The organism is Flavobacterium sp. AC274 (genome assembly GCF_979258275.1).
This window is the reverse complement of the sequence record NZ_OZ409852.1, coordinates 3863987-3979329: the sequence shown is the minus strand read 5'-3', so window position 1 is coordinate 3979329 and position 115343 is coordinate 3863987. Positions and strand designations below refer to the sequence as shown.

At 33.7% G+C, this 115343-nt stretch carries 122 protein-coding genes and 1 pseudogene (2 of these 123 running past the window's edge); 66 read left to right on the top strand and 57 right to left on the bottom strand.

The window, feature by feature from the left end:
- Nucleotides 1-149: the 5' end (the start) of a hypothetical protein gene (locus ACZZZT_RS18010; protein WP_463461424.1), read on the bottom strand. 493 nt of this gene lie to the left of the window's left edge; only the first 149 of its 642 coding nucleotides appear in the window; the start codon lies at nucleotides 147-149; the stop codon falls past the left edge of the window.
- Between the two features lie 190 nt (nucleotides 150-339).
- On the opposite strand from ACZZZT_RS18010, the gene ACZZZT_RS18005 reads away from it, so the two are divergent.
- The 3 genes from ACZZZT_RS18005 (at nucleotide 340) to ACZZZT_RS17995 (ending at nucleotide 2468) form a co-directional block, all read left to right on the top strand.
- Nucleotides 340-930 (top strand): YciE/YciF ferroxidase family protein, encoded by a 591-nt coding sequence (locus tag ACZZZT_RS18005; RefSeq protein WP_463461423.1) that lies wholly within the window; start codon nucleotides 340-342, stop codon nucleotides 928-930.
- Between the two features lie 84 nt (nucleotides 931-1014).
- Entirely contained in the window at nucleotides 1015-1746 is a 732-nt protein-coding gene (locus tag ACZZZT_RS18000) for a DNA-formamidopyrimidine glycosylase family protein (protein ID WP_463461422.1), read from the top strand.
- Entirely contained in the window at nucleotides 1743-2468 is a 726-nt protein-coding gene (locus tag ACZZZT_RS17995) for a DUF72 domain-containing protein (protein WP_463461421.1), read from the top strand. Before ACZZZT_RS18000 ends, ACZZZT_RS17995 begins: the two co-directional genes overlap by 4 nt.
- A gap of 111 nt (nucleotides 2469-2579) precedes the next feature.
- Here the strand turns inward: ACZZZT_RS17995 and ACZZZT_RS17990 are convergent, their stop codons facing one another.
- Entirely contained in the window at nucleotides 2580-3083 is a 504-nt protein-coding gene (locus ACZZZT_RS17990) for a pyridoxamine 5'-phosphate oxidase family protein (protein WP_042564447.1), read from the bottom strand.
- 262 nt (nucleotides 3084-3345) lie between these two features.
- Between ACZZZT_RS17990 and ACZZZT_RS17985 the strand changes: the two genes are divergently transcribed.
- Nucleotides 3346-3777 (top strand): response regulator, encoded by a 432-nt coding sequence (locus ACZZZT_RS17985; protein WP_463461420.1) that lies wholly within the window; start codon nucleotides 3346-3348, stop codon nucleotides 3775-3777.
- Between the two features lie 61 nt (nucleotides 3778-3838).
- On the opposite strand, the gene ACZZZT_RS17980 is transcribed toward ACZZZT_RS17985, so the two are convergent.
- Nucleotides 3839-7042 (bottom strand): PAS domain-containing protein, encoded by a 3204-nt coding sequence (locus tag ACZZZT_RS17980; RefSeq protein WP_463461419.1) that lies wholly within the window; start codon nucleotides 7040-7042, stop codon nucleotides 3839-3841.
- A 234-nt stretch (nucleotides 7043-7276) separates the two neighbouring features.
- On the opposite strand from ACZZZT_RS17980, the gene ACZZZT_RS17975 reads away from it, so the two are divergent.
- The 6 genes from ACZZZT_RS17975 to ACZZZT_RS17950 all read left to right on the top strand — a co-directional run bounded on the left by ACZZZT_RS17975 (nucleotide 7277) and on the right by ACZZZT_RS17950 (nucleotide 11500).
- Nucleotides 7277-7618: a hypothetical protein gene (locus tag ACZZZT_RS17975; protein WP_042564450.1), complete on the top strand. Its 342-nt coding sequence runs from the start codon at nucleotides 7277-7279 to the stop codon at nucleotides 7616-7618.
- A 442-nt stretch (nucleotides 7619-8060) separates the two neighbouring features.
- Nucleotides 8061-8900 (top strand): hypothetical protein, encoded by an 840-nt coding sequence (locus ACZZZT_RS17970; protein WP_463461418.1) that lies wholly within the window; start codon nucleotides 8061-8063, stop codon nucleotides 8898-8900.
- Between the two features lie 207 nt (nucleotides 8901-9107).
- Nucleotides 9108-9719, top strand: a complete 612-nt coding sequence (gene tssD / locus ACZZZT_RS17965; RefSeq protein ID WP_463461417.1) for a type VI secretion system tube protein TssD — start codon at nucleotides 9108-9110, stop codon at nucleotides 9717-9719.
- Nucleotides 9720-9739: 20 nt separating this feature from the next.
- Nucleotides 9740-10381, top strand: coding sequence for a hypothetical protein (locus ACZZZT_RS17960; protein ID WP_463461416.1), 642 nt, complete (start codon nucleotides 9740-9742; stop codon nucleotides 10379-10381).
- A gap of 2 nt (nucleotides 10382-10383) precedes the next feature.
- Nucleotides 10384-10950, top strand: coding sequence for a hypothetical protein (locus ACZZZT_RS17955; RefSeq protein ID WP_042564453.1), 567 nt, complete (start codon nucleotides 10384-10386; stop codon nucleotides 10948-10950).
- Between the two features lie 217 nt (nucleotides 10951-11167).
- Nucleotides 11168-11500, top strand: coding sequence for a hypothetical protein (locus tag ACZZZT_RS17950; RefSeq protein ID WP_463461415.1), 333 nt, complete (start codon nucleotides 11168-11170; stop codon nucleotides 11498-11500).
- Between the two features lie 35 nt (nucleotides 11501-11535).
- Here the strand turns inward: ACZZZT_RS17950 and ACZZZT_RS17945 are convergent, their stop codons facing one another.
- Nucleotides 11536-11799 carry a SemiSWEET family sugar transporter gene (locus tag ACZZZT_RS17945; RefSeq protein ID WP_463461414.1) on the bottom strand — a complete coding sequence of 88 codons (264 nt, stop codon included), beginning with the start codon at nucleotides 11797-11799 and terminating at the stop codon, nucleotides 11536-11538.
- A 407-nt stretch (nucleotides 11800-12206) separates the two neighbouring features.
- On the opposite strand from ACZZZT_RS17945, the gene ACZZZT_RS17940 reads away from it, so the two are divergent.
- From ACZZZT_RS17940 to ACZZZT_RS17910, 7 genes are all read left to right on the top strand, one after another.
- The gene (locus ACZZZT_RS17940) at nucleotides 12207-12536 is read left to right on the top strand and encodes a response regulator (RefSeq protein WP_463461413.1); all 330 of its coding nucleotides are present in this window, start codon (nucleotides 12207-12209) and stop codon (nucleotides 12534-12536) included.
- 56 nt (nucleotides 12537-12592) lie between these two features.
- Nucleotides 12593-13423 (top strand): sensor histidine kinase, encoded by an 831-nt coding sequence (locus ACZZZT_RS17935; RefSeq protein WP_463461412.1) that lies wholly within the window; start codon nucleotides 12593-12595, stop codon nucleotides 13421-13423.
- Between the two features lie 20 nt (nucleotides 13424-13443).
- A complete protein-coding gene (locus ACZZZT_RS17930; RefSeq protein ID WP_463461411.1) occupies nucleotides 13444-17016 on the top strand; it encodes a response regulator in 3573 nt (1190 codons plus the stop codon).
- A 20-nt stretch (nucleotides 17017-17036) separates the two neighbouring features.
- Nucleotides 17037-17402, top strand: a complete 366-nt coding sequence (locus tag ACZZZT_RS17925) for a response regulator (protein WP_463461410.1) — start codon at nucleotides 17037-17039, stop codon at nucleotides 17400-17402.
- Between the two features lie 225 nt (nucleotides 17403-17627).
- Nucleotides 17628-18218, top strand: coding sequence for a CheR family methyltransferase (locus ACZZZT_RS17920; RefSeq protein WP_463461409.1), 591 nt, complete (start codon nucleotides 17628-17630; stop codon nucleotides 18216-18218).
- Entirely contained in the window at nucleotides 18200-18784 is a 585-nt protein-coding gene (locus tag ACZZZT_RS17915) for a chemotaxis protein CheB (RefSeq protein WP_463461408.1), read from the top strand. Before ACZZZT_RS17920 ends, ACZZZT_RS17915 begins: the two co-directional genes overlap by 19 nt.
- Nucleotides 18785-19047: 263 nt before the next feature.
- Nucleotides 19048-20994, top strand: a complete 1947-nt coding sequence (locus tag ACZZZT_RS17910) for a metallophosphoesterase (RefSeq protein WP_463461407.1) — start codon at nucleotides 19048-19050, stop codon at nucleotides 20992-20994.
- Between the two features lie 321 nt (nucleotides 20995-21315).
- On the opposite strand, the gene ACZZZT_RS17905 is transcribed toward ACZZZT_RS17910, so the two are convergent.
- Nucleotides 21316-22377 carry a phosphatidylinositol-specific phospholipase C1-like protein gene (locus ACZZZT_RS17905; protein ID WP_463461406.1) on the bottom strand — a complete coding sequence of 354 codons (1062 nt, stop codon included), beginning with the start codon at nucleotides 22375-22377 and terminating at the stop codon, nucleotides 21316-21318.
- A gap of 263 nt (nucleotides 22378-22640) precedes the next feature.
- Between ACZZZT_RS17905 and ACZZZT_RS17900 the strand changes: the two genes are divergently transcribed.
- From ACZZZT_RS17900 to ACZZZT_RS17885, 4 genes are all read left to right on the top strand, one after another.
- Nucleotides 22641-23165, top strand: a complete 525-nt coding sequence (locus ACZZZT_RS17900) for an RNA polymerase sigma-70 factor (RefSeq protein WP_073393823.1) — start codon at nucleotides 22641-22643, stop codon at nucleotides 23163-23165.
- 83 nt (nucleotides 23166-23248) lie between these two features.
- Complete coding sequence (locus ACZZZT_RS17895) at nucleotides 23249-24172, top strand: FecR family protein (protein ID WP_463461405.1); 924 nt, start codon at nucleotides 23249-23251, stop codon at nucleotides 24170-24172.
- Between the two features lie 71 nt (nucleotides 24173-24243).
- The gene (locus ACZZZT_RS17890) at nucleotides 24244-27525 is read left to right on the top strand and encodes a SusC/RagA family TonB-linked outer membrane protein (protein WP_463461404.1); all 3282 of its coding nucleotides are present in this window, start codon (nucleotides 24244-24246) and stop codon (nucleotides 27523-27525) included.
- Nucleotides 27526-27531: 6 nt separating this feature from the next.
- On the top strand, nucleotides 27532-29304 hold the full coding sequence (locus ACZZZT_RS17885) for a RagB/SusD family nutrient uptake outer membrane protein (RefSeq protein WP_463461403.1): 1773 nt from the start codon (nucleotides 27532-27534) through the stop codon (nucleotides 29302-29304).
- Nucleotides 29305-29643: 339 nt separating this feature from the next.
- Here ACZZZT_RS17885 and ACZZZT_RS17880 read toward each other — a convergent pair whose 3' ends face one another.
- On the bottom strand, nucleotides 29644-30402 hold the full coding sequence (locus tag ACZZZT_RS17880; RefSeq protein WP_073393827.1) for a porin family protein: 759 nt from the start codon (nucleotides 30400-30402) through the stop codon (nucleotides 29644-29646).
- A 9-nt stretch (nucleotides 30403-30411) separates the two neighbouring features.
- The gene (locus ACZZZT_RS17875; protein ID WP_463461402.1) at nucleotides 30412-31533 is read right to left on the bottom strand and encodes a hypothetical protein; all 1122 of its coding nucleotides are present in this window, start codon (nucleotides 31531-31533) and stop codon (nucleotides 30412-30414) included.
- 413 nt (nucleotides 31534-31946) lie between these two features.
- Between ACZZZT_RS17875 and ACZZZT_RS17870 the strand changes: the two genes are divergently transcribed.
- The 5 genes from ACZZZT_RS17870 (at nucleotide 31947) to ACZZZT_RS17850 (ending at nucleotide 34666) form a co-directional block, all read left to right on the top strand.
- A complete protein-coding gene (locus tag ACZZZT_RS17870) occupies nucleotides 31947-32873 on the top strand; it encodes a hypothetical protein (RefSeq protein ID WP_463461401.1) in 927 nt (308 codons plus the stop codon).
- Between the two features lie 128 nt (nucleotides 32874-33001).
- Complete coding sequence (locus tag ACZZZT_RS17865; RefSeq protein WP_463461400.1) at nucleotides 33002-33361, top strand: hypothetical protein; 360 nt, start codon at nucleotides 33002-33004, stop codon at nucleotides 33359-33361.
- Nucleotides 33362-33374: 13 nt separating this feature from the next.
- Nucleotides 33375-33653: a hypothetical protein gene (locus ACZZZT_RS17860; RefSeq protein WP_463461399.1), complete on the top strand. Its 279-nt coding sequence runs from the start codon at nucleotides 33375-33377 to the stop codon at nucleotides 33651-33653.
- A gap of 279 nt (nucleotides 33654-33932) precedes the next feature.
- Nucleotides 33933-34157: a hypothetical protein gene (locus ACZZZT_RS17855; RefSeq protein WP_463461398.1), complete on the top strand. Its 225-nt coding sequence runs from the start codon at nucleotides 33933-33935 to the stop codon at nucleotides 34155-34157.
- A 17-nt stretch (nucleotides 34158-34174) separates the two neighbouring features.
- Nucleotides 34175-34666 (top strand): hypothetical protein, encoded by a 492-nt coding sequence (locus ACZZZT_RS17850; protein ID WP_463461397.1) that lies wholly within the window; start codon nucleotides 34175-34177, stop codon nucleotides 34664-34666.
- A gap of 77 nt (nucleotides 34667-34743) precedes the next feature.
- Here ACZZZT_RS17850 and ACZZZT_RS17845 read toward each other — a convergent pair whose 3' ends face one another.
- The 14 genes from ACZZZT_RS17845 to ACZZZT_RS17780 form a co-directional block, all read right to left on the bottom strand.
- Nucleotides 34744-34986 (bottom strand): hypothetical protein, encoded by a 243-nt coding sequence (locus ACZZZT_RS17845; RefSeq protein WP_463461396.1) that lies wholly within the window; start codon nucleotides 34984-34986, stop codon nucleotides 34744-34746.
- Nucleotides 34979-35389 (bottom strand): hypothetical protein, encoded by a 411-nt coding sequence (locus ACZZZT_RS17840; RefSeq protein ID WP_463461395.1) that lies wholly within the window; start codon nucleotides 35387-35389, stop codon nucleotides 34979-34981. The genes ACZZZT_RS17845 and ACZZZT_RS17840 overlap by 8 nt, the downstream gene beginning before the upstream one ends.
- 54 nt (nucleotides 35390-35443) lie before the next feature.
- On the bottom strand, nucleotides 35444-35692 hold the full coding sequence (locus ACZZZT_RS17835; protein ID WP_463461394.1) for a hypothetical protein: 249 nt from the start codon (nucleotides 35690-35692) through the stop codon (nucleotides 35444-35446).
- On the bottom strand, nucleotides 35653-36342 hold the full coding sequence (locus tag ACZZZT_RS17830) for a hypothetical protein (RefSeq protein WP_463461393.1): 690 nt from the start codon (nucleotides 36340-36342) through the stop codon (nucleotides 35653-35655). Before ACZZZT_RS17830 ends, ACZZZT_RS17835 begins: the two co-directional genes overlap by 40 nt.
- A 4-nt stretch (nucleotides 36343-36346) precedes the next feature.
- Nucleotides 36347-37612 (bottom strand): ABC transporter permease, encoded by a 1266-nt coding sequence (locus ACZZZT_RS17825; RefSeq protein ID WP_463461392.1) that lies wholly within the window; start codon nucleotides 37610-37612, stop codon nucleotides 36347-36349.
- Between the two features lie 3 nt (nucleotides 37613-37615).
- The gene (locus ACZZZT_RS17820; RefSeq protein ID WP_463461391.1) at nucleotides 37616-38011 is read right to left on the bottom strand and encodes a hypothetical protein; all 396 of its coding nucleotides are present in this window, start codon (nucleotides 38009-38011) and stop codon (nucleotides 37616-37618) included.
- Between the two features lie 11 nt (nucleotides 38012-38022).
- Nucleotides 38023-38295 carry an excalibur calcium-binding domain-containing protein gene (locus ACZZZT_RS17815; protein ID WP_463461390.1) on the bottom strand — a complete coding sequence of 91 codons (273 nt, stop codon included), beginning with the start codon at nucleotides 38293-38295 and terminating at the stop codon, nucleotides 38023-38025.
- Nucleotides 38292-38513 (bottom strand): DUF4236 domain-containing protein, encoded by a 222-nt coding sequence (locus tag ACZZZT_RS17810; protein ID WP_073393831.1) that lies wholly within the window; start codon nucleotides 38511-38513, stop codon nucleotides 38292-38294. The genes ACZZZT_RS17815 and ACZZZT_RS17810 overlap by 4 nt, the downstream gene beginning before the upstream one ends.
- Before the next feature lie 3 nt (nucleotides 38514-38516).
- Nucleotides 38517-38804: a DUF3892 domain-containing protein gene (locus tag ACZZZT_RS17805; RefSeq protein WP_463461389.1), complete on the bottom strand. Its 288-nt coding sequence runs from the start codon at nucleotides 38802-38804 to the stop codon at nucleotides 38517-38519.
- A 25-nt stretch (nucleotides 38805-38829) separates the two neighbouring features.
- Entirely contained in the window at nucleotides 38830-39252 is a 423-nt protein-coding gene (locus tag ACZZZT_RS17800; protein ID WP_463461388.1) for an FxLYD domain-containing protein, read from the bottom strand.
- Nucleotides 39253-39838: 586 nt separating this feature from the next.
- Nucleotides 39839-40507 (bottom strand): response regulator transcription factor, encoded by a 669-nt coding sequence (locus tag ACZZZT_RS17795; RefSeq protein WP_042564475.1) that lies wholly within the window; start codon nucleotides 40505-40507, stop codon nucleotides 39839-39841.
- A 7-nt stretch (nucleotides 40508-40514) separates the two neighbouring features.
- Complete coding sequence (locus ACZZZT_RS17790) at nucleotides 40515-41633, bottom strand: sensor histidine kinase (RefSeq protein WP_463461387.1); 1119 nt, start codon at nucleotides 41631-41633, stop codon at nucleotides 40515-40517.
- Nucleotides 41634-41695: 62 nt separating this feature from the next.
- A complete protein-coding gene (locus ACZZZT_RS17785) occupies nucleotides 41696-42088 on the bottom strand; it encodes a hypothetical protein (RefSeq protein WP_463461386.1) in 393 nt (130 codons plus the stop codon).
- A gap of 186 nt (nucleotides 42089-42274) precedes the next feature.
- Nucleotides 42275-42460, bottom strand: coding sequence for a hypothetical protein (locus ACZZZT_RS17780; RefSeq protein ID WP_463461385.1), 186 nt, complete (start codon nucleotides 42458-42460; stop codon nucleotides 42275-42277).
- A gap of 337 nt (nucleotides 42461-42797) precedes the next feature.
- Between ACZZZT_RS17780 and ACZZZT_RS17775 the strand changes: the two genes are divergently transcribed.
- Nucleotides 42798-43667 (top strand): hypothetical protein, encoded by an 870-nt coding sequence (locus ACZZZT_RS17775; RefSeq protein ID WP_463461384.1) that lies wholly within the window; start codon nucleotides 42798-42800, stop codon nucleotides 43665-43667.
- A 256-nt stretch (nucleotides 43668-43923) separates the two neighbouring features.
- On the opposite strand, the gene ACZZZT_RS17770 is transcribed toward ACZZZT_RS17775, so the two are convergent.
- On the bottom strand, nucleotides 43924-44775 hold the full coding sequence (locus ACZZZT_RS17770) for an SDR family oxidoreductase (protein ID WP_463461383.1): 852 nt from the start codon (nucleotides 44773-44775) through the stop codon (nucleotides 43924-43926).
- Between the two features lie 272 nt (nucleotides 44776-45047).
- On the opposite strand from ACZZZT_RS17770, the gene ACZZZT_RS17765 reads away from it, so the two are divergent.
- Complete coding sequence (locus ACZZZT_RS17765; RefSeq protein WP_042564480.1) at nucleotides 45048-45413, top strand: SpoIIAA family protein; 366 nt, start codon at nucleotides 45048-45050, stop codon at nucleotides 45411-45413.
- A gap of 111 nt (nucleotides 45414-45524) precedes the next feature.
- Entirely contained in the window at nucleotides 45525-46295 is a 771-nt protein-coding gene (gene ku, locus ACZZZT_RS17760; RefSeq protein ID WP_463461382.1) for a non-homologous end joining protein Ku, read from the top strand.
- A 150-nt stretch (nucleotides 46296-46445) separates the two neighbouring features.
- Here ku and ligD read toward each other — a convergent pair whose 3' ends face one another.
- From ligD to ACZZZT_RS17740, 4 genes are all read right to left on the bottom strand, one after another.
- A complete protein-coding gene (ligD, locus tag ACZZZT_RS17755; protein WP_463461381.1) occupies nucleotides 46446-48347 on the bottom strand; it encodes a DNA ligase D in 1902 nt (633 codons plus the stop codon).
- 44 nt (nucleotides 48348-48391) lie between these two features.
- A complete protein-coding gene (locus ACZZZT_RS17750) occupies nucleotides 48392-49042 on the bottom strand; it encodes a DNA polymerase ligase N-terminal domain-containing protein (RefSeq protein ID WP_463461380.1) in 651 nt (216 codons plus the stop codon).
- Nucleotides 49043-49174: 132 nt separating this feature from the next.
- Nucleotides 49175-49462: a PrgI family protein gene (locus ACZZZT_RS17745; RefSeq protein WP_302095703.1), complete on the bottom strand. Its 288-nt coding sequence runs from the start codon at nucleotides 49460-49462 to the stop codon at nucleotides 49175-49177.
- A gap of 75 nt (nucleotides 49463-49537) precedes the next feature.
- Nucleotides 49538-49735, bottom strand: coding sequence for a hypothetical protein (locus ACZZZT_RS17740; protein WP_302095704.1), 198 nt, complete (start codon nucleotides 49733-49735; stop codon nucleotides 49538-49540).
- Between the two features lie 333 nt (nucleotides 49736-50068).
- On the opposite strand from ACZZZT_RS17740, the gene ACZZZT_RS17735 reads away from it, so the two are divergent.
- On the top strand, nucleotides 50069-50521 hold the full coding sequence (locus ACZZZT_RS17735) for a response regulator (RefSeq protein WP_073393843.1): 453 nt from the start codon (nucleotides 50069-50071) through the stop codon (nucleotides 50519-50521).
- A gap of 60 nt (nucleotides 50522-50581) precedes the next feature.
- On the opposite strand, the gene ACZZZT_RS17730 is transcribed toward ACZZZT_RS17735, so the two are convergent.
- Both ACZZZT_RS17730 and ACZZZT_RS17725 read right to left on the bottom strand, forming a co-directional pair.
- Nucleotides 50582-53356 carry a CheR family methyltransferase gene (locus tag ACZZZT_RS17730; protein WP_463462462.1) on the bottom strand — a complete coding sequence of 925 codons (2775 nt, stop codon included), beginning with the start codon at nucleotides 53354-53356 and terminating at the stop codon, nucleotides 50582-50584.
- Nucleotides 53345-53784 (bottom strand): annotated as a pseudogene (locus tag ACZZZT_RS17725) (chemotaxis protein CheB); the annotation flags it as partial. The pseudogene ACZZZT_RS17725 and the gene ACZZZT_RS17730, both read right to left, overlap by 12 nt.
- Before the next feature lie 299 nt (nucleotides 53785-54083).
- Between ACZZZT_RS17725 and ACZZZT_RS17720 the strand changes: the two are divergent.
- Complete coding sequence (locus tag ACZZZT_RS17720; protein ID WP_463461379.1) at nucleotides 54084-54374, top strand: hypothetical protein; 291 nt, start codon at nucleotides 54084-54086, stop codon at nucleotides 54372-54374.
- 48 nt (nucleotides 54375-54422) lie between these two features.
- Here ACZZZT_RS17720 and ACZZZT_RS17715 read toward each other — a convergent pair whose 3' ends face one another.
- The 3 genes from ACZZZT_RS17715 to ACZZZT_RS17705 all read right to left on the bottom strand — a co-directional run bounded on the left by ACZZZT_RS17715 (nucleotide 54423) and on the right by ACZZZT_RS17705 (nucleotide 55667).
- The gene (locus ACZZZT_RS17715) at nucleotides 54423-54599 is read right to left on the bottom strand and encodes a hypothetical protein (protein ID WP_463461378.1); all 177 of its coding nucleotides are present in this window, start codon (nucleotides 54597-54599) and stop codon (nucleotides 54423-54425) included.
- Nucleotides 54600-54713: 114 nt separating this feature from the next.
- Nucleotides 54714-55112: a hypothetical protein gene (locus ACZZZT_RS17710; RefSeq protein ID WP_463461377.1), complete on the bottom strand. Its 399-nt coding sequence runs from the start codon at nucleotides 55110-55112 to the stop codon at nucleotides 54714-54716.
- Between the two features lie 171 nt (nucleotides 55113-55283).
- Nucleotides 55284-55667, bottom strand: a complete 384-nt coding sequence (locus ACZZZT_RS17705) for a hypothetical protein (RefSeq protein ID WP_463461376.1) — start codon at nucleotides 55665-55667, stop codon at nucleotides 55284-55286.
- 366 nt (nucleotides 55668-56033) lie between these two features.
- On the opposite strand from ACZZZT_RS17705, the gene ACZZZT_RS17700 reads away from it, so the two are divergent.
- Entirely contained in the window at nucleotides 56034-58190 is a 2157-nt protein-coding gene (locus tag ACZZZT_RS17700) for a catalase (RefSeq protein ID WP_463461375.1), read from the top strand.
- A gap of 61 nt (nucleotides 58191-58251) precedes the next feature.
- Nucleotides 58252-58731, top strand: coding sequence for a CinA family protein (locus ACZZZT_RS17695; RefSeq protein ID WP_463461374.1), 480 nt, complete (start codon nucleotides 58252-58254; stop codon nucleotides 58729-58731).
- A 69-nt stretch (nucleotides 58732-58800) separates the two neighbouring features.
- Here the strand turns inward: ACZZZT_RS17695 and ACZZZT_RS17690 are convergent, their stop codons facing one another.
- From ACZZZT_RS17690 to ACZZZT_RS17680, 3 genes are all read right to left on the bottom strand, one after another.
- Complete coding sequence (locus tag ACZZZT_RS17690) at nucleotides 58801-59166, bottom strand: hypothetical protein (RefSeq protein WP_463461373.1); 366 nt, start codon at nucleotides 59164-59166, stop codon at nucleotides 58801-58803.
- Complete coding sequence (locus ACZZZT_RS17685; RefSeq protein WP_463461372.1) at nucleotides 59157-59321, bottom strand: hypothetical protein; 165 nt, start codon at nucleotides 59319-59321, stop codon at nucleotides 59157-59159. The genes ACZZZT_RS17690 and ACZZZT_RS17685 overlap by 10 nt, the downstream gene beginning before the upstream one ends.
- Before the next feature lie 162 nt (nucleotides 59322-59483).
- On the bottom strand, nucleotides 59484-60539 hold the full coding sequence (locus tag ACZZZT_RS17680; protein WP_463461371.1) for a sensor histidine kinase: 1056 nt from the start codon (nucleotides 60537-60539) through the stop codon (nucleotides 59484-59486).
- Nucleotides 60540-60947: 408 nt separating this feature from the next.
- Between ACZZZT_RS17680 and ACZZZT_RS17675 the strand changes: the two genes are divergently transcribed.
- Nucleotides 60948-61784 (top strand): sulfite exporter TauE/SafE family protein, encoded by an 837-nt coding sequence (locus tag ACZZZT_RS17675; RefSeq protein ID WP_073393851.1) that lies wholly within the window; start codon nucleotides 60948-60950, stop codon nucleotides 61782-61784.
- A gap of 4 nt (nucleotides 61785-61788) precedes the next feature.
- Complete coding sequence (locus ACZZZT_RS17670; RefSeq protein WP_463461370.1) at nucleotides 61789-62178, top strand: DUF1634 domain-containing protein; 390 nt, start codon at nucleotides 61789-61791, stop codon at nucleotides 62176-62178.
- Between the two features lie 174 nt (nucleotides 62179-62352).
- On the opposite strand, the gene ACZZZT_RS17665 is transcribed toward ACZZZT_RS17670, so the two are convergent.
- Nucleotides 62353-62721, bottom strand: coding sequence for a winged helix-turn-helix transcriptional regulator (locus ACZZZT_RS17665; protein ID WP_463461369.1), 369 nt, complete (start codon nucleotides 62719-62721; stop codon nucleotides 62353-62355).
- A gap of 109 nt (nucleotides 62722-62830) precedes the next feature.
- On the opposite strand from ACZZZT_RS17665, the gene ACZZZT_RS17660 reads away from it, so the two are divergent.
- Entirely contained in the window at nucleotides 62831-63442 is a 612-nt protein-coding gene (locus ACZZZT_RS17660; RefSeq protein ID WP_463461368.1) for an FMN-dependent NADH-azoreductase, read from the top strand.
- A 209-nt stretch (nucleotides 63443-63651) separates the two neighbouring features.
- Here the strand turns inward: ACZZZT_RS17660 and ACZZZT_RS17655 are convergent, their stop codons facing one another.
- Nucleotides 63652-64932 (bottom strand): acetyl-CoA C-acetyltransferase, encoded by a 1281-nt coding sequence (locus ACZZZT_RS17655; RefSeq protein ID WP_463461367.1) that lies wholly within the window; start codon nucleotides 64930-64932, stop codon nucleotides 63652-63654.
- Between the two features lie 39 nt (nucleotides 64933-64971).
- A complete protein-coding gene (locus tag ACZZZT_RS17650; protein ID WP_463461366.1) occupies nucleotides 64972-67212 on the bottom strand; it encodes a tetratricopeptide repeat-containing sensor histidine kinase in 2241 nt (746 codons plus the stop codon).
- 471 nt (nucleotides 67213-67683) lie between these two features.
- Here ACZZZT_RS17650 and ACZZZT_RS17645 point away from each other — a divergent pair, with 471 nt between their 5' ends.
- The 15 genes from ACZZZT_RS17645 to ACZZZT_RS17575 all read left to right on the top strand — a co-directional run bounded on the left by ACZZZT_RS17645 (nucleotide 67684) and on the right by ACZZZT_RS17575 (nucleotide 78174).
- Entirely contained in the window at nucleotides 67684-67872 is a 189-nt protein-coding gene (locus ACZZZT_RS17645) for a hypothetical protein (protein ID WP_463461365.1), read from the top strand.
- Nucleotides 67873-67889: 17 nt separating this feature from the next.
- Entirely contained in the window at nucleotides 67890-69575 is a 1686-nt protein-coding gene (locus tag ACZZZT_RS17640) for an amidohydrolase (protein ID WP_463461364.1), read from the top strand.
- A 10-nt stretch (nucleotides 69576-69585) separates the two neighbouring features.
- Nucleotides 69586-70011 carry a DoxX family protein gene (locus ACZZZT_RS17635; RefSeq protein ID WP_463461363.1) on the top strand — a complete coding sequence of 142 codons (426 nt, stop codon included), beginning with the start codon at nucleotides 69586-69588 and terminating at the stop codon, nucleotides 70009-70011.
- Nucleotides 70012-70025: 14 nt separating this feature from the next.
- The gene (locus ACZZZT_RS17630) at nucleotides 70026-70499 is read left to right on the top strand and encodes a Dps family protein (protein ID WP_073393857.1); all 474 of its coding nucleotides are present in this window, start codon (nucleotides 70026-70028) and stop codon (nucleotides 70497-70499) included.
- A 17-nt stretch (nucleotides 70500-70516) separates the two neighbouring features.
- Nucleotides 70517-71200: a YoaK family protein gene (locus ACZZZT_RS17625; RefSeq protein ID WP_463461362.1), complete on the top strand. Its 684-nt coding sequence runs from the start codon at nucleotides 70517-70519 to the stop codon at nucleotides 71198-71200.
- A gap of 107 nt (nucleotides 71201-71307) precedes the next feature.
- Nucleotides 71308-72249, top strand: coding sequence for a sensor histidine kinase (locus tag ACZZZT_RS17620; protein ID WP_463461361.1), 942 nt, complete (start codon nucleotides 71308-71310; stop codon nucleotides 72247-72249).
- A 3-nt stretch (nucleotides 72250-72252) separates the two neighbouring features.
- Nucleotides 72253-73494 carry a sigma-54-dependent transcriptional regulator gene (locus ACZZZT_RS17615; protein WP_463461360.1) on the top strand — a complete coding sequence of 414 codons (1242 nt, stop codon included), beginning with the start codon at nucleotides 72253-72255 and terminating at the stop codon, nucleotides 73492-73494.
- Nucleotides 73464-73619: a helix-turn-helix domain-containing protein gene (locus ACZZZT_RS17610; RefSeq protein ID WP_463461359.1), complete on the top strand. Its 156-nt coding sequence runs from the start codon at nucleotides 73464-73466 to the stop codon at nucleotides 73617-73619. Before ACZZZT_RS17615 ends, ACZZZT_RS17610 begins: the two co-directional genes overlap by 31 nt.
- A 25-nt stretch (nucleotides 73620-73644) precedes the next feature.
- Nucleotides 73645-73917 carry a cupin domain-containing protein gene (locus ACZZZT_RS17605; RefSeq protein WP_463461358.1) on the top strand — a complete coding sequence of 91 codons (273 nt, stop codon included), beginning with the start codon at nucleotides 73645-73647 and terminating at the stop codon, nucleotides 73915-73917.
- A gap of 133 nt (nucleotides 73918-74050) precedes the next feature.
- Nucleotides 74051-74704, top strand: a complete 654-nt coding sequence (locus ACZZZT_RS17600) for a hypothetical protein (protein ID WP_463461357.1) — start codon at nucleotides 74051-74053, stop codon at nucleotides 74702-74704.
- Nucleotides 74705-74721: 17 nt separating this feature from the next.
- Nucleotides 74722-75618: a sigma-54 interaction domain-containing protein gene (locus ACZZZT_RS17595; RefSeq protein ID WP_463461356.1), complete on the top strand. Its 897-nt coding sequence runs from the start codon at nucleotides 74722-74724 to the stop codon at nucleotides 75616-75618.
- A gap of 198 nt (nucleotides 75619-75816) precedes the next feature.
- Entirely contained in the window at nucleotides 75817-76809 is a 993-nt protein-coding gene (locus ACZZZT_RS17590; RefSeq protein ID WP_463461355.1) for an alpha/beta hydrolase, read from the top strand.
- Between the two features lie 11 nt (nucleotides 76810-76820).
- Nucleotides 76821-77288 (top strand): alpha/beta fold hydrolase, encoded by a 468-nt coding sequence (locus ACZZZT_RS17585; protein WP_463461354.1) that lies wholly within the window; start codon nucleotides 76821-76823, stop codon nucleotides 77286-77288.
- Nucleotides 77243-77752 (top strand): alpha/beta hydrolase, encoded by a 510-nt coding sequence (locus ACZZZT_RS17580; RefSeq protein WP_463461353.1) that lies wholly within the window; start codon nucleotides 77243-77245, stop codon nucleotides 77750-77752. Before ACZZZT_RS17585 ends, ACZZZT_RS17580 begins: the two co-directional genes overlap by 46 nt.
- A gap of 98 nt (nucleotides 77753-77850) precedes the next feature.
- Nucleotides 77851-78174 carry a phosphoribosylpyrophosphate synthetase gene (locus ACZZZT_RS17575; protein WP_302095730.1) on the top strand — a complete coding sequence of 108 codons (324 nt, stop codon included), beginning with the start codon at nucleotides 77851-77853 and terminating at the stop codon, nucleotides 78172-78174.
- A gap of 17 nt (nucleotides 78175-78191) precedes the next feature.
- Here the strand turns inward: ACZZZT_RS17575 and ACZZZT_RS17570 are convergent, their stop codons facing one another.
- The gene (locus ACZZZT_RS17570) at nucleotides 78192-78563 is read right to left on the bottom strand and encodes a winged helix-turn-helix transcriptional regulator (RefSeq protein WP_463461352.1); all 372 of its coding nucleotides are present in this window, start codon (nucleotides 78561-78563) and stop codon (nucleotides 78192-78194) included.
- An 81-nt stretch (nucleotides 78564-78644) separates the two neighbouring features.
- On the opposite strand from ACZZZT_RS17570, the gene ACZZZT_RS17565 reads away from it, so the two are divergent.
- Entirely contained in the window at nucleotides 78645-79523 is an 879-nt protein-coding gene (locus ACZZZT_RS17565; RefSeq protein WP_463461351.1) for an NmrA family NAD(P)-binding protein, read from the top strand.
- A gap of 381 nt (nucleotides 79524-79904) precedes the next feature.
- Here the strand turns inward: ACZZZT_RS17565 and ACZZZT_RS17560 are convergent, their stop codons facing one another.
- The 4 genes from ACZZZT_RS17560 to ACZZZT_RS17545 all read right to left on the bottom strand — a co-directional run bounded on the left by ACZZZT_RS17560 (nucleotide 79905) and on the right by ACZZZT_RS17545 (nucleotide 84790).
- Nucleotides 79905-82283, bottom strand: coding sequence for a mechanosensitive ion channel family protein (locus ACZZZT_RS17560; protein ID WP_463461350.1), 2379 nt, complete (start codon nucleotides 82281-82283; stop codon nucleotides 79905-79907).
- A gap of 324 nt (nucleotides 82284-82607) precedes the next feature.
- Nucleotides 82608-82871 carry a DUF5367 family protein gene (locus tag ACZZZT_RS17555; protein ID WP_463461349.1) on the bottom strand — a complete coding sequence of 88 codons (264 nt, stop codon included), beginning with the start codon at nucleotides 82869-82871 and terminating at the stop codon, nucleotides 82608-82610.
- A 131-nt stretch (nucleotides 82872-83002) separates the two neighbouring features.
- Nucleotides 83003-83839, bottom strand: coding sequence for an SDR family oxidoreductase (locus ACZZZT_RS17550; RefSeq protein ID WP_463461348.1), 837 nt, complete (start codon nucleotides 83837-83839; stop codon nucleotides 83003-83005).
- Between the two features lie 72 nt (nucleotides 83840-83911).
- Nucleotides 83912-84790 (bottom strand): helix-turn-helix domain-containing protein, encoded by an 879-nt coding sequence (locus ACZZZT_RS17545; protein ID WP_463461347.1) that lies wholly within the window; start codon nucleotides 84788-84790, stop codon nucleotides 83912-83914.
- 307 nt (nucleotides 84791-85097) lie between these two features.
- Here ACZZZT_RS17545 and ACZZZT_RS17540 point away from each other — a divergent pair, with 307 nt between their 5' ends.
- Both ACZZZT_RS17540 and ACZZZT_RS17535 read left to right on the top strand, forming a co-directional pair.
- Complete coding sequence (locus ACZZZT_RS17540; protein ID WP_302095737.1) at nucleotides 85098-85337, top strand: hypothetical protein; 240 nt, start codon at nucleotides 85098-85100, stop codon at nucleotides 85335-85337.
- Nucleotides 85338-85397: 60 nt separating this feature from the next.
- Nucleotides 85398-87779 (top strand): hypothetical protein, encoded by a 2382-nt coding sequence (locus ACZZZT_RS17535; protein ID WP_463461346.1) that lies wholly within the window; start codon nucleotides 85398-85400, stop codon nucleotides 87777-87779.
- 270 nt (nucleotides 87780-88049) lie between these two features.
- Here ACZZZT_RS17535 and ACZZZT_RS17530 read toward each other — a convergent pair whose 3' ends face one another.
- Together ACZZZT_RS17530 and ACZZZT_RS17525 are read right to left on the bottom strand one after the other, a co-directional pair.
- Nucleotides 88050-88763, bottom strand: coding sequence for an AAA family ATPase (locus tag ACZZZT_RS17530; RefSeq protein ID WP_463461345.1), 714 nt, complete (start codon nucleotides 88761-88763; stop codon nucleotides 88050-88052).
- Between the two features lie 29 nt (nucleotides 88764-88792).
- A complete protein-coding gene (locus ACZZZT_RS17525) occupies nucleotides 88793-89524 on the bottom strand; it encodes a YggS family pyridoxal phosphate-dependent enzyme (protein ID WP_463461344.1) in 732 nt (243 codons plus the stop codon).
- A 204-nt stretch (nucleotides 89525-89728) separates the two neighbouring features.
- On the opposite strand from ACZZZT_RS17525, the gene ACZZZT_RS17520 reads away from it, so the two are divergent.
- From ACZZZT_RS17520 to ACZZZT_RS17510, 3 genes are all read left to right on the top strand, one after another.
- Nucleotides 89729-89956 carry a thioredoxin family protein gene (locus tag ACZZZT_RS17520; protein WP_463461343.1) on the top strand — a complete coding sequence of 76 codons (228 nt, stop codon included), beginning with the start codon at nucleotides 89729-89731 and terminating at the stop codon, nucleotides 89954-89956.
- 86 nt (nucleotides 89957-90042) lie between these two features.
- Nucleotides 90043-90306, top strand: a complete 264-nt coding sequence (locus ACZZZT_RS17515) for a DUF2024 family protein (protein WP_463461342.1) — start codon at nucleotides 90043-90045, stop codon at nucleotides 90304-90306.
- A 284-nt stretch (nucleotides 90307-90590) separates the two neighbouring features.
- Complete coding sequence (locus ACZZZT_RS17510; RefSeq protein WP_463461341.1) at nucleotides 90591-91208, top strand: MarR family winged helix-turn-helix transcriptional regulator; 618 nt, start codon at nucleotides 90591-90593, stop codon at nucleotides 91206-91208.
- A gap of 135 nt (nucleotides 91209-91343) precedes the next feature.
- Here ACZZZT_RS17510 and pdxR read toward each other — a convergent pair whose 3' ends face one another.
- The 11 genes from pdxR to ACZZZT_RS17455 all read right to left on the bottom strand — a co-directional run bounded on the left by pdxR (nucleotide 91344) and on the right by ACZZZT_RS17455 (nucleotide 99461).
- Nucleotides 91344-92756 carry a MocR-like pyridoxine biosynthesis transcription factor PdxR gene (gene pdxR, locus ACZZZT_RS17505; RefSeq protein WP_463461340.1) on the bottom strand — a complete coding sequence of 471 codons (1413 nt, stop codon included), beginning with the start codon at nucleotides 92754-92756 and terminating at the stop codon, nucleotides 91344-91346.
- A 57-nt stretch (nucleotides 92757-92813) separates the two neighbouring features.
- Entirely contained in the window at nucleotides 92814-93380 is a 567-nt protein-coding gene (locus ACZZZT_RS17500) for a cysteine hydrolase family protein (protein WP_463461339.1), read from the bottom strand.
- A 339-nt stretch (nucleotides 93381-93719) separates the two neighbouring features.
- A complete protein-coding gene (locus ACZZZT_RS17495) occupies nucleotides 93720-94649 on the bottom strand; it encodes a GlxA family transcriptional regulator (protein ID WP_463462461.1) in 930 nt (309 codons plus the stop codon).
- 47 nt (nucleotides 94650-94696) lie between these two features.
- Nucleotides 94697-95584, bottom strand: coding sequence for a dienelactone hydrolase family protein (locus ACZZZT_RS17490; RefSeq protein WP_463461338.1), 888 nt, complete (start codon nucleotides 95582-95584; stop codon nucleotides 94697-94699).
- 76 nt (nucleotides 95585-95660) lie between these two features.
- Complete coding sequence (locus tag ACZZZT_RS17485; protein ID WP_463462460.1) at nucleotides 95661-96119, bottom strand: glycoside hydrolase family 130 protein; 459 nt, start codon at nucleotides 96117-96119, stop codon at nucleotides 95661-95663.
- 38 nt (nucleotides 96120-96157) lie between these two features.
- Nucleotides 96158-96658: a glycoside hydrolase family 130 protein gene (locus ACZZZT_RS17480; protein WP_463461337.1), complete on the bottom strand. Its 501-nt coding sequence runs from the start codon at nucleotides 96656-96658 to the stop codon at nucleotides 96158-96160.
- A gap of 193 nt (nucleotides 96659-96851) precedes the next feature.
- Complete coding sequence (locus tag ACZZZT_RS17475; RefSeq protein ID WP_463461336.1) at nucleotides 96852-97247, bottom strand: tautomerase family protein; 396 nt, start codon at nucleotides 97245-97247, stop codon at nucleotides 96852-96854.
- Between the two features lie 137 nt (nucleotides 97248-97384).
- On the bottom strand, nucleotides 97385-97678 hold the full coding sequence (locus ACZZZT_RS17470) for a DUF3861 domain-containing protein (RefSeq protein WP_318802613.1): 294 nt from the start codon (nucleotides 97676-97678) through the stop codon (nucleotides 97385-97387).
- Nucleotides 97679-97688: 10 nt separating this feature from the next.
- On the bottom strand, nucleotides 97689-98420 hold the full coding sequence (locus tag ACZZZT_RS17465; protein WP_463461335.1) for a LytR/AlgR family response regulator transcription factor: 732 nt from the start codon (nucleotides 98418-98420) through the stop codon (nucleotides 97689-97691).
- A complete protein-coding gene (locus ACZZZT_RS17460) occupies nucleotides 98420-98899 on the bottom strand; it encodes a sensor histidine kinase (protein WP_463462459.1) in 480 nt (159 codons plus the stop codon). The genes ACZZZT_RS17465 and ACZZZT_RS17460 overlap by 1 nt, the downstream gene beginning before the upstream one ends.
- A 184-nt stretch (nucleotides 98900-99083) precedes the next feature.
- Nucleotides 99084-99461, bottom strand: coding sequence for a hypothetical protein (locus tag ACZZZT_RS17455; protein ID WP_463461334.1), 378 nt, complete (start codon nucleotides 99459-99461; stop codon nucleotides 99084-99086).
- Nucleotides 99462-99724: 263 nt separating this feature from the next.
- Between ACZZZT_RS17455 and ACZZZT_RS17450 the strand changes: the two genes are divergently transcribed.
- The 5 genes from ACZZZT_RS17450 to ACZZZT_RS17430 all read left to right on the top strand — a co-directional run bounded on the left by ACZZZT_RS17450 (nucleotide 99725) and on the right by ACZZZT_RS17430 (nucleotide 108091).
- Entirely contained in the window at nucleotides 99725-100879 is a 1155-nt protein-coding gene (locus ACZZZT_RS17450; RefSeq protein WP_463461333.1) for an efflux RND transporter periplasmic adaptor subunit, read from the top strand.
- Between the two features lie 6 nt (nucleotides 100880-100885).
- Complete coding sequence (locus ACZZZT_RS17445; protein ID WP_073393881.1) at nucleotides 100886-104050, top strand: efflux RND transporter permease subunit; 3165 nt, start codon at nucleotides 100886-100888, stop codon at nucleotides 104048-104050.
- A gap of 18 nt (nucleotides 104051-104068) precedes the next feature.
- Nucleotides 104069-105472: an efflux transporter outer membrane subunit gene (locus ACZZZT_RS17440; protein WP_463461332.1), complete on the top strand. Its 1404-nt coding sequence runs from the start codon at nucleotides 104069-104071 to the stop codon at nucleotides 105470-105472.
- A 167-nt stretch (nucleotides 105473-105639) separates the two neighbouring features.
- Nucleotides 105640-106140, top strand: coding sequence for a hypothetical protein (locus ACZZZT_RS17435; RefSeq protein ID WP_463461331.1), 501 nt, complete (start codon nucleotides 105640-105642; stop codon nucleotides 106138-106140).
- Nucleotides 106141-106486: 346 nt separating this feature from the next.
- On the top strand, nucleotides 106487-108091 hold the full coding sequence (locus ACZZZT_RS17430) for a Na+/H+ antiporter (protein WP_463461330.1): 1605 nt from the start codon (nucleotides 106487-106489) through the stop codon (nucleotides 108089-108091).
- Nucleotides 108092-108361: 270 nt separating this feature from the next.
- Here the strand turns inward: ACZZZT_RS17430 and ACZZZT_RS17425 are convergent, their stop codons facing one another.
- Both ACZZZT_RS17425 and ACZZZT_RS17420 read right to left on the bottom strand, forming a co-directional pair.
- Nucleotides 108362-109384 carry an LLM class flavin-dependent oxidoreductase gene (locus tag ACZZZT_RS17425; RefSeq protein ID WP_463462458.1) on the bottom strand — a complete coding sequence of 341 codons (1023 nt, stop codon included), beginning with the start codon at nucleotides 109382-109384 and terminating at the stop codon, nucleotides 108362-108364.
- A gap of 100 nt (nucleotides 109385-109484) precedes the next feature.
- Entirely contained in the window at nucleotides 109485-112376 is a 2892-nt protein-coding gene (locus tag ACZZZT_RS17420) for a PQQ-dependent sugar dehydrogenase (protein WP_463461329.1), read from the bottom strand.
- A 244-nt stretch (nucleotides 112377-112620) separates the two neighbouring features.
- On the opposite strand from ACZZZT_RS17420, the gene ACZZZT_RS17415 reads away from it, so the two are divergent.
- The 4 genes from ACZZZT_RS17415 to ACZZZT_RS17400 all read left to right on the top strand — a co-directional run.
- Nucleotides 112621-113724 carry a fatty acid desaturase family protein gene (locus ACZZZT_RS17415; protein ID WP_463461328.1) on the top strand — a complete coding sequence of 368 codons (1104 nt, stop codon included), beginning with the start codon at nucleotides 112621-112623 and terminating at the stop codon, nucleotides 113722-113724.
- A 267-nt stretch (nucleotides 113725-113991) separates the two neighbouring features.
- Nucleotides 113992-114480 carry a GNAT family N-acetyltransferase gene (locus ACZZZT_RS17410; protein ID WP_463461327.1) on the top strand — a complete coding sequence of 163 codons (489 nt, stop codon included), beginning with the start codon at nucleotides 113992-113994 and terminating at the stop codon, nucleotides 114478-114480.
- A gap of 5 nt (nucleotides 114481-114485) precedes the next feature.
- Nucleotides 114486-114971: a MarR family winged helix-turn-helix transcriptional regulator gene (locus ACZZZT_RS17405; protein WP_463461326.1), complete on the top strand. Its 486-nt coding sequence runs from the start codon at nucleotides 114486-114488 to the stop codon at nucleotides 114969-114971.
- Nucleotides 114972-115048: 77 nt separating this feature from the next.
- Nucleotides 115049-115343, top strand: the 5' portion of a protein-coding gene (locus tag ACZZZT_RS17400; protein ID WP_243396806.1) for a DUF6934 family protein. Its footprint extends 242 nt past the window's final position; only the first 295 of its 537 coding nucleotides appear in the window; it begins with the start codon at nucleotides 115049-115051; its stop codon lies off the right edge, out of view.

Here is a 115343-nt window from a genome sequence, read left to right as displayed (position 1 = left end):
TAATTTTTAACATCACCCTGATGACTAGCTCTTCTGATTTCGTCATTATTATAGAGCTTCTCGTTCATAATATTGTTTTGTCTGTTTAAATTTTGATTTCGCGGATCTCTATTTTCTACAGTACTATTTCTTTTATCAGTAGTTTCCATGACAAGTTAATTTTATTGTTCGTATAATACAAATCTAATTACTAAGGTGTAGGATTGCCTTATAGAATTAAAATCGCTAATTCTATAATTCACAGATGATTATATTGTAAATAATGTAAGAAATACTATAACTGATTGCTACTAATCAAAAGTACTTTTACAATTATTAATAACAATTAAATTATTTATCATGGAAACTAAAAATAAGAAGCAAACTACGACAAAAAAAGCTGCACCAAAACAAACAACAAAAGCAGGAGTAACAAAACCAAAATCAAATGCTGCATCTGGACTTACAGAACTGTTTGAAGATGGATTAAAAGACATTTACTGGGCAGAAAAAGCTTTGACAAAAGCGCTTCCGCTAATGGCAAAAAATGCAACATCTGCAGAACTAATTGATGCGATTACAAACCATTTAACAGAAACTGAAGAACATGTAACCAGATTAGAACAAGTTTTTCAAAGTATTGGTAAAAAAGCAACTGCAAAAAAATGCGATGCAATGGAGGGGTTAATTGAAGAAGGTAAGAGTATCCTTGAAGAAACTGAAGTTGGCGTTGTTCGTGATGCGGGAATTATTGCTGCCAGCCAGAAAATCGAACATTACGAAATTGCGACTTATGGAACTTTAAGACAATTTGCAGAAACACTTGGTCTTACAGAAGCCGCTTCTTTATTAGAATTAACTCTTGACGAAGAAAAAGGCGCAGATAAACTATTGACAGAAGTTGCTGTAAATGCAATTAATGTTGAGGCTGCCGAAGAAGATGAAGCTTAGTTTTCAAAATATCTAAAAAGTGCAGTAATAAAAGCTGCACTTTTTTTCATTTTTTAAAATTTAAATCAAAAAATATTATTCATTATGCCCGAAGGTCCGTCTATCGTAATTCTGAAAGAAGAAACTGAGCAATTTGCAGGCCAAAAAGTGATTTCTGTCTCCGGAAACAGCGCTATTGATTTAGAGCGAATAGAAGGTAAAGTTGTAGAAGCGATTAAAACCTGGGGAAAACATTATTTAATTTGTTTTGATGATTTTACGGTTAAGATTCATTTGCTAATGTTTGGCACTTATCGGATTAATGAAAGAAAAGAAACCGCACCCAGATTAAGTCTCGTTTTCTCAAACGGAGAACTTAATTTTTATACCTGTTCTATTAAAATTTTAGAGGGTGATATCAATCTGCATTATGATTGGGAAGAAGATGTAATGAATATTAAATGGAGTCCCGAAAAAGCAAAACAAAGTCTGGGGAAAATTCCGAACCAAATGATTTGTGATGCCGTTCTGGATCAGAATATATTTTCAGGAGTTGGTAATATTATTAAAAATGAAGTTTTATACCGATGCCATGTTCATCCGGAATCTTTAACAGGGAAAATTCCACACGATAAAATAGTCGAAATAATTGATGAATGCTCAATTTACAGTTTCGAATTTTTAGATTGGAAAAAGAAATTTGAATTGAAAAAACATTGGCTGGCACATACTAAAAAAACTTGTTTGAGATGCGGTCTTCCTTTTATAAAAAAACATACCGGTATAAAAAAACGCCGTAGTTTTTTCTGTACCAACTGTCAACAATTATACATATGAAAAAAGAAATACACATAGGGTGTTCAAGTTATAATAACCGTTTTTGGAAAGGTATCTTTTATCCTGAAGATTTACCAACCAAACATTGGTTCAATTTTTATTGCCGGCATTTTAATACCTATGAAATGAATGGTACTTTTTATAAATTTCCAACCATCAGAATAATGGAAAACTGGTATAAAAAAGCGCCGGATAATTTTCTTTTCTCAGTAAAAGCCCCCAAAGAACTCACGCACATTAAAAAGCTTGTGGATTGCAAAGAGTTAATTACAGAATTTTATAATGTATGCGATGATGGTTTAGAAGAAAAACTGGGTTGTGTTCTTTTTCAGTTTCCTCCAAGTTTTGATTATACCGAAGAAAGACTTCAAACTATTATTAAAGTATTGGATAAAAGCTTTAAAAATGTAGTTGAATTTCGGCATAAAAGCTGGTGGAATCAGGAAGTATGGAATGCTTTTCAACAATACAAGATAACCTTTTGCAGTGTAAGTTATCCAGGATTGCCAGAAGATATTTTAACCGAATTTCCGCTTACTTATGTTCGTTTTCACGGAAATAAAAAACTATTTTATTCGAGTTATTCTTCTGAAGAATTAGAAAATGTAAAAAAGAAAATTGAGGATAAATCAGGTTTCGTTTATTTTAATAACACAGCAAGCGAAGCAGGAATTTTGAATGCTTTGGAGTTTAAAAATATGCAATTAACTGTAAAAAATTAACCGCAAAGTTCGCAAGGATTTAAGCAAGGTTCGTAAAGTTTTTAAGCTTTGCGTAGTGCCCTTTGCGTAAATCCTTGCGAACTTTGCGGTTAAAATTTATGTGTTTGAAAATTACAATTTCAAACTTCCCTCAATTCCGTCATCCATTGTTTTTCCGGTAACAAAAGCGGCGGTCATTTTTGCAATGGCAACCATTTTTCCGTTTTTATTGTTCCAGTAATAACCATCTTCCGGAATTACTTTAATAACGCTCAAATTTGGATCATCCTCGCCGCCTGGCATCCATACTTTTATAATAGGATCATATAATTCGTGAATTATTTCAGGATTGTACAAAATGCTGGCAGTTCCATGTAAGGTTAAAAATTTATCATGCGGTTCAGAAAAAAAGATTTCAACCGTTGGATTTTGTGTAATCTCTGCATTTTGACTGCTGTTTCTGTCAGATAAAAACCAAAGCTGACCCAAATCGTCAATTTTTTGAACAGACATTGGTCGCGATTGTAATTTATTTTCAAGATTATAAGTACACAGCATGCAGGTTTTTATATTTTCTGCAAGATCTTTTATTTTATCTACAGCAAATTCGTTTGTAAGGTCTTTATGATCTCCCATGGCTCTATATTTTAAGTTATTTGTAAAGTTTTTTTAATACTAATTTGACCGTCGTACAATAAGGTATTTTTGAAAAATTATTATTTGTAAAGTTGCTGTTTTTTAGATTTTTAGTTCTTATAGAATTAAAATTATAAGTTATGAGATTTCTATTAAATTGCTTTTTTGTGCGAATTTAAAATCAATTGTTATATTTTATTTATTTGAATTATCTTTTTTATTTGAATTATCTTTGGTCCGTAATTATACCACTTTCACATATATGACAGATTTGACCGTATTTTATACCGATGATGATGAAGATGATTTGAGCATTTTCGCCGATGCTGTTGAATCATTGCCTAAGAAAATTGATCTTTTAACTTATAATGGCGGAGAGAAATTATTAACGGCAATTTATAATCCGCCGCCAACTCCACATGTTGTTTTTTTAGATTTAAATATGCCTGGTAAAAATGGTTTTGATGTTTTGGCAGAACTTAGAAATTCGGAAGATAAAAAAGACATTCCAATTGTTATTTTCTCTACCTCAAATGAGCCTGGTATTATAGAAAAATGCCGTATACTTGGGGCTAATTTTTTTATTACCAAGCCAGTTTTAATGAAAGATATTGTAAAATCTATAGAACATGCTCTGGAAATTGATTGGAAAAACTTCGTTCCTGGACCTAAAAACTTTGTTTATAAATCATAAACACATGGTATAACAGATAAAAAAAACACCAAATTCAAATTGAGTTTGGTGTTTTTTTATTTTATTCCGGTAAGTAAATTTCAAAAGTTGCTCCTTTGCCTTTTTCGCTATGTGCGCGAATTATTCCTTTATGGTTTTCGACGATTTTTTTAACGATGGCTAAACCAATTCCGGTTCCGGAGAATTCACTTTCGGTATTTAATCTCTGGAAAACCTCAAAAATTCGTTCCTTATATTCATCAGCAAAGCCAATTCCGTTGTCAGATATTGTAAGATGATAATACATTTTATCAGGATAATCAACGGGGATTTTTGTTTCGTAACCTTTAATTCTCCTGGCCTTAATTTCAACATACGGATCCTGGCCTTTTTTAGAAAACTTTAAAGCATTCCCGATCAAATTATGCAGTAACTGTCTAAACTGAAAAGGAATAACTGTCGCTTCTCCCAAAGGATTTAAATTAATAATTGCATTGGTTTCTTCAATACGTTCAGAGAAATCACTGATAACTTCTTCGGCAATTTCATCCAGATTCACTTTTACAAAAACCCTGTCGGCCGAATTTGTTCTGGAATAGGTAAGGAGATCCTGAATTAAAGTCTGCATTCTTTTTGCCGAAACTTCTATACGGCCTAAATATGTTTTGGCTTTCGCCGAAATATTCTGTTCATCCAAATCGGAAAGGCGACTGGCAAAAGTTTGTATTTTTCGTAAAGGTTCCTGCAAATCGTGGCTGGAAATGTAGGCAAAGGATTGTAATTCAATATTCATATTAATCAAATCCTTGTTTTTTTGCTCCAATTCGGCCGTACGTTCGTATACTTGTTTTTCGAGATTTTCGGTAAAATTTTTCTGATCCTGAATATCAGTACTTGTTCCAACCCACATTTGTATATTTCCCTGTGTGTCTTTTTGCGGAATTGCGCGGCTTAATTGCCAGCGGTATTTACCATCATAACGACGAAAGCGATGTTCTAATAAAAAGTCTTTTCCGGTAGTAATGGCATCTACCCAAACTTTGATGTTTTCCTGGCGATCATCAGGATGAACAATTTGCAGCCAGCCATTTTTTTCGATGTCTTCACTTTTAAGCCCCGAATAAGAATAAACAGACTGATTGAAATAATTTATATTGCCCAATGCATCACTTGTCCAGATATGCTGTGGCATAGAATCGGCAAGAAGCCTGAATTTCTCTTCGCTTTTCATCAATACCTGATGCGCATTTTTTTCATCGGTAATATCTATAATAGTACCGATCATTTTTGCGGGTTCGCCATCTTCATCAAAAAATATTTTTCCGTGTGCTTTTATCCAGCTAACCGAATGATCGGGTTTGATAATTCTTGATTCATATTTATAAATGCTGGTCGTCAGCGCAACCTCATATGCTTTTTCCAAGATTGGCTTGTCATCAGGATATATCATAGTCAGAATTTCGGCTCTTGTTACCTTTGTTTCCTTTTCAAGACCAAAAAGCGAAGGTAAATTCTCAGAATAAATTAATTCCTGTGTTGGTATATTCAGGTCCCAGGTTACGATTTCGGCAATTTCGGCTGCCAAACGCGCTCTTTCTTCTGCATCTTCAACTTTTTTTCGGGCTTCAACTTTATCTGTAACATCATTAACAGTAACCATTACTCCTGATATCTCGCCATCTTTTTCAAACAAAGGAGTATATTGATAATCAAGGTAAAATCTCTCCAGTTTTCCTTTAATATCTACATAAGCAACAGCTTCTTTTTCTTTTATAATCTTTGCGTTATTTACAACGTCGTCAAGCAGTTCCGGATATTTTTGTTCGGCGAGTTCAGGAAAAACTTCCAGAATTGGTTTTCCAATAGTTTCTTCTTCCGTTTTTTGCCAAATAACATTCATCATCGTGTTATTGGCCATTTCAATAGTGTGATTTTTTCCTCTAAAAATGGCCATCGCAATTGGTGATTGCATAACTAATTTTCTAAAAGCGGCTTCACTTTCAGATATAAAATGACGTGTTTTTACAGTTTCTGTAACTTCATAAGCGGCAACAATAACTCCCGAAATAATATCGTTTTCTTCTTTTAAAGGATGAAAAACCAAATTAAAATAACATAATTCCTGTTTTCCGTAACGGTTTAATGTTACCGAAAATTCATCTGTAAAATAAGGATTTCCGGTTTCAAGAACATTCAAAAGAAGTGGCTGAGCAGTTTCTTTGGCTTCGGGAACAGAATCAAATAAAGGTTTTCCCAGAATATCGTTTTCCTGCTTATCAATAATTTGTAAATAAGTAGGATTGGCCATATCTACAATCAAATCCTGACCTTTTAATATGGAAATTCCAAGCGGAACCTGCTGCACTGTATTCCTAAATCTTCTCTCGCTTTCTTCGATTGTATTTCGTGCAATTACCTGCGACGTGACATCATTGGCGAGAGCTACAATACCAGAAATCGTTCCATCTGGTTCTTTCAAAGCTTCATATACAAAGTTTATATACACATCTTCGACTGTTTCCTTACGGGGAAGCCTGACCAGACGTTCGTGTGCTTCAAATTTTTGTCCGGTTTTGTAAACATTTTCAAGAATAGTTTCTAAGCCTTGCCCTTTAGCCTCCGGAAGTCCTTCAAAAATGGGTTTGTTAACTACTTCATTTTCTTTTCGTCCCCATAATTCGAGCATAAGGGTATTTGCAATTTCAACGATATAATCAGGACCTCTAAAAACACACATTGCACTTGGTGTCTGCAAAATGTTATTGAGATAGCGTGAATTACTTTCTTCTAATTTCCTAACTAATTTTACTTTTTCGGTTGTTTCATTACAAATAACCAAAACACCTGCAGGTTTTCCGGATTCGTTATTTACGGGGCTATAACTAAAAGTCCAGTAAACATCTTCTATTTTTCCGTTACGATATATAGGCAATAATTGGTCTTCATGCCAGGTAGCTTCACCTTCTAAAATAACCTGGTCTATAAGCGGTTTTATAAAATCCCAGATTTCCGGCCAGGAATCTACACCTTTTTGACCTAAAATAGAAGGATGTTTGCCATCATTACCCAAACTTGGCCGATAAGCATCATTATAAAAACAAATATGATCCGGTCCCCAAAATAAAAACATTGGAAATTTTGAATTTAGTAAAAGTCCCAATGTTGTACGCAAACTTTGCGGCCATGTTTCGACTGAACCTGCAGCAGTTTTGCTCCAATCTTTAGCACGGGTTAATGCTCCCATTTCGCCTCCTTTCGAAAGGAAATCCTGATTCATATCTATCATGAAAGTTTATTTTCTTTTTTACTTTAAGTAACCAAGGTCTGTTAATAATGTTCAATAAATATACTAATTTATCAAGAAAACTGCACAATTTTTTAAGTGAATTAGGCAAGTAGTAATTAAAATTTAAATTTTTTAATTGAGATAAAATTTAAATCTTTTGAGTTAAGCATATCTTTTTTTAATGAAGAAATTTGAATAAACAGATTGCTAACATTTAACTAAAAATATCAGGTCATGAAAAAGGAAATGTCAAAACACGAAACAGACTATATAAAGAAATATGAAGAAGAAGGATATACAAGCAATTTTTTGTTCGATAACAATTCTCTAATAGATTCAGAAACAAAACAGGTTTATAAACCTGAAGATATAACTATTGTAGCCCATCACCGTTATGAAGGAATGAGCGATCCGGATGATATGTCGATTTTATACGTTATAGAAACGAAAGATAAAATAAAAGGAACTCATTTAATTGGTTATGGACCAATGGCAGATCTGGAAGAAGCAGAATTCTTTAAAGATATCCCTGAAGAGAATTACGCTCAAAACTCAGATATAAACGAACTGACTTAGACGTTGGACTATTTTATTTTGCAGGAAAGCAGTTATTCGGGATTAATTCCTGAATAGCTGTTTTTTTTATAAGATTAATTGTAGTAGGATGATTTAACCGCAAAGTGTCCAAAGGTTTACGCAAAGACCGCAAAGTTTTTTTATTGTTAGGTTTTTATAAAAATAGCAAAGACCGCAAAGCTTTGCGATCTTATATTGTATAAACACAACTCTTAGTCACTTTGAGAAAACCTTTGCATCTTCTGCGGTAAATTGATTAATCCCAACAGTTTTTAAACGTAAGATATTAATTATGAAAAATCTGCCTGAAATTGTATAATAAATTGGCTGTAGATATGTACGAAATTTGAATATTATAAAACAGGAATGACAAACCTAATAAATAAGTAATAATAAGATTGTACATAAAGAAGTACTAACCAATTTATTAAGCCAAACCAAAATGAAAAAACTTTACTTAAATACAGGAGAATTCAATACAATTTTTAATGATCTTGCCGATAGTTTCGGAGGTGAATTAACCACTAATAATAATGACTACAATTTAGCTATAAAATCAAAGTGGGCAAAAGGAAAAATTACGGGAACTCATTTTGAAAAAGAAATATCATATATGCATTTTGACCTTACGTTTCATAACGAAGTAAGTTTGAGCATAGAATCTTTTCAGGGAGCGCCAATATTTTTTGCTTATTGTGAAGAAGGAAGCCTAACACATAGTTTTGGTGCCAATGGCGAGAAAAAAAGCCTTAAAAAACAACAAACCGGTATTTTAAACAACACATCTACAATCAATAGCGTTTTGTATTTTGAAAGTTTCAAACGCATTCAGTTTTCATTGATCGTGATGCCTTTAGCGGTTACTTTAAAAGAAGAGAGTTTTGAATTGATTTCTCATTTGAAAAAAGTTTTTACAAGCGAATCCGGAAATTATATTTATATCGGACAGCAAAATCCAAAAATTACTCAAAAGCTAAAAGAACTTCATACGATTCCGCAAAAAGGAGCGGTTAGAAGTTTGCTTCAAAGAAGTATTATGAGCACGATTCTGGATCTGGAGATAGCCCAACATAGTTATAACTATGCGACAATGATTGCTCCGTTTATGAATTTGGCGACAAAACAATTTGATGAACTAAAAAGAATTTCGAACATGAATTTTTCTGAAGTTTTATTCTCAATTGGTCTTGGACGCAAAAGTTATTTCCCAAGATTAATAAAAGAGAGATATCATACATTAAACAAACATTATCACCAAAATTCGCTAGCTAAAACAGCCTAATATAACCTTTAACTTGTAAGATCAAAAAACAGCTTTTATATAAGCTGTTTTTTTGTTTATTTATATTTCATTCCTTTAATTTATAAATCGATTCTAAAAGAATTAATGTTAAATTGTATGAAAAAACGTATTTTATTTTAAATATTATTTTTAATTATAAGAATTTTACTATTTTTATAAAAAAATAACATTTAAAATTGAAGTACTTTGACATCAGCAAAATTGTTTCTTTTAGGCATGGAGCGGGAATTACTATGGGTAGACACAAATTATTACAGATATGTAGCAAGAGACGGTTCGCCTAGCAGTAATCTTGAAGGAGGATTGCTTCGGTTAAGTTTTGTTTCACAAGAAAGCGATGATGTTTTTTGGCATAATATAGTCAAAAAAGTCGATAAGGAAACAGAGAGAATGGAAAAAGGAGAAATACATTTTTATAGCAAAGGAAACGAAGATAGTGCAATAAGAAAATATAAATTTAATGATGCTTATTTAGTAGAATTTTCAGAAATATTTCATTCCTGGGGAACAGAAAATATGCAAATTATTTTGACAATTTCACCTGCGATTCAAAATTATGGTTATTCACAAGACTTTGTAAAACATTGGCAGATATCATCGTTACCAACTCAGCCCACTTATTATCAACCCAAACAAGAAACCGAAGACCGTATTATATACATAAACGGACATTTTTATAATAAAGATGGTACTTTTGAAGGTAAAATAAACGAACCTGATTTTGAAGGAAGTGTAGAGGATGTTTATGTTTGTGATGGGAAATCAACCCAAAAAATAAAAATGGAAATGATTTGGTAACTTATAATAATACTAAATTGTTGAAAGAAAACGATGTGAAAATTACTCATGAGAAATTTATAAATTTAGCATCAATAGCATATGGAGAATGTTCATTAGAGTACAATTTAGATGTTAAATTGGAATTATTTGCTATCGCATATGTAAATTTTAAGCATCCAAAAAATGTAGCATATGGAAAAGATAGTGCTGGGGCTATATCATTTAGAAAAAGAGAGAATGAAAAAAGGAATGGTACTGTAATGCAGACAGCGTTAGCAGCAGTTATTAATGCACTTACTGATGGTAAAGATTATAGCAATGGCGCAGATTCATGGGATGGTGTTGACGTATTGACAGGAAGATTTGATGCTAAATGGAAACAAGAAAATCATTTTAGGCAAAGAGTACATGGCAAAAGAAAAGGAATAACCGATCCTAAAAATTTGTCTCAAACTTTTTATAGTAATGTAAAAAAAGCATTAGAAAATAAAATTAGCAATCCAAAAATAAGTGAATCATTGCAAAAAGATTATCAAAATAAACTTGACAATTTAAAAGACCTAATAATTTATAAAGAGGAATACGAAGTTGTAAACAAACAAGACAAACTTAAATACACACCTTGTTTTGAGATATTAGCAACGCATGCCGGAAGCATTTTTTACAAAGAACTAAAATAATTATGAAAAAATATTATATAATATGGTTTGTATTAATTGTAAGCAATTTATTTTCTCAAAATAAAAAGTATGATACAATATTGTTTAAAAATATTAAAATTGATAATCGGGAATTATATTTTGAATATAAAAATTTCAAAGATTTAGAGACAATCTACGGGAAATTGAATAATAATTTAAAAAGAATGAAAACTACGGAAAAGATTCCTTTACATTATAATTCAAAGCTTATCAATTCATTTTCTAATGATGAAGTTTCATTATTAATGACTAAAAATAAGGCTTTTGTGGATTATTTTGATTTTGAATTATCTAAAAAAACTGGAATTATTTATTATAAAAATAAGAAAATCATATTATCTAAAAACCTGACATTATCTCAATTTAAGAAAGTTTTTAAAAACTCATATAAAAATGCATCAGGATTACCAGTGACTCCACTTGAGAGAGCCGCTTTTATATCGGCTTTTATAGTAAACAAAAAAAGGACAGGATATATTAGTTTTACATTTTACGATAGTAAATTAATCTCATTTTTTATTTCTGATTACAAACCTGAGAATTTTTAATCAAGGTAAAAATGTTTCCAAAATAAAAACAATAATTACTGATAGTACTTCTACTGACACTATTTTGGATTCTTATTCTAAAATTAATTTAAGATAAGTTATATCAAATAATGATCACTTAATACAAGCGCCCTGCTCGTGAACAAAAAGAATGGCAGCTATCTAAATAAAACCGCCTACAAATCAATTCAAAAAATATCAACCAAAAAACAATAAATTGAAAATAAAATTCATTTTACTAATACTACTTTTCTGCAGTTGCAAAAACTACACCTTTGAAGGTAATGTTCATGATTATGACACAGATAAACCGCTTAAAAATGTAGAAATTATCATTAACAATAATATAACCCGAACAGACAGTTTAGGATTTTTTAGCTTGAAAATAAATTCAAATTCTGCGAATATAATATTGAAAAAACAAGGTTATGCTACAAAAAAGCTATATCGAAAATCAAATGCTAAAGAAGAAACTCATAATGAGAATCTAAAGAATCCTGCTATTTATTTATACAAACGCGAAAGTGATTTTTATAGCAAAATGAGATAAAGAGGAAACAGTTTTTATAAGCTGTTTTTTATTAGTTAACTTTCTTTTTCATAATAAATAATAAAGTAAACCATTATCAAATTCAGACATAACGAAACACTGTTGGTGATGATAATTGGCATATCATTTTTAAGAATACCATAAACAACCCATACGGCAATTCCGAAAGTTAAAACACTGAAAGTTAAAAGAGAAATTTGTTTTACTTTTTTTGTTTTCCAAACTTTCACGATTTGTGGCACAACGGATATTGTTACACAGATTCCGGCGAAGAGTCCAATAATATCGGTTAAATTCATAAGCCCTTTATTTAAATCTATTTTTTCAGGATAAATTTTTCTATCAAAATTCCAGATTAAATTTAATTCTTCTTTTCTGATAAGCTTAACTTCAATACATAAAAGAATATCTCAATAAATTCTGATTTTATCTTATTTGAATGAAAATAGCTACGTCAAAAGTCGATTTGAGAATTTACAGGATAAATCTAATATCTTATATATCACACTAAAATGGAAATTCTGAAACTCAACATGGGAATTATGAAACTTATTTTAATTACGATAAAAGAGGGAACTTCTTTTTTTTATAAATTTGAAAGTTTGAGCGAATCTTTTTAAAAGAATAATCAACTTTTAAAAAATATAATCAATTTTAATCCGAATTAATTAAAATTTAATTCATAACGTTTTACTCCCCAAATAAAATGATATTAATTGTAGATGATATTCGGGCTAACATAATTGCCTTAAAAAAAACACTTGAACTGCATGATATTGAGGTTGACACAGCAGAGTCTGGAGAAGAAGCTTTAAAGAAAATCCTAAAAACAAATTACTGCCTTATAATAATGGATGTTCAGATGCCCGGACTTGACGGCTTTGAAGTAGTAAAAATTCTTTCCGGAAATAAACGCACCAAAGACATACCGGTTATCTTTTTATCGGCGATAAGCATCGAAAAAAATACATTTTTAAAGGTTACGAAACAGGAGCTGTCGATTATATTACAAAACCTGTTGACACTGATTTATTGATCTTAAAAGTAAAAACTTTCCTTAAAATTTACGATCAGCAAAATCAATTGAAAGTCATGAAAGACTTACTTTCAAAAGAGATTAAAATTCGTAAAGAAGCTCAGGATAATTTAGAAGTTAAAATCAGCGAGAGAACAAAAGAACTAGTTTCTAAAAATGAAGAACTGGAAATGAAGAACCACGAATTGCAGCAATTCGCCTGGGTGGTTTCTCATGATTTAAATGAGCCAATCCGAAAAATTCAGATCTTTATTAAAATTATAAAAGAGCTTTATTTAACCACAGATGCAAAAGGAATTGATTATGTGGACAGAACCATAAAAGCTGCTGAAAGAATGCAAACACTTATTACAGACTTGCTTGCTTACTCGCGACTTTCCTCAAAAGTTAAACCTGAAAAAACAGACTTAAATGTTGTATTACAGGAAGTTCTGTCGGATTTTGATTATTTGATAGAACGTAAATGTGCGGTTATAAAAACAAGCCAGCTGCCAACAATAGACAGTATTCCGAGCCAGTTGCGTCAGGTTTTTCAGAATTTGATTGGAAATGCACTTAAATTCTCCGGAAATGTAGAAATTCCGATTATTGAAATCACTTCTGAATTAATAAAAACGAAAGATTTTGACAGCGAAATTGCTCCTGATGGAAAATTTTGCCGAATTACTGTAACAGATAACGGAATAGGTTTTGACGAAATTTATCTCGACCGCATCTTTATTATCTTTCAAAGTCTTAACGACCGCCAAACTTATGAAGGTACCGGGATTGGTCTGGCCATTGCAAAAAAAATCGTCGATAAACACAACGGATTAATCACCGCAAAAAGTCAATTAGGCAAAGGCGCCAGTTTTATTATCATTCTTCCCCTACAATACGAAAACTAAATCAAATCGGATTACAATTTATGAAAAACAACTTTAAAAGAAATTTACTAATCAGCTCCCTGGTTTCATTACTTGTATTAATGATCAGTTCTACGGCATCGTTTATTAGTATAAAAAACTTATTGAAAAGTAATTTTTGGGTCAACCATACCCAGGATGTTATTTACAACTTAAACCAGGGGTCTTCGTCGCTTACAGATGCCCAAACCAGTATGCGAGGCTATCTGATAACCGGAGACGAACAATTTGTAAACAGATATAATGCATATGAAGCAGAGTCAAATGGTTATTTTGATAAGTTAGATGAACTTACAACTGATAATCCGTCACAGCAAAAAGCTTTATTGCAATTAAAAACCCTTCGATCTAATTTCTTTAAATACTTAAATAATCAAATTGTAAAAAAACGACTAGGGAAAAACAATACTACATTCGACTTAAACGAAGGAAGAGCCATGATGGACGAACTTCGTACTTATTTTAAACGAATTGAGCTGAGCGAGCAAGCCCTTTTAAAAGAGCGCAACCAAACTTCAGAACGTTATGGAACGTATAGTACCATTTTAATTATTGTGGCTTTTATTATTGCATTTTTGATTTCGATCGTGTTTTTAATCAGAATTTTAAAAGATTACAACGAACGTTCTGAGCTTCAGAGAGAATTAGAACAAAAAGATATAGAAACTGCTCAAAGGATTGAAGCAATCAGTTCTATAGCATCAAATATTTCAAATGGTAATTACGATATTCGTGTAGACGATACAAAAGCAGATGCATTGGGAAGCGTTGGAGAATCTCTTAATAGCATGAGTGGTGCGCTAAAACAATCTTTTAGTTTATTATCAGAAAAAGAGTGGATACAAAGTGGTGTTGCAGGTCTTAATAATGTCATGCTAGGTGATAAATCGTTGAAAGAACTCGCAAAAGATGTTATCGAATATTTGTGTCATTATACAAACAGCAGTGCCGGTGTTTTTTATGTTATAGAAGGTGATGAACTTGCTTTTACGGCAGGGTACAGTTATATTCCGACAAAAAGCAGAGAAACGATTCAAAAAGGCGATGGCCTGTTAGGTCAGTCGATTATTTCGGGCGAGCTTTTAGAATTAAGAACTATTTCTTCAGATTTTATTCATATAAATTATGCTTTGGGCGAAATAAAACCAACGCATATTGTGGCAGTTCCGTTGATCGATAACAGGGTAGAAGGAGCATTGGAACTGGCGAGTATTTATGGTTTTTCTGAATTGCATTTAGAATTCCTTAGAACCATAGCAAATAATATTGGTATTTCCATCAAATCAACGCAAAACCGTAAACGTGTTATGGAGTTGTTAGAAGAAACCCAATCACAATCAGAAGAATTACGTGTTCAGCATAGTGAATTAGAAGCAATTAACGCCGAATTAGAAGCACAAACAGAAAAACTGCAGGCATCTGAAGAAGAACTTCGTGTGCAACAGGAAGAACTGGAGCAAACCAACGAGGAACTTTCAGAAAGAAGTGTTTTATTGGAAGAAAGAAACAACGAAATTCAAAAGAAATCAGAAGCATTGGAACTAACCACTCGTTATAAATCAGAGTTTTTGGCAAATATGTCGCACGAATTAAGAACACCTTTAAATTCTATTTTACTTTTAAGCCGATTATTATCTGAAAATAATGGCAAAGGCATGAATAGTGAAGAAATTGAATTTGCAAAAGTGATTCAGAGTTCAGGGAACAGCTTACTTGGTTTAATTGATGAAATTTTGGATTTATCTAAAATCGAAGCCGGAAAAATGGAGCTTGAATTTTTAGATGTTTCTACTAAAGAAATTACAGATACACTTTCCAGTTTATTTTCTCAGGTTGCCAAAGAGAAAGGAATCAAATTCGAAATTATGTCTAAAGATGCTCCAATTGTCATTAAAACAGACAAAATGAGATTAGAGCAAATCCTGAAAAACTTAATTTCAAATGCTATTAAATTTACAGATAAAGGTTCTGTAAGTGTCGAAATAAAAATAAACGATGACGATGATAAAGTAATCTGTTTCATTGTAAAAGATACAGGAATCGGAATTCCGTTAGAAAAGCAACCGTTAATTTTTGAAGCTTTCCAACAAGCAGACGGTTCTACAAAACGTAAATATGGAGGAACAGGCCTAGGATTATCCATTAGTAGAGAATTGGCAAAATTACTTAGAGGAGAAATTATTCTGCATAGTAAAGAAGGCGAAGGAAGCTCGTTTACTTTATGTTTACCCGTTTACGGAACAATCAGCAAAAAAATAATTGTTGATAAAGCGCCGCCGCCAATGGAAATTTCTACAGTTGAAACTGAAGAATTGAAAAAGATAAAAAATAAATATTTGTCTGCCGTAATTCCTGATGAAATTGAAGATGACAGAGATATAATTACCGAAGAAGATAAAGTTATTTTGATTGTAGAAGATGACATCAATTTTGCACAATCACTTTTGGCATTTAGCAGAAAAAATGGATATAAAGTTGTAGTTGCAGTTCGCGGGGATTACGCTCTAAATTTTGCCTTAATGTATAAACCGGTAGGTATTTTATTGGATATCGAATTGCCAATAAAAAGTGGTTGGGAAGTTTTGGAAGAATTAAAAAACAACATTCAAACCAAACACATTCCCGTACATATCATGTCATCGCACAAACTAAAACAGGAAAGTTTGCTTAAAGGGGCTGTTGATTTTCTTGACAAACCAGTTGCTTTTGATAGAATTCCGGAGGTTTTCATGCGTATCGAACATATTATTACCAAAGAATCCCAAAAGGTTTTAATTATCGAAGACAACCCTAAACATGCCAAGGCATTAGCTTATTTCTTAGAAAGTTATAATATTAATTCTGAGATAAAAAGTGAAGTTTCTGAAGGTTTAAAAGCATTGAATAAAACAGAAGTTGATTGTGTGATTCTCGATATGGGAATTCCGGATAAACAAGCTTATCAAATTTTAGATGGCGTTAAAAAAAGCCCGGGATTAGAAAATCTTCCCGTAATTGTGTTTACAGGAAAAAGCCTTTCGCTTAAAGAAGAAGTAAAAATTAAAAAATATGCTGATTCTATTATCGTAAAAACAGCACATTCTTACCAAAGAATGCTCGATGAGGTTTCGTTGTTTTTACATTTAGTAGAAGAAAATAAAGGACAAAACGGCAAAAAAGAAAGCTACAAAAAACTAAATTTACTAAACAATATTTTACATGATAAAAAAGTATTGATCGTAGATGATGATGTTCGTAATATTTATTCATTAACAAAAGCGCTCGAAGTCTTTAAAATGAATGTAATTACGGCATTCGATGGTAATGACGCAATAAAGGTATTAGAAGAAAATCCCGATACTGATATTGTTTTGCTCGACATGATGATGCCAAATATGGACGGTTATGAGACTGCCGAAAAAATAAGAACAATTCCTAAATTCCTGACCTTGCCATTAATCGCCGTAACAGCAAAAGCAATGACAGGCGACAGAGAAAAGTGCATAAAGGCAGGAGCATCAGATTATATTACAAAACCTGTAGATATAGATCAGTTATTGTCGCTATTGCGTGTGTGGTTATACGATAAAATTTAATGCATAATTGCTGAAGAGATATGGAGAAAAAACGACTCTTGATTATTGATGACGATTCAAGAAATATATTTGCTTTGGTAAACGTTTTGCGTGCCAAATCATTTGATTGTTTGTCTAGTTTAAGTGCCGAAGAGGCAATACGATTATTAAACACAGACGAACACATCGACGCTATTTTAATCGACATGATGATGCCCGAAATGGATGGCTATGAGGCAATTCCGATTATAAAAAATATTCCGTCACGAAAAAACACATTAGTTGTTGCCGTTACAGCCCAGGCTATGACAGGCGACAGAGAAAAATGCCTTGAAGCAGGCGCAGATGATTATGTTTCAAAGCCTATAGACGTAGATAAATTGATGAACGTTTTAAGTAAAATTTAAAATTGTTATGATAGAAGACATTGAGTTAGAAACCCTTATAAATGATATTTACGAATATTACGGTTTTGACTTTGGAAGTTATTCTAGAGCATCATTAAAAGGCGCGTTAACAGACTTTATCATTTAGATGGATTCAGTAATTTTTATGAGTTTTTATCAAAAGTTAGAAACGATTCTGATTATTATAAAAGATTAATTGACGAAATTACTGTAAACGTTACAGAAATGTTTCGGGATCCGACTTTTTATAAAATTGTCAGAACCGAAATATTGCCCCTGCTTGCCACAAAACCATTCATACGTTTGTGGCATGCAGGATGTTCCACCGGCGAAGAAGTGTATTCGATGGCCATAATGTTAAAAGAAGCGGGACTTTTGCACAAATCATTGATATATGCCACCGATATTAATTCGAAAGTATTGGAAACAGCCAAAAAAGGTATTTTTCCTTTACGAATGATGAAAGAATATTCAGAAAACTACAGAGATTCTGGCGGGCAGGAAGATTTTTCAAGCTATTATATCGCCAATTACGGCATTGCAAAATTCAATGATGAACTGGCCCAAAAAATGGTTTTTTCGCAGCATAATCTAGTTTCAGATAATTCATTCAACGAATTTGATTTTATTTTATGCCGCAACGTTTTAATCTATTTTGATAATGATTTACAAAAAAGAGTCATCAATTTATTTGATTCAAGTTTAGCAGTTTTGGGTTTTTTGGCACTCGGAACCAAAGAAACCATAAAATATTCGATATCTACAACTAAATACAAGCAGTTAGAGAAAGAGAAAATATGGAGGAAAGTAAAATAATATCGAACAAAAGAGTAATTATTATAGGAGGATCGGCGGGAAGTTTGAATGCAATATTACAAATTTTACCCGATTTGCCCGTATTTAAATCTTTTGCGCTCGTAATTGTCCTGCATCGAAGAGGAACAGATGATTTGACCCTCGAAGAATTAATAACACTTAAAGCCCAAACCGAGGTAAAACTTATTGAAGACAAAGTGCAATTAATGCATGGATTTATTTATGTTGCACCTTCAAACTATCATTTATTATTTGAAAAAGATGATTTTTTTGCCCTCGATACTTCAGAAAAAGTAAATTACAGCCGACCAAGCATTGATGTTTCTTTCGAATCTGCCGCAGAAGTTTATGGTTCTAACCTAATCGGAATTTTACTTTCAGGCTCCAATACAGACGGTACAGAAGGATTAAAAGCCATTCAAAACGCAGGAGGTATCGTGGTAATTCAGGATCCAAAATCGGCAGAAATGCCTTATATGCCTTCTAATGCCATTTTAAATACTACTCCGGATTATATTTTAAGCACCGAAGAAATATTGAAATTTATAATTTCTATTGATAAATAATTATGTTTTTTAATATTCAATCCTGCAAGGTTTTCGAAACCTTGTAGGTATTACTATATTCAATCCTGCAAAATTTCACAACCTTTTATGTATTACTATATCAAACCTACAAGGTTTCAAAAACCTTGCAGGACGCTAACCGTCGTCTTAAACATTATCATTTCCATAACGATACCATAAACCAACTCTCGGTTATAATCTATAAAATTGCAAATGAAAGTATTCCCAAACTTTCTAATTCTCCATTTGCAAAAACATAACCTATGATTTCCAAAATACTTTCCCTTTCTAAAAATTCAATTCTATTTCTGTTTTTTATTCTTTGCATCAATACTATTTCAGCGCAAAAACAAACCAAACTCGATGGTGTTCAGATCGCTTTTTTATCAGATGTGCATTTGCAGGATTTATTCGGTAAATTTTCAGATAATGATTATCGGGGTGTTTTAAATCCAAAAACAGGAAAATATACTTTATTGAGAACTATGGCATCTCAATTGCATTCGACCCGAATATTCAACGAAAACTATTTTGCTTTTATCGCCGCTCTAGATGATATTGCAAAGCGAAAGATAAAATACGTCGCGCTTCCCGGTGATTATACAGATGATGGTCAGCCCATTCACGTGCGCGGATTAGAAGAAATTCTGGATCAATACAGAAAAAAATACGGAATTGAATTTTTCATTACAACCGGAAATCACGATCCTGTTGGGCCATTTGCACAGGAATCCGGCAAAGAAGATTTTTTAGGCAAAGAAGGTAAAAGCCAGCCCATTTATAGCAAAGAAGGCCTGTATAAGCCAAATTTAACTATTGAACAGCCTGTTGTAATAACAGCCGATATTACTAAAATGGGTTATTTGGGAATTACAGAAGGCTTGAAAAATTTTGGTTTTTATCCTAATGAAAAATACAAATTCTGGGCAACACCTTTTTCAACTTATACAGCTGAAAATTATAGTTTCGGAAAAGGATCAGAAGCTGCAAAATTATCAAACAGAGTTTATGAAGTAGCACCAGGCTACGAAGTTCCGGACGTAAGCTATGTTGTTGAACCAGTTGATGGACTTTGGCTTATGGCGATAGATGGCAATGTTTATATTCCCAAGAAAAATGCTACGGCAGACGCCAAAGATTCTAAAAATTACTCAGAAGCCAGCACCGGATATAATAATGTACTTTCGAATAAAAAACATTTAATAAAATGGGTCGAAGAGATTTCGGCGCAAGCCAAAAAACAAGGCAAAACCTTAATTGCTTTTAGTCATTTTCCGATGATTGATTTTAATGATGACGCTTCTGCAGAAATAAAAGAACTGCTTGGACCAAACAAATGGCAATTGAACAGAGTTCCGGTTGAAGAAGTGGCGCAAACTTTTGCAGATGCAGGTTTAAAAATTCATTTTGGCGGACACATGCACATTAACGACACCGGAATTCGCACCACAGCAAAAGGCAATACATTGGTCAATATTCAAACGCCATCTTTGGCGGCGTATATTCCCGCTTATAAATTATTGACGATTCAAAAAGATAATCTAGTAGATATTCAAACCATTACAATTGATAAAGTGAAAGGTTATAATGAACTTTTTGATCTGTATAAAATGGAATATCAGTTTTTAGAATCGCAGCATACTAAAGATATTTGGAACAAAGCCATTTTAGAAACCAAAAACTACCACGATTTTACCGATTTTCATTTGAAAGAATTAGTTCGCCTTCGCTTTTTATCAGATGATTGGCCTTCTGCTTTCAAAGATTTTTTCCTGCATATTTCTGCTTCAGAGTTATTGGTTTTAGCTAATATTCAATCCGATAAAGACTTTGATTTTATTCTGAAAAACAAAGAAAGTACTGCAAAAGAATGGGCAGAAGCAGAACAAAAAACAAACAAGATATTAGCCGAAAACAATATCAAAAAACAAGATTTAAACTGGACGGGTTATGATTTTCTGGTCGATTTTTATCGTTTTAGAAGCGCTGATGAATTGGCTCTGACCGATGTTGGCGAAAAAAGAGCCAAACAATACAAAGTTCTGTCACAAATGTTTTTCGAAAATCATAAAGAAGATACTTCAAAAGAAAAACCTCTTCAAAATCAACTTCGATTATTTTTAATCATCTTCAATAAATTCATGCATGAAGTTCCTGCCGATCATTTTAGTGTTGATTTGAAAACGGGAAAAATTAAAAGTTTGAAATGAGAAAAAATGGCACGCGGATGACGCGGATTTAAGCGGGTTTAGCGCGGATTTTTTGTTTTTTTTATGCTCACACATCGATTGTCTTCCTGAGCGAAGTCGAAGGACACGCTAGTAGCTCTACAAAGATTGATGATTTTGATTGGAGAGTTTCTTGCGTGTCCTTCGACTTCGCTCAGGATGACATAAAATGAGAATAAAAAAATCAGTGTCAATCCGTTTAAATCCGCGTCATCCGCGTACCATTTATCTACAATTCAAAAAAAAAGTTTCAAGCTTTACATAACGTAAAACCTGAAACTTGAAACCTGAAACAAAAAAAACTTATTTAACTCCATTGATCGGATCAACCCTCACATAAGTTCCGTCATCGTATTTTATTTGATAAGGAGAATCGAAAAACGTACTTGGCAAATAATAATCAGTTGTTATGATTTGTGCTCCAGATTTTTTAGCGGCTTCAAAATGCGAATAATCATTTTTGCGTGCTTCTTTAGTATCAGAATCTGCACGGGTTCTGATGATATATCCTTTTTTAACTAAATCGGCAATTGTAGGATCTTCAGAGTTATTGCGGAACAAAGTTGCAGCTTCCGGTTTTCCGGGTTCGGCATTAATAAAAACGGCGCGTCCTTTTAACGATGGATGATTCAGAGCATATAAATCTCTTTTAGCTCCGTTGTTGTCCAAAATAAACAAGAATTTCCCTTTTGCTTTTTTAAGCGTTGGCCAGTTGTTGTTTAAAACCGCTTCTTCAAGGGTCTTGTATTTTCCGCGCACCATATCCGGCGTTATCAATTTATTTCCTAAACCTTTTCGAAGTTCTTTATCCAATGCATCAAACAATTCGGGTGTAAATTTCTCTGCTTTTGTACCTAAAAAACTGTCGTCATCTTTTGGTTCCAGCGTAATAAAAACCGGAACGTGATCAGGATTTGCGTCAGACCATTTTTTTAATTCTGCCAGGCAGCTTTGAAGTGTGTAACAAGATGTTCTAAAATCAATATCTATCATATGAAAAACTTTAAAACCTGGTTTTTTCATTTCGCCGTTTGGGTCATAAGCTTCCTGAGATTTTGCAAGGTCCAAACCTTTTGGGTGCGCATATTTTCCGCCCTTTGCATCGCCCTGAACATCGATTTCAAGATTGCGTAACCCTTTATTTAATTGATCTGTAAGGCTAATGTGTGTGTATTGTAAGCCTTTTAGAGAACGTGAAGTGTCTTTTGCCTGAATTGTATTGTACAAATCGGTTTCAATGGCATGTCTGTAACTATTGTGAGAACCAATAACCTGTAATTGGTTAATTTTTAGCGTGTCATTTTGTGCCTGAGCAGCGTTAGAAATCGCGCCGGCAAGAAATAATGTAAACAAAATTTGTTTCATGATTTTTAAGTGTAAAATTATTAATACTGAGGACGCAGCAAAAGAAAATTACCTTTTTTGGATGACACTAATTTAAAAATAGTATTTGATTTATGTGTTAGTTAAAGAAAAAGAAATCGCAAATCAATTATCATTTTTATTTCAAAAACGTAGTATTAATAAAACAAGCTTATTGATTTCTTAATTGAAAGATAATCTTCAGGAAAAAAACAATGGTATAACATTTTATTATTTTACATCAACAAATGCCACCCAGATAACCTATGAAGAATCCTGAAATTTTTGAAGAAACGTATACGCTGTACTGGAAAAAGCTAACGGCTTTTTCGTATACGATGACTCAGGATAACGACTTGGCACAGAATATTGTTCAGGATGTTTTTGTCGATTTATGGGAAAGAAAAAATGATATCGAAATCAATGCTATCGAACCTTATTTGTTCAGAGCAGTAAAAAATCAGGTTTTTAAACATTACCAAAATAATAAGTTCGACAAGACAATTCTTGAAGATAAATTCGAAGATTATGTAATTGATCATTTTGCAACGATCGATCCTGAATTGATGGATTTGCTTTACTCTTTATTAGACAAACTTCCAGAAAAAAGAAAAGAAGTTTTGCTGATGTATAAAATGCAGGATATGACGATTGATCAAATTGCCGATGAACTTGGAATATCGAAACAAACGGTAAAAAATCAAATTTCTTCGGGATTAAAACAATTGCGCGAAGGCCTGAAAGACCTTGCCTGGCTTGCTCCATTCATTATTTTACATCAAAAGTTTTAAGATAACCTTCTGTTAATGGTTTCATAATATTTCCGGATAGTACGATTTTATGTTTCCGGTACTTATAGGTAATAATAAGTATTATGATAAAAAGAATCAAACACAGTTTAGAATATCTTGTTGATAAAAGCTCTCGAAATAAAACATCAAAAGCAGAAGAAAATTTGCTGAATGATTTTATTTTAAGCGAATATCAAAATTCAAAATGGGATGATAATGTAATGGGAAATTCTAATGAAGTTTCTCAAAATATATATGAAGGAATTCAACTTCGAACAATGAAGAAGAAAAACTTCAATTCATATTTAAAATATATGGCCGCTGCCAGTATTCTTTTTCTTGCCGGTTTGGGATTTTTCTTCAAACCTGACTTTTCAATCGAAAAGCAATTAACATTTAAAACAGCAGACATCCCCAAGTCTATCCAATTAAGTGATGGCTCGAAAATTTATCTGGCAGCAAATTCATTATTTCAGTATCCGGAAAAATTTAGCGGAAGCGAAAGAAAAGTTTCTTTACTAAAAGGAAATGCATTTTTTGAAGTAGCCAAAGACAAAAAACATCCTTTTATTATTGCATCCGGCGAAATTAAAACCAGGGTTGTAGGGACTTCTTTTCACATTCAAATGTCAAAATCAAAATGCGAAGTCATTGTCGTAACCGGAAAAGTAAATGTTACTTCAAATGGTCAAAGCGTTGATTTGCTTCCCAATCAGGAAGCTTTGTTTGAAGATAAAAAACTAACTAAACTACTGGCAGACAAATCATTTTTGGTCAATTGGTATGCGAGTGATGTAACGCTAAACCAAACTACACTTAAACAGGTAATTACCATTTTACAATATAAATACGGAGTTTCATTTCAATACGATAATGAACTTGTATTAGCAACGCCATTAACGGTGTTCATAAAGAAGGACGCAACATTAGAAAATGTTTTAGAGCAAATCAATTATATCACAAACCTAAAATTTAAAGTTTATGGCGAAATAGTAAAAGTGAACTAAAATCAAAAAAAGCAGTTGCTGAGAACAACTGCGATTAATAATTAAGTATCGAAAAACCAATAACTTAAATCATGTATTTTAAACGAATCAATTTAAATCTTCTAAAGGGAATTTTCTTTTTAATTCTGGCTTTACTGTGCGTTCAAAGCGGTTACAGTACAACTGTTCTTAAAAAATCAAAAATAGAAAATAAAATAGAAAAAGCAACTTTAGTATCTATTTTTTCAAAACTGAGTAAAAAAACGGACTATAAATTTAGTTATGGACAAGCAATTATTGCAGATAACACAACCTATACGGTAAATTATGGCAACGAATCTGTTGATGTAATTTTAAGTGATCTTTCTAGAAAAGCTAATTTCAATTATAATATTAACGGAAAATTGGTTTTGATTCAGAAAACAATTGTTGTCGTAAAAACAACATCTGAAGCAGAAAAAATTAAAATTAAAGGGAAAATTATTGACGAAAACGGAGTACCAATGCCGGGTGTAACGGTTTTGGAAACTGCTACAAAAAATGCTACTGTTTCTAATTTTGATGGTGAATTTGAACTTTCTGTTACAGAAGGAAAAACGATCGAAGTTTCGTATTTAGGATATAAAACAAAAACGGTTGGCGTACAAAAGAATTTCATGACAATTCAGCTGGAGCCAAATACATCAGAGTTAAGCGAAGTTTTGGTTGTAGGTTATGGAAAACAATCTAAAAAAGATGTTACGGGAGCTGTAACACAATTAGAAGCTGCAAATTTTAAACAAGGAGTTAACGTTTCTGTAGATAATTTAATTCAGGGAAAAGTTGCCGGTGTTCGTGTTGTTAACACAAGCGGTGAGCCGGGAGCTGGCGTAAATGTTACCATTCGTGGAGTTGGATCTATCAGAAGCGGAAGTACACCTTTGTTTGTTGTAGATGGAATGCCGTTGTCTAACGATGACGTAAGCCCAACGGGAAGCAATGTTGGTTTTGGGGCATCATCTGCAAAAAATCCATTAAACTTTTTGAATACAAGTGATATCGAATCGATTACAGTTTTAAAAGATGCTTCTGCAGCGGCTATTTATGGTGCGAGAGGATCTAACGGAGTTGTTTTGGTTACAACAAAAAAAGGATCAAAAGGGGAGGGAACATTAACTTTTGATTCTTATATGGGAGTTTCGAAAGTAGCTCACAAATTAGATGTTTTAAGCGCAGAGGAGTACAGAGGCGCTATTAAAGATCCGGCTTTTGATCATGGTGGAAACACAGACTGGCAGGATGTAATTTACAGAAGTGCCGTTACTACAAACAACGCTTTGTCTTTTGCAAAACAAACAGAATCAGGAAATTATTATGCATCTGTTGCGCAAATGGATCAGGAAGGAATTATTCGTAACAGTAATTTCAAACGTCTTTCGGGTAGAATTAATGCGGCGGAATCATTTTTAGACAACAAACGTTTAAAAATAAAAGTGAATCTTACAGCGAGTGAAACTAAAGATGATGGAGTTCCTACAAGTGATGACGGTGGTTCTAACGGGCAATTAATTGTACACACTTTGATGGCAAACCCAACAAGATCTGTTTTTGATGCTAATGGAAAATACACCAACTTCAACATGAACGCGCATTATAATCCTGCTTATTTATTGAGTATTTATGAGGATCAAACGCGTACGTTGAGAGTTTTAGGAAATTTTGAAGCTTCTTTTAGAATCATCGACGGATTAGAATATAAATTAAACGTGGGCGTAGATCGTTCCAGCGCTGAACGTAATACGACGATTTATCCAAACTTAACCGATTTGAATCCAAAAGGAAAATATGTTCAGAATAATTTAGATTCTAAAAACTCTTTGGTTGAGCATTATTTGACGTATAATTTATTGTTGGACAAACATAAATTTGAGGTTTTAGGCGGATTCTCCTATCAAAAATTTGAAAAATCAGGAACAAGTTTCAGTATCGACGGAATTTCTGCTCAGGGAGTTGGTATAAAACCATCTATTAATCCTGGTTTTGCAGGAACGCAATCAGGAACTACAGGTTATGCTCAGGAAAATGAATTACAGTCTTATTTTGGAAGATTGAATTATACTTTCAACGATAAATACCTTTTAACTGCTTCGATGAGAGCCGATGGTTCTACTCGTTTTGGTGATAATAATAAATACGGATACTTTCCTTCATTTGCTTTGGGATGGAATATTTCTAAAGAAAGCTTCCTTGAAAATGTTACGGCTATAAACAATTTAAAATTGAGAGCGAGCTGGGGACAAACAGGAAATCAGGAAGTTCAAAACAAATTGACTAAGGCAAGTTATTCATTATCTGGACCTGACGGATATTATTTGTATGATGATTTGAATTTGGTAAACGGAGTTTCGGTAACCAGAACTGCAAATCCTGATTTAAAATGGGAAGTGGTAACACAAGCCAATATAGGTGTAGATTTTAGTTTATGGAGTGATAAATTGTACGGAACTGTAGATTATTTTAACAAAACAACTACAGATGCAATTTTAAACGTTCCGTCAAGCCCTTTAAAACCAACAACAACAGTTTGGACAAACATTGACGGAAAAATCGTTAATACAGGTTTGGAAATTATGTTGGGTTCAAAATTAGTTAATACTAAAAATTTTACCTGGAATGTTGATGTAAACGGAGCAACATTAAGAAACAAAATTGAAGATTTACCGGTTTCAGAAATCTTAACAGGAACTATTTCAGGGCCTGGACAATCTGGAGTAAATGCCAATATTTACAAAAGCGGTTACGCAGCCGGTTCTTTCTATTTGTTAGAGCATACCGGATTTGATGATAAAGGTGGAAATATTTTTAAAGATCAAAACGGGGACGGTAAAATTGATAACAGTGACAGAATTATTATAGAAGGGGCGTTGCCAACTTTTTATTACGGACTTAATAGTGATATGACGTATAAAAACTTTAGTTTCTCATTCTCAATCATTGGTCAAACGGGTGGTTATTTATTGAATAATACAGGATTGAATGCCTTAAATATCAATAATTTGGCTTCGGACAGAAACGTTGCTACAGGATATTATGAGTCTGGCGCAAACGCAACAAATGCACCGATTTTATCAACACTTTTCTTAGAGAAATCAGATTTTATCAGATTAAATACAGCGCGTTTAGGATACAATTTTGATTTAAAAAACGTAAGCTGGTTAAACGGATTAACGCTTTATGTAACAGGGTCTAACTTAATAACAATTACAAATTATACAGGTTACGATCCGTTAATCAACAGTCCGAAATCGAACGGTGGAAACCAATCTATTGGTATTGATTACGCTGCTTACCCAACTTCGAGAACTTTCAGTTTTGGAGCAACTTTAAAATTATAATTTATCATGAAGACAAAGACATTTTTTAGCATAAAAATTTTAACAATATTCTCTTTTATTTTTCTCTTAAATAGTTGCACAGATCTTGATGAAGCTGTATTGGATGAAAAATTAGGAACCGACGCTACAGATCCTGCAGGTTCGCTTGCCGCAGCTTATGACAGACTTGGAGACGGAACTTTTACAGATCACGGAGCTGTTTTTGCCATGCAGGAATACACGACAGACGAAGCTATTTTGCCAACTCGCGGAAGTGACTGGGGAGATGGTGGAAAATGGAGAGACATGCATGAATTTACATGGAGTTCCAGTAATGCAATCATTGTAGGTAACTGGGATTTACTGACAAACGGAATTACACGTTCTTTGACTGCAATTAAGTCGGCAGAAGAAAATACTTTTCCTGAAAAGGCTTTGTTTTTGGCTGAAGCAAAAGCACTTTTAGCATATTATACTTATACAACTTTAGACCTTTACGGACAAGCTCCTTTTAGAGATCCATTGAATGTAGATGCACCTTTGCAAATTTTAAAAGCAGATACTCAGATAGATAAATTAATTACTGATGTTGAAGCTTTAATCCCTGATTTGGCCGACATTGGTACACAAAGAACACACCACGGACGTTTTACCAAACAAGCTGCTTATGCTTTTTTAGCTAATATGTATTTGAACCGTGCGGTATTTAAAGATCGTTACAATGCAGGATCAGCTTTTAATTTTAATGAAGCGGCGGTAACAGGCAGTACAGGAACAGATATGGACCGTGTTATTTATTACACTTCTTTATTAATCGATTCAGGAAAATTTAGTTTAGAAAGTGATTTCTTCAAAAACTTTGCAAGAGATAACGAGAATGGAAAAGAACTTATTTTTGCGATTTCTCAAAAGATAGATTACATCCGTAATGGTTCAAACAGTTTTGCGTATGTGTGTATGGAGCGTAACCAAAGAACATCTGCTGGAAACAGAGGAACAAATGCAGCTTGTACAACAGAAGAATTTTATAATTCATGGAATGGTAATCATGATGATCCTAGATTTCAACAACATTATCAATATGCTGATGGAACGTGGTTTATGAATGATGGAACAGATGTAAGTGTTCCTGCAACAGACATTGTACCAAAAAGTAGTCCAGCTACGCCTTGGTTCCATTTTAACAGAGGTATTCAGTACGGGCCTCAATATGGTCCTGTATTATTAACTTCGGCAGCTTTTGAAATGGTAGGAAACCGTATTAAAGTTTCTCCGTTGGTTATGGAAAAAAGTACGACTACAAAAATGGATTTTACACCAAAATTAACCTTTGCAGATCCTACTAAGGCTGTTTTTGCTCAAAACGAAATCAATCAGGGAGCTCGTGTTTTTAAATATGAATTTGATCCTGAAGGAGGAAATGGAAACAGTAATGTTGATATTCCGCTATTCCGTTTAGGTGGAATGTACGCTATGAGAGCTGAGGCTTATTTTAGAAAAGGAAGTGTAGGTCCTGCAATGGATGACTTGAATAAATTGCGTACCAGCAGAAAAAGAGAATCATTGTACGGAAATGCTCCGGGAATAGCACTTACGGCTTTAGATTCAGAGCAATTGTATAAAGAATTAGGTTTCGAATTATATTGGGAATTACAAAGAAGACCGGAAAGCATCCGTTTTGGCAAATTTGATTTGGCGGGAACTGCAAAAGCTGCTTCTCAACCTTTCAGAAGAGTGTTTCCAATTCCGCAAACCGTTATAGATCAGAAATTGTTTAAACAAAATCAAGGTTATAATTAAGTTTTTGTGTTAGTTTATTTTTTTAGTAAAAAGCCTGCTCGTGATTTGAGCAGGTTTTTTCTTTATATAAATGTTTTAAAACTTCTGTTCGGCAGCTTTGTCAAAGTTTTAAACTTTGACAAAGCTTTTTGAGTAAGTAACCAGTGCAGTAACCACAATCTTGTCATCCTGAAGGAGGAAGGATCTCCGCGAGTAGCTCGACAAAGATTGGAGCTTACTTATTGTCTTGTCAGGCTGAGCGTCCCGAAGCTTCGGGAGAAGCCCACGTTCCAATTGGAGCGCCCTTCGACTCCGCTCAGGGTGACACACGATAGAATACATTAAAAATTACATTAAAACTTATTTTTTCTCCTCAGGCAAAATAACCTTATACATTTCAGCTTCTTCTTTTGCTCTTTTTTGAGCAGCTTTTCCTTTTCCAATAGGTATTCCGGCGGTTACATACAACGATCGATTGTATTGGTTTGGTCCGTCGCCTTTCATTACAGGAACCAATCCGTAATAATACTGAACCGTAATGTTTAAGCCATTTCCAACATTCATGTGATAACCTGCGCCAAGAGCAATTCCGGCATCAATAACATGTATTTTATCTCTGATATTGTTTTTGTAAACAACATCTTCCTTATTATATTCCTGATGAAATTTATCAAAAGCTTTTGCCAAAAGTCCTAATTGCGGACCGGTTTTCAGGTAAATATTATTTTTGAATTGATATTTGATTAAAATTGGAACATTAAAATACCGAATTTCTCTATCGACTTTTCCTCCCGCAAATGTATTATCCAGATTAGCATCGTCTAAAGAATAAACAGGCAATCCGTGCGCACCCATTGGCGATTTTACAATAACTCCGGTATTAATCATCCATGCAGGATTTTTTTTAGACCGAATATCAAAATAAAAACCAAGATTAAAACCCAGTTCCGTTCCTGAAGTTTCCATATTAGAAATCGTCGAAAAATTAAGACCGCCATCCAAACCAAATTCTAAAAAGGGCGAGTTGAGTTTATCTCCAAAAATCAAGGAAATTAATACCTGCGATCGTGCCGAAGTCATACAAAAGAAAGCGACGAGTAATAATAAACCTTTTTTCATAAGAATAGATTAAAGTCCAAAACGATATTGAAGACCACCTAAAACCTGAGTACGGCTACCTAAAAAACCACATTCTACTCTTAACATAATATGCTTATTGTATTGAAATTGAGATCCTACAATAAAATTCCACATATCCTTTGGTCTTTTTTGAAGCGAATATTGAACAGATGAATTATCTATTGTACTTATAGCGCCATCCAATGAAGTTAAAATGTTCCCTGCAGATTCCAGCGCGCGGTTTGCAGTATTATGTTTGGCAATATTTGCCGGATTATTTTGCTGAGTAGGTGTTAACGTATCCCACCAATTATCGACTTTAGTTTGGTTTTCATCAACTTTTGCAAAACCGTTATCTACTTTTTCCTGAAGACCATTTACATCAAAAATATCCGAGAAAGGAATATTTCCTTGTGTGTCACCGGAGATATGAACTCTAAAACCGCCAACCCAAACAGCAATATTTCTGTCTGGTTTAGGTAGTTTAAAAGTTTTACCCAATCGTGGTCCAAAAACATAAGAAAAAGCAGGTTTGTCTAACGCGCTCACGTCGCTCCAGGACATATTCATATCAAGTGCCAGCCAACCGCCGCCAATACCAATTGTGGGAGTTAACCCAAATCCGAAAGTAGTGATGTCAAAATTTGCTTTTGTATTAAAACTGGCTATTTGCGACCAGTTATTATCGGCGTCAGGTACCCATATTCCGGCATTAATTTTTGTTGTTGATGTACCTTTACCAAAAATCCCATAAATATTTAAAAAAGGAAGCAGCCAGATATCAGGCCTAATGGTCAGGGCTCCGGCTTCTACAGTAGATTTATCAAATCGTACAATTTCATCTAAATTATATTGAGGACCATTATTAAAACCAACTTCAAGACCATTGATTACAATCTCAGAATCCTGCCAAAAATAATTAACCGAAAGTCCGGCAGAGTAGGGCAGTTTGTAACCTTTTTGAGCTACTTTTTCACCCCAAATAGGTAAGGCATAGGGGTATTCTTCTACTTTAAGGCTGTCTTTAAGCTGTTGATTTTTTTGTCCAACAATTTTTTCGGTATAAACCTGACCGAAAATCTGGATACTGCAAAATAATAAAGAGGCGAATATTAGTTTATTGTATTTCATTGACTTAGTGTTATAACGTTAATTAATAGAACTGCGTAAAATAAATAGGCACTAATGTAATCTTGGAAATCTTGTTATTTCAAATGAAATAATTGGGTTTAGTTTTTAGGATGTTTCTGAATTCTGTAGCCAGAATTATATGTTAATTATTGTTAAAGTTAAATAAATTTTTCTTGAATTTGTACTATTTTTCTAATAAAATAATTTTTAATGTTTTAATAAAGTACTAGTATATAGGATTATGTGTATACGTTAGTGTAAGCAGAAAACAAAGAAAATGGATATTTTAGAGAGAAAACTATTTTACCTTATTCTGTTGTCTTAATAACTTTTGCTGGATATGACTTTAGTTGATAATACTAAAATTTACAATAATGTAAAATTTACATTATTAACTAAAACCAGTAAAAATTATGAAGACCAAATTAAAAACAATCTCTAAAACAATATTGTATGGTTTGATAATGACCTTATTTAGCTGTCAGGACGATTCATTGACATATGATCAGTCAGTGAATCAGAGTATTCAAATTAGTAAAGCAAAAGAATGGTTTAAAAATTACAAGTCTAAAGAAAAATTTCATCCTGCATTTGAAGCTGTAGAATTTCAGTGGCAATTGTCTTCTGAAATTATATTAGAAGACGGTTCTTTTGCAATTGGTGTTCCTGTTAACGATATTCTTAAAAATCCGGATTATAAAGGACAAAAAATGATGTTTTTGTATCCTGATGAAAAAAACTATATTGCAGTAGTGCATGAGTTGCTTCCAGAGTCGAATACTGTTTCTAATGATTATAATGTAAAACCACAATTTGAAGATTTGGGTTATTACAGTGGATATATAATAACGTGGGATTTACTATATGGATTTGTAAAAGGAGCTAAATTTGAGAATGGAATTTATGTTAATGATGTACAAGCTTGGATTATTTCTACCGATGGTAAAGTAGTTTTGCCTAACAGCACAACAGGCAAAGTTGCTCCGGCGATTGAACTTGATGAAGTTGTTGTAATTGGCGGTAGTGCCCCTTCAAATCCAATTGCTATAAAAAAAGATTTTAGCATTGCCGGTGCAACTTCAGGAGCGACAGGATCTGGAACAGGTGGTTATATTAATTCTCCTGGAACCGGAGGCGGAAAAACAGGTGGAGCGACAACTCCGAGAAAATATATAAATATTATAGATTTGCTAACAGGAAAGGCACAATGTTTAAATAGCTTACTGTCTGAAGAAGGAAATGATTATGTACAAAAGTTATTGACACAGTTTAAAGGAAATTCTGAGTTTAATGTTAAGATTATTTCTGTAGATAAAATAATTTCAAAAAAACAGGTTTAGAGATCAATGGTATTACTTCGCCTCCTGATGGAAGAAACATAATTATTGAAATTAGTACTTCTAAAGCTAACAGCAATTCGGCTTTAGAAACTGCAAGGGTTATTCTGCATGAATATATTCATGCCGATATGTTTAGTAAATTAAATACAGAAAATTATAAGAATAATGAAGAAGTTTTAGATTTTAAGAGAACATATGATACATATCAGGGAGAGCAACAGCATGTCGCCATGGCTACATTGTATATTAACAGCATGAAGAAAGCTTTAAAAGAGTTTCATAAAAATGCACTTCCGCAGGATTATAATAAGTACATTCAGTATTATGGGGAAACACCTAGCGATGCCTTTTATGAAGCTTTTGCATGGGGTGGACTAAAATCTGCTGATGTAAAACCATGGAATGACCTGCCAAATACCAGAAAAGAAGAAATAAAAAAACTTGCAGCAAGAGCGGCAGGGTTTAGTAAAAATGTACCTTGTTATTAACTAAAAATTGATTATGAAAGTTTATATTTCAATTCTTGTACTTTATTTTTTTACAGTAGGTAATTTACTAGCTCAGGAAAAAGACACACTATTTTTCAGCATAGATAAATATTATACAACATCACCTACTTTAACATATTATGATCCTAATAAGCCCTACACTGAGTGGGTAAAAGATAGAAAAGACCAAATGAAGCATACTAAAACCAATGGTACAGTAAACTTTATAGGCAATGGTTATTTGATTAAAAATTTAAAACCAAAAAAATACTGTCTATCAAAGATTTTATAGAAAACAGAAAATTTTATCATGATGGAAAATACAATGAGATAGTAGATAAATGGAAACTAAAAGATTATTTGACAGATAAATACACTATATTTTTTATTAATGGGGATGAATTTATTCAACCCAGATATTTAGATTATAATTCATACCCATTGCGTGATGACGAAAATAATTTTATTGATAACAGAGTTAAAGACACTCTATTTTTTAAATTAGACAATAGTTACATATCTCAATCAAAGATAGATCCCACTTTCTATTTACTTAAAGATGATAGAAAGAATGAATACTTTTTTTAAAGAAAAAGAAATTATTAAAAATCAACAAAGTAAAAAACTACTTTCCCTAAAAGAATTTGCATATTCTTCAAGGTTTTATAATAAAGATAAAAACTATTTAAACGAATATAATTTAGCAGATTATTTAAACAATTATGTTGTTTTTTTAGTTAACGATGACAGGTCAAAGTACATTAAAGTCTATGCAGGTATTATGACCGAAGATTAATTATTTTATTAAAAATCATGAAAAAAGCAATGACAATAATAAGCTTAATAATGATATTAATATCATGCAAAGCTCAGGTTGTTAATGGAGATGAATTTATTCAACCACTAGATTTACAGTACAATTCTTATTATTCATATCACGATGAGGACACAAGTGTTATTGATAGTAGGGTTAAAGACACTTTGTTTTTTACTTATGATAATAAGTACATAAGCGCAGATGTAGAAATTACACCACATAAATTTTATTTAGTTGATGGTAGTCCACCAAATAATGGTACTTTTTTCTTTGAAAAAATTAATGCTATTGATGATTTAAATGCAAAACGAATATTATCTCTTAAAAAATTTATTAGATCCTCGCAATTTTATGACAAGAATAAAAAGCCAAAACTGAATGATTATAAGCTTTGGTTATATTTTAATGGTTACGTGATTTTTTTAATTAAAAAGGACCACAAAAAAACTAAATATATTGAAGTGAAATCTTTTTTTATAATAGAATAATTTAACCCTCAATTATTACAATTGAGGGTTTCTATTTATCCTTTTTTTACGATAGATTGAAATTGAATTATGAAAGTTTAGTCTTCCCATCCGCAAAGCGTTAAACCATAACCTTGCGCCTGAGATTCAGATACTTTAGTTAATTCATGCCTGCAGGCCGTTAAGCCACGACAATGTTCTTTATAATGATATTTTTTTGCACCCGTTGGCCCGCAGATATATACCTTAGTCTCAACAGGCCGAAAAGAACTCAGAACTATAAACAGCAGGATTGTACTATATTTCATTTTAGCAGGTTTGGGAGTTAGGCAATTATTCAACTTTTAAGTAATATTCATTTCCATTTTTGTCAGTGGCTTTAAGTTTTCCGTAATCAATCCATTCCGTGTTAATTTCGATATCATTAATTGTATCAAATAGTAAAATTCCAGCGCCATATTTGCCTTCAACATTGATGTTTCCGTAAACAGAATCACCTTTGGTATTCACGCCTTTTACATCATAATTATACTCATAATGACCGGAGTTTCCAGTTCTGTATTCGTATTGATATTCTGTGTCTACATGATACGTTTTTGCCTCCTGAGGCGTAATTACTTTACGATCATCAGGTGTGATTACTTCTTTGTAAAACGATTTTATTTCAGGTGGTGGAAGTTCTCTTTTGCAACTTAAAAATGAGAGAACAAAAGCAAATAATGTAATTTTAGATTTCACAGGCATTTTTTGATAAATGTAATTAGAAGGAATGTTTTGGGATAGCGTAGTTATACGTGATTAATTAGGTTTTTTTAAGATGAAGTCCTGAATAATTTTCTCCATATTAGATGGTAAATCAGCATTTTTAATTTCAAAATGCTTTATATTCATTTCTGTAAACCATTTTGTCCAATATGCCTTGATTACTTTTTCTTCATACGGATTTTTTTTATCAGGATTAATACCTAAAACCAATACTTCCAAATTTGATAAATTACCCTCAATTTTTATAAAACCAAAATCCTGTTCATCAAATTTTTCTTCCAATTTTGTGTATTTAAGCCGTTTTTCCGAATCAGTTCCGGTGTAATATAAGAGGTTCTTTTACCTTCTGTTACAATCGTATTTTCATGAAACATATATCCATCTGTCAATACAATTAATATATTTCGATATTTATCTTCCACACATTGATCTTTTACTTTAGTATCAAAAAAATTCCAAATATCAGAACCAATATAATTGTCATCTTTTATGGCAGAATTATATATTTTGGACGTTTTAGAAGCATAATTTTCATTGATAGAATTCAAAAAACCTTTTGAAACATTATTTTTATCAATAGCAATTTTTAAATTTTCTGATATCAAATTAATTTTCGGATCTAAAGGTTCCGGATTAAAAAACAATTGCATTTTATCATCAATTTGCCTGATTCTTTTAGTTTTTAAATGCTGCGTAAAAGCTTCAGAAATAGATTTTATATAACCCAAATCTCTTTGATAGTATTGCATTGTGAGATTTGGATTTTTCTCGAGACTAATTCTGTCTGATAAATCTAGCAGAATGCTGATATTGTAATTTTCTGTTACTGGATTTTTTGTTAGAGTTTCTTTTTCATCATTCTTTTCTTCTTTGCATGAAAAAAATAAAATCAATAATAATGACATTGCAATTTTTAGTAAAGTACTTTTCATAATATTAGTTTTTAAAATATACTAAATGTTGAAAATCAGGATCGACTAAATTTAATCTGCCAAGATGTTGTTCAGACGAATCTTCACAACCTTCAAGTAATTCTACTTTTTCTTTATGAGGTAAAGCTATTTCTGTATTTATAGCCTGAAACCAACCTTCTTTATATTGATGATGATAATGAAGATATTCTTTTACAGGAAAAACAAAACCGTCGATTTTCAATTGTAGTTCTGATATTTTACCATTTATAGTTACGATTTGCTCTTTAAAATCATTGATTTTATTAATATAATCAGTTTTTAGTTTTTCAAAATTTAATAAATTTTCTTTTTTGCCTCGAATAAAAGCTCTGATTTTATCAATATTTTCAAATTCTTTCATCACAAAATCAAATACTAATCCCCAGATAATATACACCACGAATCCTGCAAAAATAATCATCCAGAATTCTGCTTCTCCCAATGCAATATTTAAATTATAAGGAGACGATTCTGTTGTTTTATTAAATTCATATATCTTTTTTTCAATTTGATAGGCTAATAAAGCATCAAACAAAAAGGTAGTTATAAAAAGAGCCATCATTCTAATTATATTTTTATAACCTTTTGTTTTTTGTACCATATGAATAACATAACCTAATCCCATAAATACAAACGGAATTGTTACTACCAAAACTCCTTCAAGCCAGCTTGCTTTAAATGAATTGTTTAAAGCGTCAGCATCAAAAATTGCTGCAGTTAAACTGTCATCAGCAAATTCTTTGAAGAAAGCAGAATAGGAAGCAGAAATATAAAACACCAATAAGTAAAGCGTAATTGGTAATAAAAGAAATAAGCCAATATAAAACTGCGCCTTTAAACCTTTACCATCTTCAATTCCGTACTTATCAGGATTGCGTTTTACTTCGATGATTTCGGTTTTGATCAGATCAATTTGGTCATTAATATCTTGTTCTTTCTTTTCAAAAATACCAATTGCAGCTTCCGATTTTTTGAGCTCAGTTCTGTTTTTTTCCTGTTCTTCGCGATAAGGCTGTTTTAATTTATCTTGTTCCAGTTTCTGTTTTCTGCATTGATCTTCAAAGCTCATGTATAAATTTTGAAGGCATGCTTTTAAAACAATTGGTTTACCTGTTGCTTTTACAGATGCAGCAAAACCGCTTTGATAATAAGTTATTCTTATTTGTTCTCTGTCATCTTCGTTTTCCTCAAAAACAACAGGAGAATCTTCTGTTTTTTTAAGACTAAATAGTTGTGTAAGTGATTTCATAACTTAAGCGTTTAATTGACTAATAATTTCTTCTTTCTGAATATTTTTCTGAACGCAGTCAATCAAATAATCCGATAGATCATTGATGTTTTCATCCAAAAAATTAAATTTTCTGCAATACTTTTTAAGCATATTTAATTCGTCTTCAGTAATCTTTCCGTCTGCCCAAATAATTCTCGTAAAATCATATAAATATTCAATTCGAGTGTTTAAGTCTTCCGGAATAAGTAATTCTGTGGTAATTGGATTGAGAAAAAATTTATCCAGTTCTTCCCTCGGAATCCCGCGTTCATCGGCAAAATGATATAACATTTGCAATTCTAATACATCAAACTGATCATCGGATAATGCCATTTGATACAATCTTAAAAAATGGCTTTTTAATTCTAGTGTTATCATTGTTTAAGATTTTATTTTAAATTTTCGCATGCGATTCCATCACTGTCAGAATCCAGGTTTTTATAACAGCTTTTATTGCTATCATAAGTTGCTTGTGCTGCAGCACGACTCGAAAAATCGCCGCATGTTTTTGTTGGACAATTTGAACTAGATCCACCTGCGTTACTCGTTGTTTCTCCTGAATCTGATGATTCTGAACATGAAATTATTAATCCCAATAGTAGTATGGCTAAAAAAATTCCTGTATATTTTATTCTGCTGTTCATTATATTTAATGTTTTCATATTATATAAATTAAAAAGGTTATTATTCCTGTAAATGCAAATAGTAACATGCATCCGCTATTTTGATATCGTACTCCAGATATACCTGTTTTTAGTGAATATCCGTTTTTACCAAATGTTCCCATTTTTGTTCTTAAACTTGGAGAAATTCCGGATTGGCTAATGTTTAATCCAAGTCCTCCTCCAAGCTTTATTCTTTTTTGAAATCGAAAGCCCATGAGTTAATTACATTCAGGTAATTCTAATAAATTGTTTGTAGAAGTTGTGTCTGCCTCAGTTTTTAAGTATTCGTTGCCAAGTGAGGTTTCTGCAATAACTACATTTACATTGTGTCCAGCTTTACTAACATAAAATTTCCAAGTGCCGTCCTTAATTCCTTTTATGGCATCGTTTAAAGATAATCCCCATTTAGTTCCATCATTATTTAGTCCACCAATTCTTAGAATACGTTCATGTATATTATATCTGTCAGATTTATTGATACATTTAATTTCGTGTGATGTTGCCATTTTTTTGATTTATTTAGTTAATAATTTAATTTAATATAGTTCCAATTTCAACTTCGTAAGTTTCACAGTTTTGAATATCAAGCCCCATTACATCGACGGTTTTTTCTGCACCAGCAGCAAAATTTGCTGCATTACCAATTCCTGTACCAACAATATTTCCGTTTTTGTCATAGAAAGTTGCTTTAAGGTCAAGATAAGTTATTAAGTCTGAGGTATTATTTTTAAGACGACAATGAATTGTATATGAACTCAGGGTTGGCTCATATTTTGCAGATTGTTTTAAAATTTCAACATCTGGTATTGAATTGTCTGTATCTATAACATTTGAGAAATTATTTCCCGAATTATCTTTTGATTTAGTTTTTTTATCATCGATACTTCCAAATGCGATAAATATAAATCCTGCAAGAGCTAATGCAGAAAATAAATGTTGTACTTTTCTTTTCATAGGTGTAATAAATTATTGGTTATTGATTTTTTATAAATTATAAAAGGTAAAATTGTTCCTAGCAAATACATTAAAAGATCTAAAATGTCGAAAGTGCCAGGTATTATTTTGGTTATTTGGGCCAATTCTGAAATAATTGAAATTAGAGGTATGCTAAAAATCCAAAATAGATTTTCATATGTTACTTCATTTTTCCAGAGATATAACATTAGGCTTATGTATGAAAACAGCCATAAGCCATCTGGTAATGCATATAAAATTAAATTGGGTAAATTGTATGTATAATTAGTTGTATAGTTCCTAATTGTTTTTATAAAACTTAAAATTTTCAATGATTCAAACCAAACAAACATTCTTAAGCTTGAAGCTCTAAACAAGATATAAATTAAGCTTCCGCAGGATAATGTACTGATATGACCGATATATAATTGGTTTAATTTCATGATTTGTTTCTTAGTAAAGCCAAACTTAAACCTATTTAAAACCAGTATTTTACGGAAAACCATAATCCAAAAAAAATACATTTCAAAGCAAAAAAAGCTCCCTAAGGAGCTTTAAAAATTAATAGAGGATCTAGTAGAGATTTCTAAATAATCCCCATATCTTTTGTGATGGAAACCAAATGAACTGTATTTGCAGCCTTAAAAAAATCTTTTAGTTTTGAGATTCTTTTTTCGATGGTGCTTTTGCTGTTTGGTTTTATGCCTAATTCCTGAAAAGTATTGGTAATATCATCCTGCATAATTCCCAGAGATAAATGTTTCAGAATCTTGATATCCAGATCATCAATTTCGTAATTGCTTTTTTCCTGCAAAGCAAAAGCAACTTCCTGAGAAATAAAGGTTTCGTTTGAAGTATACAGTAAATTGATCGCCTTTTTTAGATCTTCAATACTGTTTAGGCCTTTTAGAACAAAAGCATCAACTCCCGCATTATCAAAAAGCGATTTTATACGGTAGCTTTTATCTTCTACCGAATAGACTATAATTTTAATATTAGGCTGTAATTCACGCACTTTTTGTACCAATTCATCGCCATTAGCAATTTTTAGTTCGCGATGGTCTGTTTTGAATGAAAGGTCACTGATTAATAAATCAAAAGGTTCGTTATCCTGAATTGCTTTTCGCACTTTCAGTAAAGCTTCATCACAGTATTTTGAATGCTGAAAATTTTCAATATTTACATCTTTTAAGACTTGCTGAATTCCTAAATTCATTGCATCAAGATCTTCAGCTATTATTACTTTTTTAAACATAGGGCTTTTATTTTGGCAGTTTTATATTGACTCTAAAACCTTTATCAGGTTCAGTGTCAAAAGTAATAGTTCCTTTTATGGCCAGAATACGGTTTTCCATATTTTGTAGACCATTTTTCACAATTTTATTTTTTTCGGCACCTTTTCCGCGATCGGCATAATTTATAAATACAAATTTTTGATCGCTGTCAAAAGTTAAAGCAACTAACGGCGCGTGGCTATGTTTTTTCATATTGACCATCAATTCCTGTAAAACTCTGTAAATGGTTACTTTTTTTATTTCGTCAATTTCGTTCCAAATTACTTTTTCGATGTTGTTAATAATCACGTTTGTCGATTTGCTGTTATAGGTAGAAAGCATTTCTTTCAAATTATCAGAATAATTTACTCCGGTTTCAATATCATTGTTTTCTCTCGAAATTCCGCGAACGCGCGTATAAATATGATCCAGTTTTTGAATCAAAGTATCTTTTGTGTTTTCTACAGATAAGGGCTGTGTTTGTGTAAAAGTTATGGCGTTAAAAACATCATTTGCCAATTCATCATGAATATCTTTTGCAATTCTGGTTTCGGTATCATAAGCGGTTTTTATTCGTATAATTCTGTTTTTATTTTTGTAATAACGTACAAGAACGACAATTACAATTCCCAGAAAAATAAAGCCAATAAAACCAACTATTTTTTGATATTTTGCTTCCTGAAGCGCCAGTAAATTCTCTGCCTTTTCTAATTTCAGTTTCTGGTTTTCGTCTTTTTCCTTTTTAGAATCGTATTTAATCTTCGCAAATTTGTTTTTAAAATTGTTGCGAATTTTGGTAATACTATCATTTAAGGAGATGTATTTTTGAGCATATTGAGTGCCTGAACCATTTGAAATTAAAAGAGACAATGCTTTTAAACGTTCATCGATACTATGAAATTTGGTTGCAATTTGATATGCATTCTGAGCATTTTGATTTGATTTTTCCGAATCAAATTTTGCATAAAATTCTGCTAAGTGTAGGTAACTTTCGATACTGCCGTAAGTATCATCAATTTGTTTTCTTAATTCAAGCCCTTCATTCATAAATTGAAGTCCTTTAACGGAATTTCCATTTTTAAAATAAGCAAAACCCAGATTGTCCAAAACTCTTGCCTTAGTTTTTGCAAATTCTTCATTATTTGCAAATTTTTGATTTAAGATAGATTCTAAAATTTCAATTGCTTTATCGTATTTTTTTGTTTGATATAAACAACGGCAACATTATTTAGAGGGGATTGTCTAAAAATTTCATTTTCAGCATCTTTTATCGCCTGGTTATAATAGAAAATAGCATCATCATAAATCGAAAGCTCTTTATCTGCAATTCCAAAAAGAGTATTGATAGCTACTATATAATTATGATCATTTTTAACGTATGGAAGTGCCTCTGTTAAGGTTTCTTTACTGCCATAATAATCACCGTTTATTTGCTGGATACTAGCCATTTGAATTAAGCTAAAAACAATATTGGCACTATCTTTTGAACCTTCAAATACTATTTTTGATTTGTTGAAGTAATAAAAAGAGCTATTAAAATTGTTTTTTTGAAAATTGTTCATCGCTTTTTCCTGCAAAAACTTGCCTTCTTTTTTAGATAGACTGGGCTGAACTTTTACTATAGTTTTCTCTTTACAGGAAATAAAAAAGAGAAAAATAAATAAATAAAAAAACGGGGATCGTAGCATAAAAGTTACTTTCCCCGAATGTACTAATTATCTTAGTACTTTATTAAGATTTACCAATTATTATTTTGGTGGTTTAACAGGCACCGTATCATCACCAGGTCCATCAGGCGGAGCGTCTGCTTGTATAGCAACAGGATCTTTTTTTGTTTCAGTTTTTGTTTCTGCAGTTTCGAATTCATCAGCTGTGCAGGAAAATAAAGTTGTGCTCAAAAGAGCGAATGCGCTTAATATAAATAAGTGTCTCATGATTATAAGTTTTAGAAATTAAGCATAGGTATGGCTGTCCGGAATCGTTCCGAATCTTGTTTGGGCACAATACCTATGCGTGTTTTTGGTGGGAAGTGAAGTGAGTAGAACTATAAAATTTTATTTATACTTCCCGGGATAAACTCCGCTTTACGGTTTTCCTCACTTTTAATAGAACTAGTTTTGTATTTTTGTTTTATTCGATATCGAACAAGAACTAATTCTGAAGCAAAGGAACAACGCTTATGAGCCTGTGTCGATACGGAATTCCTGAAAGTCTTACCTTTACTGAAAATCCCGGAAAATCCTTGAAAAATCCTAAAAATCCTTATGGCCTATGCAAAAAAATACTCAAATAGAAATTGAAAATGCCTATAAAGAAGCTGTTAGAAATAAATATATAAGTGAAAAAATTGAGGGACAACATTCAGATTATTTAATTAATCCTTCACAAGCTAGTTTAAGAGATTTATGTTGGGAGATTTTTAGTTCAAGTCCCACGATCGATGATATAAGTGTATACCGTAATTTTTTTAAAGCTGAATTTAATTCTAAAGAAGAGGACGTATCTATTACATATACTAATAAATTTAAAAAAGTGGGCGCTTTTTTTAGAGGAGATAAAGTACCTGCTAAAATGAATACAGTAAATTTTGCTGCAATTTTGGTAGATTTTGAAGATCGTCCATTTAGTAAATTTAAAAAAGGAGTAGAAAGAAAAGACTCTTCTGAGATTAAACAAATGGATGATGAAGGTGTACAAGAATTAGAGGAAAAGAATTCGCCAAGTAAAAACGATGAGAAAGATTCAACTAAGAAAGAAACACCTCCAAAAGAAACACCTACAGGTAAATTGAATCTTTTTAGACTTTTTAAAAGATCAAAAAGAACATTAATAGGAACTGCCGTAATTTTTGGATTGATAGCATCAACAATCTGTTTATTAGCCTTCAAAAAAGGTTGCATGCAATGGTCTGATAATCATTATGAATTGGTATACTGTGATAAACCAATGGAAGGAAATTTAAATGAGGTAATTTTAAGAGACGATAATCTTTTAAATTTCAAAAAGTTAATAGTTTGCGATACAACAACTTGTTTTAAACCAGATGGAGAAGCAATTGTATGGTATGCAAAAACAGGAGACAAAGCAGATTTTTTAATTCAAATGGAAATGGAAGACACCCAGAAACAAAAAGATCATTAAGACCTATTACAGAATATATCAAAGGAAAATATAAAGGCGATTGCCCAACAAAATAACGTCACGTCTAAAACCGGACAGGTTTTAAAAACCTGTCCGGTTTATCGAAAAGAATAAAAAAGCGGATATACCAATTAAGTATATCCGCTTTTATATTTAAATAAAAATTCGAGAAAATTAGTGAAATTCGTGGCAAACAAACATTCAACGAAATTCGTGGCAAACAAAACGTTACAAAGAAATTCGTGGCAAACTAAAACTAAGCCACAATTTCCCCACCATTAATATGTATAAATTGTCCTGTAATATAACTGCTATCTTCACAAGCCAGAAAAACATACGCAGGCGCAACTTCTGAGGGCTGACCGGCTCGTTCCATCGGATTATCTTTTCCGAAATCTGATACTTTATCGAAACTCGCAACTATTAAAGGTGTCCAGATTGGGCCGGGAGCAACTCCGTTTACGCGTATTTTCTTTTTGGCTAACATCGTTGCTAACGATCTTGTAAAACTTACAATAGCCCCTTTTGTACTTGCATAATCTACCAAATGTTCGCTGCCGCGATAGGCAGTAACCGAACTCGTGTTGATAATCGTATCACCTTCCTGCAAAAAAGGCAGTGCAGCGTTTGTGATATAGAAATACGGGTAAATATTAGTTTCAAACGTTTCGTGAAGCTGTTTTGAAGTTATTTTTTTTAATTCGTCCTGAGGGAATTGTACAGCCGCATTATTCACCAGAACATTAATTTTTTTAAATTTTGTATGGCATTTTTTTACAGCTTCTTTACAAAATTTCTCGTCTTTTAAATCTCCGCTGATAATCAAACACTGCTGACCTTCTTTTTCGATCAACTCTTTTGTTTCAAGAGCATCTTTATCTTCATTAAGATAAACTATGGCAACATCTGCGCCTTCTCTGGCAAAATGTACAGCTACACTTCGGCCAATACCGCTGTCACCGCCGGTTATAAAAGCGACTTTTCCAAGCAGTTTTCCGCTTCCCGTATAATTCTCCCTGATAATTTCAGGTTGAGGATGCATTTTATGTTCATCTCCCGGCAAATTCTGCTTTTGTTCGGGAAATTTCTTTGGTTTTTCTTTTTCCATGATTAATTATTTTTTGGGTCTTTATCAACTTCCTAAAATAGTCTCATTTTCAATAATAAGGTGACCTGAAAAAATCAAAAGTTAGCGCAAAAGATCACGAAATCAGATTCATAAATTGATATTCTGTAAAATTTAACTGATAAAATATAAGAGAAAAAACAAGCCTCTGATTTACATTTGAGTCAACGTAAAAAATGCCTGATTAACTTTAAAAAATCAGCATTAAAAAATTCGACTGAATTAAAAATTACCATAATTTAATTAAAGAAAAAATGATACATCAAATTGATACAACAGATAATGTTGTTGCTTTTAGAGCATTAGCAGAAGTTACTAAAGAAGATTTTCAAAGAGTGGTTGTTCCGGCTGTAGAAAAACTGGTAAAGCAATTAAACGAAATCAATTTTTTATTGGTTTTAGATACTGATCTTGAAAATTTTACCGCTGGCGCCTGGCTTCAGGATGCCATGATCGGACTTAAACATTTGGGAAAATGGAACAGAGCTGCTATTGTTTCAGATTCTGAAGAGATTATTTCTTTCACAAACGGATTCAGTTATATCGTTCCGGGAGAGTTTAAAGGCTTTAAAAAACTGGAATTCAATAAAGCTTTAAATTGGGTTGAAGGGAACATTTAGACATAAATTCCAAAAAATAAATTCCAAATTCCAAGCTAGACTTTTAGATTTTTTGGAATTAGGAATTTGAATTTAGATTTTTTTGGAATTTAAATTTATAAAAAACTTATTATGAGGTCAATATGGACAGGTTCGATTAGTTTTGGGTTAATCAATATTCCCATAAAGATGTTTTCTGCCGTGCAGGAGAGCTCGCTTGATATGGATATGCTAGATGCAAAAGATCATTCTAATATTAAATTCAAGCGTGTAAACGAAAAAACGGGCAAGGAAGTTACTTTTTCCAATATTGTAAAAGGCTACAAAATTGATGATAAATATGTAATTGTCGAAGACGAAGATTTTGAAGCTGCAGATGCCGTTAAAACAAAAACTATTGATATTCAGAGTTTTGTTGACGAAAAAGAAATAGAAAGTATTTATTATGAACAGCCGTATTTTCTTGAACCTGATAAAGGAGCAATGAATGCCTACGGTTTACTTCGTGATGCATTGGCATCTACGGGAAAAGTAGGAGTGACGAGTTTTGTTTTAAGAAATAAAGAAAGTCTGGCGATTTTAAGACCGTACAAAAATATAATTCTTTTAAACCGAATTCGATTTGAGCAGGAAATCAGAAGTACAGACGAACTTAAAGTTCCGGCAATTTCAAAAAAGAATACCAAAGAAATGGATATGGCGCATAAACTTATAGATCAGCTTACCGAAAAGTTTGATATTAGTGCCTACAAAGACGAATACACAGCCAAACTTTTAAAAATAATTAAAAGCAAAGCAAAAGGTAAAAAAACAAAAGTTCCGGAACTTAAAGTTGTACACAAACAAAGCGATGATTTATTAGACATGCTAAAAGCAAGTTTAGAGAATAAGAAATCGTCTTAAAAGTTATGAGTTTTGAGTTATGAATTATGAGTTGAATGTCATTATATAAAAAGAGACAAAAGTCTATATAAACTTTTGTCTCTTTTTTATTTTAATTAAAAATCAAACGCATCAAGCTATAATTCAAAACTCAAAACTCATAATTCATAACTAACTTTTAACTCCCAATCCATAATTCTTGATAATTTTCTGGATATTGGCTCCTTTGCCTAAAACAGGCGCCCACAAATCACCTTTTTTCTCAAATCTTGGCAAGACATTTTTAATGGTAAATTGCGACGGATGCAATTTTGGAGTTACTTCGCTCCATTCTAAAGGCGTTGAAACTTGCGTTCCGGGCACGGGGCGAACAGAGTAGGGTGCGGCCAAAGTTTGTCCGCGGCGATTTTGCAGATAATCCACATAAATTTTATTGTTTCTTTTCTTGATGCTTCGTTCCAGAGAAGTAATTTCGGGAATTCGTTTTTGAATTTCTGTAGCCACTAATTGTGCGAAAATTTTAATCGAATCATAATCGTATTTCGCGCCAAGCGGAATATATACATGCAAGCCCGAAGCTCCCGAAGTTTTGCAGTAACATTCGGTTTCAAATTCGTCCATAACCTCTTTTACGGTTAAGGCAGTTTGTACAACTTCTTCAAATTTATCTTTTGAAGGATCAATATCGATTACAAGCCAATCCGGATTTTCAATATGTTTGATGGTTGAATTCCAAGGATTTATGTCAATACAGCCCAAATTTGCCATATAAAGCAAAGTCGCTTTGTCATTGCAAATTAAATAATCCAGATGTTCATCATTGGATTCTGAATATACTTTTTTAGTTTTTAACCACGACGGAATTTTATCCACATCAACATCTTTCTGATAAAAACTTGGGGCATCAATTCCGTTAGGAAATCGATTCATAGACTGCGGACGATCTTTTAAATACGGCAAAATAAAATCAGCAACTTCATTGTAATATTGCACAATTTCGCCTTTTGTAATTCCGCTTTCAGGAAAATATATTTTGTTTTGATTGGTAAGATGGAGCGTTTTTGTACCCACCTTCAAATCATAATCTTTTTCTTTACTCGTTTCTGGTTTTTCTTTAGCCGTTTCTGGTTTTTCTTTAGTCTTCATAACTTCCGTATTTAAAGTTTTGGTTTTTGAAGTCAAAAAAACTTCACCTGCTTTTTTATCCATTCTCAAACCAAGATAAACAGGATGTCTTAGTCGCATGTCATCCGTCCATTCTGTAAATTTAACCTGGCAGACAAATTTTGGTTTTAACCATTGTATCTTATCCCGAAGTTTTATTTTTTGTACAACCGGAGATTCCTTTATAAAATTGGGTTTAAATTTAGTGTATAAATCCTTCAGTACTTCCTCAGTAAATCCGGTTCCGCATTTACCAATATATTCCAGTCTTTTACCGTAATATTGTCCTAAAAGCAAGGCACCAAAGTAGCTGCGGGAATTTTTGGGTTCAGTAATTCCTATAATAACAGCTTCTTCCTGCTGTGCAATTTTTATTTTAAGCCAATTATTGCTTCTTTTCCCGACTAAATAAGTGCCATTAGCTTTCTTGGCCATTATACCTTCGCTATTGTTTTTTGTGGCAATTTCTAAGCTTTTAAGTCCGTTTTTGATAGTATGTTCAGAGAAAAAAACATTCGAAAAAGAATATTTGTCCAGTAACATTTTTAAAAGCTCTTTTCGTTCAAGTAACGTTAAATTGACAGTAGAAAAACCATCCAGATTTAAAATATCAAAAACATAATATTTTAAATTTCCTTCGCCGGTTTTAAGATAATTTTGAAGGTGCTGAAAACTGGCTTTTCCTGCATCATTTTCAACGACGACTTCGCCATCCAGAATAACTTCATGTTTTATTTTTTCAAGTTCTTTTAAAACAGGTTTGAAGTTTTTATCAAACGAAAGTTCGTTTCGGCTAAACAAATGCACTTCATTTGGTGTAATAGTAACGAGAGTACGGTAACCGTCATATTTATTTTCAAAAACCCAGTCAGGATCATCAAAAGGTTTGTCAAAAATATTTGCCAGCATTGGCGAAACAAAGCCTATATCTTCTTTTTTGTCTGTTTTGGTTTTTATCGTTTTGGTTTTCCTGGGAGTAGTTTCTTCGGAGGTATCTTCATCTTCAATTTCATTTTTTTTGAAGCACTTTCCGTTTTTTTCTCTAACGATTCTAAAGTCTGATTCGAGAGAACTGATTTGTTTTTCTTCAAAATATCTTCTTCCGTGGCATATTTGTCCTTTTTTTTAATCAAAAGCCAGGCATTTTCCTGTTTGCCATGGAGTTTTACCAAAGAAAATTCGCCTTTGAGTTTTTTTCCTTTTAAAACAAAACTCAAATGGCCTTTGTGCAATGCGGCTTTTAATGCTTTTCTGGCCGAAACAGCATCTTCATCTGCAGTAGTATAAGTTCCATTATCCCAAACAATAACATTTCCGGCGCCGTAATTTCCTTCTGGAATTGAGCCTTCAAAATCCTTATAATCATATGGATGATCCTCGACCATCATGGCAAGTCGTTTTATTTCGGGATCCATAGACGGACCTTTTGGTACGGCCCAACTTTTAAGAACACCATCCAGTTCCAGCCTAAAATCATAATGCAAATGCGAAGCTGCATGTTTTTGAACCACAAAAATGAGGTCTTTTTCAGATTTGCCAATTTTGCCTTCAGGTTCCTCGGTTTGCTTGAAATTACGTTTTTGGTTGTATTTGGAAAGTGACATAATAAAGTATTTATTAGTTCATACTCTGTTTTTTTTAAGTCTGTTTTAAAAAAATGTACTTCCAAGTTGTCATTCTGCTATTTAATTTTAAAAACTAAAAACAAAAGTGAAACCCGGAAGTACAAATCTATATTATGCGTGTTCATTTATATTATCAGCATCAGAATATCCTGAAGCAGCTTTTTCGTCAGATGATTTTTTGATTTTTTTATAAATTGCGGTTGCCAAAATAGGTAAAGCAAGACCGGCGATCATTGCCCCGGTTTTTTGGTGGCCTGCTTTTTTTAAAACCGCACCGGCAATTAATGTTCCTACTCCTGCACATACCAATTGTTTAGTAGAAAAACTTAGCGCTTTGTTTTCTAATTCTTCAGGAATGATCCCGTGTAGTAATGGATTAATGAAATTTAAATTTTCCATGATTTTTTGTTTTTTAATTTAACATTTGTAAAAGGTCTGACTGGTTATTCCATCAGATTTTATTTTCTAAATCTTCTATCTTTTAGTATCGTCTGAATTTTCTATATGTTTCAAATCGTTCTTTTCTTTTAAAATTCGATTTGGATTATCATGTGTAAATTCTTTTGCCATTTTGGTGTTTTTATCAGAATCTATTTTTGATTTTAAGAGATTCTCTACTGTATCTTTTTCAGGACAATTGTCATTATCCGGATCGTAATTCTTTTCGACCATGACGTTTTCGATTTAAAATTTCTAGTATTTCCAAATTTAAGGACGTAAGCTTATTTTTTCTTTATAGAATTTAATTTTCTAATTATATAATTATCAGGGTAACAGTTGTGTTTGCTGAGAATTTACCTGAAAAATTTTATAAATTTAATCATTAAAATATAGGAATTTTTCGCATAAACTGTACGGTGAAAATTATATAATTTTTAAAAAATATTTTGTAATGTTAAATTTCTTAAAATTTTAAATCTTTGTTTAAACATTTTTACCACCATAAATAAGGCAGTAATTATGATGTGTTTTTCGATCTTATTTTATAACTAAAAAAGAACTATTATGAACCAAAAGGGACCTATTGTACTTATAGAAAATAATCAGGGAGATCGTAAATTATTTACACAAATTTTCTCTGAATTAGAAATTTCTAATAAAATTTTATGCTTTAATTCGGGGAATGATGCTTATAATTATCTGACAACACATGATGTTTCAGCATTTTTAATTTTTGCAGATATTGTTCTGCTTCATATGGATGATAAACAAACAGCTCATATTCCGTACAAAAATCTGAGTATAGAATTAAATTGTCCCTGTTTGTTTTTTACAACTGTATTTAATCAGTGTTTTGTGCTTGATGTACATTCAGTACCAACACAAAGTTACGTTGTAAATCCTTATACGTACGAAAAATTCAAAGAAGTTATTCGTACTATAGTCGAATATTGGAGTAAAACGGAATCTATAACCCAATATGGCAAAAGTAAAGGCCAGAAAGATGTAGCAAATTAGAAACAAAAAAGCGGTAAATTATGTTTACCGCTTTTTTTATGGTATAAAATAGTGTTTGAATTAATTGAAAGGAAGATAAATAATGATATTTGTTCCTTCGTTTATTTTGCTTGAAACTTTTATAAAGCCGTGATGATTGTTGACAATTTTTTGTACCAAAGTTAGTCCAAGACCGCTGCCGTTATATTGATCGCTATTATGCAATTTGTAAAAAGGTTCAAAAATTTTAGTTTCATAATTTTCAGCAATACCAATTCCGTTATCCACAACACAAATCTTGATATAATGTGTCTGCAGATTTCCTCCAACTTCGGTTATTTCTTCATTTGTAGGCTGTTGCGAACTTATTTTTATTTCAGGAACAACATTTTCTTTTGCGTATTTAATTGAATTAGAAATTAAATTGGTAAACAATTGCTGTATTTGATGGGGAATAACGGTTAATTGCGGAAAAGGATCAGTAATCACAATCGCATTTTTCTCTGCAATTACATCTTTCATATCATTGATTATTTTCTTTAAAAGTAAATTCAAATCTGTCTTTTTAAATTCTTTTTCGATAAAATTAATTCTCGAATAATTGATCAAATCGGTAATTAACTGACTCATGTTGTTTACCGAAAACAAAACGCGTTCTAAATTATGTCTGCCGCTTTCTGATAAGTTCTTTTCCGTATCAAAAACTCTTTTGCAAAACATATTAATTTTTCGCAACGGCTCCTGTAAATCATGACTTGCCGAAGAGGTAAACAATTCTAACTGTTTGTTATATCTTTCTAATTCTGCATTTTTAGTTTTAAGTAATTCATTTGTGACACTTAAATCTGTAATATCTTCGAGTGCCAAAAGAATCATTCCTTCCGGTTTTGATTTTGCAATTTTTCGTGCATTCACCATCATTACTTTTTTGCCAATTCCCGAACAAAAGGTGTCAACTTTAAAATCTTCAAGAATGTTTTTTTCTCCCAGCATTTTAAAGATTTGTTCTTTAAATTCAGGGATATCCCATTGACAGTCGCCAATTTCAAAAAAGGAATGCTCTTCAGTTTCTGCTTCTGTAGTTTGAAAATATTTGTAAAAGGCAGGATTGGCACTTTTTATAATAAAATCCTTATCGATAATAAGCAAAGGCTCGCGAATTGTTTTTACAATCGATTCAGAATAATTGCGTGTCGAAATAAGCTGTTCCTGACGATCCATAAGTTCATCATTTACACACATTAATTCTTCATTATTCGACTGAAGTTCTTCTGTAGAAGTCTCCAGTTCTTCATTCATCGCCTGAAGTTCTTCGGTACTGCTTAATAATTCTTCGTTTGTAGTCTGCAGTTCTTCAAAAGCAGTCTGTTGTTCTTCGGTAACGCGTTTAATGTCTTCGCGCATCTGATTAAGCTCTTTTTCCAGTTCCTTAATTCGTTGCTTATCAGATGTACTTGAACTTAATTTTGCATCATTGTCAATTTCCGGAACAGGTTTTTTATGAAAAAGAACCATCAAATGCAAATCATCATAAGGAAGCGTAAGTATCTCAAAAGAAGCCAGATAATCCTGATCCTTAACTTTGATATTTTCTTTTATGAGGTTTTCCTTTTCTTTTTTTACTTTCAAAAGTGCATTACGAAGTTCAAAACTAATGCCTTCACGTGCCATTTTTAGAATATTAAAATTCGGTTTACCCGGAGAAGGCAATAAAAACGGACTTGTATCTCCATGAAAATGAACAATTTCTGAATGCTCGTTGATGATAACACTTGCGGGCGTGTATTTTGAAAATAAAATATCTGAAGTTATTTTTTTAAAATCAGTTTCCGGGACATTTTTTACGTCGTGGTTTGTCGTTTTTTCGCGCGCAGTAATATGTGCAGGCTTAAATACTTCGGGTACATAACGTCCCGGAGCAAATTTACGTGTGTATATTTTTTCATGTTTGCCTACATTTTCAAATAAATTTGCAGCATTGTTTGCTGTCTCTGATTTTCCAAGAAATAAAAAACCTTTTTCCTTTAAGGAATAATGAAAAGAACTCAATACTTTATTTTGTAAAAACGGATCAAAATAGATTAAAACATTTCGGCATGAAACCAAATCGATCCTGGCAAAAGGCGGATCTTTTATAAAATTGTGAACAGCAAAAATGCACATATCACGAATTACCTTATTGATATGATAATGCCCATCTCTTTTTGTAAAATAATTGTGCAGTCTCGTTTCAGAAATTTGCTGTACATCCTGGGGCGTATATAAGGCCGCTCTGGCTTTTGCAATGCATTTTTCGGAAATATCCGAAGCAAAAATCTGAACTCTGACTTCTTTAAGGTTTTTTTGAGATAAGTATTCATGAAGACAGATTGCCAATGAATACGCTTCTTCACCAGATGCACAGCCTGCTACCCAAATTCTTAAATTATTATTTACGATATTATTGATTAGCTGTGGAAAAACCAGAGTAGGCAAGGTTTCAAAGTATTTTTCGTCTCTGAAAAAATACGTAACCGGAATCAAAAAATCGTTAAAAAGCGCATCTTGTTCGTTTTTATCATTTCGAAGAATATTGTAATAATCCTGTATAGTTTCTCTTCTTAAAATAACCATTCTGCGGGCAATACGCCTTCTTATGGTAGGCTGTTTGTAATGACGAAAATTATTTCCGGTTCTTAAAAAAACCAGATTTATAATTTGATTGAGAATGTCTTCTTCCTCTTTCGGAATATGTTCCTCTTCGCTGTAAGCATGATTGGTAATATAACTTTTGCGAATTTCGATTAATCTGGATGCAATTTGTTCAGGATCCAATATGTAATCGATCACATCGGCATCTATGGCACTTTGCGGCATTCCCTTAAAAGCAGCTGTTTCTGGCTCCTGCGCAATTGTTACTCCGCCAAATTCTTTAATTTTTTTAACCCAATCGTACCGTCAAAAGCGGTTCCGGAAAGTATTACCCCAATGGCAAAACTTTTATGTACCTGAGCAAGCGATTCAAAAAAGATATCAATGCTTTTATTTGTTTTATCACTGCGTGTTCTTTTGTAGAGTTTTAAAACTCCGTCTTCGGCAATTAAATTATTGTTCTCCGGAATAATATAAATATGATTCGGAGCCAAATTAATATCATTAACGATCTCATGAACTGGTATTTTAGAATGCTGGGCTAATATTTCGGTTAAATTACTAGGATAATCCGATGATAAATGCTGTACGATAACATAAGCCATTCCGGAATTTTCGGGTATGGTTTTAAGTACTTTTTTAAAGGTATCCAAACCTCCGGCTGAGGCTCCTATACCAACTACGGGAAAATCCTGAGTTGTTTTTTTGGGCGTGTATTATCAGGAATATTCATAAAAACATATGTATTAATATGATAAAGGTATGAATCCTTTTACAATTAAAAAAGGAATGCATGAAGTGGAAATCTTATAAAAATGAAAACTTTAAAATATAAGCAGGAGTTGTAATTCTTTATAAAATTTGTACATGTAAGTTTAATTATAAAATATAAATAGTTTATAATCAAATTATTAATTGTAAAAATCAATATTATGAAAAATTTATTTTTAACATGTGCAATGATTATGTTTCTAGGAAGTGCAGCTATGGCACAAGATACCCAGAAAAAAAGCAATCTAAAAGTACGACAGATACTACTACCGTACAAAAGACGAACAAAAAGAGTACAACGACTTATAAAAACGATCCTGCCCATAAACAGCATACAGATAAGTCTAAAACAACAAGTCCTTCTACTCCCAATTCTACAATACCCAGAGATACTACAAAACCCGGATACGGAACCGGTTCAGGAAGTGATGGCGGCGTAGGAACAGGAACTGATACAAAAAAGAAACCATAATGAAAAACTGAAGATGAAAAAGCCTGTAAATATTTACAGGCTTTTTGTTTAATCAATATCCATGTTTAAAGAATCCTGATGTTTTATTACTGCCGCTTCTTTTTTGTTTTTGTTTTGGTTTTGGTCCCTTCTTAGATCTTCGTCGTCACAATAACCGCTGCAATAGATGTTTAGAAACGAAATAGCAATAATAAAAAAGATAAGTTTTAAGTTTAAATGTTTCATTTTGTTTGATTTTTATGGGTTTATTCTTAAGGATTAAAACAAAAATATAAGTGGCAATAACTTCAGGTTTACATAATTTTTTCAGATCGTTATATAATTCCCATTTTTATACCTTTAAAAAAGGATTTTATGTTCTTCTTCCGACGTTTCTATTTTTTTGATTTCGACTTTTTCTTTCTTAATGGCTTGTCTCAATAAACCAAAAAGACTCATATAAACATTGGCAACAAAAACCAATGCAAAACCTGCAATAATATAGCCGCGCCAATCATCTATTAAAAGTTTGTAATCACATAAAGCAATAAAAAATATAGTGACATAATGACTAAAACAATATTCACAGGTAAACAGATAAAAGGCTTTTCTGGTTAAGATTGTTCGCCCATTTTGAGAACGTTTTACACACCATTCCCGAGGTTCCTTAAAAATTTCTTCATGAGTTACAGTCCATGCAATGCAGGATATGGGAATGGCAAGAATAAAAAGCCAGACAATTTGAGTTGCAATATCCATTTTTATACGTTTTTAGATTAAATTCTATGAAATCAATCTTTTAAAGATACGATTCGTCTGATTTTTTGCCTTTATATAGTTTTCTGTTAATTTTACAGAATTTCGCATACCAAAAAGCCGTTACATATTTAAATATAACGGCTTTCGGTTTACAATTTTTTGGGCATTATGTCATTCGCGCGGATGATTTTCGTGAAAATGTTCATCATTTTCTTCCAGTTTCTCATCATCGTTATTGTCAAGATCTCCATCTTTCTCAATTTCCTGATCCAGATTTTCTTCGTTGCGTTCAGGATTATCGTTTGTAGACAAGTCGTCTTCATCAATCACACGTTCCTCATTCGGAATATTTTCATTTCGGTTAAAATCATTTGTTTCATGATTTACATCATGCAGCTCTTCATCTTTATATTGAAGATCATCTTCCTGATATTTATGTTTATCGTTATCAAATAAATCTTTTACCGAAGCATCATTGTGTGTTTCTGTAATAGTATCGTCGTGGTGAAAATTACGTTCAACTTGCCCGTAATTTTTATTGTTTTCATTTTTCATAGCAAGTAAAATTTGAAATTGTTTTAATTGATAAAGATTTCTCATATTCAGTGCAGAATGTTTCAGGTCTGTAAAAATGTTCTTTACAAAGCTACTATTGAAATTACTTTAACTTATTACAGAAAAATCAATTGTATTTTCATAATTAACAGTTGATCTTAATTTATTTCCATTCATTACTTTATAGGCAACAATGGAAATTATTGTTTGATTATCAAATGTTTAAATATTGTAAGCTTTGTAAACAATCATGTAATGGCTTGGTTTTGTTTGTAAATTACTTTTGTTGAACGATCAACTGTCATTTTGGCCAAATGAATTCAGATCAAATCACGATACTACTTAAAAATATAAAACCCATAAAAAATGAAAAATTCCACGCCAAACCATGATCATTCAAATGATAAAGAAAGAGATCTGGATATCAATAAATCAAATGCCGAAAATCAGTTTCTTACCACAAATCAAGGGGTTAAAATAAACGACAATAATAATTCTGCAAAAGCCGGCGAAAGAGGCCCATCCTTATTAGAAGATTTTATTCTAAGAGAAAAAATTACCAATTTTGACCATGAACGCATTCCGGAACGTATTGTACATGCCAGAGGTTCTGCAGCACACGGTTATTTTGAACTTTACAAACCATTAGACAAATATACTAAGGCGGGTTTTTTAAACGATACGAGTATTAAAACACCGGTTTTTGTTCGATTTTCTACAGTAGCGGGTTCAAGAGGTTCTACAGATTTGGCGCGTGATGTACGCGGATTTGCCGTAAAATTTTATACACAGGAAGGAATTTTTGATTTGGTAGGAAACAATATGCCTGTATTTTTTATTCAGGATGCCATGAAATTTCCTGATTTAATACATGCCGTAAAACCCGAACCGCATAACGAAATTCCGCAGGCAGCTTCTGCACACGATACTTTTTGGGATTTTATTTCGCTAATGCCAGAATCCATGCACATGATTATGTGGGTAATGAGCGATCGCGCAATACCAAGAAGCCTGCGAATGATGGAAGGTTTTGGTGTGCATACTTTTAGATTTATAAATGATAAAAACGAATCTCATTTTGTAAAATTTCATTGGAAACCAAAATTAGGAACCCATAGTGTTTTATGGGATGAAGCACAAAAAATATCCGGTAAAAACTCTGATTTTCATAAACAGGATTTATGGGAAGCCATAGAATCTGGTAATTTCCCAGAATGGGAATTAGGAGTGCAGATTATTCCCGAAAAAGACGAACATATTTTTGATTTTGATTTACTCGATCCAACAAAATTAGTTCCCGAAGAACTTGTTCCGGTAACGATTATTGGTAAGATGACATTAAATAAAAATCCTGATAATTTCTTTGCAGAGACAGAACAGGTCGCTTTTCATCCCGGACATGTTGTTCCCGGAATTGATTTTACAAATGATCCTTTATTACAGGGACGTTTATTTTCTTATACTGATACACAATTATCAAGATTGGGAAGCCCTAATTTTCATGAAATTCCCATTAACCGCACCATTGCACCAATGCATAATAATCAGCGTGACGGACATATGCGTCAGCAAATTGCAACGGGCAGAGTGAGTTATCACCCAAATTCATTAGGAGGCGGATGTCCGTTTCAGGCAAAAATAGACGAAGGAGGATTTGCAAGTTTTAATGAGCGAATCGATGCGCATAAAGTTCGCGACAGAAGTGCCAGTTTTTCAGATCATTTTAGCCAGGCAACGCTTTTTTACCAAAGCCAGACCGATACAGAACAAGAACATATTATTAAAGCTTTGACTTTTGAATTAGGAAAAGTAGAAACAGTAGTCATTAGAGAAAGAATGCTTGGTTTATTATCAAGAGTAGATCCTATTTTGGTAAGCAAAGTATCGAAATGTTTAGGTTTAAAAGTACCAAAAGAACTCGAAAAACCTATTAATCATGGAGTAGGAGCAGATGCCGATCCTAATAAACACGAGCCGACTTTTGTAAAAAGACCAACAGAAACTTCAGATTCCTTAAGTATTTTAAAAAGTGAAACCGGTAAAGATTCTATTGTAACAAGACAAATCGCTTTTTTATGTGCAGATGGCGTAAATGCGGCATCAGTAAACAATATGAAAGCAGCTTTAAAAAAGGCCGGGGCGGTTGTAAAAATTATAGCGCCGCATTTAGGATCCATAGTTTCTGAAGATGATTCGGAAATTCCGGTTGATCAAAGTTACCTAACGGCAGCTTCTGTACTTTTTGATGCCGTGTTTGTACCTGCCGGAAAAGGAATTCTGGATCTAAAAAACAATGGCGATGTCAAAGAATTTCTTACCGATGCTTACAAACATTGCAAGTTTATTGCCGCCGAAGGTCAGGGAATAGAGATACTTCCGTTTGTTAATAATAATAATTCAGAAAAACCTATTAGAGATGTTGGTATTTTGGTAAGCGATCAAATAGGCGATGAATATCTATCGGCTTCTTTTATTAATGCATTGGCCAACCACCGTTTTTGGGAAAGAGAAGCGAATTTGTAAATTACAGTAAACTGAAACTAAATTATTTTGACATGTAATAACTTTTAAATGACTCAATAATATGCCAAGTGAAAAAGTAATACAGTGCTGCCAGGCACTAATAGAGAAAAAATGGACGATAAGTTTTGTAGAAAGCGCATCGGCAGGAAAACTGTGTAATGAATTTTCTACCGTTATTAATTCAGGACAAATCTTAATTGGAGGTCTGGTTTGTTATCATGTATCGATGAAAGAAGATTTACTTTTGATACCAAAAGGAACTATTGAACAACACACGGCGGAATCTGCCATTGTAACAAAATTAATGGCGCAGAATTTCCATCGTTTTGTTACTTCGGATATTTGTGTGGCCTTAACAGGATTAGCAAGTCCAGGAGGAAGCGAAACTCCTTCAAAACCCGTTGGAACTATTTTTGTACATATTATTTTTCCGGATAAAGAAATAGCAAAAAGATTTAAATTCGATGGAAATCCGGAACAAATTATCGCACAAGCCGTAGATGCAGTCGCAAATTTGGTCTATGAGGAGACTCAGCTTTAAGAAGTTGTATAAAAACAAAAAACCGTTAGTTTTTGCTAACGGTTTTTTTATGTTTTTTGAAGTAAAGTTTTATTCAACTCTAAATTTGCCATTTCCTGATAAATCTGCATCTCTAAACAAGTCTTCTTCTTCCTCTTCTTCATAAATATCATTTTCTTCTTCATCATAATAATCCTCAAGCTTTTGGTCAGCTTCTTCCTGATTTTCATCATTCGTAATAGCATCGTCCTGATTGATGATTTTTTCTTCTTCATCAGGGTTTTTAGCAAATCTTGGGTGATGGCTGTCTGTTTGGCTATAAATACTCAAATCATCTTCCAAGTCCCAATATCCTAACTCTTGTATGCTTTGTTCTCTGGCGCTAATCGTAACATTCTCTGAATTATGAAAATTACGGTCGCGACGACCGTAATCTTCTCTTTTTTCTATTTCCATAATACTATTTTTATGAAATTAATTTTTTTAGAATTCGCTTTTTTGTCTGTTGCAGACTTCGCATTGCTTTTCGAAGTAGTAGATTTCATATCAGATTTTTTGTCCGACATTTTTGCACCTGTAGTGCTGCTGGTTCTGTGATTTGAAGTATTCATAATAATAAGGTTTAAATAATTAATATTACAAATTTAACCGCTATGATTTTTAAATATTTACACAAAAATGCTTCATAATTTCATAATTTACAGGTTGTTATAAAAAAAATGCACTTCAAAAATATATGAAGTGCATCTTATTAAGTAATATTATAGTCTTATTTAAAGCCTGCTATTCAATTCATCCAGCTGGTTCTTTAAATTGATACCTTTTACGGTTTTAAATTTGTTTTTTGAATTTGATGTTTCAGTTAAAGTCGGAATTTCTATTTCAATAACAGTTCCTGATTTGGGCTTAGATTCTATTAAAAACGAACCTTTTAAATTATGAATTCGGGTTTCTAAATTAATATAACCAAATCCCAGAATATAATTTTTAGTATGAAATTCAGTTCCATTATCTTTAAATAAAAGGCTTAGACTATTGTCTACAAGATTTAGCTGAATTTCGATTTGTGAAGCTTTTGCATATTTTATTGTATGGTTTAAAAGCTCGTGAACTATTTTAAAAACTTCCATTTGAATAAGTTCATTAATAGTATTAATGTCTTTTTTCGGAAAAGTAAGAAACGATATTTTTAATTGGCTCGCCGCACTTAAATTGATGATATATGTTTCTAAAACTTCGCAAAACTTGTCAGGACTAAATTTCTTGGGAACCAAAGAATTAGATAAGTTTCGTACTAGTTTGTAAGTTTCTTCCAGTTGCAGATTAATCTTCGTAATGTTTTTTAAATTACTATTATTCAGATGATTTAGCTGGAGTTTTACAGCAGCCAAATTTTTGCCGATCGTATTGTATATTTCCTGCGAAATATGCTCACGTTCTTTTTCCTGGCCATTAATCCAGGCTTTAATCAAATTTAATTCCTGTTCTTTTAGCAAACTGTCTATTCTTTGAGAATTGATTTCTTCTTGTTTGCTGTTTAATAAACGTTGTGCGCTTAAACTTCTGTAAGTTTGAAATAAAAGCCCCGAAATCAAGATCAAAAGTGACAAAAAAGTAACGATAATAAACAATTGTGTATCCTGTATTTCATTACTTGCAAGCAAAAAGTTCTTGACAGAATTGCTTACAACAGCATTAAAAATGAGAGAAGCATGTGAATTGTGAATTGAAGAAGAAATAAGCAGTTTTGTACTTTCCGTTTGCGCCTGCAAACCAATTGATACAAATAAAAACAACAATAAATAAAGCCTTTTAAAACAAAGTACCATACATTTTAGTTTTATAAATCAATAATAAAAACATTACAGTTAAAGTCTTGTAAATTTGGGGTTTATAAGAATAACGCAACTTTTTTTTGCGGCTTAAAATTAGTGTAAAACAATTAAAACAGTGTCATTTTTGCTAATTATTTTTTAAATCGGATTCTCTGCATTTGTAAACTTAAAATGCAGTATTTATTTCATTTTTAATAAATTATATCATCAAATCATTTTTTTCGTAATCAAATGGCTATTTTTTACATTTTTTAAAATTTTTAAGGCATTTTTAAGTTGTACTTATTTAGTTGAAAAACAAGCAGTTTAAAATAAATGTGAGCTTTTTATTATAATATTGAAAAGTATAGTACTGCAATAGCCAATATGTATTCGTAAATTAGTAGCCAAATAATATACCACATGACAGTACTTACATTTACCCTGATTATGATTCTGGGTGCTTTTTTAGCCGGTTTTATTGGTTCATTATCAGGACTGGGCGGCGGAATAATTATAATACCACTTTTAACTGTTGTGCTGGGCGTCGATATTCATTACGCCATTGGAGCGGCTTTAGTTTCGGTCATTGCAACTTCTTCAGGATCTGCGGCGGCATATGTAAAAGAAGGAATAACGAATATGCGTTTGGGAATTTTTCTCGAAATCGCCACTACAATTGGCGCAGTTGGCGGGGCATTACTTTCTGCTATTGCACCAACTTCTTTCATAGCCGTTTTATTCGGATTGACTTTAATTTTCTCGGCTATTAATTCCTTAAGAAAAAAAGAAGAACATATTGTTTTAGAATCAAGTCCTTTAGCAAAAAAACTTCATTTGCAGGGAACATATCCTACGCACGACGGACAAGTTGTACATTACGGAACCAAAAATGTAATTGGCGGTTTTAGCATGATGGGACTTGCTGGAATGATGTCTGGTTTACTGGGTATAGGTTCAGGAGCTTTTAAAGTTATTGCGATGGACAATATTATGCGAATTCCGTTTAAGGTTTCTACCACAACCAGCAATTTTATGATGGGCGTTACCGCAATGGCGAGTTCTGTAATCTATATTCAAAAAGGCTATATAGAACCCGGAATATGCATGCCTGTTGTAATTGGGGTATTATTTGGCGCAATGGCCGGAGCAAAAATATTGGTGAGAACAAACCCTAAAAAACTCCGCATCTTTTTTGCGTGCCTGATATTTGTATTGGCAGTAAACATGATTTATAACGGACTTAATGGAAAAATCTAAAACTATGACACAGGAAAAATTTGGAGAAAAAGATTTTCAAACCATTATAGGTAATTTATTGCGCTACGGTGTATGGATTTCATTATCAGTAGCTTTTATTGGCGGAATTGTTTATTTGATGCACCACGGCAGCGACATCGAAGATTATTCGGTATTTAAAGAAAACGACAGAAATATTTTTGAAGTATTTGCCAATGTTTACAACGGCGTCATTCACGGAAGTGGAGAATCGATTATCTTTTTTGGAGTAATATTGTTATTTCTTACGCCGGTATTTCGTGTTTTGCTTTCGCTGTTTTCTTTTCTTTTAGAGAAAGATTATCTCTATGTTGCTATTACTGCGATTGTCATCGGAATAATTATCCTTAGTATTTCATTCGGATTTTCGCATTAAGAAAAGATTTTAGATTTTATTTCACGCAGATTTGGCAGATTTGAACAGATTTAAATTTGGATAATCATCTGCGTGCATCTGCTAAAATCTTTTTAAAATCTGCGTGAAAAAATATGAAGTGAAACGCTTTTTTTGAGATAGTTATGAGAAAGATTTTTAATTCTCAATTTTTAATTATTTCCCAATAATTTCCTTGCGATGTAATGTGCCCCAATCTTTCAATGCCATAATTACATGGGTAAGTGATTGGCTGTGTTCCGTTCGCGCGTATTCAACTGTTGGCGGAAACGTATCATAAACCGTTCTTGTTACCAATTTATTTATTTCCAGATCTTTAAGTTCTTTCGAAAGCATTTTATCGGTAATTCCGTTAATGTCTTTCGAAATCTCCTTAAATCGTTTTGGTCTGTCAGATAAAGCAATTAAAATCGGCAATTTCCATCTTCCGTTTAAAACTTCTAAAGCATCCCTTACCGGCAATAATGCGGCCATGTATTCTTGTGGTCTATGGGCAAATTCTTTTATTTCGTCGTTTTTTATCATACCAATTGTGTTACTATCCTCAAGGATAGCGCTATCCTTGAGGATAGTACTATAAAAGGGATAGTAAATATATATAAGTTTGTATCATAAAACAAATTAATAGATAATCATGAGCAAAAGAATTTTGAATATAACGACAAGTTTAAAAGGAGATGCTTCGTTTAGCATCAAATTGTCAAACGCCATTTTAGAAAAATTGACAGCAGAATATCCGGAAAGTCAGGTAAAAACATCTGATCTTTCTAAAGCGCCTTCACCATATTTAAGCGGATTGGATTTGGCGGCATTTTACACGCCGGCAGATGCACATACAGCAGAACAGCAAGAAACTATTAAATATTCAAATGAAGCGATAAGAGATTTATTAGAAGCCGATGTTATTGTAATTGGGGTACCAATGTACAATTTCGGAATTCCCGCAGTTTTAAAAGGATGGATTGATCAGGTTGCAAGGGCAGGGGCAACATTTAGTTATGCTGATGGTTCGCCAAAAGGATTGGTAACGAATAAAAAAGTGTATTTGTCAATTGCTTCAGGAGCTATATTTTCTGATGGCCCGTACAAAGCTTACGATTTCTCAGAACCGTATTTACGTGCCGTACTTGGCTTTTTGGGAATGACAGATATTACTGTTTTCCGTGTTGAAGGAACAGCAATTCCTGATTTTGCAGAAGGTGCTTTACCAAAAGCCTTAGCAAGCGTTGAAGAATATGCGTTTTAATAATTGTTAATTGTTAATGGCTAATTATATTCCTGCAAGGTTTTCAAAACCTTGTAGGTATATTTTTAAAGTAATAGGATCGAATTTTAAGTTTTAGGAATTATAGCAGTTAATAATTACCTTTAATAAGACTTAGAAATACCTACAAGGTTTTGAAAACCTTGCAGGATCGAATTCAAAATTCATCATTAATAATTAACCATTAATAATTATTTCTCAATAATCATAGTAATCCCTTGTCCACCTGCGGCGCAAATAGAAATAAAACCTTTTCCGGAACCTTTTTCGTTTAGCAATTTTGCCATAACGCCAATAATTCTTCCGCCTGTAGCTGCAAACGGATGTGCGGCTGCCAGACTGCTTCCTTTTACATTTAGTTTACTTCTGTCGATAGCGCCAAGATTTTTCTTTAATCCCAATGCTGTGGTAAGTTCCGGGCTTTCCCAAATTTTTAAAGTAGCCAAAACCTGAGCTGCAAATGCTTCGTGAATTTCATAAAAATCAAAATCCTGCAATGTTAAGTTTGCTTTTTCAAGCATTCTTGTCGCTGCAAATACCGGCGCAAGCAATAAATTCTGTTGGTTTTTTACATATTCAATGGCGGCAACTTCGGCATGTGTGATGTAAGCAAGAATTGGCAAATTATGCTCTTTTGCCCATTCTTCGCTGGCCAAAAGAATACTCGAAGCGCCATCAGTAAGCGGAGTAGAGTTTCCTGCTGTAAGCGTTCCGTTTACTTTATCAAAAGCCGGAGAAAGTTTTGCCAGTTTTTCAAGCGTACTGTCTTTTCTAAGATTATTATCTCTTTCAAGTCCGTTAAAAGGCGTAATCATATCATCAAAAAAACCTTCGTCGTATGCTTTTGCCATATTCAAATGACTTTGAAGCGCCAGTTTATCCTGATCTTCTCTCGGAATCTGATAATATTTAGCCGTAATTTCAGTATGTCCGCCCATCGAAAGTCCGGTTTGAGCTTCTTCATTTCTGGGAACTAGCGGAGTTAAATCTTTTGGCCTCAATTTTAAAAATATGTTTATTTTTTCTCCCAGCGATTTTGCTTTTCTGGCATCCAGCAATATCTTTCTCAGCTTTTCGCTCACAGCAATAGGCATATCACTAATAGAATCGACACCGCACGCAATTCCCGAATCAATTTGGCCCAAAGCAATTTTATTGGCAATATAAATAGCACTTTCAATACCGGTATCACAGGCTTGTTGTAAATCGCAGGCAGGAGTAGCAGGATCAAGAGCCGTTTTCATAACACACTCTCTAATCAAATTATTATCCATTGTGTGTTTAATTACAGCACCGCCAGCAACTTCTCCAAGTAATTCGCCTTTCAGGTTGTATTTTGCCACAAGACCATCAAGCGTTGCCGTCATCATTTGTAAATTACTAACGTCTGAATAAAAAGTATTTGCCCTTGCAAAAGGAATTCGGTTATAACCCACAATGGCTACTTTTCTAATTTTACCCTGATTTTCCATAGTAATGATTTAGTTAAATTTATATTGGATATTTTAATTTTATTTGACCGTAAAAGCATAATCGTAAACAAAAATCACAGACACTTTTAATCCGTTTGAACTTGTAATACTGAACTTTCCGTTTAAATCTTTACTAAGTCCTTCCATTAGTTTCATACCAAACGAATCGTATTTTTCAATATCAATTTCTCCTTCAATCCCAACGCCATTATCGGCAATTTCAAGTAAAAATGAATCACCCTGAAAATGTTTTAGCGAGATGGTAATTTTTCCTTTTTTCTCATCTGTAAAAGCATATTTTATGGCATTTGTAATGGCTTCATTTAAAATTAAACCAATCGGAATCGCCTGCGCAACATGCATTTCAATATATTCAACATCAACTACAAAACTGTAATTTGTGTTGTAACTGTCTTTTAAATAGCTGATAAGTTCCTTAATATATTCCGGCATTTTAATGCACGAAAGCCCTTCTGACTGATACAATCGCTGGTGAATCAGCGACATCGAATTGATTCTGTTCTGGCTGTCTTTTATCGCATTTACAGCCGATTCTTCTTTTAAATAAACAGATTGTGTGTTTAATAAACTCATCACAACCTGCAGATTATTTTTTACACGATGATGCACTTCTTTCAAAAGCCATTCTTTTTCCTTTACAACATTCTGCAGGATTTTATTTTTCTTTTCAATTCTGCTTTTACTGATCTGGAGCTGTTTATTAGTCTCTTTTTTGTTTTTATAACTTCTAAAAATCAATGCCGTAATAATAAGTACTAAAATTAAAACTAAACCCGCAATAAGTTTTACTACTTTGTCATTTTTTATTTTAACTTTTTGAAGTTCACTTTCATTCGTTAATAATTGAATGTTTTTATCCTTTTTTGCCGTTTCGTATTTTATCTGCAAATCTGAAATCTGATAAAACTTTACATCATTAAAAATACTGTCTTTTGCTTTTTGATATTTTTTAAGATTGGCTATTGCCGAAATATAATCCCCGGATGCCGAATCTAACTTGAAAGCCATCATATGACTGTTAATTATCATATTAATGTCTTTGATAGAAGCACCCAATTTTTTATTGCGATCCAGATATTCTGCCGCCAGTTGATAATTTTTAGTTTTAAATAAGTGATTTACAATGTTGTTATTAATTTCAAGATTCGAAATTACGGGTAAAAGCGTTTTATTCTCTTTTTGAAGTTCTATTAGTTTATTACAATATTTATCGGCCAGTTTATACCAGCCCAAATCATCATAAACAGCAATATAACATATTTGAAGCCAGATTAAATCCCTCGCATCGGTTACCTTTAAATCTTTAACCTTTGTGTCTAAAAATTGTTTGGCTTCTTTTTTCCTTCCAAGTTTCAGTAAATCTTTAATAATATAGCTCGCGTTGTAAAAAGGTAAAAATTCAGAATACAGCTTTAAACTGCCATCAAAAGATTTTTGGTGGTATTTTAACGCCAGTTCATAATTTTCCATTTTATAATACGTAAGCGCCAGATTGGTATAATCTTCTGTCATATAATAGACATCCTTATTTTTTTCCCCAATTTCTATAGAGATCAGTCCAAATTTTACAGCTTCGGTATACAAACCCAGTTTCGAATACGTTTCGGCCAGATGACTGTATAAATTCTGATTTCTAGTATCGCCAATGGTTTCATATATAACCTTGGCTTCATTAAATTTTTGAAGAGCCGCTTTAAAATCTCCCATAAAAAAATAATGACCGCCATAATAAAGTAAAATATCCGCAATTTGTTGTTTAGAACCGCCTTTTTGAAAAGCCTGATAAGCCTTTTCAACCACTTTTATTCGTTCGCCAATCTCGCTGTCAAGACTATAATAATTGGTCAGTTCCCGGTAAGCTTCGCCTTCGAGCCAGGAAGTATTGTTTTTTCTCGCAATTTCAAAAACCTTCTTAAGTTCTCTTTTGCCTTTAAAAGGATTTCCGCCTTCGCGATATATTTGTGAGTATAAAATATGACTCATCCATTTCCCCCTATAAAACCTGATTTTGTCACTGATTAATTCAGCTTGTTTGGCAAAAACATAACTGCTGTCCATATCGGCTTTTTCTTCACCAACTTTTGTAACATAGTATAAACTCAGTTTTTGTAGTTTTAAAACACGTGCGGTATCATTTAGTTTTGTTTTTAATTCAGCTTTTATTTTATCACTTTCTTGTTTTAATAAGGGTTGCGACAAGGCAGTAAAACTCAATTGAAAAAGAAAAATTAAAAAACAGTTTTTAAGTAAATGATACATAAAGAGTATAGTTGAATGCTGTAATCAGTTTTAATTTACTACTGCATAAATAGTTGCTGAGGCTAATAAATTTGCTTGTCAGAAGATATAAATCTTACTACAGGATAGCAAAGCTATGTCATTTTTTGATTAATATCCTTTTGAAAACAAGAATTTGACCATAATTATCTTTTAAATATTTCAAAACTAAAAAAGTGCATGATTAGTAAAAAAGCCAATCAAATTTTGAATTAATAAAAGCTTTAAGATTGATTTATTGCAATTGAAAATTTATATAACGGTAAAGAAAAACAAAGCACAATATTAAGCAACAATTACTGAATATAATAAACACATCATAAATTAGCGATATATCGTAAATTTCAATTAAAGAAAAAATGGTAAAGAGCTTGTATTATAACCGTTTAAAACTTTAGGTATCTTTATTGAATAGAGTGTTGACGGAAATAAAAATCAAAAAAGGATTTGAATATGAAAGCAGATACAATTTTATTCAACGGAAAAATACATTCCTTCAACACCAATTATAAAAACGCAACAGCGGTCGCTATTAAAGACGGAAAATTTATTGCAGTTGGCAGCGATAGCGAAATTGTAGAATATAGTGATGCGTCGACAAAATTGATCGATTTGCATCAAAAAGAGTCGTTCCCGGACTAAATGATTCCCATATTCATTTGATTCGCGGCGGATTAAATTATAACCTTGAATTGCGTTGGGATGGAGTTCCGTCGTTAGCAGATGCAATGCGAATGTTGAAAGAACAGGTTGACAGAACGCCATCGCCGCAATGGGTGCGTGTAGTAGGAGGCTGGTCTGAATTTCAGTTTGCCGAAAGACGCATGCCAACCCTTGAGGAAATTAATGCAATTGCTCCCGAAACACCCGTTTTTATATTGCATTTATACGATCGTGCCTTTATGAATCGCGCGGCATTAAAAGTAATTGGTTTTACCAAAGATACTCCGGCGCCTGCTGGAGGAGTGATCCAAAAAGATGCAAACGGAGAACCAACAGGTTTGATAATTGCTTCGCCAAATGCCATGATTTTGTATTCGACTCTGGCAAAAGGCCCAAAACTTTCGTACGAACATCAGCTTAATTCGACCCGTCATTTTATGAAAGAATTAAACCGTTTCGGAATCACAAGTGTTATTGATGCCGGAGGTGGATTTCAGAATTTTCCGGACGATTATAAAGTTGTCAATGAATTAAATGAAAAGAAAGAACTAACCGTTCGTATTGCCTATAATTTATTTACGCAACGCCCAAAACAAGAGTTTGAAGATTTTGATGAATGGATTCAGGAAGTAAAATTATATCAGGGCGATGATATGTACCGCCATAACGGAGCGGGGGAAATGCTGGTTTTTTCGGCAGCAGATTTTGAAGATTTTCTGCAGCCAAGACCCGATCTTCCGGAAAATATGGAAGCAGAATTAGAAAAAGTAATTCGGTTATTGGTCGCAAATCGCTGGCCTTTCAGACTTCATGCAACTTATAATGAAAGTATTACCCGATTTTTGAATGTTTTCGAAAAAGTAAACAAAGAAATCCCGTTTAATAATTTGCCATGGATATTTGATCATGCCGAAACGATCGACGAACGCAATATCGAAAGAGTAAAAGCTTTGGGCGGCGGAATCGCAATTCAAAGCCGAATGGCGTATCAGGGCGAATATTTTACAGATCGTTACGGCGCAAAAGCTGCCGAAAACACACCACCAATCAAGAAAATGCTTGAAATGGAAATTCCGGTTGGCGGAGGTTCAGATGCAACAAGAGTAAGCAGTTACAATCCGTGGGTTTCAATGTATTGGCTTACAGTTGGTAAAACCGTTGGTGGTTTGCAATTGTATAATGAAAGCCGTTTGAGCCGCGAAATTGCGTTACAGCTTTATACACAGGGAAGCGCCTGGTTTTCGCAGGAACAAAATAAAAAAGGAAATATTGAAACCGGAATGCTGGCAGATCTTGTGGTTTTGGACCGCGATTATTTTACAGTCGACGATGAAAACATTAAAAATATAGAATCGGTTCTTACAGTTGTTGACGGAAAAATTGTGTATGCAAAAGGAGATTTCTCTTCGTTTTCACCGCCATCAATTCCGATACTTCCGGACTGGTCGCCAACCAATATTTACAACGGTTATTATCACGCCGAATCGCACAACAAAAATGCCATTGATTTAAAACTGAAAAAATCAAATTCAACTGTAAATAATGCTGCACAAATTCATTGCTGTTCCGGAAGCTGTGATATTCATGCCCACGATCATAATGCTGCACGACTGAGTACAGTTCCGGTCAATAATTACAACGCTTTTTGGGGCGCATTAGGCTGCTCATGTTTTGCTTTTTAATACATTAAAAATGGAAATAATTAAATTACTACTTTATTCAGATGTTGGAAGCGACATCAACAACATTGCTTTATTGGTTTTTAGAATTTTAATTGCTGTTGAATTGTTCAGGGTTCACGGAATGAAAAAATTCAGGGTCGAAAACGGAGAACGCGAACATGTACCCAATCCGTTGCATTTACCGGAAAAACTAAATGGTTTAGTTGCCACGTTTTCAGATACTGTTGTGCCCTTTTTTATCATTCTTGGCTTAGGGACAAGATTGTTCATTTTGCCCACAATTGGTGTTACAGCAGTTGGATATTTTGTCGTTCACAGAAAAGATTCTCTTGAAGTTAGAGATGTTCCGTACATATACACCGTCACTTTGCTGTTTTTATTAGCATTGGGCGCAGGTACTTATTCTTTAGATCATTATATTTTAAATTTACTATAAAACCAATTAAAATCATGCAAACTCAAATCGGAATCAAGCAGGAAAATTTATCAAAAATAGCACATTCATTATGTCAGATTTTGGCCGATGAATTTATTTTATACACCAAAACCAGAAAAGCACATTGGAATGTTGAAGGTGATGATTTCTATAACAAACATTTGTTTTTTGAAGAACAATACAATCAGATTGATGAAATAATCGATGGCGTTGCAGAAAGAATCAGAATGTTAGGTCATTATGCACCGGCGACATTAAAAGAATTTCTGGAATTGACACATCTTACCGAACAAACAAAAGAAAATAACGACAGTAAAGGATTCATCAAAGAGCTTTTAATAGATCATGAAAGTATTATTATACACTTACGTGAAAATATTACTGTTTATGCCAATGAATATCAGGACTTAGGAACAAGCGATTATATTACAGGTTTGATGGAAACGCATGAAAAAATGGCGTGGATGTTACGCTCTCATTTAAGATAAATATTAAAATAAATAGTATGGAACAGCCTAAAAGCATTTGGTACATCACATTACTGCTTACTACAATAGCCGGTTTTTGTGATACGCTGACTTTTGTTGCGGCAGACACTTTGTTTTCTGCCCACGTAACGGGAAACTTTATTGTTTTTGCGTATCAGGTCATTAACGGAAATGATGTTTATGCCTGGATAAAATTATTAACGTTTCCAATATTCATTATTTCAGTAATAATTGGCGGTTATATTGCTGCAAAATCCAGCTTAAAATATAGAATATTGTTTTGGGAAGGCTGCATTTTAACACTCAGCGGATTATTGGCAGTTTTATTCCATTATTTAAAAATGGATAATTTATGGACCATGTATATCATAGCCATGCTAATTGTCTTTGCGATGGGATTGCAAAATGCTTTTGGTAAAATCTTCAGCAAAGAAACCCACGGCCCAACTACCATGATGACCGGAAATGTTACACAGGCAGCGCTTGATATTGGTACTTTATTAAAATCAAAATTTAAGGACGCCAACAGTCAGTTAAGTTTTAAAAAGCAATTTGTAACCATCGGAGGTTTTTTACTTGGCTGTTTTTTAGGTGCTATTGCCGGAAAAACATGGGGATTGATACCTGTTTTGGTTCCGGGAATATTTATGATTTTTTGCTATTTAAAAAACAATCATATCAAAGTGGAAACAAAGTTATGAGTTAAATAACAGAGCTGCAGGTTATGTATAAAGAAAGTTGCCTTAAAAAATTTCATATACATTTTTGGTTCGTGATCCTGTTCTGGATTACGAATCAAAACCTTTTTATGCAAACCAATACCTTAAACGATCCGGTTTTTATTCATGAAATTGAGCACTCTCAAAAAACAATTGTAAAACCCAATAAAGCTTTCTTCTTTTTTGATTTCACACAGATTTCACTGGCTTTTGATATTTTAAATTATAAAGACATTAAAAAAAGTAATTTCTATCAGGAAACTGCAAAATACCATGTTGTAATAATACTCGGATTACTTTTTTTAATTTTTGTTATCATCTACAAATGTTATAGTTCTAAAAATGAAATAAATAAGGATTTAGTTTTAAAAGAGGAAAAAATTAATGAACAGAGTATAAGCCTAAAAAAACTACTTTTGGATAAAGAATGGCTGCTAAAAGAGCTTCATCATCGTGTAAAGAACAATTTGCAGGTTGTAATTAGTCTTTTAAACACCCAGTCGGCCTATCTTGAAAATAAAGATGCACTTTTGGCCATACAAGACAGTCAAAACAGGATGTTTGCGATGTCACTGATACATCAAAAACTATATCAAAATGATAATTTATCTACGATAGACATGCACTGGTACATTCCTGAACTGGTAAGTTATTTAAAAACTGTTTTTGATGCAGATCATAAAATTGCTTTTTTGTTAGATATAGATCATGTCGATTTAGATGTGGCGCAGGCTATGCCTTTGGGCTTAATTTTAAATGAAGCCATCATAAACGCCCTGAAATATGCATATCCTGAAACACACAAAGGCGAAGTGAAAATTTTGCTGAAAGAAAAGCAGGATAATTTATACCAGCTTATTATTTCGGATAATGGAGTAGGTGTTCCAGATTTTGAGTTAAAAAACAGAAACTCGCTTGGTATGAATTTAATGTACGGATTAAGCAATCAAATTGATGGTTCTTTTGAAGTCGAAAGTAAAAACGGACTTTCGGTTATATTAAACTTTAAGAAAAATGGAATCAAATCATAAATAATGAAGGAGAAAATTTTAATTGTTGAGGATGAATTTATTGTCGCAAATGACTTAAAAATGATTCTGGTAAAATCAGGTTACGAAGTTTGCGGAATTGCCGCATCTGTAGAAGAAGCCCGAATTTTGATTGACGCACAAAAACCAAATTGGGTTTTACTCGATATTATTTTAAAAGGTGACCTTACGGGAATTGATCTTGCCTGGGAATTGGAAACCAAAAAAATTCCTTTTTTATACATCTCTGCCAATACCAATCATTCTATTTTAAATGCCGTAAAAGAAACCCAGCCTTATGGTTTTTTGGTAAAACCGTTTAGAGAACGTGATTTGTTTGTAATGCTGGATATTGCACGATATAAATACAGCGTAGAAAACGGAAATCTCAATAATGCTACTTCTGGAAAATCTTCATCAAAAGAAAATAAAAAGATAGAAATCATTGGCAAAAATAAAAAACTGCTCGATTTAATGCAAAAAATTGAGATTGTGGCGCCAACAGAAACTTCTGTAATGATTTTGGGAGAAAGCGGAACAGGAAAAGAAAAAATTGCCCACTTAATTCATTCTTTATCGCCAAAAAAAGCAAAACCTTTGGTGGTTGTAAATTGTGCTGCATTGCCGGAATCTTTGATTGAATCAGAATTATTTGGTCATGAAAAAGGGGCTTTTACCGGAGCAGATACTGTTAGAATTGGAAAATTTGAACAAGCCAACGGAGGAACTATTTTTCTGGATGAAATAGGAGAGCTGCCACTAGATTCGCAGGTAAAATTATTAAGGGTTTTACAGGAAAAAGAAATCGAAAGGCTTGGCGGCGAAAAAACAATCAAACTCGATGTCAGGGTTATTGCGGCCACAAACAGATGTCTTCCGTCTGAAGTTGCAGAAGGAAGATTTAGGCTGGATTTATATTATCGGTTGAATGTTTTTCCTTTAGAATTGCCAACTCTCAAAGAACGAAAAGAAGATATAGAAGATTTAGCCTATTATTTTCTCCATAAATATGCAGAGAAAGCCAAAAGGAATATCAGAATAATTTCAGATCATGCCTTGCGACAATTGCAGCAATACGACTGGCCGGGAAACATTAGAGAATTAGAACATTTGATAGAACGAAGTATTTTACTGGCAACAGGAAATGAAATTACAGGATTTGATATTTCAAATGACATTCCGGCCATAAAAAAGAAAATGATAACGAAATCTTATCCATGGCAGATATGGAAAAGGAGCATATTTTGAATGTTTTAAAAGCAGCCAACGGAAAAGTATTTGGTCCGGGCGGAGCGGCAGAAATGTTAAAAATTTCGCCTTCAACTTTATATTCAAAAATGAAAAAACTCAACATAAAACAAGGTTACTTTTAATGAACTAATTTTTAAACGGTAAAGTATGTTTTCATTAACCCGAATATACAGCGATGAGGCCGGAGAAAGTCATTTTGAAGATGTGATGATTCCGCTTATAGATAATGGTGAAATTGGATTTCTCTCAGAATCACAGCCCGTCAAAAATATTATTTTCAGAGAAGTTCTGGCTTCATACGATTATAATTTTCATAACGCCCCGCAAAAACAATATATCATTTTGTTGGACGGCGGTGTAGAAATTGAAACTTCTTTGGGAGAAAAAGAAGTTTTAAAACCGGAGAGATTCTTTTGGTAGAAGACACAACCGGAAAAGGACACAAAACTAAAAATATAGAAAACAAGCCCAGAAAATCTATTTTTATTACGATTTGATGATTAAGTAAATCATTATTGATCTTAAATTTACTTCTTTTTCTGAAATTATAAATATGGACAAAACAGAAGCAATATTAAAATCAATTCAGGAACGCGAAAAAGAACACCATCTTTTACTTTCTTTAAGCAGCAGTTTTGCCAATGTTTCTGCCTACAATGAACTTTCTCCAATTGTAAACGGGCAATTAAAAGAGACATTATCTTTTGATTATTTTGCTATTGGAACAACAGACAGCAGCGAAAAACAATATTATTTGTTTTACCACAACGATCAGAAAATTTTTAGGGCAACCGAGAGAAAATTGTACGATACCCAGGATGATCTTTTTAATATTGCAATGCAATCTGCAGATCCTGTTGTATTCGATAATGTTTTTTTAAACAAAAAAACAAAGTCTGATTCTTTTATAGCAAATATAAATTTGCAGGGAATACGCGAAATGGCAGCAATACCTTTGCAATACCATAAAAACAATCCTTCGGTTTTATTTCTTTTCTTTAAAAAAACACAAAATCTCGACAGAAATGCCATCCGATTGCTTAAAGGTTTGTCGATGCCTTTAGCCTTAACGGTTTCTAATATTTTGATCAAACACAAAATAGAGAATGCAAATATCTCGTCTCAAAAGCTATTTCAATCTATTGATGAAAGTCAGAATCAAAAAACAACCGAAATTATTGGAGAAAGCACTCAGATCAAAAAATAAAAACCCTGATCGATCAGGTGGCACCTTCAGACAGCGGAGTTTTAATTTTGGGCGAAAGCGGAACAGGAAAGGAAGTCGTAGCCCGCGAAATTCATTATAATTCATCCAGAAAAAATCAACCGATGATTAAGGTAAATTGTGCTGCAATTCCGGTGAATCTTATCGAAAGTGAATTATTTGGACATGAAAAAGGAAGTTTTACCGGCGCGATAGAAAAAAGAATCGGGAAATTTGAATTGGCCAATAATGGTACTTTATTTCTGGATGAGATTGGAGATCTTCCTCTGGAAATGCAGACCAAATTACTACGCACACTTCAGGAAAAGGAAATTGAAAGAATTGGGGGCAAAAAAGCCATAAAAATAAATGTTCGCATTATAGCCGCAACCAACCGCGATTTGCAAGTCGAAATGGCAGAAGGGCGATTTAGAAAAGACTTATTTTACAGACTAAATATATTCCCAATAATGATTCCGCCGCTTCGAAACCGAAAAGAGGATATCGCTGATTTGTGTTCTTATTTCCTGAATAAATACGCTCAAAATACCAATAAAAAAAATATCGCATTATCTGCAAATGCCTTAAAAGCAATACAAAACCATTCCTGGCCCGGAAATATCAGAGAACTGGAACATTGCATAGAGCGAAGTATTCTTTTATCAGAAGGAGCCATGATAAACGATGTAAGTTTTTTATCAGACAGCGAACAAATTCTAGCGCTTAATAATTTTAATGCGTTTCAGGTAAAACCATTAAAAGAAATTGAAAAAGAATACATTCTTAAAATTATAAAAATTTGCAACGGCAGAATTTCTGGTCCAAACGGAGCGGCTGTAAAATTGGAAATTCCTTCGACAACCCTGGTTTCAAAAATGAAAAAACTCGGAATTAAAAAAGAACATTTTTCTGAATGAAACGGGATGTACTAAAACATTTTTTAAAAACCGATAGGGTTTAATGTAAACAATAATAAAAAATCGAATTGTAAATCTATGATATATCGTAAAATAGTATCATAGGTATGATTGTAAATATTTGATTTATAAATATTTAAAATTAAGGTATATGGTTTGGATGTAAACCTATGAAACCTTAATAAATAATTATAAATCATGAGTACAAATCAAATTACCATTTCAAATGTTGCAGATGATGCAGCTATTTCAAAAGAAATCAAAGTTTTTCTTGCAGCCTTAAATTCAGGCGGCGGCGATCCAATCGAGTCAATGTCACCTCTTGATGCAAGGCAAGTTTTAGTTGGTGCACAAAAATCAGTTGAAGTTGATTATTCCGGAATTCAGGAATCTGAAAAAACAATCGAACAGGACGGATTTACTATAAAACTAAATATAGTTGAGCCTGAAGGAAACACAAAAACATTGCCTGCTTTTATTTTTATTCACGGCGGCGGATGGGTTTTAGGAGATTATCCAACCCATAAAAGAATGGTTCGTGATTTAGTAGTTCAGTCAGGAGCAACCGGAATTTTTGTAAATTATACACCTACACCAGATGCAAAATATCCACAAGCTGTAAACGAAATCTACGCAGCAACAAAATGGATAGCCGCAAACGGAAATCAAATTAATGTTGACGGAAGTACAATTTCTGTAGTTGGAAACAGCGTTGGCGGAAATATGACGGCAGTAACGGCATTAAAAGCAATCGAAAATAACGGACCAAAATTGAAATCTCTTATCATGTTCTGGCCAATTGTTGCTGCTGATTTTGAAACAGATTCTTATAAGAAATTTGGTAAAGACCGATTCTTAACTACTCCTTTAATGAAATGGATGTATGATTTGTACACGACAGATCCTGCAGAACGCGCGCAAATCTATGCTTCGCCACTTAATGCCACTTTAGACCAATTAAAAAACTTTCCGCCAACATTAATTCAGGTTGCAGAAGCAGATATTCTTCGTGATGAAGGAGAAGCTTTTGGAAGAAAACTGAACGAAGCAGGAGTATCGGTAACCACTATTCGTTACAACGGAACCATTCATGACTTCGGATTATTGAATCCGCTGGCTCATATTCCTCAAACAAAATCATTATTTGTTCATGCTGCTGCCGAACTTAAAAAATACCTTTTCGAAAACTAATAAACTCAAACATGAAAACTAAAAATAGAATAACAAATTTGTTATTGGTATTCGTATCAATAAGTTTACTTACATCTTGTGCCAAAAAAGAAGAGCAAACAACCGAAAAGGCTGAAACGGCAAAAGCAAGAGCAGAATATATTGAGGTGGAGCCTAATGTGAGATTGCATATTACCGATGTAGGCGAAGGAAAATCTGTCGTTTTAATTCATGGTTATCCGTTAAGCGATGCTATGTGGGAATATCAATATCATGCTTTGGTCAATGCGGGTTATCGTGTTATTGGTATTACTTTAAGAGGTTTTGGGCAATCTGACAAGCCTTATGGTAAATACAATTACGATCAGTTTGCAACAGATATTAAAGCGGTTTTAGACCAGTTGGATATTAAGGATGCAACAATTGGCGGACATTCTATGGGGGCGCAATTGCGTTGCATTATGTTGCAAAATACAATGCAGCCCATATTAATAAGTTAGCCTTATTTGCTGCAGCAGCGCCTTGCCATACAAAAAAGGCCGATTATCCTTATCCGTTTTTTACAAAAGAAGATATCTCAAAATGGGTAGAATTAAATAACAATGATCGTCCGGCTTTACTGGCAGCTATTGGCGGTTATTTTACGTTATCTCCAACATCAGTTTCTCCGGGAATAGGAGCGTGGCTTGGCGGAATCGAAATGCAGTCTTCTCCATATGCAATGGAACAGGCTTTGATTGCTTTGCGCGACGAAGATTTAAGAGATGATTTGCCTAAAATTAAAGTGCCAACTTTAATATTTAATGCGAAAGAAGATAAAATTGTGTCATTTGCCTTGGCAGAACAAATGAATAAAGCTATTGCAGGTTCTGTTTTAGTTCCGTTTGAGAAAAGTGGACACGCTTTATTTGTAGAAGAAAAAGATAAATTCAATGAAGAGTTTATAAAATTTCTAAAGAAATAGGCGAATTATTTAATTCAGTTACAAAACCATATTGATCCTGATTTTTTTAAATTGAGGTCGGTATGGTTTTTAATATTAAAATTTATAAAACAAAAACAATGGAAAACTCAAATTCAAAACCATCATTTGATACTGTTACAGAAGCGCTTCGCTGGTTAGGCGAGCAAGGGTTTACAAAAGATTTCAATATTGCAGAAGATTGTATTTTGTACAACAACGGAAAGCAGTCATTATCGCCGGAAGAATTTAATATTGACTATTATTTTCGTTTTGAAGGCGATACAGACCCGGGAGATGAAGATATCGTTTATGGAATCAGCTCGGTTAAATATGATATAAAAGGCGTTTTAATGAGCGCTTTTGGTGTTTATGCTGATACAATCTCAGATGAAATGATAAAAAAACTGGCAGTCCATTATTAAGAAGCCAGTTGATATAATCAGTTTTCGTTGCTAAAAATGCCGTCCTTTTCTTTAAACGCCCAAACGGCCATTGCTTCGATAACCGGCAATAAACCTCTTCCGGAATTACTCAGTTTGTAGGTTACAAAAGGAGGCACGACCGGTTTTGCTTCTCTGATAACAATACCGTCTGCTTCTAATTGTTTCAAATGCTGAATCAGCATTTTTTCGGTTATAGCCGGAATTGTTCTTTTTAATTCGCTGTAACGCATAGTGCCAATTGATAAATGGTGGATAATAATGGGTTTCCAATAGCCGCCAATTTTTTCCATTACATAAGTTACCGGACAAGTGTCTAAGGCATATTGCTTGTTTTCCTGTATAGTTGATGATTCTTTAATTGCTGTCATGATGCATACTTTAGGGTAAGTACTTGTATAAAAGTAAGTACAAATATACCTTTGTTTCTATAAATAAAAAACAATTTAAAGATGAAAATTATAATTACAGGTTCTTTAGGGAATATAGGAAAACCATTAGCGCAAAATTTAATTGCTTCAGGGCATGATGTTACAGTAGTAAGCAGTAATGCTGATAGAAAATCGGATATAGAAAACTTAGGCGCAAAAGCAGCAATTGGTTCTGTTAGTGATGCTAATTTTTTGGCAGAAACTTTCGCCGGAGCTGATTCCCTTTTTGCGATGACGCCACCAAATTTAGGGGGTTCGAATATAATTTCGAATACCGTAAATGCAGGAAAAGCTTTTGCAGAAGCAATTAATAAAGCAGGAGTAAAGCGTGTTGTTATGTTAAGCAGTATTGGTGCTGACTTAGAAAAAGGAACCGGTCCGATTGCCGGATTGCATCAAATCGAAAAAATATACAATGGATTAGAAAATACAGCGGTGACTTTTTTACGTGCCGGATTTTTCTTTACTAATTTGTATAACGATGTACCAATGATAAAAGGAGCAGGGATTGTGGGAGCTAATTATCCTGCAAGTCTTAAAATGCCATTTGTACATCCAAAAGATATTGCAGCTGCCGCAGCCGAAGAATTACAAAAAGACACAACCGGAAAAAATATCCGTTATATTATTAGCGACGTGCGCACGCCAAATGATGTTGCCAGTGTTTTAGGAAACGCGATTGGTAAAACCGATTTACCGTGGATTGAATTTACAGATGAACAATCTCTACAAGGAATGACGCAAGCCGGGTTACCGGAAGAAATTGCAAATATGTACACCGAAATGGGTTCAGGTTTAAGAAGTGGAAAAATTGCAGCGCATTTTTTAAGCAATAATTTTTCTGTTGATGGAAAAATTAAATTAGAAGATTTTGCAAAAGAATTTGCTGAAAAATTTTAATTCATAAAGTTGTAGTCCCTACGGGACAAAAAACAATATGAAAAATAATGATTTTCTACCAATATGTAATCTCTCCGAGATATTACTTCGGAAGTCCGCTAGGAGTTAAATATTGGTAGAAATTAATAAATGTACACAGATAAAATATCCCGTAGGGATTACATATATTGAATTAGTAATTTGAATAAGTAGAATATATAAACCTAATTTTGCTCGAACACTTAAAGTTATTGTTTAGTATAATATTGAAAATCAACCTATTAATAAGGGTTAAGTGGTTTAATGCAACTAAATTGCATATTTGTAATATCACAAATCAGCTCAATAAAAAAGCCGTCAAATTAATTATTTGACGGCTTTTTAAATATAATCGAATTAGTTTTATGTTGAAAAAGTTAACCCTTTAGCTTTAAAATTACTAAACAAAGTCTGACGGGCACCGCTAACAGTTTCTTCAGTTTTGTAAATACTGCACCAGAATTTGATTTGTATTTTATATTTCCCTTCAGAAATCGAAGTGTAGTAAATTTGCGAAGGTTTGGCGTTATTTACAAGTGGAAGACTTTCCAGAGATTTGTTGATAGTTTCGTTGATGGCTTCGGGAGTTGTTTCGCCGGTTATTTCAATTGAAATATCTACCAGTTTAAAATTATCAGTATATGTCCAGTTCGTAATATTCTGCGATAACAAATTACCATTTGGGATAATAATTTCGGCACCATTTGGCGCATTGATTTTGGTTGTACGCAATCCCATCGATTTTACACGACCGGATTCTGAACTAATATCAATAACATCTCCAATTTGGATTGGTTTATCAAAAATCAAAATAATACCCGATACGAAGTTGTTCACCACGTTTTGAAGTCCAAGTCCAACACCGACACCTAACGCTCCTAAAAGAATGCTTAATTTATCCAGAGGCATTCCTGAAGCGGCAACCGCCAAAAGATATCCGATGATTAAAACAACAAGTCGCGTAATAAGCAATTTTGAGTGTTGTCTTTTGTTGATGTTTTCTTCGTTTTCGTCGTCAATTTCACCAAAAAAGTAAGCGACATATTTTTGAAGTAAATGCGCAACCCAGATAATGATGAAAAACAAAATAATGTTTCCTAGCGTAAAAGTGATGCTTCCAATGGTGTTTGGATGACTAAGTAAAGATCCCAACGAAGTTCGCAGCGATTCCCAGATATTTAAATTTGAAGCAATCACAACAAGCCACATGTAACTAATTACGATGATAAACGGTTTTTTAAGCGTTTCAGATAAATGCTCGTGATCAAAAATCTTTTCGATTCCGCGTTTAACTCTTGTAGTGTAGATTTGTAAAATGATGATTTCAAGAATTATTTTCAAAAGAACACTCAATGCCACAATCTGCGTAAGCGAAATAAAAGCGGTTAAACTTAACATGTTTGAGATTGAAACTCTTCCAAAAATATTGTGCAATATCGAAAGCACATTCAGCCCGATAAAAAGAATCGTAGCCCATTTAAAAAATCCTTTGATGTATAATTGCTCTTTTAAGGTCTTAATTTGTACTAAACCATATCTTATGCCCAAAATATTAATTACGATAAAAGAACAGCGTTGAAATAAGCCTACAGTGATAAATAGATCTAAGAAGCAAAGAATAAAAAACAATCCTAAAAGTAAAAGCCAGTTTCTCATCGAAACTCCAGACCATTGATTTTTGAAAAGTATCGTAAGAAGTCCCAGTAGAATCAGGTGAAGAAACTCAATAAACAATGCCGGAGCATATAAATTACCCACAACGGCAATATTAAGTCCAATTACGGCAACCGGAATGATGATACCTCGGTTTAGATATTTGAAATTAAAAAGCGATAAATTTTCAGCGTGCCCGTTTTCTTTCAGGTATTTCAAATTGCGAGAAATATACCAGCCCATAATTCCCATAAAAAATAAAAGCGTAATTAATCCACCGGCGCGATAGCTTAGGTAATATGCCGCGACACTTTCTTCGATAATTACTTTTGCGCCGATATTTTGCGCTACTTTTTCTTTTGGCACAGAATCGTTGATGCTCCACAAAAATGGATATTCTTTTTTGCGCATGCTAATTCCAGACTGTTCGAGTTTATTGTCTACAGCAATCAAAGCATTTGATACTGCAATTTTTCTTTCTACAGTCAATCGTTTGTTGTTGTTTAAAATTCCCTGATTTTTCGTCATCAGGCTGTCTGTCGCTTTATATCTGCTTCTAAGATTGGCAAATTCTTTTTTAAACTGCTTGCGGCGAATCGTATCTTTTATCAGCGTCATCAGGGCTTTATCCTTGCGCAGCTCGATAAATCGGCTCTTGATTTTTTCAAGATTCTGATTTCTCAGGTTAATCGCCGTATTTTGTTCCTCAAGTTCCAGCTGAATCTCTTTTAGAACAATGCGATACATTTGCTGGTTGCGCGCATTTGGGTTTGCGCCTTTCAGGCTGTTTAAAATTAAATCGAGTTTGCTTTGGGTTCTTTTGATTTCGCCAAACAAGTGATGACTTGCGCCATCAAAATCGGCATCGTTAAAAGCAGTTTCCATAGCGGCACTTGCTTTTTCAATCGCCATCAAATAATCGCTGTCGGTGGCGCTGTCTTCAAATAACTTTGAACGCGTTTCTTTTTTCGGAGTTTCCGTTTTTGGATTTTCCTTTTTTAAAGTGTCCGTTTGCGAATAGGAAAGTGGCGCAAAAAGCAATCCGACAAACAGAGTCAATAAAGCAATAAAACTTCTTTTTAAAATCATAATGTTTTGTGTGAATTTAGGGTTTCCAAATTTAGATTTTTTTGGTAAACTTTCGGTACAAAAATAGAAGATTTAAGGTGAAGTTTATCTTAAGATTTTGATTGAGTTATTGAAAATAAAAAAGTAAGTTTTTTTAAGACCTTATTTTTCCTTTTTATACTCAATTTAAGAATGTAACTTTTGTGTAACTTTTTTATAAATATATTGTAAACCAGGTTTTTAAAATTAATTACTTGAATATATAATCTAATATTGAATACAAAAAATCCAATTCATAAAAATTGGATTTTTTGTAAGTTTAAAAGAAGGTTTTCCGATACAAACTTATACTACGGATTTAATTTTCATCCTCCAAAAACAATAAACTGTTATCGAATTTATGCCTGCTAAAACCCAAAGAACAGGACTGCTGAAAAAGCCATAATAACTCCTTCCATTGGGGATTTCGATAAACGGAACTGTTATTAAAGCATCTAAAAGCAATGCAGTCAACGACATTATAATCCCGAGCAGCAATCCGTGCAGTTTTATTCCGTTTTTATAATAAAATAATGCACTTTCATTTGCGTATAATACAATGAATATCATATATTACAGCTTGTGATTTAAAGGAACCATTTATTATTGGAACAAAACCTAAAATATAGAAACTAAGACTCACACAAAGCCATACAAAGATACCTGGCAGCAGAATTTTAAGATACTTCATCAGACTAAAACTAGACATTTATAGCATTCCAGATTCCGGTTTTTGCTGCTTCTTTTGCGTAGGCTGAAAAGTCAGTTGCTTTGCGTCCAAGCACCTTTTCAATGTCATTTGTTACAGAAGAATTTCTCCCGTCTAAAACCTGTTCAAACAGATAATTAATCAGCCAAATATGATCTTCCGGAACCTGATATTCCTGTAGCATTTGGGTATATTCTTCTAAACTTAATGCCTGAAATTCAATTTTTTTATTGCTGGCTGCTGCAATTTTGGCAACAGCTTGTGCGAATGTTAATAGTTCCGGACCTGTAAGTTCGTAGGTCTGACCGTTGTGTTTATCCTGCAAAAGACACTCTGTAACAACATCCGCAATATCATTGGCATCTGTAAAAGGTTCGAGTGCTTCTGCTCTTGGCAAGGCCACAAAACCGGCTAATATTGGGTCTAGAAAGAAACTTTCACTAAAGTTTTGATTGAACCAGCTTGCTCTGACAATTGTCCATTTTTTGGCTGTGTTTTTTACTATTTCTTCACAAACCTGCGCTTCTTTTTCGCCCCTTCCGGATAGTAAAACCATTTTTTGAACACCAAGTTTTGAGGCTAAAAAGGTAAATTTCTGAATGATTTCTGCTGCCGAGGGAACTGCTAAATCGGGTTGAAAAGTGATATAAACAGCATCTGTTCCGGTTAAAACAGCATTCCATGTTTCAGGATTTTCCCAGTCAAAAGGTGTTTTTGCAGTACGCGAACCTATTTTAGTTTCGACATTTTTATTGTTTTGCAAGCGTTCAATTACACGGCTTCCTGTTTTTCCGTTAGCTCCAAGAACTAAAATTTTCTGTGTTTTCATATCAATATCTTTTAAAGTGAATACTGATACAAAGGTGTTTAGTAATGAATCAAATCATTTGTTGCAAAAGAATTATGATTTGTTTGAAAAGCATTTTTGTCTGACGTCATTTGGTCGGGTCCCAAATTTTTTAAAGAAGGCATTTGAGAAAGAACTTAAACTTTCATAACCTACATCCCAAGCTGCTTCCTGGACTGTTTTGTCAGTATTTTGCAAAAGTTCATAAGCTTTGTTTAGTCGCTCTTCCTGAATGTATTTGAAAACCGGAATGCCAAATAGCTCCTTAAAGTTCTTTTTTAACTTGTTGCTGTTAAGTCCAACCATTTTAGAGAGTTGTGTAATCGATGGCGGTTGCGAATAGTTATGCGTTACGATTTCTTTGGCCTGAAATAATTTGTTTTTATCTTTTTCCGAAAAATCACTTTTTTGATCGCTTGGCAGTAATCCATAAAAGTGAGAAAGAAGCTCGTTTATCTGGCTTTTCAAAAAGAGCAATCTCGTATTTCCGGTATAAGTTGTATTGAAGATTTTTTGAACAGCAAGCTGCATATCAAGCGTCATATAAAACGAAGGACCTTTTACGAAATGTTCTTTCGGATTTAATAAATCGGGCAAATGTTTCTCAAAAATCTCTTTTTCTGCCTGAGATAATAAGTGCATGTTTTTTAGTTTAGAAAAAATACTAATCGACTGTAAAGGTTTATCAGGTTCAATTTTATGAGAGAATTCTACCTTTTGATTTCCAAAAAAACAAATCGCCAAACCGGTTGTATTGGTCAGGTATTTGGTTTGCTGGTTGTGTTTTATTTCCAATTCGACATTTCCCGAACCATAAAAAGCAAATCCTACGGCATCACCATCAATTTCACATTTCTGGATGAATGTTTTTTCGGCATTCGATTGTTCAATCAAAACAATAAAATCATTCAATTCGATAATATCTGTTGTCATTGTTTGGGTTGTTTTGAATTAAAATTGATTTTAATCTTTTGATTTATTGGAATTTGCAACGCTAATATAAATATATTTTGAAGACGCTCAGATCTTTAAAAATGACTTTTTTCATTTTTTGATGTTTCAAAATAGCATAATTGATGTTTCATTTTATAGAATGAAACCTATTTGTAAGATTTTGTGTAAGAGTTATTTATAATTTAGTGAGTACCAAAAATAAAGTGTTTATCGGATTGTTTCGAATCTGTTTGTATTGTTTTGAGGATTTAAATTTTACCTAATTATTAAATACAAAATCATATTTATGTCTCTTCCTAACGAATTATATAACGCAAAATTTGCCGAATATATAGAATCTCTAAAGATCTTGTATTTGATAGATGATAAATTTAAAACCATGTGTGATGATTATTGTGATAGTAAAGCGAATACTGAAAAATACAGGAAAAAGTTTGAAAAAGACTTTCGCCATAAATTAGAATTTGAAAATTTATCGAAAGAATTAGAAGAAGAAATACTGATTTATCTTATCAGAAAAGAATAATAACAGAAACCCATAAAATCAAGAATTCAAAATCAAGTAGAATCAAAGAATAAAATAATTATGAAAAAAGGACTTTTTATGATAGTGGTATTCTGCACTTTTTTTATTGTTTTATCCTGTAAAAAGGATAAAAAAGATGAAAATTTTGCCGAAGTAATAAAATCAAACACCTCAGATTCAATTGCAGCAACAGATATTGGATGGCCGCGCGAGGTAAGCCTTAATGGATCGAAACTGGTTTATTACCAGCCACAAGTTGATCAATGGAAAGATTTTAAGGAAATAACAGCAGATGTAGCCTTTTCTCTCACTCCAAAAGGCGGAAAAGAGGTTTTGGGCGTTGCTTCTATGAAATCAGAAACGCTGGTGGATAAAGATACCAGAAATGTGTTTCTTAAAAATCTGACAGTTACAGATGTGAGATTTCCTGCTCTTGATGAAAAATCAGAACCACAGATGGAAAAACTCTTCAAAGAACTGATTCCAAAAGGAGGAAACCCAATTGCCTTAGATCGTATTATGGCAGATTTAAGCCGTACCAACAATCCGCCAAAAGGTGTGGCAGTAAAAAATGACCCGCCGGAGATTTTTTACAGTGCTAATCCATCAATTTTGCTGATTGTTCAGGGCGAACCCGTTTTGGCTCCAATAGAAAAAACAAACCTGAGTTATGTGGTAAATACAAATTGGGATTTGTTTTTTGATAAACCTTCAAAAAAATACTATTTATTGGTCGAAAATGTATGGCTTACAGCCACAGATTTAAAAGGAAAATGGGCAAAAACACAAAGCCTGCCAAAGGAAATGAGTAAGTTACCTTCTGGTCAAAATTTTGATGATGTCAAAAAAGTAGTGCCGCCACCAACCGTAAATGAAAATCTTGAGGTTTTCTTTAGCAATAAACCTGCAGAACTTATTGCAGTAAATGGCGCTCCCAAATTTGTAAAAATACCGGGAACGCAATTGATGTATATTGATAATACCGATAATGATGTTTTTGCCGATGAAAAAGACGGGCAATATTATGTTCTGCTATCAGGAAGATGGTTTAAATCTAAAGAATTAACCGGGCCATGGAGTTATGCCACGACTAGTTTACCTGCAGATTTTGCAAAAATCCCAAAAGATTCTCCCCGTGCAAGCGTATTGCCTTCCGTACCTGGAACTCAGGAAGCGTCTGATGCCGTATTATTGGCTCAGGTACCTACAACGGCAATCGTAAAAAAAGCTGATGCCGAAGCTAAAGCAAAGGTAAATTATGACGGAGCCCCACAGTTTAAGTCCATTGAAGGAACGTCGCTTCAATATGCGAGCAATACGCAGGAAAAAGTGATAAAGGTCGGGGATTTATATTATCTGTGTTTTCAGGCAGTTTGGTTTATGTCTACAACGCCAAACGGTCCCTGGAAAGTTACAAATTCAGTTCCAACAGAAATTTATACTATTCCGCCAAGCTCTCCGGTTTACAATGTTACTTATGTTACCCAGACAAATGTTACAGATACAACTGTAGAAAGCAGTACAACAGCGGGTTATTTTGGTGCTTTTATAGTTGGTGCCATGTTTGGCGCCATATTAACTTATGGAACAGGGTTTTACTATCCGCCGTATTTTTATTATGGCCCGATGTATCCAATCTATCGTCCATGGCCTTGTACGTACGGTGTTGGAGCAGTTTATAATCCCTGGACAGGCGGTTGGGCGGCCGGAAGAGCCGTTTATGGTCCTTACGGATCGGCAGGAAGTGCTGCATGGTATAATCCTGCAACCGGAAGATATGGACGTGCAGCGAGCGTGCAAGGCTGGTATGGCGGTCGTACGGTGGCGCATGCTTACAATCCGTGGACAGGAAATTATGGTGCTACAGCGCAGGGACATAACGCGTATGCACAATGGGGACATTCTGCGGCGTCAAATGGACATGATTGGGTGCAGTCAGGACACGTAACCACAAGAAGGGGAACTGTAGTTGGGTATCAAACTTCGGGAGGAAAAGAGGGTGTAATTACGCATCACAGAGGTGGAGGAACTACTGTACGTACGGATAATGGACTATATGCCGGACATGACGGTCATGTTTATAAAAAAGACGCCAACGGGAACTGGAGCCATTATAATAACGGAAACGGAGGCTGGACTCAGGCCGGAACTTTAGGATCTACGCAACATTCGGGAGATAAAATTCAGAATGCGGGAAATAAAATTCAAAATAATAATCTGCAAAAACAAGACAGAGTTTTAGGTGAACCCAATAAACCACTTGGTGAAGCAGGTCATTCCAATACAATTGATGGTCTAAATCATTCTGATTTTGCAAGGGACAGAGGAGAAACACAAACGCGAAATTTTCAAAATTTACAGCGAAGCGGTGGAGTTAATGGCGGCGGATTTAGAAATGGTGGAGGCTTTAGAGGCGGAGGCGGTTTTAGAGGACGCAGATAAAAATATTTTATACTTTATTTTGGTTAGGTTAGTTATTGGCAACAGAGTTTAGAATTCATCTTCTAAACTCTGTTTTTTTAATTTATATCTGTTGAAATTCAACGTATTCCAATATAGTCCACGGTTTCAACCGTGGGAGACGTATGATAAACACATCACGAACATCTCATGAAAACGCAATAAAGAAAAACATAACGTGATAATGGATTGCGCTCCAACGGTTGAAACCGCTGGCTATGTTTGCTATGATTGCGTTAATGTGTTGTTTTTTTAATAGTTATTCCTAAGTTCCAATTCAGCAATAATCTGCTTTTTCATTGTGGTATGAACATAATCTTTTGCTTCAGCGTACGAAACATTGTATTTGCGTTGAATATCTTGTAAATGAATAGGAAAAGGAGCAAGGATTTTATCATAATAAACATCAAGTTCGCTTTCATTTGGCATTTCAAACTTTAATCTTATTTGAAATCTCCTCAATAAAGCGGTATCAATGTTATGATAATGATTTGTTGCACAGATAAGTAAGCTTTCGCTAGGAAAATAATCCATCAACTGAATAATGGTGTTTACGAGACGTTTCATTTCTGCAACATCTTTGTCTTCGCTGTCACGGCTTTTTCCTATCTGATCAAATTCATCTAAAAATAAAACTGCTTTTTCGCGAATTGCTTTGTCAAAAATAGCTTTTACATTTTTAGAAGTTTCTCCAATTCGCGCATTAATTAAAGTACTTAGATTGATGATCACGATATTTTTGTTCAAAGCTGTAGCAATCGCTTTTGCAGTTGTTGTCTTGCCACAACCGGAATGCCCGTGTAGCAGTATCTTATTGTCAACCTGAAGATTATATTTTTTTAATTCGTCAAGATATTGATGCTCTTTAATGGTTTGCAATAAAGCATCTTTGTTTTCATCACTAAAAAGTAAATCATTCAAAGCAATTTTTTCAGTATCATTTACGGTGAGTTCGTATAGATTCATTTAGATTTTATTTGCTGCAAAATTAGATTTTATTCTGCAATATTCTCATTCCATATTTCTTTTCCTAAAAGCCGGTTTCCAAAGATAGAAGTTCCTATTCTAACCAAATTTGAACCTTCGGCTATAGCCAATTCCAAATCCTGTGACATTCCCATTGAAAGCTTCAAATCGGTTATTCCTGTTGCTTTTTCGGCATAAATATCATCTCTGATTTCTTTTAAAAGGCGAAGTGACGGCAACATTTTTTCTTTTTCTACATCTAATAAACCAATTGTCATTAACCCTTTGATTTTTAAAGTGTCATACTTTTTTATTTCTTTGATAAAAGGAATTACTTCTGCAGGAGATAGTCCAAATTTACTTTCTTCAAATGACGTATTGACTTGTATAAAAACATCCAGATTTCGGTTTTCTTTTTGCAATTGTTTGTGTAATTCCTGTGCAAGGTTCAATCGGTCTAAGGACTGAATGCAGGTTACGTATTTCAAAACGTCTTTTATTTTGTTGGTTTGCAAATGCCCAATAAAATGTCGTTCGATATTTAAATCCTTTAATTCAGCATCTTTATCGCGGAATTCCTGCATTTTATTTTCCCCAATTAAGCTTTCTCCGGCTTCAATTGCAATTCTGATTTTTGCTGCAGGAACAGTTTTAGTGGCCAGTAAAAGCTGAACATCTGATGCTTTTCTGCCAGAAGCTTTACAGGCATTTTCAATGCGGGCGTGAACCTGTTTCAAATTATATAGGATATTCTCTTTCATAGTACAAAATTACAAATCATCTGGAATGTGTTTATGATCCAGTTTGTGCTATTTTATACAGTCCAGTTTTGAGGTGATTTTTCTGTTTTAAAAATTATTGCTGGACCAGTAATCGCTTATAAATGATAAAACTGGATCATTTAATGGTTAGGTATCCTGACTAATTTTGTCTCAGAAAATAAGTTTAACTAAAAAACAAATCAAATGAGTAAATCAATTTTTTATCATGCAGGCTGCCCGGTTTGTGTAAGCGCAGAACACGACATTTTAAATTTAGTTAAAGATGTTGAAGTAGTCAATATAGGAGAAGACAGATCCCGAATTGCAGAAGCTCAAAAAGCAGGTATTCAATCTGTTCCGGCTCTGGTAACGCCAAACGGAAATGTATTGCACATTAATTTTGGTGCTTCAATGGCAGATGTAATTGGCTGAATAAAATACCTCTCTGGACTATTGCAGAGAGGTTTTTATATCATTTTAAGAAAAATAAATCATTAAAAACATATAAATATAACATTATGAAAGTAGCAGTATGGGATACTTATGTAACCCGAAAAGACGGAAAAGTGATGCATTTTGATATTCTTGTTGACGAAAATACAACCGACACAAAACAGGTTTTTGAATATGGTAAAAGTTACCTTAAAACGGTTTTACAAGATGGTCAGCCTTTAACTTCAAACGAATGCAGATTTTGCCACATCGATAAAGCGCCAGCGGATATTGAAAATCAGATTCTTAAAAATGGATTTTCGATTATTGAAATGGAGAATTGTTATTAATTCAATTTGTGTTTTAAAGTTTTTCTCGCAGATTTTAAAAGATTTTAGCAGATTTAATTTTGATAATCATCTGCGTATATCTGCTTAAATCTTTTTTAAAATCTGCGAGAAATAAAAATCTTTTTAATCCTATAATTAACGTATTAATGTTATAGACTGACTTTCAGTTTGTCTGTTTAGAGCTTTGTCAAAGTTTTAAACTTTGACAAAGCTTGAAAACGCAACGCATTAATCTTATAGACTGGAAGTTTGGGGGCTTTCAGTCTATTTTATTTGTTATTATTATGAAAAATATTTTTGATTTAGAGATTCAAAACAGCCATATTGAAGGGAAAATTGTAGCTGGATTTGAGCGTTTGTCGCAGGTTTTCAAGGTTTTGTTGTGGGAAAAGGCAAAGAAATATGATTTAAGTCCAATTCAGATTCAGCTTTTAATATTTATAAAGTATCATTCTAAAAATAAATCGACCGTAAGTTATTTAGCGAAAGAATTTAATTTGACAAAAGCCACTGTGAGCGATACGGTTAAGATTTTGGAACACAAACAATATATATCGAAAGAAATACAGCCTGACGATTCCAGAAGTTACACAGTTGCATTAACGCCGAAAGGCCTGGAAATAGTGCTTTTAATCGAAGACTTTACAGATCCGTTATACGATATGGTGGCTTCAACAATTAAAAATGATAAATTGATTTTGTGGAGAACTATTAGTTCGTTACTTCAGCAATTGAACCATTTGCAGATTATTAATCTTCAGAATACGTGTTCTAATTGCCATTATTATTCTGAAGAAAATAAAGCGAAATATTGTCAGTTGATGAATATCAAATTAGAATCAAATGATATTAGAATAGATTGTTCTGATCATAAACCTACCATCTGGACACAAATAGTATAATCAATTTTAAACACAAATTTCGATACTTAGCTTCGTTTCTGAAATTAATTTAACGAACGAAAATTAGCGGCAATTAGTGAAATTCGTGTTGTTTTTATACTTATGTTCTCGCAGTAGGATCATAAACCTGCGCGTTTACAGCAATTTTGAAAGTGCTATAATTCCTTCTTCCATTTGTTGTTCGGTTAAAGAAGCATATCCCAATCTAAAACCAGAAACGGGGTTTCCATAACTAAATTTTTCAGGATCCATTAGTTTTATGCCTTTGCTTAGCAATTTTTCACAAACTGCTTTTGTATCCGTTTTAGCATTTGGAACCATCCAAAAAGCCAAACCGCCTTCTGGTTTTGTAAAGGTAACTTTATCTTTAAGGTGCTGATTGCAAAGCATTTCGAACAAATCTCTTTTCGTTTTATATATCAGATTGGTTTTTTTCAGATGTCTTTTGATTTTTCCTTCGTTTATAAGATTCAAAATGGCTTCTTCCATAATATTATCTCCTTGAACATCAATCATTTTACGGTGTTTGGCTACTTTTTGTACGATTTCGGCAGAACTCGCCAAATAACCAATTCGCAATGCCGGAGCGACAATTTTGCTTAAAGTACCAATGTAAATAAAGTTTTGAGCATTACTGTAACTGGAAATAGGTAAAATAGGACGCTGGCCAAAGTGGAATTCATTATCGTAATCATCTTCAATAATTGTAAAACCGTATTGATTAGAAAGTTCGATAAGTTTTAATCTTTTCTTTAAACTCATCGTAACCGTCGTTGGAAATTGATGATGTGGTGTAACATAAATGGCTTTTATAGTATTGTATTTTTTTAAATACACTTCGACTTCATCTACATTCAAACCATCCGAAGCCACATTTACGGGCAGCAAACTCGCGCCGGCATTTTCAAAAGCTTCCCAGGCAGGTTTATATCCGGGATTTTCAATCATCACATAATCACCATTTGTAAACAGAGAATGTGCCGCCAGATACATCGCCATCTGACTGCCACGGGTAATGCAAATTTGATCGGGAGAAACATTCATTCCTCTTTTAAAATTCAGCATTTGCACTATGGCTTTTCTAAACTCAATATCACCAAGTTCGTTGCTGTAACCCATTATTTGCCAACGCGATTTTCTGTTAAAAATCTCTCTGTAGGCACGAGCCAGATCATTCATAGGAGCGAGACGGCTGTCCGGAAGTCCGTCATCAAAAACAAGATGCGGTTTTGCTTCTTCGATAATTACACTAGTTTTTTCCTGATTTTTTGCACTTCGAATAATCTCTGGCAATATATCGGCGATAAAAGTTCCTTTCCGATCCATCGTAATTAACCAGCCTTCGGCAATTAAAACGTCAAGTGCTTCAATTACTGTATTTCTGTTTACGTTTAATAAACCTGCAAGCTGTCTGCTTCCGGGTAAAGCGTTGCCACTGGTTAAGTTACCGGATTTAATGGCATTAATTATAGCATCGGCAATTTGCAGATAAAGTGCTTTATGTGATTTTTTATTCAACTGAATTTCAAATTCCCAAGGTCGTAACATCTGGACTATTTGTTTATGTTTGAAAGTTGCAAAACTAATAGTCCAAATTTACATTTTTTATACCAATTCCAACAATTTTTCGGTAGTGATTACTTCTGCAAATTCGCCATTTAAACTAGCGAGAGAAGTTTGGTGAATCAATTCCGAATCGAATTTTTCTCCATTTATTCCAATTCGGTCAAAAGTGGCGGTTGCATCGGCGATAAGCAAATTGTCGTATCCGTAATTTCCTGCCATTCTGGTTGTTGTAGAAACACAATGATTTGTGGTTAAGCCCACAATAACAAGGTTTGTAATTTTTTGATTATCGAGCCTTTCTTTTAAATCTGTTCCAATAAAAGCGCTATTGACGTTTTTTGTAATTACAGGTTCACCGTCAATTGGTTTTGCTTCCTCTTTGATCTCAAACCCCGGGTTTGAAGCGTGAAGTTTTGAATTTGGATGTACAGAACTATGAACAATATGAAAAACAGGTAGTTGAAGTGACCTCCATTTTTCAAGGATTTGAGCAATTTTAGCTTCTGCATCTTTATTATTTCGGTTGCCGCCCCAGTAATCTTCGTCATTAAAACCTTTTTGAACATCAATTAAAATTAATGCTGCATTTTTTTCTCTAAGTTTCATTTGTATCTTTTTTTAAGTGTTTGAGTGTATTTATTTTAACACATAGAAACATAGATTTTATGATTTTGAAAAAAGTAAATCAAAAAGAAACTTGTTTCTTCACACATAGCTATGTGTTAAAAACAATTACACCTAAACAGATTGTTTTTAATTGTTGATACAAATGTACTTGTGAACTAATTACAGAAAAAGGACAAACAATAGTCGTTTTGAGACCAACTATTTGAAACTATAAAGACAAACACAGATTTCACTAATTGACACTAATTAATTTGTGAAATTAATTCAACAACTAAGTTAACAATTGAAATTTGTGCAAATTCGTGCAATTTGTGTTTTTTAAGACAGTATCATTTTAAGTGCAGTTGGCAAGGCATCAAGGTGTTCTTCCAGCACAGCTCTTAGTTGTTTCGAAGTTTTGTAGCCACATAAATGGGCAATATGTTCTATTTTATAATCTGAATTCGCCAGCAGACTTTTGGCTTTTTCAATCCTTAGTTTTGTGCGGTATTCGGCGATAGTAATTCCGGTTTCTTTTTTAAAAATACGCGTTAAATTTCGCGGACTTACATAAACCAAATCGGCCAGAGAATCAATAGTTGATGTTTTTTCTAAGTTATAGATAATCCAATCCTGAATAGTATGAATTTTTTCGTCGCGATGATTTCTGTTTTGCAAATAAACGCTTTCCTGTTCGTCAGTTCCGTTTCGCCGTTTATAAACAACAAGTTCCTTGGCAATTTTATTTGTAATGTCTTTTCCGTGCCTTTCTTCAATTAGAAATAGAGCCAAATCAATTCCCGTTACAATTCCGGCACTCGTATAAATATTCTCTGATTTTGTGAAAAGTGTATTTTTTTGAGGTTTTAAAAGCGGAAAATCATTTTTGAGTTTTTCCAGAAGTTTCCAGTGTGTTGTACATTCTTTATGATCTAAAAGTCTTGATTTTGCCAATAGAAATGCTCCCGTACATACACTGCAAATCGTGGTTTGGTTCGCATTTGCTGTATGCAGCCAATTAAAAAACAAATTATCCTCCTGAAGTAAATCTATTTGTTGTGTACTAAATCCCGAAATAATAACAATATCATCTTTTTGCGGAGCAGTTTTAGAAAAATGAACTAAAGAAGAAAGTTCTAAACCTGAATTTGATTTTATGGAAGATTCACTGCTAATAAACTTCAGTTCATAATCAAAACCCAGATTATTGGCTTCCTGAAAAACTTCGACAACACCGCTTAAATCAAGTAAAGAAATGTCTTTAGGAATATAAAAAAAACCGTAGATTTTGATTTTGTCATTTGAGAATGGGTGCTTTATTTCAATTTTTCCTTAAAAAAATCAATTGTTCTTGTCCAGGATAGAGTAGCAGCAGTTTCATCATATCTTGGTGTTGTGTTATTATGAAAACCATGATTTACGTTGGGATAAAAATAAGCTGTATTTTCGACTTTATTTTTATTGAGAACTTCCTGAAACGCAGGCCAGCCTTCGTTTACGCGTGTGTCTAAACCAGCGTAATGTAATAATAATGGTGTTTTGATTTTTTCAGCTTCTTCTTTTGTTGGCTGTCCGCCGTAATAAGGAACTGCGGCTTTTAAAGTTGGTATTTTTACCGCCAGCATATTCGAAATCCATCCACCAAAGCAAAAACCTACTACACCAACAGAGCCGTTGCAGTCTTTATGCGATTTGAGATATTCGTATGCGGCAATAAAATCTTCCAGCATTTCTTCGCGGGTTCGTTTCTTTTGCAATTCACGTCCGTCGTCGTCGTTACCGGGATAACCGCCTAATGGCGATAATGCATCCGGAGCAATAGTTATGAATCCTTCTATAGCGGCTCTTCTTCCAACATCTTCGATGTAAGGATTTAAACCGCGATTTTCGTGAACAACAATTATTCCGGGTAATTTCTTTTTGTTATCTGATGGCTGAGACAAAAGCCCTTTAATGCTTCCGCCTCCTTTTGGAGAATCATAATTGATGTAGCCGCTTTTTATTCTGGGATCTGTGGGCTGAATTAAAATACTGTCGACATAATTGGGTGTCATAAAGCTTAAAAGCGATGGAAGTGTAAGTGATCCAACCGCAAAAATGGAAAGTTTTTCTACAAATTGTCTTCGGTTGATTTTATTATGCGCATAATCGTCATATAAATCAAATACTTCCTGACTGATATCTTCTTTGGTTAATTTTTCCATGACTTTAATTTTGAAACTAATTTAAGAAATAAACTGCTTTATAATTCTTATTGTTTCAAATAAAGAATGAAAAGGCCTAAATTTTATTCGCGAGTAATTCTTTTAACAAGGTACTGACACTTACAGATGCACATGCGATACCTTCATCGGCAGCACCATAATAGATATAAAGTTCGTCATCAATTAAAACAGTTCCGGTTGGAAAACAAACGTAGTTTACATATCCTTTTAGTTCCCAGGGCTGATCGGGAATAAATAGAGGATAAGGTAAGCGTGCAATTTCTTTTGTAGGGTTATCAAGGTCTAAAAGTGCAGCGCAAGCCACGTACATATAGCCGTTTATAGTATCGTGAACGCCGTGATATATTAAAAGCCAGCCGTGTTCGGTTTCTATTGGCGGTGCGCCGTTGCCTAAATAGCTTAATTCGTGTGTAAATTTTGGATCTAAAACAATATGATTTTTAAAATCAAGCATATATTCTCGCCAAAATTCGGGAGTTAATTCATCAAGAGTGTTTACGGCAGCCATTTGAATTCCGGGACGAATGCGGTGTAAAAAGTGTAATTTTCCGTTTATTCTTCTTGGAAAAAAACTACGTTTTTATCCCAGACATAAGCGCTTCCGGTACTTGGCTGAAAATATTTAATATTTAAATCCTGTTGATTTTTGATAAGTGACCGAAGTTCATCGCCGCTCATTTGCGGAACTATAATACCATGTTTCTCAAAAGTTTTTAAATCTTTGGAAGTGGCAACGCAGCCAAAAGCATTTGCGCCGTCGTAACCGCAATAGGAAAGATAATAAAGATCATCAATTTTCACAATCCTCGGATCTTCAACGCCGTATTCTTCATTTGGCATTTCCGGAACAATTACAGGATGGTCGTATCTTTCTTCGATAGTAAGGGGATCAGAAAGCCGGCAATAGCCTATTGTAGAATGATTTCCTAAAGCAACAGCTCTGTAAAAAATGTGAATTTTTCCGTCGACCGCAATAACAGCGGGATTTAAAACTCCTTCAACTTCAAAATCTAATGCTGTTTTTGTAATAATTAATCCGTGTTTACGTATCATAATCTCCTATTTTGGAATCTAAAATTACCTAAATTTAATGAGCTTAGATTTACATAAAATTTTAAAATTGTTTCATAATTAGAAGAAGTCTGCCACGAATTGCACTAATTTTCACGAATGAAAAATTAAACTTTTGGGAGTGAAATCAAAAAGAAAATTAGTGAAAATTAGTGCAATTCGTGGCCAAATTTTTTTACTTTAAATGTTTGGGTTCCTGAATTTCGCCATTGCCAAAGGACCAGTTTTCTAATCCATTATTTTCTAAAAGAACGATGATTATATTGTTAATGGTAATTTCAGTTTCGGAAGAAATTGTAGTAGCAATTTTATGGTATAATTTCTTTTTCTGTTCTAATGTTCTTCCTTGTCCTGCAATGATTTGAACGTAGATTATGTTTTCAGAATGTGAAATTCCAAGATAGCTTTCAGGATATTTTATCTGATGTGTTTCGAGTTCTTCAATAACATGAAAATAATCATCTTCCGGAATATGAAATTCTGCTATTAATGACTGATGAACTGATTGTGAGATTTTATTTTTTGTTTCCTGCGAAAGTTTCTTAGGAAGACTGATACGTACAAATGGCATTTCTTAGTTTTTATACAAAGATAGAAGCTCTGTTTGAAACATAATAAAAAACTTAAATTTTTAGCCACGAATTCACGAATTTTATAAGTAATAATTCGTGAATTCGTGGCTAATTTTTTCTTTCTAAAAGTATTTTTTTACAAACTCTTAAGCTTCTTCATAAATACAGGAAACACGTCATTTAATTCGTCAAACAACGGATTTTTGCGGTGTTTCAGTTTGATTTCACTAAACAATTTCAAACCAAGTGCAAATTGTGTGGCTTCAGAATCATTTTCGAATATATTTTTATCTTTTATTCTTTCAATAATACTAAATATTTCGTCGTGATTTGTAAACTCTATTCCAAGTTCTTTTGCCGGTTCAGTTTGACCGTCTGCATATTCTTTCAGGCTTAGTGTAAGATAATATTTGTTTGCTCTTTTTTCCATAACATTTAATCTATTTAATCCATTTATCGACAATTGCCTTAAAGGTTTCTTTGTATTGTTCGCCAACAGTTATTTCGGCTTTATCGATAAATATTGAGTTTTTACTGATGGCGCTTATTTTTTCGAGAGACACAATATAGGAACGATGCACTCTCATAAATTTTGATGATGGTAATTTTTCTTCCAGTGCTTTTAAGGAAATCAGTGAAAGGATGGCTTTTTGAGAATCGTCAAAATGTACCTTTACGTAATCTTTTAAACTTTCGATATAGGTTATATCTTTAAGTGAAATTCGGACCCATTGATATTCCACTTTTAAAAAGATAAATTCGTCATCTGCCGTAATAGGCTGATATTGGTTTGAAGATTCTTCTGTTATTTGTAATACTTTATTGGCAGCACGCAAAAATTCTTCGTAACTAAAAGGTTTTAAAAGATAATCTATGGCATTTACACGATAACCTTCAATAGCATAATGATTATAAGCTGTTGTAAAAACAATTTTTGGGACTGCTCCGGGTTGTTCCTGCAAAAGTCTGGCAAGCTCCATTCCGCTTAAATTGGGCATATTAATATCCAAAAAAACAAGATCGGGCTGTTTCTCACGAATTAAAGTCAGGGCTTCAACGGCATTATCACAACTCGCTGTTAATTCTAAAAAAGGGGTTTGATCAATAAAGGTCTGCACCAATTTTAATGCGAGAGGTTCATCATCGACTGCTATACATTTTAATACTGTCATTATTCTAAAGTTATTTGCAGTTTTACATTATACATGCCATTTTTGGCTATTCCGGCGGTTAGCGAATGCCTGTGCGGGTAAATTAAATGAAGCCTGCGTTTTGTATTTGTTAAACCGATACCACCTTCATTGGGCGTGGCAGATTTTTCAAAATATGTGTTTTCGACTTCAAATTCAAGATTGCTGCCATTTTGCCTGAGCGAAATATGTATTTCACTTTTGTCAGTAGCATGAACACCATGTTTAAAAGCATTCTCTACTAAAGGTAGTAATAACATTGGAACAATTGGGTAATCCTGTATTTTTTCCGGAATATCTGTTGTAATCGTTAATTTGCTGTTGGCACGAAGTTTCATCAAAGCAATAAAATCTCTCATAAATTCGGCTTCTTTCAGCAAAGTCGTAGTTTCTTCGGTACTATAAAGTAAATAGCGCATCATTCTGCTTAAAGTATGCAGCGCATTTCTAGAATCTTCGATATCAGTATAAGTAAGGGAATAAATACTGTTGAGCGAATTGAAAAAAAGTGAGGATTTATCTGTGCTTTCAACATTGCCAGTTCGGCCATTGTTTTATCCTGTTCCAGTTTTTGCTTGTGTTGCGCGGCTTTCTGCCAATACTGTAACATCGATAAACTTGTACTGATGCCTAAAACCATTAAAGTCAGCATAAAAGCATAATTATCAAAATAAGGATTTCTATTTTTTTAAAACCCAAAACAAGACTCACTTTTGCATGAAGATCTGTTTGCGAAGTATAAAAATAGGCGATAAGCTGCATGGCTACAATTGCGAGAAAAGCCCAGATTAAAAACAGAGAAGTATTGTCTTTTATAATAGTTTTTGGAACGATGATTTTAGCATTAGAATAAAATATGATAATCAGCAAAAAGAGTACAATAATCTGCCAAAGCCAAAAAACAGAAGGCAGAATTACATTCCAGGTTAAAGGAATGTAAAACAACATTAGAAATCCCAATAACAACCAGCCGAGAAGGTGTAATCCTGCAAATAAATAGGGTCTAAAGATGTTTGTCCACATTATATTTTCTTTTTTTAAGGGCAATATTACATTTTATTTGAATGCAATTTTAAAGCAATCGCTATAGAGAGATTTACAGCCTTTAAAAACGATATTAGAGCCGACGAATTTTAAAATTAAACACTCGTTTAATTTAAATAAAAATCCATCGGTTCTAAGGTTATCTCTATCGATTGTGCGTCGCTCTTCGTCTATTCGAAAATTTTTACGTAACTTAATTCATTTATTTTGTTAGCGTAATTATAGAAATCACATTATATCCAATGAATAAGCAATCACTTTTAAGCATTTTCGCAGCATCTGTTATTATCGTCTCGTGTGGTAAAAAAGATGACAAAGCAGCTCAGGCCGCTGCTGCAGGACAAGTTAAAGAATATAAAACACTGGTAATACAGCCAGAATCAGCAACTTTAAATACTGATTATCCGGCAAGTATACAGGGACAGCAGAATATAGAAATTCGTCCTAGAGTAGAAGGTTACATTGACAAGATTTATGTTGATGAAGGTGCGGTTGTAAGAGCAGGACAGCCTTTGTTTAAAATCAGCGCTCCAGAATATGAGCAGGAAGTTCGTACCGCAACAGCAAGCATTAAAAGTGCTCAGGCAGCGGTAAGTTCAGCAAAATTGGCTGTAAATAAAGTAAAACCGCTTGTTGAGAAAGAAATCATTAGTAAATACGAACTGGAAACAGCTCAGTATAATTATGATTCTGCTTTGGCAACTTTGGCTCAGGCCAATGCAAGTTTGGTAAATGCAAGAACTAATTTGGGTTATACTACGGTTACAAGTCCGGTTGATGGAGTTGTAGGATCAATTCCATTTCGTTTAGGAAGTTTAGTAAGTTCAAATAATGCCGAACCTTTAACGACAGTTTCCAGTATCGGAAACGTTTATGCGTATTTTGCAATGAACGAAAAAGTACTTTTAAGTTTTAGTGAAGGTTCCGGAACATTGGCACAAAAAATTAAACAATTGCCACAAGTTTCTTTATTACTTTCTGATGGATCAATTTACGGAGAAAAAGGAAAAATTGAAACTGTAAACGGATTAATTAATACAGAAACTGGTTCTGTAAACATCAGAGCTCGTTTTCCAAACCCAAGAGGAATCATCAGAAGCGGAAGCAGCGCAACAGTTAGAATTCCGACTCAGGTAAAAGAGGGATTAATTATTCCGCAAAGTGCTACGTTTGAGCTTCAGGATAAAATTTTCGCTGTAACAGTTGGAAAAGACGGTAAAACCAAAAACGCAAATATTACGATTTTAGAAAATAAAGCCGGAAATTATTATGTGGTAACAAGCGGTTTAAAAGCCGGAGATCAGATTGTTTTAGAAGGAGTTGCCTCTTTAAAAGAAGGAACTGAGATTAAAACTCAAAATCAGAATGCTGAAACTGTTTACGCAGACTTAAAATAAAAATACATGTTTAAAATATTCATTCAAAGACCTGTACTCTCGACAGTAATATCGGTTATTATTGTCATTTTAGGTGTTTTAGGGCTTATAGAGCTTCCTATTTCCCAATATCCTGATATTGCCCCGCCAACGGTAAACGTTTCGGCAAGTTATACAGGAGCCAACGCAGATGTGGTACTTAAAAGTATCGTAATTCCGCTGGAAGAGCAAATTAATGGTGTAGAAAACATGACTTACATGACTTCTACAGCAACAAATGATGGTAATGCATCTATAAAAATATTCTTTAAAGTTGGAACAAATCCAGATTTGGCTGCGGTAAACGTGCAAAACAGGGTTTCCAGAGCCACCAGTTTATTACCTGTAGAGGTAACTCAGGCCGGTGTAACAGTTACGAAAAGCCAGAGTAGTAACTTGTTGATATTCTCGCTATATAGCGATGATAAAGCTTACGACCAGACTTTCCTTCAAAATTATGCGAAGATTAATCTTGTCCCTCAAATTCAGCGTGTCGTTGGGGTAGGAGATGTAACCGTTTTTGGTGCAAAAGATTACTCGATGAGAATTTGGCTAAAACCAGATATCATGCAGCAATACAAATTGATCCCAAGTGATATTTCGGCTGCTTTGGCAGAACAAAATATCGAAGCTGCACCGGGTAAATTTGGTGAAAACGGAAATCAGGCTTTTCAATACGTAATTAAATATAAAGGACGTTTAACAAGCGCTCAGGAATTTGGAGATATTGTTATAAAATCTGTTGGAAACGGACAGGTTTTACGATTGAAAGATGTAGCAAAAGTAGAATTAGGATCATTGAGCTATTCTTCGACAATTAAAACAAACGGTGTAGAATCTGCAGCGATGGCAATTAGCCAAACGCCTGGTTCTAATGCCCGTGACGTAATTAACAATTCTAAAAAGCTAATTGAAGAGGCAGCAAAAAATTTCCCAAAAGGAGTGAAATATACGCTTCTTGTGGATGTTAACGAAAATCTGGATGCTTCTATCGAAAAAGTAATTCATACTTTGATTGAAGCTTTTATTCTGGTTTTCATCGTAGTTTTTATCTTCCTTCAGGATTTCAGATCTACATTAATCCCGGCAATTGCAGTTCCGGTTGCGATTGTAGGAACATTTTTCTTCCTGAATTTATTTGGATTTACGATTAACTTATTGACGCTTTTTGCAATGGTTCTTGCCATTGGTATTGTGGTCGATGATGCGATTGTGGTCGTCGAGGCGGTGCATGCCAAACTCGATCACGGTTATAAATCGGCTAAGAAAGCTACAATCGATGCGATGGATGAAATTTCTGGAGCAATTATTTCGATTACATTAGTAATGGCGGCGGTATTTATTCCGGTTACCTTTATTACAGGATCTACGGGAGTTTTCTACAAACAATTTGGTATTACGTTAGCAGTTGCGATTATTCTTTCTGCGATTAATGCCTTAACATTAAGTCCGGCTTTATGTGCTTTATTATTGAAACCACATGCAGACGATCACAAACATAAAAGTTTTATTCAGCGTTTTTATACGGCGTTTAACGTTGCATTTGATAATGTAACAGAGCGATACAAACGTTCGGTAAGTTTTCTTTCTGTTAAAAAATGGATTGTATTGGCTTCGATTTTAATTGCCGGTGCAGCTTTATTTTATATGATGAAAACCACACCGTCTGCTTTCGTTCCTGCGGAAGATCAGGGAACTGTTTTCGCCAACATTAGTTTACCGCCATCAGCTTCGATGGAACGTTCTGATGTAATTGCCAAAAGAGTCGATAGTATTGCTAAGACCATTCCGGGAGTTAAAAATACACTTCGTATTGTGGGGCAAAACTTTACAGCCGGAGCAGGTAGTGCTTACAGTATGGTTATTGTAAAATTGGAAACCTGGGACAAACGTGAATTAAGTGTTAATGATGTAATTGGTCAGCTTTTTGCCAAAACGAGCGGTATTCGTGAAGCTAATATATTCTTCATTTCACCGCCAACCATTCAGGGATTTGGACAAAGTGGTGGATTCGAATTCCAATTACAGGATAAAGGAGGCCATACAACGGCCGAATTCTATAAAGTAAATGTTGATTTTCTGGAGAAATTATCAAAACGTCCTGAGATACAATATGCTACAACGCCATTTAATCCTGGTTTCCCTCAATATATGATGGATATAAATTTGGCAAAAGCCAAAGATGCAGGAGTTCCAATCAATACCATTTTGTCTACAATGCAAGGGTATTATGGAGGTTTGTACGCTTCGAATTTCAATAAATTCGGGAAACAATACCGTGTCATGATTCAGGCATCACCAGAATTTAGAACTAATACAGAAGGACTAAATAAAATTTTTGTTAGAAACGCTTCAGGAAACATGGCGCCAATTACAGAGTTTGTAAAAATGACAAGGGTTTTTGGTCCGGAATCTATTTCAAGATTTAACTTGTTTACTTCGATTTCTATTACAGGAGCGCCAAATCCGGGCTTTAGTTCGGGAGATGCCATTAAAGCGATTCAGGAAGTTGCGGCCGAAAATTTACCTGCAGGTTATGGATATGAATTTTCAGGTTTAACGCGTGAAGAGTTAGCATCAGGAAGTGAAACTATTTTCATCTTTATATTGTGTCTTGTATTTGTTTACTTCTTGTTAAGTGCTCAATATGAGAGTTATATTTTGCCTTTTGCTGTATTGTTCTCTATTCCGTTTGGATTGGCCGGAGCTTATTTGTTCTCGATCATATTCAAACTAAACAGTAATATTTATTTGCAGATTTCCTTAATCATGTTGATTGGATTGCTGGCGAAGAACGGTATTTTGATTGTTGAATTTGCTTTGGACAGAAGAAGAAAAGGATTGCCAATTGTTCAGGCTGCTATTGAAGGAGCTGTAGCGCGTTTGCGACCAATTTTAATGACCTCTTTTGCTTTTATTTTAGGACTTGTGCCTTTAATGTTTGCTTCAGGAGCCGGAGCTGTTGGTAACAAATCGATTGGTACGGGAGCTGTTGGAGGTATGTTAATCGGAACCATTTTGGGAGTATTCGTAATTCCGGTATTGTTTATCGTTTTCCAGACTTTACAGGAAAAAGTGAGCGGACCTGCAAAAGATGGTTACGATGAAGATGATGATGAAGAAGTTCAATTGATAGAAGCTCATAAAGAGTAGTAATTTAAAAGACAAAAAATGACTCATAGTTCAAATAAATATATTTTAATGGTAATCGCAGCCACGCTTTTAAGTGCCTGCGTTACCAAAAAATACGAACGTCCCACGACACTTTCTACAGAAAAGCTGTTTCGTGATCAGGCTGCTGCCGATTCTACCAATCTGGCGAATATGCCTTGGCAAAGTGTTTTTAAAGATGCAAAATTGAGTGCCTTAATTCAGAAAGGTCTGGATCAGAACCTGAATTTGAAAAATGCAATTGAAAATATTGTTCAGGCTCGTGCCAGTTTACGCCAAAGCAAATTGGCTTATTATCCAAATTTAAATCTGGATGCCAATGTAACACGCACCAAACAATCAGAAGCAGGACTTAACTTTCCGGCGGGAATCAATATTAATACTTTAACGACAACCTATAAATTAGGTTTAAGTACGTCATGGGAAGCAGATATCTGGGGAAAACTTAGCAGTACTAAAAGAGCAGCTTTGGCCACTTATCTTGCTACAGATGCTGCAAAACAAGCGGTTCAAACCCAATTGATTGCTGATATTGCCAATAATTATTTTTTATTGTTGTCTTATGATAAATCACTTGAAATTACCCAGCAAACTTTAGAAGCCCGTGTTAAAAATGTAGAAACAATTAAAGCCTTAAAAGAAGGTGCAATTGTTACAGGTGCTGCCGTGGTACAAAGTGAAGCCAATCGTTATGCTGCCGAAGTATTGATTCCGGACATTAAACAAAACATTCGTGAAACCGAAAACGCTTTGAATATTTTATTAGGACAAGCTCCGGGACCAATCGAAAGAGGCGTTTTAGGAGAACAGCAAACTCCTGATAATCTGGCGATAGGTTTACCGTCTCAGTTATTACAAAATCGTCCTGATGTTCGTCAGGCAGAGTTTAATTTCAGAGTTGCTTTTGAAAATACAAATTTGGCCAGAACCTATTTTTATCCAAGCCTGACGCTTACGGCTAGTGGTGGGTTTTCGAATTTAGAATTGAAAAACTTCTTCGATAATTCTATTTTTTATTCGATAATTGGAGGATTAACACAGCCACTTTTTAATCAGGGTTTAAACAAAGCAAGATTAACAACGGCGCAATCGCAACAATTACAAGCATTAAATAGTTTTCAGCAGAGTCTTTTGGTTGCCGGACAGGAAGTTTCGAATGCGATGTATTCGTACCAAATGGCGGTTGAAAAAGAAGATTCGAGAGAAAAACAAATTGAATCTTTAGTAAAAGCAGTTGATTTTACACAACAGCTTTTAGAGTACAGTTCGGCGACAAATTATACTGATGTTTTAACATCAGAACAAAATCTTTTATCGGCACAATTGAACGGTATAAATGATAATTTGCAAAAGCTGCAGGCTTTGGTTGATTTGTATCGCGCTTTAGGCGGTGGATGGAAATAAAGTTCTTAAAAATATTGAGTTGAAGATTGAAATTTGATAAATAGTATCGGTTAAAAAGCGGTGTTCGTCGATTGGTTTAGAGGTTCTGTATAATGAGTTCGATAAACCTGAAAAATAGCATTACTTTCGCTTTATTCAAATCAAATTTAAACTTAACAACTAAAAAAATGAAAAAATTAGGACTTGCTTTAATGCTTTTAATGAGTGTTTTTGCACATGCACAAGTATCAATAAACGTAAATATTGGTACACCGCCAAGCTGGGGACCTGAAGGAAATGATGAAAGCAGATATTACTATTTGCCGGATATTGATATCTATTATGATGTTGCTCAAAGCCAATATATTTATGAAAATAGCGGTAAATGGGTTCGTGATAAAAGATTGCCTTCAAGATACAGAAATTATGATCTTTACGATGGTTACAAAGTAGTTTTGAATGATTACAAAGGAGATTCTCCTTATTCATACCATAAAAAACACGTTACCAATTATCCAAAAGGTTATAAAGGAAAACCTCAGAAAACCAGAGGAAACAAACCTGACAGCAAGCAAAAAGCGAACAAGGATAACGCAAAAAAGGATAATGCAAAAAAGGGTAGTTCAAAAAACTCAAAAGGAAATAATTCAGATAAAAATAAGGATCATTCCCACGGTGATCACCACTAATTAAAAACATGACTTAAAAAACGCCTCAGAAATGAGGCGTTTTTTTTGTTTGGTATCTGAGTCATCTTTGTCAAAGTTTTAAACTTTGACAAAGATTGTCGGTATGCCTTGTCATCCCGAGGAACGAGGGATCTTCACAAGAAATTCCGCAAAGTAACCCAATCTTTGTCGAGCTACTTACGGAGATCCCTCGTTCCTCGGGATGACAAAAATGTGGATAGTAAATGTAAATGTAAATCTTTGTCAAAGTTTTAAACTTTGACAAAGATTGGCGGTTATTTTGTAAAATATTATATTCGTACTCTTCAAAAACAAATATAAAACCAGAAGAAAGTAAATTTAAAAAATGGAGAATATCACAGTAATCATCATGTTGTTATTCGGGGTTGCATTCCTGAGTCTTTTAAGTAAAAGGTATAATTTCCCGGTTCCTATTGTATTGGTTCTTTGTGGTGTTACAATTAGTATCATTCCCGGGCTTCCGGTTATTGCATTAAATCCCGAAGTCGTTTTTATTATCTTCTTACCACCGCTTTTGTATCATGCAGCATGGTATACAAGCTGGTCTGAGTTTAAACAAACCATTCGCCCTATAACGCTTGCGGCTGTTGGGCTGGTTCTTTTTACAACAGTTTCTGTTGCAGTAGCCGTACATTATCTTATTGATGATATTTCCTGGCCGTTGGCTTTTTTACTGGGTGCGATTGTTTCACCTCCCGATGCTGTTTCGGCGACAGCCATAACAAAAGGACTAGGCTTGCATCCACGCCTTATTGCGATCTTAGAAGGCGAAAGTTTATTGAATGATGCAAGCGGACTTGTAGCTTACAAATATGCACTTGCAGCTATTACAGCGGGTAATTTTGTGCTTTGGCAGGCAGGATTAAATTTCTTTATCATGTCAACATTAGGAATTGCCATTGGTTTAGTTGTAGGGTATGCGATGAGTATCATTCATAAAAGGTTTGTGTGCGACGATGTTATCGAGGCTACCTTAACACTTTTAACGCCTTTTGCTTCTTATTTAATAGCAGAACATTTTGAATGTTCGGGAGTTTTGGCGGTTGTAACTACCGGTTTGTTTCTTTCGGCCAGATCAGGAACTATTTTTACGCACGAAAGTAGGATCATGACCAATACAATCTGGAGCGTGCTTACGAATATTCTAAACGGCTTAATCTTTATCTTAATCGGACTTCAATTGCGTCAGATTATTTCGGGAATTGGCGATTATTCTGGTCTGTCATTGTTTATTTGGGGAGCTTCTGTGAGTGCTGTGGTTATTTTAGTCCGCTTTTTATGGGTGGTTCCGGCAACATTGGTTCCAAGGTTTCTCAGTAAAAAAATCAGACAAAAAGAAGAATTCGATTATCGCAATATGATTATTTTCGGTTGGTCCGGAATGCGTGGCGTTGTATCCATGGCGGCTGCATTGGCGCTTCCGTTAACAATTAATAACGATACAGAAGTATTTCCGTTGCGAAACCTTATTATTTATCTGGTTTTTTGTGTGATACTTTCGACTTTGGTAATTCAGGGGTTGACACTTCCGTGGGTAATTAAAAAATTAAAAATTGAGCGTTATTCTATTTTAGCTGAAGAATATGAAATTCGAAATAGTATTGTTTCTCAAACTATTACACATATCGAAGATAATTTTTCTTTATTGAATGATGATTTGCTTCATAATATCAAGAGTAAATACGAAGTAAAATTTAATCGTTTGCAAAAAACAGAACTTCCGGCGAATTTCTTCGGAAAAGGAAATGTAATGGGAGGGCAGATTTTTAACGATTTTACCAAATTACAAATCGATTTACTGAATGTGGAACGCGCAAAACTGGAAACAATGCATAAATCAGGTTCTGTAAACGAGGAAATTTTCAGAAAAATAGAAAAAGAACTTGATTTGGAAGAAACGCGTTTGTGGATGGAAATGTATGAGGAGTAGCGTTTTAGATTTAGCTGTAAAATTAGACAAGTTTTATGCTAATTAGCGATAAAAATAATTCGTGTAGATTCGTGAAATTCGTGGCGTATTTAACCGCCAAGTTCGCCAAGTTTTCTATTCACTACAATATTTTACCACAGTGGAAGAGGAAAAAACACAAAGTTCGCAAAGCTTTTTCAATATGTAGCTTTGCGAACTTTGCCTTCTTTATAAGATAAAACTTTGCGTTCTTTGCGTAAAACCTTTGCGCTCTTTGCGGTAAAAAAGACTTTATCCCTTACGAACCAAAGGAATAACTTTTGTTCCAATGAATTCTATGGCGCTCATTAATTGATTGTGTGTAAGTCCTGCGTTATCCATTTGAAACGTAAATCTCGAAATACCTCCAAGCGATTCGCTATGAGTCAAAATTTTCTCGGCAACACGTTCCGGACTTCCCACAACTAAAACACCTTTATCGTCAATTAAACCATCAAATTTATCTTTTGTTACAGGTGGCCAGCCGCGTTCCAGTCCTAATTTTGTCCAAAGCTCGGCGTAACCCGGATAATATTCTTCGATTGCTTTTTCGGTAGATCCTGAAACATAACCCGGAGAATGCAAACCTACTTTTAATTCTTCCGGTTTATAACCGGCTGCTTTTCCGGCTTCACGATATAAATCGATCAACGGGCGAAAACGATACGTTTGTCCGCCAATAACGGCCACCATTAAAGGCAAACCAAGCGATCCTGCACGTACAAAAGATTCGGGAGTTCCGCCAACTCCTAGCCAGATTGGTAATTTTTCCTGTAAAGCTCTCGGGTAAACGGGCAGGTTATTTATTGCAGGACGGAATTTTCCTGACCAGCTTACAAATTCATTGTCACGAATTTGTAACAACAACTCTAATTTCTCTTTAAAAAGGGTATCATAATCATTCAGATTAAATCCAAAAAGGGGATATGCTTCAATAGAAGATCCGCGGCCTACGACGATTTCGGCCCTTCCTTTTGAAACTAAATCTAAAGTAGCAAATTCCTGATAAACCCTAACCGGATCTGCAGCGCTTAAAACACTTACAGCACTTGCCAATCGTATGTTTTTTGTTCGCGCAGCCGCCGCACTCAATATTACAGCTGTAGCCGAATCTAAAAATTCTTTTTTATGATGTTCTCCAATTCCAAAAACATCAAGGCCCACCTGATCGGCAAGCTCAATTCTTTGAAGCAATTGCTCCATAGCATCAACACTACTAAGCGTATTATTGTCGCCATACATTGCCGAAGCAAAACTGTCTATTCCTATTTCTATCATTTAGTAAAGATATTAAATTCTCTTTTAAACACGAATTTCACTAATTAACACAAATTTAAATTAGTGAAAATTAGTGAAATTTGTGTTTTATAAAATGCTACTGTTTCACAATATGAATTGCTTTACTGCTTTCATTATTTTTAATAAAATAGACTCCAGAAGCCTGATCAGAGATGTTAATCAGATTTCCTGTTCCTTCCTGAATTTTAGCTCCTGATGAGGAATAAATTTTCCATTCCATTTCCTTTGAGAGATGATAAACTCCTTTTGAAGGATTCGGGAAAACGATTACTTTTTTTGAATCTTCTGATGGGAAATCAACATCAAGAGTGCAACTATGAACCATATAAGTAATCTCTTTTTTGTTATTTCCTGCCGTATTAGTCACGGTTAAAGAAACGGTTTTGTCGCCTTCTGTGCCATATAATATAGTATGTGGTCCAACTCCGGTTGCGGTTGTTGGTGTTGCATTTTCGCCAAAATTCCAGAGATAAGTATCCACTGTACCAATCGAAACAGAGGTAAAAGTAACCGCACTATTGATACATCCCATTGATTGATTAACTTCAAAATCAGCAATCGGAGTTGTTGCATTTCCTGATAATGAAAATTCCATTTTGTTCACGTTAACGTCGGCTTCATCAAACCAAAGCGTGATCACATGAACGCCCTGAGTTAACGGAATATTTGGAATGGTAATCGTTTGCCATGCCTGAAAACCGGTTGTATTAGGAACCGCAAATCGACCGGAAACATTTACACCATCAACCTCAATATGAAGTGCTTTATTATTGTATGGTGTTGCAACTCTTAGTTTTACGTCATAATTTCCGGTTGTGTTTACTTTTGCTGTATATTTAAGCCATTCGTTTTTAGCTACATACGAAATATTAAATCCGCCTTCGTTACAAACTTCGGTTCCTACGCCGTCTCCTGCTCTGTAAGCCATGTCTCCACCGCCATTACTGTCAAAAAAAGCAGAAGGTCCAATATCATAGTTTTCAGCTTCAATAAGTCCTGGAATTTGTGCAATTAATCCTTGGTATGGTGCAGAAGGAAGCGCTGTTGCTGTATAAAATGCGGTATAAGTTATGGTTCCCGTTACTGGTGCCTGAAAATTCTGGTTTACAGTTCCGCCCTGACTCCAATGATCAAAATCATATCTAATATTACCAGCATATTGTGGAGTTGGCGCATTAAGTGTTTGTAGTTTTGCATTGGCTACAACTTGTTTGGTCGAAGGTGCAGTAACCGGTTTTTGATTGAATTCTAAATTAAGTAATGCTGGAGAACTTGTTACGGTAACATCAACCAAATTGGGTTTTATGTCAACAAATTTTGTTGCGGTTAAGCCGTTGCTGTCGGTTACTTTTACGGTAAACCTGTACCAAACGTTTGGTGTTTTTTCACCTTGATTGGATGCCACAAATGTTCCTGATTTCACCCCTTGCGGGCTTGCACCGGGATGTGAATGTCCGGCTCCGGGAATATCTTCGTGAAAAAGATCCATACTCCATGAAAATGCACTTGCAGGCAATACGCCATCTTCAATATCTGTTGCTGTAGCTTCAAAATTAACAACATCATCAGCATTCCATTTTAGGGTGGCTAACGGAAATTTAAGATCTACGGTTGGTGTATTACTAAACGGTGTTACCGTAAGTGTTGCCGGATTACTCGTTATGTTTCCTGCAGTATTAGTTACAATAACTTTGTATTGTCCTGCATTTGCATTGGTTACATTTGCAATCGTATAACTGGCAGCCGTTGCTCCGTTGATATTTACATTATTAAATTGCCATTGATACGTTTGTCCCACGCCGCTTGCCGTAACTTCAAAAGTAACCGGTTTTGTGGCCATTATAGTTTGTGATTGAGGATGATTGACAATAGTTGGCGCAGCAGTTTCGATATAATCTAATTTGATTAAAGAACCGTTATTTCCGTAAGCGCAGTAATAAATATAGCCGTCGTTGCCTAGCATCATTCCAAGTGCCTGCTGTTGCGGAGCTTCGTAAAATTCGGTAGAAACCGGATCTTCAACATTGGGATCAAAAGACCGAATGGCATTTCGAACAAAATCCTTAATGATAAATTTGCCTGCAAGATTAGGATAACGCGGCGTCGTTGGGTTGTATAAAAGTCCGTTTGTTAATGCATTTCCAATAGTTCCGGTTCCGTAAGTAAATATGGGATTGGTAAACAAATTCGTTTCCGTTTGTTTTCCGTCACCGCCCTGAGGATGTCCCCAGGCATAATTACGAATTGTTGGATTGCTGATTTCGTTGATTTCTTCCCACGAAGTTCCAACATCCAAAACAAATAATTTATTGGCTGTTGTATTTGGTACCAATCGCCACGGATTTCTAAAACCGTAAACCCAGATGCTTTGTCTTTGTATAGAACCGCTTCCGTAAAAAGGATTTCCGGGTGCTGGCAATCCGTTTTCTGTCAAACGTAAAATTTTTCCTTTATAAGTATCTAAATCCTGCGAGTTTGTATTTTGCTGACTATCACCAACAGTTACATACAAAAATCCGTTAAAGAATTTTAAATCTCCACCGTTATGAAATCCACCTCCAATAGGTTCTAACAATAAAATTTCCTGTCTCCCTAAAACCTGATTGGCTGCATTGATTTGTATTCTTTCAATTCGGTGTCTGATTACACCTGCATCATCAATAGAATAAAAAACATAAATGTAACCGTTTGTAGCAAAATCAGGATGCAATGTAAGTCCAAGAAGTCCTTGTTCAGCATCTGTAACAGTAGTAACAGTAAAAACGGTTGAAACAGCATTGTTTTGAAAAACCTTGACAATTCCGCCTCTTTCAGCAATAAAAATCCGACCGTCTGAAGATTGTTCTAATGACAAACCTTCTTTAATAACCGCCGTAGGAGCGAGGGTTTCTGTAATGTACTGGCAATTTGCCTGCCATGAAATCAGTAAAAAGAAAGCATAAATGAATAGCGGCTTTAATTTTTTCATCTGATTTAATCTAAGATGTAAATTTTTTTCATAAGTTATTTTTAGTAGATTGTGGTAAAGGGGCAATCAAAATTAACATTTTTTTTACTACTAAACCTATTTTTTGTTTGATAAAGTATTTAGCTACTGAATGGGTGTAAGGAACTAGTAAGCAATGGGTTATAATTAAATAATTTGCAAAAATTATTATTTATTTTAAGATTTTTAATAAATTTGATGTAGCAATTTCTAGCCAATAACCATTATGGGAAAACTCAAGCGACCGGTTTATCTGAAACCGGGTACTGATGATTTTTTTAAAATGCTGCAACAAGAAGTGAAAGAAACCGTTTTAAAAAATTCATCATTATATCTGGTTAATATATTTAAGTCACTAGGACTTTTAATGCTCTTTTTTCTGTTTTACTCTTGTGTGTTGTTATTTGGCAATAGCACGCCATTACTTTTCCTTTTTTATATTTTATGCGGCATCACGATGATCGTACTTTTTATAAATGCATTTCACGATGCAGCGCATGGTGCGTTGTTTAAAAAAACAAAACATAATGAATGGTTTACGTATTCTTTAGAACTTTTTGGAAGTAATCACTGGCTTTGGATACGACGGCATATAGGTCTTCATCATGCTTATCCAAATGTTCCGGATTGGGATATTGATATTAAACAGAGCGACATTATCAGGATTTTTCCAACCAGTCCGTTGTTCAACTATCACAAATACCAACACATTTATATGTGGTTTATTTATCCGCTTTATAGTTTGAATTGGATTTACATTCGGGATTTTAAAGACTTTTTTGGAAAGAAAGACAATTATATAAAGAAAGTAGTTGATCAGATTCCGAAAAAAGAAATCTATATGTTATTTGCAGCAAAAGCATTCAATCTTTTCTATTTGCTTTTTATTCCGATGATGGTTTTAAATCAACCTTGGTACATTGTTTTAGGCGCTTGGTTTGCAATGCATTTATGCGGAAGCATGTTAGGCGTAGTTGCTTTGGTATCAACACACGTAGACGAAGATGCTAATTTTCCTGTAACAGATGAAGAAGGAAATCTTTCTGCAACCTGGGCATTACATCAAATGATTGTTACCAAAGATTTTAGTACAAATAGCAAACTGGCTAATTTTTTATACGGTGGATTCACACATCACGTGGCCCATCATCTTTTTCCGGGAGTTGGTCATACGTATTATCCTTACATCACACCAATTATAAGGCGTTATGCTCAGGAATATGATCTTCCTTATACTTCTTATCCTTTTTACCATGCGGTGCGATCGCATTTTAGAATGCTAAAAAATAAAGGTGTAAAAGAAAATATTTTGATGACGGGAGAAATATAAGCTCAAATTATAAAGACAATTTTTTACATTCTTCTTCCAGAATGCCAAAAATAAGTGTGGGCGGTTTTTTCCATTTTTTGATAGTTTCATCTTTGAGTAAAGGATATTGTGAACTAAAACCACCAATATCACCCGAAGCCAAACCAATAATGATTGTGTTAATTTTTTGATGTCTAAAGTTACATTTAACCTCTCACACATTTTATCAATAAAATTTGTTTTTATGTAGTTAACTACGTAGTTTTGTATTGTAAAAAAATAAAAGATATGAAACCGTTAATTATTCCCATCCAAAATGAATATTCAGAAGCTGCAATAGATTTAATATTAAACATTCAGCAGAAAGAATTTAATGTTCCGATTACCATACAAGACCAGCCGGATTTATTAAATATAAAAGATTTTTATCATGCCGGAGGCGGAGGTTTTTGGGGCGCTTTTGTAAATGATGAATTGGTAGGAACTATTGCTTTAATAAAGTTTGATGAAAAAGAAGCAGCCATTAGAAAAATGTTTGTAAAGAAAGAGTATCGCGGAAAAGAATTCTCGATTGCCCAAAAATTATTAGATACTTTAATTCAATATGCTAAAGAAAACGAAATCGATGACATATATTTGGGAACCATTTCTAAACTAGAAGCGGCTTTGCGTTTTTATGAGCGAAATCATTTTGTTGCCATCGAACAGGAATTGCTTCCGGAGAAATTTCCGTTAATGAAACCAGACCATGTTTTCCGTCATTTACCTTTAAAATAAGAAGAATGAATATAATAGATGAATCAGGAATTTTAGCCCTTTCAACGCGATTGCAGCGTTTGAGCGAGCAATTGCGTAAAGACGGAGCTTTGCTTTATAAAGAATACGGAATTGACTTTGAACCCAAATGGTTTCCTGTAATTTATACATTATATCATAAAGAAGTTTTAAGCGTTGTTGAAATCGCCAACGAAATTGGTTACACACATCCTTCGACCATTAGTTTATTGAAAGAATTGGAAAAACAAAAACTTATTAAATCTAAAAAAGACAAGATCGACGAACGTAAAAGATTACTTCAGTTAACCCCAAAAGGGCAGGAGCTTATCGAAAAAATGAAACCCGTCTGGTCTGTAATGACAACTATTTTAAGTGATATTGCTGATAATCAAAACAACTTACTTCAGGCTATTAACGAAGCCGAAAACAAGATATTGCACCAGAGTTTTTTGCAGCGGGCTTTGCAATTGAAGAGTGAGAAGGCACAATAAACTATTTTAAAATATTTATTTTTGTAAGTTTTGTATTATATTTTTTAAAAATATATTATCATTGCATAAAAAAAGCTTTGATAAATATTGAAAATTACGATACTACCTTTTCAATAAAAAATTCTATTGTTCAATACCTTTTTGAAAGTTCTGGGCAAAAGAAGCTTATTAAGGGAGTTCAATATTCTAAATTTGAAACTAAGAGTGGAGAAACTGTATATAATTTAGGTTTTGGAGATTATGATTCTGAAACCAAAGGAATATTTGATAGAAAAAGTAGTAATAATGGTGATGCAAGGAAGGTGTTTAATACAGTTTTGAATACAATTCCTAAATTTTTAAAAGAATTTCCAGATTTTCCCATTTTCATTC

Bases quoted from the DNA above. Each gene is read 5' to 3' on its own strand.
- ACZZZT_RS18005 (WP_463461423.1), top strand. From the start codon at position 340: ATGGAAACTAAAAATAAGAAGCAAACTACGACAAAAAAAGCTGCACCA.
- ACZZZT_RS18000 (WP_463461422.1), top strand. From the start codon at position 1,015: ATGCCCGAAGGTCCGTCTATCGTAATTCTGAAAGAAGAAACTGAGCAA.
- ACZZZT_RS17995 (WP_463461421.1), top strand. From the start codon at position 1,743: ATGAAAAAAGAAATACACATAGGGTGTTCAAGTTATAATAACCGTTTT.
- ACZZZT_RS17990 (WP_042564447.1), bottom strand. From the start codon at position 3,083: ATGGGAGATCATAAAGACCTTACAAACGAATTTGCTGTAGATAAAATA.
- ACZZZT_RS17985 (WP_463461420.1), top strand. From the start codon at position 3,346: ATGACAGATTTGACCGTATTTTATACCGATGATGATGAAGATGATTTG.
- ACZZZT_RS17980 (WP_463461419.1), bottom strand. From the start codon at position 7,042: ATGATAGATATGAATCAGGATTTCCTTTCGAAAGGAGGCGAAATGGGA.
- ACZZZT_RS17975 (WP_042564450.1), top strand. From the start codon at position 7,277: ATGAAAAAGGAAATGTCAAAACACGAAACAGACTATATAAAGAAATAT.
- ACZZZT_RS17970 (WP_463461418.1), top strand. From the start codon at position 8,061: ATGAAAAAACTTTACTTAAATACAGGAGAATTCAATACAATTTTTAAT.
- ACZZZT_RS17955 (WP_042564453.1), top strand. From the start codon at position 10,384: ATGAAAAAATATTATATAATATGGTTTGTATTAATTGTAAGCAATTTA.
- ACZZZT_RS17945 (WP_463461414.1), bottom strand. From the start codon at position 11,799: ATGAATTTAACCGATATTATTGGACTCTTCGCCGGAATCTGTGTAACA.
- ACZZZT_RS17940 (WP_463461413.1), top strand. From the start codon at position 12,207: ATGATATTAATTGTAGATGATATTCGGGCTAACATAATTGCCTTAAAA.
- ACZZZT_RS17935 (WP_463461412.1), top strand. From the start codon at position 12,593: ATGAAAGACTTACTTTCAAAAGAGATTAAAATTCGTAAAGAAGCTCAG.
- ACZZZT_RS17930 (WP_463461411.1), top strand. From the start codon at position 13,444: ATGAAAAACAACTTTAAAAGAAATTTACTAATCAGCTCCCTGGTTTCA.
- ACZZZT_RS17925 (WP_463461410.1), top strand. From the start codon at position 17,037: ATGGAGAAAAAACGACTCTTGATTATTGATGACGATTCAAGAAATATA.
- ACZZZT_RS17920 (WP_463461409.1), top strand. From the start codon at position 17,628: ATGTTTCGGGATCCGACTTTTTATAAAATTGTCAGAACCGAAATATTG.
- ACZZZT_RS17915 (WP_463461408.1), top strand. From the start codon at position 18,200: ATGGAGGAAAGTAAAATAATATCGAACAAAAGAGTAATTATTATAGGA.
- ACZZZT_RS17910 (WP_463461407.1), top strand. From the start codon at position 19,048: ATGATTTCCAAAATACTTTCCCTTTCTAAAAATTCAATTCTATTTCTG.
- ACZZZT_RS17905 (WP_463461406.1), bottom strand. From the start codon at position 22,377: ATGAAACAAATTTTGTTTACATTATTTCTTGCCGGCGCGATTTCTAAC.
- ACZZZT_RS17900 (WP_073393823.1), top strand. From the start codon at position 22,641: ATGAAGAATCCTGAAATTTTTGAAGAAACGTATACGCTGTACTGGAAA.
- ACZZZT_RS17895 (WP_463461405.1), top strand. From the start codon at position 23,249: ATGATAAAAAGAATCAAACACAGTTTAGAATATCTTGTTGATAAAAGC.
- ACZZZT_RS17890 (WP_463461404.1), top strand. From the start codon at position 24,244: ATGTATTTTAAACGAATCAATTTAAATCTTCTAAAGGGAATTTTCTTT.
- ACZZZT_RS17885 (WP_463461403.1), top strand. From the start codon at position 27,532: ATGAAGACAAAGACATTTTTTAGCATAAAAATTTTAACAATATTCTCT.
- ACZZZT_RS17880 (WP_073393827.1), bottom strand. From the start codon at position 30,402: ATGAAAAAAGGTTTATTATTACTCGTCGCTTTCTTTTGTATGACTTCG.
- ACZZZT_RS17875 (WP_463461402.1), bottom strand. From the start codon at position 31,533: ATGAAATACAATAAACTAATATTCGCCTCTTTATTATTTTGCAGTATC.
- ACZZZT_RS17870 (WP_463461401.1), top strand. From the start codon at position 31,947: ATGAAGACCAAATTAAAAACAATCTCTAAAACAATATTGTATGGTTTG.
- ACZZZT_RS17865 (WP_463461400.1), top strand. From the start codon at position 33,002: ATGTTTAGTAAATTAAATACAGAAAATTATAAGAATAATGAAGAAGTT.
- ACZZZT_RS17860 (WP_463461399.1), top strand. From the start codon at position 33,375: ATGAAAGTTTATATTTCAATTCTTGTACTTTATTTTTTTACAGTAGGT.
- ACZZZT_RS17855 (WP_463461398.1), top strand. From the start codon at position 33,933: ATGAATACTTTTTTTAAAGAAAAAGAAATTATTAAAAATCAACAAAGT.
- ACZZZT_RS17850 (WP_463461397.1), top strand. From the start codon at position 34,175: ATGAAAAAAGCAATGACAATAATAAGCTTAATAATGATATTAATATCA.
- ACZZZT_RS17840 (WP_463461395.1), bottom strand. From the start codon at position 35,389: ATGCCTGTGAAATCTAAAATTACATTATTTGCTTTTGTTCTCTCATTT.
- ACZZZT_RS17830 (WP_463461393.1), bottom strand. From the start codon at position 36,342: ATGAAAAGTACTTTACTAAAAATTGCAATGTCATTATTATTGATTTTA.
- ACZZZT_RS17825 (WP_463461392.1), bottom strand. From the start codon at position 37,612: ATGAAATCACTTACACAACTATTTAGTCTTAAAAAAACAGAAGATTCT.
- ACZZZT_RS17820 (WP_463461391.1), bottom strand. From the start codon at position 38,011: ATGATAACACTAGAATTAAAAAGCCATTTTTTAAGATTGTATCAAATG.
- ACZZZT_RS17815 (WP_463461390.1), bottom strand. From the start codon at position 38,295: ATGAAAACATTAAATATAATGAACAGCAGAATAAAATATACAGGAATT.
- ACZZZT_RS17810 (WP_073393831.1), bottom strand. From the start codon at position 38,513: ATGGGCTTTCGATTTCAAAAAAGAATAAAGCTTGGAGGAGGACTTGGA.
- ACZZZT_RS17805 (WP_463461389.1), bottom strand. From the start codon at position 38,804: ATGGCAACATCACACGAAATTAAATGTATCAATAAATCTGACAGATAT.
- ACZZZT_RS17800 (WP_463461388.1), bottom strand. From the start codon at position 39,252: ATGAAAAGAAAAGTACAACATTTATTTTCTGCATTAGCTCTTGCAGGA.
- ACZZZT_RS17795 (WP_042564475.1), bottom strand. From the start codon at position 40,507: ATGTTTAAAAAAGTAATAATAGCTGAAGATCTTGATGCAATGAATTTA.
- ACZZZT_RS17785 (WP_463461386.1), bottom strand. From the start codon at position 42,088: ATGAACAATTTTCAAAAAAACAATTTTAATAGCTCTTTTTATTACTTC.
- ACZZZT_RS17780 (WP_463461385.1), bottom strand. From the start codon at position 42,460: ATGAGACACTTATTTATATTAAGCGCATTCGCTCTTTTGAGCACAACT.
- ACZZZT_RS17775 (WP_463461384.1), top strand. From the start codon at position 42,798: ATGCAAAAAAATACTCAAATAGAAATTGAAAATGCCTATAAAGAAGCT.
- ACZZZT_RS17770 (WP_463461383.1), bottom strand. From the start codon at position 44,775: ATGGAAAAAGAAAAACCAAAGAAATTTCCCGAACAAAAGCAGAATTTG.
- ACZZZT_RS17765 (WP_042564480.1), top strand. From the start codon at position 45,048: ATGATACATCAAATTGATACAACAGATAATGTTGTTGCTTTTAGAGCA.
- ku (WP_463461382.1), top strand. From the start codon at position 45,525: ATGAGGTCAATATGGACAGGTTCGATTAGTTTTGGGTTAATCAATATT.
- ligD (WP_463461381.1), bottom strand. From the start codon at position 48,347: ATGCTGGCAAATATTTTTGACAAACCTTTTGATGATCCTGACTGGGTT.
- ACZZZT_RS17750 (WP_463461380.1), bottom strand. From the start codon at position 49,042: ATGTCACTTTCCAAATACAACCAAAAACGTAATTTCAAGCAAACCGAG.
- ACZZZT_RS17745 (WP_302095703.1), bottom strand. From the start codon at position 49,462: ATGGAAAATTTAAATTTCATTAATCCATTACTACACGGGATCATTCCT.
- ACZZZT_RS17740 (WP_302095704.1), bottom strand. From the start codon at position 49,735: ATGGTCGAAAAGAATTACGATCCGGATAATGACAATTGTCCTGAAAAA.
- ACZZZT_RS17735 (WP_073393843.1), top strand. From the start codon at position 50,069: ATGAACCAAAAGGGACCTATTGTACTTATAGAAAATAATCAGGGAGAT.
- ACZZZT_RS17730 (WP_463462462.1), bottom strand. From the start codon at position 53,356: ATGCCGCAAAGTGCCATAGATGCCGATGTGATCGATTACATATTGGAT.
- ACZZZT_RS17720 (WP_463461379.1), top strand. From the start codon at position 54,084: ATGTGCAATGATTATGTTTCTAGGAAGTGCAGCTATGGCACAAGATAC.
- ACZZZT_RS17715 (WP_463461378.1), bottom strand. From the start codon at position 54,599: ATGAAACATTTAAACTTAAAACTTATCTTTTTTATTATTGCTATTTCG.
- ACZZZT_RS17710 (WP_463461377.1), bottom strand. From the start codon at position 55,112: ATGGATATTGCAACTCAAATTGTCTGGCTTTTTATTCTTGCCATTCCC.
- ACZZZT_RS17705 (WP_463461376.1), bottom strand. From the start codon at position 55,667: ATGAAAAATGAAAACAATAAAAATTACGGGCAAGTTGAACGTAATTTT.
- ACZZZT_RS17700 (WP_463461375.1), top strand. From the start codon at position 56,034: ATGAAAAATTCCACGCCAAACCATGATCATTCAAATGATAAAGAAAGA.
- ACZZZT_RS17695 (WP_463461374.1), top strand. From the start codon at position 58,252: ATGCCAAGTGAAAAAGTAATACAGTGCTGCCAGGCACTAATAGAGAAA.
- ACZZZT_RS17690 (WP_463461373.1), bottom strand. From the start codon at position 59,166: ATGGAAATAGAAAAAAGAGAAGATTACGGTCGTCGCGACCGTAATTTT.
- ACZZZT_RS17685 (WP_463461372.1), bottom strand. From the start codon at position 59,321: ATGAATACTTCAAATCACAGAACCAGCAGCACTACAGGTGCAAAAATG.
- ACZZZT_RS17680 (WP_463461371.1), bottom strand. From the start codon at position 60,539: ATGGTACTTTGTTTTAAAAGGCTTTATTTATTGTTGTTTTTATTTGTA.
- ACZZZT_RS17675 (WP_073393851.1), top strand. From the start codon at position 60,948: ATGACAGTACTTACATTTACCCTGATTATGATTCTGGGTGCTTTTTTA.
- ACZZZT_RS17670 (WP_463461370.1), top strand. From the start codon at position 61,789: ATGACACAGGAAAAATTTGGAGAAAAAGATTTTCAAACCATTATAGGT.
- ACZZZT_RS17665 (WP_463461369.1), bottom strand. From the start codon at position 62,721: ATGATAAAAAACGACGAAATAAAAGAATTTGCCCATAGACCACAAGAA.
- ACZZZT_RS17660 (WP_463461368.1), top strand. From the start codon at position 62,831: ATGAGCAAAAGAATTTTGAATATAACGACAAGTTTAAAAGGAGATGCT.
- ACZZZT_RS17655 (WP_463461367.1), bottom strand. From the start codon at position 64,932: ATGGAAAATCAGGGTAAAATTAGAAAAGTAGCCATTGTGGGTTATAAC.
- ACZZZT_RS17650 (WP_463461366.1), bottom strand. From the start codon at position 67,212: ATGTATCATTTACTTAAAAACTGTTTTTTAATTTTTCTTTTTCAATTG.
- ACZZZT_RS17645 (WP_463461365.1), top strand. From the start codon at position 67,684: ATGAAAGCAGATACAATTTTATTCAACGGAAAAATACATTCCTTCAAC.
- ACZZZT_RS17635 (WP_463461363.1), top strand. From the start codon at position 69,586: ATGGAAATAATTAAATTACTACTTTATTCAGATGTTGGAAGCGACATC.
- ACZZZT_RS17630 (WP_073393857.1), top strand. From the start codon at position 70,026: ATGCAAACTCAAATCGGAATCAAGCAGGAAAATTTATCAAAAATAGCA.
- ACZZZT_RS17625 (WP_463461362.1), top strand. From the start codon at position 70,517: ATGGAACAGCCTAAAAGCATTTGGTACATCACATTACTGCTTACTACA.
- ACZZZT_RS17620 (WP_463461361.1), top strand. From the start codon at position 71,308: ATGCAAACCAATACCTTAAACGATCCGGTTTTTATTCATGAAATTGAG.
- ACZZZT_RS17615 (WP_463461360.1), top strand. From the start codon at position 72,253: ATGAAGGAGAAAATTTTAATTGTTGAGGATGAATTTATTGTCGCAAAT.
- ACZZZT_RS17610 (WP_463461359.1), top strand. From the start codon at position 73,464: ATGGCAGATATGGAAAAGGAGCATATTTTGAATGTTTTAAAAGCAGCC.
- ACZZZT_RS17605 (WP_463461358.1), top strand. From the start codon at position 73,645: ATGTTTTCATTAACCCGAATATACAGCGATGAGGCCGGAGAAAGTCAT.
- ACZZZT_RS17600 (WP_463461357.1), top strand. From the start codon at position 74,051: ATGGACAAAACAGAAGCAATATTAAAATCAATTCAGGAACGCGAAAAA.
- ACZZZT_RS17590 (WP_463461355.1), top strand. From the start codon at position 75,817: ATGAGTACAAATCAAATTACCATTTCAAATGTTGCAGATGATGCAGCT.
- ACZZZT_RS17585 (WP_463461354.1), top strand. From the start codon at position 76,821: ATGAAAACTAAAAATAGAATAACAAATTTGTTATTGGTATTCGTATCA.
- ACZZZT_RS17575 (WP_302095730.1), top strand. From the start codon at position 77,851: ATGGAAAACTCAAATTCAAAACCATCATTTGATACTGTTACAGAAGCG.
- ACZZZT_RS17570 (WP_463461352.1), bottom strand. From the start codon at position 78,563: ATGACAGCAATTAAAGAATCATCAACTATACAGGAAAACAAGCAATAT.
- ACZZZT_RS17565 (WP_463461351.1), top strand. From the start codon at position 78,645: ATGAAAATTATAATTACAGGTTCTTTAGGGAATATAGGAAAACCATTA.
- ACZZZT_RS17560 (WP_463461350.1), bottom strand. From the start codon at position 82,283: ATGATTTTAAAAAGAAGTTTTATTGCTTTATTGACTCTGTTTGTCGGA.
- ACZZZT_RS17555 (WP_463461349.1), bottom strand. From the start codon at position 82,871: ATGATATTCATTGTATTATACGCAAATGAAAGTGCATTATTTTATTAT.
- ACZZZT_RS17550 (WP_463461348.1), bottom strand. From the start codon at position 83,839: ATGAAAACACAGAAAATTTTAGTTCTTGGAGCTAACGGAAAAACAGGA.
- ACZZZT_RS17545 (WP_463461347.1), bottom strand. From the start codon at position 84,790: ATGACAACAGATATTATCGAATTGAATGATTTTATTGTTTTGATTGAA.
- ACZZZT_RS17540 (WP_302095737.1), top strand. From the start codon at position 85,098: ATGTCTCTTCCTAACGAATTATATAACGCAAAATTTGCCGAATATATA.
- ACZZZT_RS17535 (WP_463461346.1), top strand. From the start codon at position 85,398: ATGAAAAAAGGACTTTTTATGATAGTGGTATTCTGCACTTTTTTTATT.
- ACZZZT_RS17530 (WP_463461345.1), bottom strand. From the start codon at position 88,763: ATGAATCTATACGAACTCACCGTAAATGATACTGAAAAAATTGCTTTG.
- ACZZZT_RS17525 (WP_463461344.1), bottom strand. From the start codon at position 89,524: ATGAAAGAGAATATCCTATATAATTTGAAACAGGTTCACGCCCGCATT.
- ACZZZT_RS17520 (WP_463461343.1), top strand. From the start codon at position 89,729: ATGAGTAAATCAATTTTTTATCATGCAGGCTGCCCGGTTTGTGTAAGC.
- ACZZZT_RS17515 (WP_463461342.1), top strand. From the start codon at position 90,043: ATGAAAGTAGCAGTATGGGATACTTATGTAACCCGAAAAGACGGAAAA.
- ACZZZT_RS17510 (WP_463461341.1), top strand. From the start codon at position 90,591: ATGAAAAATATTTTTGATTTAGAGATTCAAAACAGCCATATTGAAGGG.
- pdxR (WP_463461340.1), bottom strand. From the start codon at position 92,756: ATGTTACGACCTTGGGAATTTGAAATTCAGTTGAATAAAAAATCACAT.
- ACZZZT_RS17500 (WP_463461339.1), bottom strand. From the start codon at position 93,380: ATGAAACTTAGAGAAAAAAATGCAGCATTAATTTTAATTGATGTTCAA.
- ACZZZT_RS17490 (WP_463461338.1), bottom strand. From the start codon at position 95,584: ATGGAAAAATTAACCAAAGAAGATATCAGTCAGGAAGTATTTGATTTA.
- ACZZZT_RS17480 (WP_463461337.1), bottom strand. From the start codon at position 96,658: ATGATACGTAAACACGGATTAATTATTACAAAAACAGCATTAGATTTT.
- ACZZZT_RS17475 (WP_463461336.1), bottom strand. From the start codon at position 97,247: ATGCCATTTGTACGTATCAGTCTTCCTAAGAAACTTTCGCAGGAAACA.
- ACZZZT_RS17470 (WP_318802613.1), bottom strand. From the start codon at position 97,678: ATGGAAAAAAGAGCAAACAAATATTATCTTACACTAAGCCTGAAAGAA.
- ACZZZT_RS17465 (WP_463461335.1), bottom strand. From the start codon at position 98,420: ATGACAGTATTAAAATGTATAGCAGTCGATGATGAACCTCTCGCATTA.
- ACZZZT_RS17455 (WP_463461334.1), bottom strand. From the start codon at position 99,461: ATGTGGACAAACATCTTTAGACCCTATTTATTTGCAGGATTACACCTT.
- ACZZZT_RS17450 (WP_463461333.1), top strand. From the start codon at position 99,725: ATGAATAAGCAATCACTTTTAAGCATTTTCGCAGCATCTGTTATTATC.
- ACZZZT_RS17445 (WP_073393881.1), top strand. From the start codon at position 100,886: ATGTTTAAAATATTCATTCAAAGACCTGTACTCTCGACAGTAATATCG.
- ACZZZT_RS17440 (WP_463461332.1), top strand. From the start codon at position 104,069: ATGACTCATAGTTCAAATAAATATATTTTAATGGTAATCGCAGCCACG.
- ACZZZT_RS17435 (WP_463461331.1), top strand. From the start codon at position 105,640: ATGAAAAAATTAGGACTTGCTTTAATGCTTTTAATGAGTGTTTTTGCA.
- ACZZZT_RS17430 (WP_463461330.1), top strand. From the start codon at position 106,487: ATGGAGAATATCACAGTAATCATCATGTTGTTATTCGGGGTTGCATTC.
- ACZZZT_RS17420 (WP_463461329.1), bottom strand. From the start codon at position 112,376: ATGAAAAAATTAAAGCCGCTATTCATTTATGCTTTCTTTTTACTGATT.
- ACZZZT_RS17415 (WP_463461328.1), top strand. From the start codon at position 112,621: ATGGGAAAACTCAAGCGACCGGTTTATCTGAAACCGGGTACTGATGAT.
- ACZZZT_RS17410 (WP_463461327.1), top strand. From the start codon at position 113,992: ATGAAACCGTTAATTATTCCCATCCAAAATGAATATTCAGAAGCTGCA.
- ACZZZT_RS17405 (WP_463461326.1), top strand. From the start codon at position 114,486: ATGAATATAATAGATGAATCAGGAATTTTAGCCCTTTCAACGCGATTG.